Raw genomic sequence first — 115343 nt, forward strand, 5'->3', positions numbered from 1 at the left:
GAGATAGGCCGGACGGATGTTGGCAAAGAGTCCCAGTCCCTTGCGGATGGCTAACAGCCCTGCCTCAGGACGCTTATCCGGTGCCACATCATACCAGCGGGAATTTCCCACATCTCCTCCCACTGCTCCTAAAAGGACTGCGTCACTCTCTCTGGCAGTCTCCATCGCCTCATCTGTAAGGGGCACTCCATATGCGTCAATGGAACAGCCGCCCATCAGGATCTCTTTATATTGAAAGCAATGACCATATACTTCTCCCACACGATCCATCACCTTTTTGGCTTCTCTTACAATCTCAGGACCAATCCCATCTCCGGGAATCAGAGTTACATTATAATCCATTCCAGCATTCCCCCTTTATTACTATTCGCTCAGGTTATATCTTTCCTATCGCTGACAATTTCTTTTTATCATATCTCATAAAGGGGTGTATTTCAACCGTTCTGTCTGAATTTTTGTACTTGCAAATATACAATTTTGGAATTGCCTGTATAATCAAAAGTTATACCGCATTTATCTTCTACCTGAATTCCCGGATCATGCAGTACTGCTTAAGGTCAAAGTTTTTCTGTACAATTCCAAAGATCTTAAAGCCGAAATGCTCGTACATGGGAACATTGGCCGGATTATGTGTTTCAAGAGACACCATCAGGTGATGAGACTGAGCGTATGCGATCACCTCTTCCATGAGAACAGCCGCCAGCCCGTGGTGCTGCATAGTGGGGCGTACTGCCAGATAGATCACATGAAGGCGTTCCTCCTGATGAAGCTGATCGGTCCAGCGGGAATTTAAATAATCCCGCCCTTTTACAAAATTCCACAGTGTCTTTAAACTGGGATCTTCTTTTATCAGATACTCGTCCGTTCTCAGGCCGGCCCAGGCCTCTGCCAGATAAAAGGTCAGAGGATTATAGGGTTCCGATTCATCTGATACGACCAACAGAGCATTCATATCAGGACTTTCCGCAAAAATTTCACAGGTTTCAAAAAATTCCGTGAGATCGCATTCAAACAGCTCCGGAAGCAGCCTGTTTCTTGTTTCCTGATCCGGGATCAGCTGGCAGTACAGAGGATCTCCGGAAAAACATTCCACCAAAAGCTCCTGAAGCCTGGGCAGATCCTCTTTTTTTACCCTGTATAATTTATCACTTTCCATATTACGAAAACTGCACCTCCCTGTCAAAAACCTTCAGGCACTCTTCCATCTGTCCGATCAGCTTTTCCACAGAAGCTTCCATATACCGGATATCATCCCGGTAGCACTGTTCCTGGTTTCCTGCTACCTTAAGAAGTCTCTCATATTCATTCTTCAGATCTGCCCCATGGCCTCCAACTGTTTCCTGAGCGTTCTTCAGATCAGTCACAAGTTCAAACAGATTTTCATGGCGTATGATACGTCCTGCTCCCCATTTCAGCCGGTCTGCCGGCTGATTAAGCACATATTCCGTAAAATACCTGAACACCTCACGGTCAAATTGGAAGGCATAACGATTATTGTCAATCCCATATACGGCATCCAGACTGCCCTGAGCATCTCCCTGGCGCAGACAATCCAGTGCCTTGTAAATAGCTTCCAGATTGCTTCCTGCTGCTTCCTGAGGAAACAGCACTTCGTCATGCCAGTTCAAACGCACAAAATAATCCTGTTCCTTTCTGAATATATAAAGCAGGCGGCGGTTAAACTCCCGGCAGCAGCGCTCTAATTTCCGCAGATCGTTCTCTGTTCCTTCCCCCTGTCCATTCTCCCTATCAGCTTCCAAAAGCTCACCATATCTGTGGTTCACAGCCTTTACTCTGTCGTACAAATCTTCTGCCAGTTTCCCTGCCCGGTTCAGCTTTTTTAAAAGTTCTTCCTCACCGGCTCCGGTTCTGCCGCACATATCCGGGTCTACACTGGCTTTTACTGCCTGAAACAATCGTCCAAAGTCCAGCGGAACCACTGCCGCCCGGTCAATGGCAAGTACCAGTCTGCCATAGAGCTCATGGTGGAAACGGAATACGTCCTCCTGATAATACTGTTCATTGTCAAACTGGGAATGGTAATGGGTCTCCATAAACTCTCCCGCACTAAATTCATTTACCATAGACGGGATTCCCGCAATAGCCATGGAAAAATCATCTGACCAGGTCTGGATGGGATATACCACTTCCAGCCCTTCCGGATAAGCAGTCGGTATGTTGTCAATGCGTTTTACAAATTCTTCCATAAACGAAGCATATTCATATGTACACCTCACTCCGTCTTTCGGGCCGTGAGCATGAGCCGGAAGTTCGAAATTTAAGTCTGCAAACACCTTTCCCTGCCATTCCGGCCGGGCTGTGAAGACCTGCTCATAGGCTCCGGCAGACCAGTCATATTTGGAATTCACTACGCCCCACTCCTCCGCAGCCAGCGCGCAGAACACCAGCGTCTTATTCGGCTTATAGCCTGTCTTTAAAATAGCCCTTGCAATGCCAAACATCATGGCAACTGCCGCATTATCATCCTGAAAGCCCGTAAAATAGGAATCGTAATGGGCCGATAGCAGGATCATGGAATCCGTCTCACGCCCTGGGATGCTTCCTACAATATTAAAGGTTTCCTGATCTCTGATGACCGAAGAACAGGCGTCAAACAGCACCGTTGTCTCCCCATATGCCCGGTGTCCTTCCGCTGCCGCCAACGCCAGATCTGCTTTGAGCACAGCTGCGTCCGCCTGAGAAATAGAAAAAGCAGCAGCCTCCTTCGGTCCTGCGATATCCTGCGCATTTAAGGCCGTATTATGTATTTCCCCATATCCGTTATCCTGAACTGCGATCAGAGCCGCCGCTCCCTTTAAATGAGCCTGATAGACCGGAAAATTGATCCACCACTCTTCTCTCTGATTGATATCAATGAGGACCAGTTTGCCTGTGACATCTATATTTTCATACTGTTCTGCCGTTCCCCGGCCCAGATATACCATGGAAAACTTCTGAAAGCCTTCTGTATGAAACTCTGTCTGGTATGCTCCCAGCTGAAATTCATGCTCCTTTCCTTCACGGTCTTTATAGCGCAGCACTGCATGGTGGAAATCCCAGCTGTCCACGCAGATCTTATCCTTATGCACATCCGAAAGCCCCAGACGCTTCATTTCCTCAAACAGAATATCCCCGGTCTCAAGCTCTGCTTTGGATCCGGCAGTCCGGTATCCCAGTACAGGATTGGTTTTTGGTTCCTCCATCCTCTTTTCCAGACGGTAGGAATATTCTGTATCGACTGCTTCGATCAACTTCTGTTCCCAATTCTTCCATTTATCCATTTTCTGTTACCTCACTTGCTTCTTGCCTGTTTTGTAAACGCTTTAAGGAAAAAAGGCGCGGCCGGAGTTTCCTCCTGCTGCACCTGATGTTCCATTTTTGTTGACAGCCACCTCTCTTCTACTGAGCAATTTTGGCTCCGTCCTCTCCTACCAGATAATGATCCGGAGTAATGCAGTTTGTGAGCATATCTCCATTTTCAGAGCAATAATACTCCTTTTCATTCCAGGGAATCCATCCTGTCTGCATATAGCCCTCTGCGTCAAAGAAATACCACTTATGTCCAATTTCCAGCCAGCCTCCGGCAGGATACGTTCCGTCTCCCTGATCATACCACCATCTTCCGTCTTCTGTCTGTTTCCACTCACCGGCTGCTCCTGATCCTCCCTCTACTCCTGCGCCATCCGGATTCTCCCGGAAGGCAGCGGCCTGCCCACCATTTACATAGATGGTGTTGGAGGAAACCCACTCGCCCTTAATGGTCGGATCAAACTTATTCACAGCACGGACCTTTACCATGTAAGATTCATTTGGCTTTAACATGCGCTCCCGGCAGTTGATGCTGTTTGTCTCCGTTGTCAGGGAAGCTCCTACAATTTTATCTCCCCTGTATACTCTCACTTCATAACTTCCCGCTGTGCCGATGACAGGCCATGACGCAATCCCTTCCTGAGAAAGCGTTACACCTTCCATATCCTTTAAGGAATTCTGCATGGAAGGAAGGGTAACATCCAAAAGCAGTGTTTCACTGGAGTCCTGTCTGGTAGCCTTTTTAAACTCAGCTCCACCCTTCAGGGTAATCTTATCCGTTCCAAGAGATGTAAAATAATAATCGTCATTGGCAGTAAGCATAATCCGGATTTCCGGAACCGTATCCTCCGTCCATCCAAACCCTTCGTTCATTACCTCATAACCGTCTACATTGTAACGGCTGCTGCTGCTTTCAATTTCAATCGTCTCATCGCCATAATCTGTATCTGCCTCAATATCCGCCTTGATTGTCAGTGAAATAGATGTGATCTTTTTACGGCTTGCTCCATAAACAGGAACTGTTATACAGGCTGCCAAAAGTCCTGCAGCCAGTCCAAAGGCCAGCCTCTTTTTTAAATGTATCATATGCAAACCTCCCTGTTCTTGTATATATTAGATGCGATCCTATCACTAGAATATAAATTTTCACATGGAGTGTCAATGAATTTTTCCTTACAATTCCATTTGCCTGTCATTCCTTTTTATCGCGTTCCCACACAAAAAAAGCTCCGCCAGCTGTTCTCCTGACGAAGCTTTCTTCCTATTTCGCGTAATCGGTTACCCTGGATTCACGGATCACATTTACCTTGATCTGTCCCGGATATTCCAGTTCGCTTTCAATGCGCTTGGATACTTCCCTTGCCAGCAATACCATATCGTCATCGCTGATCTGCTCAGGAACAACCATAATACGAACCTCACGGCCTGCCTGAATAGCAAAAGATTTGTCTACTCCCTTAAAGGAGTTTGTGATATCTTCTAACTGTTTCAATCTGTTTGTATATGTCTCCAGCGTCTCACGTCTTGCACCGGGTCTTGCAGCAGAAATCGTATCTGCCGCCTGAACGATACAGGAGATAAGGCTGGTAGGTTCAACATCGCCATGATGGGATTCTACCGCATTCAATACAACTGCAGACTCCTTGTACTTTCTGCACAGGTCTGCTCCCAGCTGTACATGGGTGCCTTCCATATCATGGTCAACGGATTTACCAATGTCATGTAACAATCCAGCACGTTTTGCCAAACGCACATCCACCCCAAGTTCTGATGCTAAAAGCCCCGATAACTGCGCTACTTCGATGGAATGCTTTAAGGCATTCTGTCCATAGCTTGTCCTGAATTTCATCCTTCCAAGCAGCTTTACCAGTTCCGGATGAATTCCGTGGATACCAACTTCGAGACAGGCAGCTTCGCCCTCTTCCCGCATATTGTTTTCCACTTCTCTCCGTGCTTTTTCTACCATTTCCTCGATTCTGGCCGGATGGATCCGTCCGTCCACAATCAAACGCTCCAATGCGATTCTTGCTACTTCCCTGCGGATGGGGTCAAACCCGGATAAAACAACCGCTTCGGGAGTATCGTCGATGATCAATTCCACACCTGTCAGTGTTTCCAGAGTACGGATATTCCGTCCCTCACGGCCGATAATGCGGCCCTTCATCTCATCATTGGGAAGCTGTACCACAGATACTGTAGTTTCAGCCACATGGTCTGCCGCACAGCGCTGGATGGCTGTGACAACCAGATTCCTGGCTTTCTTATCAGCTTCTTCTTTTGCCTTGTTTTCAAGTTCCTTGATCAGTTTAGCTGTGTCATGTTTTACGTCTTCTTCAACAGATTTTAAAAGATAATCTTTTGCCTGTTCGGAGGTCAGACCGGATATCCGTTCCAATTCCTGTATTCCCTGCTCATACTGGGCTTCTACCTCAGCCGTTCTTTTGCCGAGTATATTCTCCCTTCTGATCAGATCTGCCTCCTTCTTTTCCATGGCATCTGCCTTCTTTTCAACGTTTTCTTCCTTGCTCAGCACACGCTTTTCATAACGCTGAAGTTCCGCTCTTCTTTCCTTGGTTTCCTTTTCCAGTTCATTCTTTGTCTTTAAAGATTCTTCCTTGGCTTCCAGGAGAGCTTCTCGCTTCTTTGTCTCTGCGGTCTTTAAGGCTTCGTCAATGATCTCTCTGGACTTTTCTTCCGCGCTTCCTACCTTTAATTCATACTGCTTGCGCTCATAGGAACGACCGGCGGAATGGGCAATAAACCAGGTGATCACAGCCGCGATTGCCGCACCGATCATCAAAGTGACCACTATCTGTAACACAGGAGCACCTCCTTATTTAGTTTTCATTGTACAAAATACAACATATTAATTTTATACTTTTTTGTAAAGAGTGTCAAGTCTTGATTTCCCCGGCTTTTGTGCATCCTGTAAAACATTTTTCCTGAAATTACGGCTTCTTCTACTCCTCTTGCCCACTTTGAACCTCTTGCATCACCCTGCGGATCACGTCATAGGAAAAGCCCCGTCTTCCCAAATACGCCCCCAAGCGATTTTTCTCTTTGAGATCAGAAAGATCTGCAGTTCGAAGGCGTTTTTTCAAAAGATTTCTGGCAGCCGCAAGGTCATCCTGAGCGCTTCCTTCCAGAATCCTGGAAATATCCTGGCGGTCCACTCCCTTTTGCTGCAGCTCAAACGCTATCTGGCGGCGGCTTTTTTTCTCCTGATTCATACGGATAAAATTCTCTGTATAGACTCTGTCATCAATCAGACGGTATTCCTTCAGAAATTCCATCACTCTGTTTATAACCTCTTTCGGATATCCGTCACCTGAAAGCTTCGTTTCCATCTGTGCTCCAGTCCTTCCCTGAGCCTGCAGAAGGTAAAGAGCCCGCTCTTTTGCCCTGGGAACCAAAATCTCTTCTAGGATCCGGAGATATACAGTTTCCGGCAGTTCAGAGCCTTCCTGAATATGAAACCGCTCTGCCTCCCCTCTGTATAAAGGAAAAGCAAAGTCCTCCTCTTCCAGGAAGACTTTGCACTTTCTCTTATTCACAGGGGTCACCGCTGTGACCCTCATGCTTCTTCATCCGCTGCCGGTTCTGCCGCAGGATCTTCTTTTGCTTCACTTTGAGAGGATGCAGGCCGGACATTCTCTGCCTGCGCTGCCTTTCTGGCCTCTGCCTCAGCCTCCTCTGCTCCCGGAAGCTGATAGCGCACTCTCACCTGTGCCTCGATCTCTGCACAGATCGCAGGATGCTCTGCCAGATACTGCTTGGCATTTTCACGTCCCTGACCGATTTTGGAACCGCCATATGCAAACCATGCACCGCTCTTTTCCACGATATTTTCCTTTACGGCCAAATCCAGGATATCGCCTGTTTTGGAAATCCCCTTTCCAAACATGATATCAAACTCTGCCTCTTTAAAAGGAGGAGCAATCTTATTCTTCACAACCTTTACGCGGACCCGGTTTCCTACAACCTCCCCTCCCTGCTTTAAGGTCTCTATCCTGCGGACGTCCATACGGACAGACGCATAAAACTTCAGAGCGCGTCCACCAGTAGTAACCTCAGGATTTCCAAACATAACGCCGACCTTTTCACGAAGCTGATTGATAAAGATAACCACACAGTTAGACTTGCTGATAATGGCAGTAAGTTTTCGAAGGGCCTGAGACATCAGACGGGCCTGAAGTCCCACATGGGAATCCCCCATCTCTCCGTCAATCTCTGCCTTTGGAACGAGAGCTGCAACAGAGTCCACGATCACGATATCCACAGCACCGGAACGAACCATGGTCTCTGTGATCTCCAGAGCCTGCTCGCCGTTATCCGGCTGAGAAATATAAAGATTATCAATATCTACGCCAATATTCCGGGCATAAACCGGATCCAATGCATGCTCCGCGTCAATAAAGCCCGCAATACCGCCCCGTTTCTGTACTTCTGCCACCATATGGAGCGCAACCGTGGTCTTACCGGAAGACTCCGGACCGTATACCTCGATAATCCTTCCCTTGGGGACACCGCCCAATCCCAGTGCAATATCCAGACTGATCGAACCTGTGGGAACCGTTTCTATATTCATATTCACACCGGATTCCCCCAGCTTCATCACAGAACCCTTGCCATAGGCTTTTTCAATCTGTGTGAGGGCCGCATCCAGGGCCTTTAACTTTTCTTCCTGATTCATATCTCTGTTTACGCTCATCTTTTCTTCCTTGCCCATATTTTCCTCCTAATGAAATCTCTCTTTCCGTCTGAAACCGGAGACGGCGCTTCGTTCCGAACAAATGTTCTTTTAATATAATCATAGTATAGAACCATCCAAATGTCAACGGATTTTTAGGGTGTATTATTACGTTCTGGTGCAGAATACCGGGGAGAGTGATCTGATTCTGCACGACAGAATGTACGGCTGCGTGCTGTATGGTAAATCCGGGCGAAGAACCCTGACACGGATGGTTTCTCCATCCAAAGACTGGAAAAGCTGTGAAATGACGCTGCAGCACAGGACAGATGGCCTGTGCTGCAGGTTCAGAATAGCATAGATTTCCTGTTTTTGCAAGGGTCTTCCTGACCGGAAGTTTTCCTTTCATCTCCCTTTCATCTTCCTCTGCCTCCAGAAAGGACAAAATAGGTTCCCGGAAAATTTTTTTTCATTGAGCTGCTTATGATACAGGTGATGATAATGATAAAAACAGGCATCAGGATGAACATAAAAAGAGCGCTGGCAGGTGTGGAGGGCAGAATGAGGGCCGCCGTTTTATTGAGCAGGCGGACCCAGGGAAAATGAACCGCATAAAGAAAGAAGCTGTTTTTTATGAGGTCTGCGGCAGGCGGAAGGGGAATGATGCGGATCAGGCATACCGCCGTGCATACCCCCCACAGGCGTGTAAGAACCGTGTGAAGAGGATGGCCATGGAGAGGAGCAGCCGGAAGGCCTGTAATCTGAAGCAGCCAAAAGAAAAACGACAGAATTGTGATCTGGATGAATAAGTGCTTCCACCGTTCCTTAAGAGACTCCGCAGGACGGCGCTCCAGATAATTTCCCAGCTGTTCCCTTCTCAAAGCAAAAAAAGCTGCCGCAGAATAATAAAAAAGAGCATCCAGATTAAGCCAGGGAAACGACACTCCCTTCCATAGACACAGGATCAAAAAGAGCAGAAAAAGGAGACCTCTTACGTTTTTTTTCAAAAGAACATACAAAACCGGAGCCAGGAGAATAAGCAGGATCAGCTGAAACAGATACCAGAACACAGGATTATAACCATAGTGCAGCAGAGCTTTAAGAAACTCCCCGGCAGTAAGCGGAACCGGCGGCTTTCCAATGATCTGACAGATGGCGGGAATCCTGGTTGCCGCAGCATAAGCCCCATAGTACAAACTATTCCAGAGAAGATAGGGAAGCAGGATTGTTCTTGACCGGGATCTCCATTTGGAAAACAGGCTGTTTAGCTGGAAATTTCTGTAAAATAAATACGCAGATATCATAAAAAAACCCGGCACTGCAATCTGAGCCAGCTGACTGGCTGCCAGATGTTCCAGCTGCTGTACCGTTTCCAGTTCCTGTTCCCCCGTTACAAAAAGTTCTCCATTTAAAGAGTGGGCCCATACGACCAGAAGACTGAACAGAAAACTGAGCCAATACACCTTATTTCTGAACCAGTCTTCTTCTGAAATTGTGTTTTGAACCCGTTCCTCCATTTTCCCACCATCCATTTTCCCGCAGCCTCCTAAAGGTGTGTACAAAAGTCGATCAAAGTCAGCTCCTGTATCTGCTTCAAATAGATGAAATTCAGATACAGAACCAAAAAGGGCCGCTTCCCGCAGGAAACAGCCCCTAAACATTGCCGCCTTAGAAATCAGCTTCTATACTGCTCCAGCAGACGGTTAATACGGCTGGTAGGTGTGAGAAGCTCGCTTAAGGAAGCATCATGGTTCAGATTGTCAATGATAAGGGCAATATACTTGCTCATATCTACATTGATATAGTAAGGACGCTGTAAAAGATCCGGCGTCTGATATACCAGATTGGTTGTCAGGATCCGGTCAATAAAGCCCTTTTCATAATATTCGTCAAATCTGGCAAGTCCGTTTGTAAACAGGCCAAAGGTAGAGCAGATAAATACCTTTCTGGCTTTTCTGCGTTTTAATTCCTTGGCTACATCCTGCATGCTCTCGCCGGAGGAGATCATATCGTCAATGATCAGAACATCCTTTCCCTCTACGCTGGAGCCTAAAAACTCATGAGCCACGATGGGATTTCTTCCGTTTACGATCTTCGTGTAGTCGCGGCGCTTGTAGAACATACCCATATCCAGTCCCAGCATATTTGCGAAATAAATAGCGCGGCCAGTACCGCCCTCATCTGGGCTGATTACCATCATATGATCGCTGTCGATCTTTAAATCAGGCTCATTTTTAAGCAGATGCTTTAAGAACTGGTAGATCGGCTGTACCGTCTCAAAGCCCTTTAAATGGATTGCATTCTGAACTCTGGGATCGTGGGCGTCAAAGGTAATAATATTTTCCACGCCCATATTTACAAGCTCCTTCAGTCCCAGAGCACAGTCTAAGGACTCACGGCCGGAACGCTTGTGCTGGCGGCTCTCATAGAGGAATGGCATGATCACATTGATCCTGCGTGCCTTTCCTGCTGCAGCTGCGATGATACGCTTTAAATCCTGAAAATGATCATCCGGAGACATATGGTTTGTCATTCCGAAAAGGGAATAGGTCAGACTGTAATTACATACATCCACCATGATATAAAGGTCATCGCCTCTTACGGATTCCTCAATAATTCCCTTTCCTTCGCCGGAACCAAAGCGGGGGGTAGATGCATTGATAATATAAGAATCTCTCTGATAACCGGTGAAAGCGATGGTAGATTTATGCTCGCTCTCCCGCTCTCTTCTCCAGTCTACCAGATACCTGTCCACCTTATTTCCCAGCTCCGTACAGCTCTTTAAGGGAATCAACCCAAGAGGGCCCACCGGAATGGTCTCAATGACTTTCTCTTCATATAACATGATTTCTTTATCCTCCTGTTTGTACTGCGCGCCAAAAACGCACCTGCCGTTCATTATTATCTTTATACCATCTTTGCATGCATTTCGTCAAGCTATCCCCTCTTTAAAACACGGATATCCCTGCCGTAAAGGGGAATGATCCGATAGCGCATGATCCGGGAGGTCACACGATCCGTGTAGGAATCCCGAAGCTGCTTTAAAGACAGATTGGTGGAAATAATGGTGGAACGGCTCATATTCATACGCTCATTGATGCAGTAAAAAAGCTGCGAAGAGGTAAAGCTGTTATTGAGCTCCGTTCCCAGATCGTCAATGATCAGCAGGTCGCAGTCCAGAATATAGCGATATGTGTCTCTCATATCCTCCGGGGTATCATAGTCGAATTTATTTCTGGAAAACACCTCAAACAGATCGCCTGCCGACAGATAGATCACCGAATGGCCTGAATCGATCAGCTCCTTTGCAATACAGTTTGTAAGAAAGGTTTTCCCCACTCCTGTACTGCCTGTAAAGAGTAGATTCTCCTTTTTTCGGTCAAAATCTGCAGCAAATTCCCGACAGCCTGCCACCACCCTGCGCATATAATCTGCATTGGTCAGCCCAAGCTCCAGAATGATTTCACTGCTGTCATAATAGTCATACGATAATCTGGAAAAATTTTCCTGATCCAGCACATGATCCAGATTGGACTGGGCATAGAGCAGCTTCATCTGAGCCCTGAGAAAGCAGTGACATTTGCGGCCCTGGCGCCAGCCTGTATCCTCACAGTCCGGGCACCTGTAATGAAGCGTAAGATAGTCCTCCGGATATCCTTTGGCGCGAATTAAAATAGCCTTCTGCTCCCTTAAATCTGCCAGTTCTTCTCTAAGCTCCGCTAACGCTCCCGTATCCCCGGCCAAAAGCCGCTTTGCCCCGGCCACAGAACGACTGGCAATCTCCGCTTCCAGTTCCCGGACTGCCGGAATCACCCGGTAAATTTCATTTCTTCGTGCTTCCAGCTGATGCTGGTTTTCAAGCTGCTGCCTGCCATATTCCCGCATGATTGCGTCGTACTGGGAATTACTCAGTGCCATCTCCTGTTCTCCTTCCAGTCTGTAACGCCCTTCCGGGGCGGTTCCTTATGTACGGGGTCTTCCTCCGCCCACCCATTCCTTTACCTGTTTCAACATCAGGGCATCGTAATCTGTATCCCTCTGTTTAAAATTATGGAACTGGTTTTGAGAGTTCTTTTTCCCTCCCCCATCCTTTGATGCGCTGTTATAGCGCTGAAGCCGCTTTTCCTTATCTCCGCCATTTTCCTGTACCAGAGCCTGACGTCTGGCATCCAAAGCACGGACATCCTCCATTTTCTTTACGCCGGCTTTCTTCCAGTCTCTTAAAATACGGTCTGCATACTGAAAGCTGGGGCTGTGGATGGCGGTAATGGTCCGGCTGCAGGCCTCTAAAACGATTTCTCTGGCAAACCCGTACTCCTTAAACCATTTGTCGATCATGGCCTGCTCAGGAGGCGCTGCCTTGCGGTTGTTAATTCCAAAGGCCCGCATGACCGCAAAGGAATCTTTCGAATAAGCTGCTCCCAGCTCCCGTGCCTCCTGAGATGTTTTAATCCCTTTTTCATGCCAGCTCACTGCTACCGTCTCCAGATATCGAACCGAACTGTGGCCGTTCTGGGCACAGTATTCCACAAGATATTCCAGGAGCTCACTGCTCATTCCAAGGCCCTCATAGAGCCATGCAAATACCTGACAGTCTCTTGGTGTAAAAACTTTATTTAAATATTTCTGCGCAATATAAAGAAGCTGGGAAAACTCCTCATCTCCGCAAAGCCGGTTTACCTGAGCCGCAGAATACACTGGAGCACGGTCTGCGCTGGCAGCCGTTTCCTCCTTAGCCTCTGCGCAGGAAGCAGCCGGATCCGCAGCCCAAGGAAGCTCCCCTTCCTGCTTTTTCTCATTTTCTGCCCCGGAAAGAATCCCCAGTTTTTCCCAATAACTTACAGCACGCCGCACATCGGATTCCGTATGATCGAGAGCATCCGCTATAGACTCCACGGTAAGCTCTTCGCCCTGATGACGCAGAATATAAAGATATACTTTTACATATTCCCCATTGGCACCGGCCATATATTCATCTATAAACGCATCTGCCACCATGGTAGCCCCTATGCTCCAGCGGTCCTTCCAGTTCATACTCATTTTCACCACTCCTTGCTGCATTTTCCCTTTTTCTGTCCGGGAAATGTTTGCAGACAGTATATCATATCCACTACTAAAAGAAAATAGGGCCTTCTTTCCACTGCTCATTCTGTGGATAATGTGGATATTGTGGAAAAACCATCCCCCATCTGGTCTCATTCCCCCATAAGCTGTCAATTTTCCGCATAAAACCGTGGTTTTCCAAATCTCCTATCATCCTTTCATATCAGATGATTCATCCACAGTTTTTAGCTCTGTTTCGTGTTGAAAACTATGTGGATATTGTGGATAACTACAGCCCAAGGAGCTTTTCTCCCACTTTTACAATATCTCCGGCGCCCATAGTTATCAACAGATCCCCGTGTATACAATGTTCCAGAATAAATGTTTCAATCTCATCAAAGGACGGAATATAATGGACGCTTGTACCCAGCTTTTCCAGCCGTTCTGCAATATCCCTTGAACTGACTCCCAGTGTATCCGTCTCTCTGGCTGCAAAGATATCTGCCAGTATCACCTCATCAGCACCTGACAGAGCCTGAGCAAATTCATCCAGAAATGCCTTTGTACGGGTATAGGTATGGGGCTGAAATACTACCCAGAGGCGCTTATGGGGATAATTCTCTGCCGCCTTCAGAGTAGCACTGATCTCCTGTGGATGATGGGCATAATCATCAATCACCGTTACTCCGCCGATCTCTCCCTTTTTCTCAAACCGCCGGTCTGTTCCCGTAAATTTTCTGAGGCCTGCAATTACGCCGTCAAAGCCTACACCTAATTCCAGAGCGACAGCAATGGCTGACAGAGAGTTGTATACGTTATGCTCCCCTGTTACTCCCAGAGAAATCCGGTTTACTACCTCTCCCTGCACAATCAGGTCATAGGACGGTCTGCCAAGTTCGTCATATGTAATGTTTCCGGCTGTATAATCACTGGACGGATCCTTTCCGAAGGTGATTACGCGGCAGTTCAGTCCCCGGGTAATTTCCTCCACCCGGTCAATATCTTTGTTGATCACCAGAAGGCCTCCTGCCGGAAGCTTCTCTGCAAACAGACGGAAGGAATGACGGATATCCGCGATATCCTTAAAGAAATCCAGATGATCCTCTTCAATATTTAAAATCACCTCAATGGTGGGATAAAAGGATAAAAAGCTGTTTGTATATTCACAGGCCTCTGTGACAAAGAATTCAGGCCCGCCTACCCGTATATTTCCGCCGATATCCTTCAGGATACCGCCTACAGAAATCGTAGGGTCTGTGCCGCCGGCTAACAGAATATCTGTCAGCATAGAGGTAGTGGTCGTTTTTCCGTGCGTACCGGCTATGGCTATGGACTGCTTATAATTACGCATCAGTTCCCCTAAAAGCTCCGCTCTGGTAAGCTCCGGAAGCCCCTTTGCCCGCACTGCCATAAGCTCCGGGTTGTCGCCATGGATCGCCGCTGTGTAAACCACGGCCTGAATCCCCGGCTCCTGTTCAATATTGGCGGCCCGCTGGCCGTAATAAATCCGCGCCCCCTTCTCTGTCAGATGTCTGGTAAGCTCCGTTTCATGGGCGTCAGAGCCGGATACGGTAAATCCGGCGTCCAGCAGGATCTCTGCCAGCCCGCTCATACTGATGCCTCCGATCCCAATAAAGTGAATGTGTTCCGGTTTGTCAAAATCTATCTGATACATATATTATTCCCTTTCCCTGTGATACGGTATGTATTTGTCTGCTTTCCTTATAATTATATCAAAGTCCGCCGGAAATGTCATATGAAATTATAAAAGCATTCCATATACCCGATAGCCTTTTTACTGCCGCGTTTTATTTCATACAGCATCTGATCCGCCTTATCGGCCAGATCTTTAAATGTCATGCTCCGGCACAGCAGCAATCCCAAAGGATGAAGATACTGCTGCCTTTGTTCATCTTATTTTATCATAAACATATTAAAAAACATAGTTTGCTGTGAGAATACCATAAAACATGTAATGCTGAACTGTTACTAAAACATTCCTCTTGACCTGCTCTGCAACTCATGCTAAACTAGGAGACGCTGTAAAGCCCAAAAATAAGGTCTAAAGGGGCTTTCCGCCGATTTCCGGCGTAAAATGAATCGAGTGTTCGAGACCTTCCACTCGTAAAACAAAACTAAAGGAGACAACTAAATATGAACAGGAAAAAAACAGATTTTCTGGTACACGGTGCATTGATCGCAGCCGTGTATGTGGCGCTGACTATGATGTTCGCTCCCATCAGCTTCGGACCGGTGCAGTTTCGCATCTCTGAAGCGCTGTGCATCCTTCCCTTCTTTACACCGGCAGCCGTTCCGGGACTCTTTTTAGGATGCCTGATCTCTAACCTCTTAGGTACAGCCGTGCTCATGGATGTGATCTGTGGCAGTATTGCCACACTGATCGGTGCAGCAGGCTCCTATGCCCTTCGGCATCACAAGAGGCTGGTATGCCTCCCCCCTATCCTGGCAAATACCCTGATCATCCCCTGGGTGCTGCGGTATGCCTACGGTTCCCCAGATCTGATCCCTTTTATGATGCTCACCGTAGGGATTGGCGAGATTTTGGCCGTTGGGGTTCTGGGAAATGGCCTCTTAGCTATACTGGAGCGTTATAAATATACGATTTTCCGCCAGAGCAGAGCATAAAAGAATGCCGACGCCTTAGCTTGTAATTTTACAGGTTAAGGTGCCGGCATTTTTATTATTTATAATGCATCTACAGCCGCTTTTTCAATCATCAGCCCTTTTTTATAATTTTCCATAAACTGATTAAAGCCCTCTATATCTTCTGGTTCCGGAGCTGCTGTTACGCTCTCTGCCTTTTGAAAAATCCGTTTTTCCAGATAATCCTCTAAAGCTTCCCCTTCTTTTTTATTTATCATATACAGTGCCAGAACTGCAATCCCCCAAGCGCCCCCTTCTCCGGCTGATTTCATAACAGATACGGGAGTGTTCAAAGCGGCCGCAAGGATTTTCTGAGCCGTTCCCTCCGTTTTAAAGATGCCTCCGTGGCCCCATATCACGTCTACCTTCACGCCCTCTTTGTCAAACAGCAGGTCATTTCCGATCTTAAGAGTACCAAAGGCTGCATATAAATGGGTCCTTATAAAATTTGCCAGATTAAACCGGCCGTCCTGCCGGCGCACAAACAACGGACGGCCTTCTGCAAAGCCGGCAACCGGTTCTCCTGAAACATAATTGCAGGCCACCAGTCCTCCGCAGTCCTTATCGCCCTCCAGAGCCTTTCGGAAAAGCCCTCCATACAGCTCATCCCCGCTTATATGAAAGCCAAAGGTATCGCTGAATTCCTTCAGAATATTCACCCAGGCGTTCAGGTCTGAGGTGCAATTGTTGCAGTGTACCATAGCCGCCGGAGCCCCCTGAGGCGTTGCCACAAGGTCAATTTCAGAATATACATTTGAGAGCTCTTTTTCCAGTACAATCATGGAAAATATGGAGGTTCCTGCGGATACATTGCCTGTGCGCGCCTTTACGCTGTTTGTTGCAACCATCCCTGTTCCCGCATCTCCTTCCGGGGGGCACAGGGGGATTCCGGCCTTCAATGTTCCTTCCGGATCTAAAAGCCCTGCACCCTCCTCTGTAAGAACGCCTGCCTGCTCCCCTGCCAGAAGAGGCCGGGGCAGGATTTCCCTGATTTTCCATGGAAACGACCGGTCTGAAATCTTTTGGTCAAAACAGTCCAGCATATCCGTATAATAGGTTCCTGTTTTTGCGTCAACAGGAAACATTCCCGACGCATCATCCACACCCAGTACCCGTTCTCCGGTAAGCATCCAGTGCACATAGCCTGCCAGCGTGGTGATGTATTTAATATCTTTTACATGAGCTTCCCTGTTCAGGATCGCCTGATACAGATGAGCGATACTCCAGCGCTGGGGAATAGGATAATGGAAGTCTTCCGTCAATTCCCGCGAAGCCTGCTCCGTTATGGTATTTCTCCATGTGCGGAATGGCACCAGAAGTTCATCATTTCCATCAAATGCCAGATAACCGTGCATCATGGCGCTGATTCCAATTCCGCCAATGGTTTCTATCTCTGCCCCATATGCTTCTCTTACCTTTGTTTTAAGATCGCCATAGCACTCCTGCATTCCCTTCCAGACTGCTTCCATCGAATAGGTCCATATCCCGTTTTCCAGCCTGTTTTCCCACTGGTGGCTGCCATCCGCTATCAATTCTCCCTCTTCTGTCAGAAGAACGCCCTTGATTCTGGTGGAACCAAGTTCAATTCCCAAAACCGTTTTTCCTGACTGAATCCTTTTTTTTATGTCCTCTATCCTGATTTCTTCCAATTTTCTGCTCTCCTTTAACGGTTATCTGTAAAATAATTCTCCAAGCATAAGATCCCGTTTGAAATTCCTGATTGTAGTATCCTTATCAATATATACTGCCTCTATTCCCATTGCAGCGGCCCAGTCTCCCATCTGCTCTGCTGTGAGGTCATAGGAAAACGCAGTATGATGGGCGCCTCCCGCCAAAATCCATGCTTCCGCACCTGTGCAGAGATCCGGCTCCGGCCTCCAGAAATTTGCTGCCACCGGAAGCATGGGCATGGGTTTTTCCGTCCTCCGGCAGTTAACGTCATTTATGATCAGCCGGAATCTGTTTCCAAGATCTATCAGGGAAACCGCAATTCCGGGCCCCTCCTTACAGGTAAATACCAGTCTTGCCGGATCTTCCCTGTCTCCCATAGATAGGGGCTGGCAGCGGATGCTGACCGTCCCCTCTGCCATGGTGGGGCAAACCTCCAGCATATGAGCCTGCAGAATTCCTTCCTTTCCTTTTACGAAATTGTAGGTGTAATCCTCCAGCATGGACGTGCCCTTTGCGTCCTTCATATCCTCTGTCATAAGCTTCATCAGACGAACCATTCCGGCCACCTTCCAGTCGCCCTCCGCTCCAAAGCCATAGCCCTTCTGCATCAGTCTCTGAATCGCCAGTCCCGGCAGCTGCTTTAATGAACCCAGATCTCCAAAATGGGTTACAATGGCCTGATAGCCCTTTTCCTCCAGAAAACGCTCAAATCCCAGCTCAATCTGTGCCTGAACGGCTGCATGACGCCTGAATCCCTCCGGATCTCTTCCATCCAGTAAAATATCATAGGTTTCATAATATTCATCCACCAGCATTCTGGTATCTGCCTCAGACACGCTGTCTACACACTCTGCGATTTCATTTACCGGATATGTATCAATCTCCCAGCCGAATTTCAGCTGCGCCTCTACCTTATCGCCTTCCGTAACCGCTACATTTCTCATATTGTCAGCTACACGCATAATACGGATACGGCTGCTTTCAACAATTCCTACCGCTGTTCTCATCCAGGATGCAATCCGTTTCTGAACTTCTTCATCCTGCCAGTAGCCTGCAATCACTTTCCGTTCTATTCCCATCCTTGTTACAATATGGCCATATTCTCTGCCACCGTGGGCAGACTGGTTTTCATTCATAAAATCCATATCAATGGTATCATAGGGAATTTCTTCATTAAATTGCGTATGTAAATGCAGCAGCGGCTTTCTGTATTCCCGAAGCCCTAAAATCCATGATTTCGCAGGTGAAAACGTATGCATCCACGTAATTACTCCTGCACATTCCTCATCCAGATTGGCCTCGTTCAGCGTTCGCCTGATCTGCTCATTTGTAAGCAGCGTAGGCTTCCAGATCACTTTATACGGAAGGACTCCCGATTCATTTAAGCCCTCAACCATACGCTTTGAATGTGCAGCCACATGCTCCAGGCATTCATCCCCGTACAAATCCTGAGAGCCCGCGCAAAACCAGAAACTATAATTTTTTCTCTTCAGCATACTGTCACCTCATCTGTTTTTTATTATAAAACTCTGATTCTATTTTACAAAACAGGGCAGAAGGGCACAATTCCATAATCTTGCCACTCTTATTTTAAAGTTACCTGCTGCGACTGCTTACTATTGTCATTTTCCAGAAATACGCTATAATTTTATCAGAACCGCAGCATAAAACCTTCAAATTGCGAGGTGAAAATTTTGAATCTGGACGAAATATGCAGACAGCTTATATCCTCTGCCCCAAGGCAGTTAGAGCCCGGTCATCCTCTGGGAACCAGACTGCTTTCTGTCGAATATTCCAAATCTGCAAAGGAAATCAAGACATATCCCCTGCTTTCTTCCCAGCGGATCTTCTTTCTGTGCTGGGATTTCTGCGGCAGAAATCAGCTTCGCGCTGCCATGTATCCTGCGCCTGACCGCTTCTGCTGCCGCTTTGCCTTCGAAAGCGGAGCTAAAACACAGCGCCATACCCATGACTATATTGAGCTTGGATATGTTGTAAAAGGTAACTTCCGGCAGAATATTTCCGGAAAGGATATCGTATTTCATGAGGGCGATGTCTGCCTCATCGACAAAAACTGTATCCATCAGGATTATCTCTCCTGTCAGGATTCCCTTGTGCTCTTTTTCGGAATTGAAAACAGCATGTTTGAGGAAGTGATAAATGAGCATATTACCACGGAAAAAATCATCACCTTTCTTCAAACTGCGCTGATGAAGCAAAATGACCTGCAGCAGTATATTCATTTTCACCCCGCTGCGAATGCCCGTAAGGAGATTGAGCCCTGCCTTTCCCTTCTTCTGACAGAGCTGTATGAAAATAAAACCGGAGCCTCCTACATCTGCCGCGGTCTTCTTCTGCGTATTTTTAAAATTTTAAGTACAGACTATGATTTTTCCCTTACCAGAGAACAGCAAAAAAACATCAGCTGGTCCGTCTTTGAAGAAGTATGCAGTTATATCCAGACCCACTATCAATCCGTCACAACCCGCGAGCTGATGGAACGGTTCCATTTTCAGAGAGATTACTTCAACCGGCTGATCCGCAGCAAAACAGGGATGACCTATTCGGAGTACCTTCAGAGTATCCGTCTGGAACAGGCAAAACGGATGCTGATTGAAACAGACTTAACCATATCCGAAATTGCCGAACAGACAGGATACCATAATAAAGGATACTTCTACCGGATTTTTACGAAAAAATATAATATGACGCCTGGCGAATACAGAAAATTCATCTGAAATTACTGCCAAACTTTTCATCCTATACTTTCATAGTAATCGTAAGAAGGATAAATATAGCAATCGTAAATACTGAATACAAAGAAATGGTAGTAGATAGGTAAATACCATCCTCTTCCGTTTTTGCATAAGCTGGAATCACAAAGGTCGGCGGAAGGAACAGATACAATATAAGAGCCGTTTTCATTTCAGCCGTGGCAAACATATCCTTTAACAGAATCATAATCACCGCAAGTATAGCACCCTGAATTACCATACGGCCCGCCACGGCCTTTCCGCATTTTTTAAGCACTGCCCGGTCAAAGCTGAGCCCGTATCCCACTACAACCAATATAACGGCTGAAAGGGCTGACGTAATCATATCCTTAGCCGACGTATACAGCGCTCCTGCCATGGTATTTAAAAATGAACCGGCCACCCCCGTCACTCCCACTGCAATTCCCAGAAAAACGCCCCAGAAAACCGGTGAATGAAGTACATTGGAAATCATTTCTGACGGCTGTACCTTCCCGTTTACAGAGGCGGTAAGAAATGCCAGAAATACTGTAAATACAAATATGGTATTGGCAATATCCAGAGTGGCAATATTAGACAGCCGGGCTTCTCCGCATAAAACAGCATACAGGGGATAACCCAACATTCCTCCCTCAAAGCTGGTGACTAAAAAGGGGAAAAATATTCCTGCCGACGGGACAGCTCTTTTTATGAGCATTCCTATGATAAAAGCAGCGGAAAGCGCCAGAAGCATTATTCCTATGACGGCAATAGTAGCTGATGTGTATTCGGTGGTTGCAAGCGTATGAAACAGCAAAACCGGCAGCATCAGGCTGGTTGCCAGTGTCTTTAATCCCTCCATCCCCTCTGTGGTAATCATCTCTGTTTTTCTGCAGAAAAATCCAATTAAAACCATTAAAATAACCGGGGAAATTTTTATTAAAACCATAATGCTTCTCCTTTGATTCTTGATAGATAATAGGCGTTTGCGAAACACCATAAGCTGCATAAATACGGCATTTTTTGTTTCTAAAATAAAATATCTCCTCAAGATTTATGGTAAAATAGAGCTGCGAGAAACTATCAACCAATCCACCTAAAGGAAATATACCTATATGATAGCATATAAACAACTCACTTGGACATAAATTTTTGATTTTTGATAATTGTCAGAATAAATTCGACAAGGACAACTATCAGTTTCTTTCACTTTTCGATGAAGCTATTGACGGGAAACAAGATTTCTCCTGTATACATAAATCCAGTAAAACAGGTTAAATTATGTTTTCAGGACAACTTTCATATGTGGCAGATCTTTAGGGAGTAGTTTTCAAAATTATCTCCCACTCTTCATCTGTTAGTTGCTTTTTTCCACAGTTGTATTGTCCCATAATTTCTTTCATCCTCGATTCATTGCTTCCTCCCATGATAAACATTGCGGGAAAAGAAGAACGGAGAACATATTCTGCCATAATCCACGAAAGAGAATACTGCTTTTTTTTCATCAGCTGTTTAAGACGATCTGCACGAATTCTGTTTACAGGCGTATCATATTTTTTTCTTGTATCAGAGCCTAGCGCGCCTGAACCGCCTCTTATATATAAAGGAAAATATCCCTCTGCCTGGGCAGAATAACCGTAAACTGGTATTTGCAGCTTTTCGTAGGCCATGTATTCGCTATTATCCATACAGACAATCGTGGAATCTCCCCAATCAGAGGGAGTGCAGATACCTAGACCATACTGGATCTGGGATGCCACAGCTCCTGACAAACCATGGGATGCCGCATATTCATTCGCTTCCATGATACGTTTCGCCGTCCAGTTGGAAACACCAAAATAGCGAATGTATCCCTGACGAATCCACTGGTTCATCCTCTCTACGATTTCTCCCGGAGAAAAGCGAAGATCATCGCGGTGAAGCCAGTAAAGATCAATGTAATCGGTCTGAAGAGCCGTCAAACTGGCTTTCAGATCCTTCTCCAGATTCTCCTGACTCAGATCTCCTCTTGTTGCATTATATCCTCTGGGCTTGATACCTCCCTTGGTTCCCAGAAAAACAGACTCACGTTTCTTGCCGGAAAGCCATTTTCCAATTGCCTTTTCGCTGGCACCGGCACCGCCTGGAATCCAGTCGGCGTAACATCTGGCAGTATCAATCTGATTTCCTCCCATGGATACAAATGTATCGAGCAGACGTTCGCTTTGCGTCTGAGAAATCCTGCTTCCAAAGTACATGGTTCCTAAAACAATGTTTGATACCGGGACACTGCCCGGAAGTGAAAGTTCATTCGTATCAGCCATAGTCTGTTCCTCGTTTAAATTTTTGTTTCAGGTATTTTTGTGAATTTCCTGAATTGGAATTTCTATCAGAGTTCTCCCTGTTTTGCGGACATGTATCTCAACCTCACGATTATGGTCCTTTGTTTCATATCCTTCAGGAAGAAGCACATGATATATACTTTCCGTTTCAAAAAGGTGTTGCATCTCAAAGATCAACGTTTCCTTTTCGATCTTTAGAACCTCTGTTTCCCCGCCTATAGAGTAATGTGCCGTACTTTTGACGATAAAAGGCATTGCAGGATCATATTCCTGAATTTTAAATACAGCACTGCCGTGAGGCAGTATTACGCCCATGGATACAGTATCCCCGTATTTTATATCTGTCTGATAACATCCAGAATAGAATTCTGCCACAAGATAAACGCGATCCTTTTTTAAACCGGATATCGTTTTTTCTGTCAGCTGAAATGCGGCAGGTATTTCTGTTTCATCATTCCAGTTTATGAGTACGAAGCTATGCCACTTTTTTTCCGGCAAATAGATATCAGCCATATTCGGAAAACGGCATTCGCCAAAAAGATTTCTCACCTCTACCTTCCGTTCCATAACAGGGAGTATATGCTCCAGCTGATAAAGCCGGTCATTATCAATGGATGCCAAAGGCTCTGTGGAACATATGAGACCACCTCCCAGGTACTGGTTAACTACAGTTGTCTTTACTTCTTCCTCATTCAGCAGTCCCAGAGTCAGTCTCAGCCCCCGCGTCATTTGCTTTTGTCTGCGTACCATCAGGGCGTCAGGATCATTATTCCACCAGCTGTTCATATAATAACGGAGCATATTTTGTTTCACGGTAAAGGGTTGGGCCTTACCATCCCGGTTGATGTTCGATTGCCACATAGACAGAACATCGGCGCTCATTCTCTGTCCATCAACCAGTCCAATAATAGGATCGTAAAGACCTCCGCACATCAGAAAATAAGAATCATTGCCCATCCCTTTGCGTACAGCCTCTGTCGCCCGGAAATATGCCTGTACCAGTGTAACTGTTTTATCAAAGAAATCTGCATCTTCATATAAAACGGCAGCTCTGGTAAAATCCAGTTTATGATAGGTATAACCCCAGTCAAAGGTTAGTTTTTTGTAAAGTTCTGTAAAATACGGATAAACCTCAGGGTTGGTAATATCAAAGACCTGATATACGGTATCATTCATATGGAACAGGCAGGGAACTCCTGTTTTGTCACGTAAAATCCACTTTGGATGTTTCTTCCATACAGATGCCGTTTCATGTGCAATAAAAGGACTGGTCCAGATACCCGCCGTCAAGCCTGCATTACGGATTTCCTGTGCCACTTCTTTCATGGAACGGGGAAATTTTTCATTTGGTTCCCATTCTCCCAAAGTAATTTCCCAGCCTTCATCTACCTGAAACACATCAAAGGGCAGCTGCTTTTTCTTTATTTCTGAAAGAGAAAGAGCCACATCTTCATAGGTCACTGTCAGTCCATAGTAATACCAGGTGCAAAATACAGAAGGTGCTTTTGAATGATATCTGGCATTGTATCGTTCTGCTTTTTCCATAGAAAAATCCCGGATGAGCCGGTTTTCATCTTTTCCGGAAGCGATAAGAAGCTCCTCTCCCTCAAAATTCTTTCCTGGTTCCAGCACAATATTGATAGAAGAACATCCGCAGACTATAAGACCTTCGTCAGCCTGCTGTTTATATTCTGCTGCAATACAACAATCTACAAAACAGTTTCTTCCTGTCATAAACCCCCAGAGCATTGTTGTATCCTGATAATGAAATAAAGTCAGAGAATCGCTATGAATGATCTGCGATGCATTATTTTTCTGGTCTCCCGTTTCTGTCATACCGCCTGTTCCGTCTGCCAGCCGTCCATCCCGTATTCCAGGACAAAATACAGTGGGAACATCATTTTTGTGACGTCCCTGACGGTATACAAGAAAATTCTCAAGGTTCTGTTCGAAGAGTGTAAAATCCTTTTGATCCTGCACCCGAATGTAATTCATCTCTCTGAGAATAACAGGATGTGTTCCTGTGTTTTTCACTTTCATGCGCAGCCGCATATTTCCGTTCTTCTCACGTTCTGTCATACAAACTGCAAGAAGATCTTCATTCTGTCCGATCCCTTTCTCCAATGAAAGCTGTCTTTTCAATCCATCTTTTTCATACACTATATCCTGAGAAAAAATAAGCTTTATATTTTCGCTTTTATACTCCATATTAAATTTCTCCAGTTAAAGGGATGCTGTCAGCACACCCTGAAATTCGTTAAATTGGGTTTCCTCTGTTTTTTTCATCATAAGGGTAAGAGTCCCATTTTCAGAGAATACAAGTTTAAAATGAATGGCCGCCACTAATTCATCAGTTAGTTGGGAGCAGATGTAAAGGGTATCCCTGTCACACCAGGTGGCTGATGATACGCACAGCTGTCTGTATTCAGGAAACAGGCAATTCCTGTGTTTTCCTATGCCAAAAAAAATCTGATGAGTTCCACGCTCATTTTCATATTCCAGAATTCCCTGTTGCTTATTTTCAAAAATGACCCGCAGTCGCTTAAATCCGTTTTTGTTAGGATAAAAAAAGTAATTTTTTCTATCTATAGTTTCCTGAAGATTTTCTTTGTTTTGTACGTTCAATACCGGCAGTGTCAGATTTGCCAGCCTGTTTTTCATCATTTTCTGCAATCCGTCATCTTCAGGAAGCATATCATCTGATAATGTTTCAAAGATCTCTGTGCGGATACTATGAATAATCATATCATCACCGTTTGGAATTCCCTGGGTGTCAGAGGTCATTACAATAACCATATCCTGCTTGGGGAAACACAAGGTGTTCTGGCTTCCCATTCCCAACATGGCGAAACCATTATCCGGCATCTTCCAGAACTGATATCCGTATCCCCAATCTCTGGTGGAACTCATAATGGTAGGTGTCTGAAAAGCCAGAGCCTGATCCAGATATTCCTTCGGATACACCTGTTTTCCTTTTGACTGTCCATAATCATCCGGGTGTTTTCCTCCATTCAGGATCATCAGTCCCACCCGCATCATATCTATTGGTTTTGCCATCAGTCCTGTGCCACCCATAGAAACGCCAAATGGATCTGGCATAATATAGCTTTCTTCGGAAAAGCCGATCTGACGCAATAGCCTGTCCTTCAGAAAATCCAGCAGTTTCTGACCGGTTAATTTTTCTACCAGCGCGCAAAGCGTATGGGAAGAAGATGTATCGTACATAAAAACAGTTCCTGGGCGATGAGTTGGAACGGTCTGGAAAAAACTTCTGACCCAGTTTTCCGTAGAGCTGGTTTTATTATAGGTTGTCATGTTATGGCAGGTTTCCATTTTCAGCATATCTTCTATCGTCATTTCAGTCATCCAGGGATGTACCTTTCCCGGAAGATATTCCGGGAAATAATTGCAAATTTTATCCTGAAGGCAAATTCGTCCCTCAGATACCAAAAGGCCAATAGCCAGAGAGGTATAGCTTTTGGTCTGTGAAAACATACGATGCAGCGTATGTCTTTCATAGGGCTTATAGTAGGCTTCCAATACTAAATATCCGTGTCTTGCAATGAGGATACTGTGAACGGGTATTTTCTGTTCTTCTAATCGGTCAATAAAACGGAGCAGGGAACGGGAAGAGATTCCCTGCTTTTCTGGTGTACTAATTTTCATGATACGTTCACTCTCCTTTTTGACGCTCTTTTTTACTGAAATCCAGATAGAAGTTATCTGGATAAGCATATTCGCCTCGATAATTAGACGCATTGTAAATCGGGAATTTTACAGGGTGGTAACTTTGGGGCCTGGGGCTGTCTTCCTGTGTATAGATATACATACTGTGGTAATCCCATACTACCAGTTCATCCCGTTCGTCACCGGTCAGATTGATTGCTTCACAGCACAAAGTCGGATGTCCATCATCAGGGAAGGAGACAGATCGAATACCCTTCCCATTCATCAATCCGCCATTGAAGGGATCTGCATTGATCAGGATTAGTTCCTGTCCGCTGCCGTCCCAATTTACAGGACACAGAATATTGCCGTTCATTTTATTTTCTATCTCCCATAATTCTTTCCCATCTGAATCATAAAGGTAAATTACACCCTGATGTCCCCAGAAATTTACCACCGCAAGCTCAAATCCAGGTCTTTCCGGACAATAATTGGCTACGCTGACTCTTTGGGCGTGGCCAATCAGATCTCTGGTTACTATATTTCCATAAAAATCACCAATAAAAAAACCCTGGGTTCCGGATACACAGGCAAAATATCCCGTTCCATCTCCGCGAAATTTTCCGGCTACTATTTCATCGGTATGATCTTCTGTGATGGGATAGGTCCAAAGCTCACATCCGTCTGCATCCAACATGGTATAACCCACCAGCACTTCATCCCGTCCGTCTCCGTTAATATCCACTGGCAGCGGACAATGCCCCGTGTTTTTATGACTTCGGTATTTCCATAGAAGATTTAAATTTTCATCGAGAGCGTAGACACGGCAGTATCGATCCTTGATCAGAATATCTGCCGGTCGGTCTTTTCCTCTGAAATTGCAGATACGAATGCCATCCGGGTTGATTCTGTCAAAGGCGTAGATTTGATAGGGCACTCCGATTAGTTCACTGTCATTGTCATCAGAACAGGGGGTTTTTACTGATTTTTTTATTTTTCCGGTGGTTCCTTCCAGAATCTGAATTTCAAAATTTCTCCCTACAATTACCTCATCTTTTCCATCTCCGTCGATATCATATATCTGAAATGGCATATCAGCAGAAACCTTTCCCAAGATATTCGCATTAATCGAAGGCTCTCCCAGCTGCCACAGAACACGGCCTTCCAAGTCAATAGCTGTCAGACAGCTTATAAAACCGTAGGCATCCCGGCTGATACGCTTCTGCATCTGTGCCAATACCACAAACCATTCGTCTGTTCCTGTCAGATGGCCGAAACGAACCTGTCGGCTGGTGCCGAAATCCTGAAGGTCAATGGTTTTCCACAGTTTCATGGCCGGATGAGAAGACATCTCGTTTTCTTCCAATTCCTTTGCCTGTCTTGTACGTTCTTGGATTGCCTGAAATTCTTCCGTTGATACCAAAGTTTCAAAATCAGTAAATTGAGAAGGACAATCTGCGGTAATTCCTACCCTTCCGCCTCTTAAAGCCTGTTGTACAGAAACAGAAAACAGCAGATGTCCATTGATACGGCAATCCACATATCCTTCATGACAGATTGCCTCCAAAAGGTAAAATTCATCGCAGCCATGAGGAAATTCTGCTTCTGCCAAAGTCATTATATCTTCTTTGTGACGATAAGAAAGAACAGCCCTGTCTCTGTTTTCCAGACAGAACGCCAGTGTATCGATACTGTCTCTCATACAGAAAACGATTCCTGCTGTACCTTTCGTAGAAAGACGTCTCAATTTTACGGATACCGTATATTCCCCCCACTCTTTTTCTCCTGTTTCCAGAGTTGGAAATATTCTGTGAGGCCTGTTTTTTTCGATCCTCATAGATTCCATATAATGAACCCCCTGATATTCGGTAATAATCCAGGTGGGGCCCGTACCATTATAGGTATAATTGCAGACCGGATCATACCAGACTCCTCGGTACCCCTCTTCTACAATATAATGATATTCACCGGCAGCAGTATGATCTCTGTCATACGGAAATTCACCAATAGGAAAATCGTGAAAGTCTTCCTTTCTCAGTATTATATCTCGTTTCATTGTATTTCTCCGTCAGTTAAATGGATTCCGGTACATCTACCAGAAACAGGTTGTCATGCCATTCATCTGTATCTGCTGCATACAAAAGCTTCTTTCCATCCCAACTGAACGTAGGGTGACAGTGTGAACGCTGATAATGCCAAGTAGTATTATGATGTGCCAATATCTTCATTTTTGCCGTCCCATCTTCTGCTGGCTGGATCAGAAGAATGTCATCCACTGCATCCCCTGCAAACATGGACAAATCTCCATTGGCAAAATAATGGTTGCAGTAGAAGGGCATATTGATTTTCCGGTATACCTTACCGTCCTTATGGGCAAAACCAAAATAAGGTATCTCTGCGCTTACATGTTCCGACGCATAAACCTGGCTTTTTGAGTTTGAGATAGTTCCATCATGGCCGCCCCGCCGATTGTCAAAGATCACATCTCCGTTTTGCGCCCAGAATTCATGTCCCACACAGTCATCCTCTGTCTGTCGGAAACAAGGCCAGATATCACCTGTATTCATATTGATCATCCAGATTCTCTGCTGTACATAATTCCATGGGCCTTCGTGACAGAACATGGCAATATCTGGATTATCTGGAGAAAACTGAAAATGGCTTAACCAGTGCGTATCCCGGAATACATCATGAAATTCACTTCCATCCAAACGGATAACAGAAACACGTCCATCCTTTGTAGCAAACATTTTCTCTTTAAAACCGGCATAATTAGGACCACCGTCCGGCAGTGCATCCACATCTTCATTTCTGTTGAAGCCGATCCATTGCTTGTCACAGCTGAAGGAAAGATTCTGCAGCAGCATATGATTTTTTTCTTCGTACAGAAGTTTATTTTCTCCGGTCTTTGTATTGTAAAGACGCAGTTGGGAGCCGGTAACATAAGCCACATATTCTCCGTCAGGCGTCTTGGTGATTCTTCCTACCTCTACCCCCAGTGGGTCATCTGTCAGTTGTACCATTTCCCCGCTGTCCAGATCCATTTTAAACAGATTGCATATTTCTGTACCCTCGTGTTCTCTGTTGGACAGAAAATATATGGTTTTTCCATCTAGGTCAAAAGAATTTTCCGTAAAATAAAAATGATAATTTATCCCCTGATTTGTAAGCTGTGTAATCTGTGCACCGCTTTTTTCATCTGTATAAGTCCTCTTTTCGGATGGGTATACTGTTCCGATCATAGCTGTTCCTCCTACTTTTTCCTTTTGCCTTTTTATTTTTTGCGTAAAAGCGGGCGTGCCGGTATAACCGCCGGCGCGCCCGCTTTTTATATTTTGGGTAAAAATTTAAATCTGCTGCAATTTTTTAGTTTGCCATATAATTTGCATAAGCCTCATTTAAGTGCTCTGCCCACAAATCAAGCAGTTCCTTTGCTGTCATATCGCCGGACATTACAGACTGGATACCTGGCTCAATATAGGTAGAATTGATGTTGCCCCATTCAGGCAGATATGCCGGAGAGGTATATGTCAGGCAATTATCCTGACTGGTAGTTTCGATGGCGCACTGGATGTGCTGCATTTCGCTCATCCATTCATCTTCATAGCAGGCAGTATTGGTTGGAAGCTGTCCGATGGACTGATTCCAGAAGCTGTTTGCATAATGATCACACATAAATGTAATCCATTTCCATGCCGCTTCCTGATTCTCGCAGGTATCAAACATACAAAGACCAGTTAAAGCACCGCCGTAATTGATGTATTTGCCGTTGTCTGCTGTAGGAAGCGGATTGGCGGTAAAGCCTTCGGTTCCGCCGAATGCTGTTACATGGCTGCCATAAGATCCAAGGTTGTGTGTAAACATTGCACATACGCCAGAGTCAAAATTTGCAGAAATTTCCTTGTAACCTGCGGTAATATCACTTTCAGGCGTATATTTCCCATACAGTCCAAGATATTTTTCAAGGAAAGCAACTGCCTCATCGCAATTAATAGTTGTCTTTCCATTCGCGTCAAATACTTCATTTGTTCCCAGATAAGAATAAATAAAGTCAATTAATACCGCAGGTGAAGCCGCACCGCCGCGGATAGTATAGCCATACTGGTCATTATCCTTATCGGTTAGCTTCTCGGCTGCCTCAAAGAAATCATCCCAGGTCTTAGGGGCTTCTACTCCAGCTTCTGCAAGCATCTTATCATTTGTCCATAAAGTAATAAAATTGGCAGATGTAGGCATCATGTACAGCTTACCGTCCTTGTTATAGGTGCGGCAGGTTTCCATATACCCCTCTTCCATATCCTTGGAGCCTTCCCAGGAAGTGAACATATCATCCAGAGCTACGCAGTGGCCCTGTCCGATTACTGTCGATGCCCAGGAGTTATTTAAACCGCCTACGTCAGGTGTTTCACCGGCTGCGATTGCTGTCTGGTATTTGGAAAGAGCATCGCTGGAGGAAAGTCCCAGATATTCGATATGGATATCCGGATTTTCTTCTTCAAATTTTTCAATAATTTCCATATAAAACTCGGTACGCTGATCACCTGCATTTTCGTCCCAGAAGGTAACAGTTACCTTATCACCGGAAGCTTCTGATTTTGCCTCTTCTGTCTTTGCTTCAGCAGCCTCTGATTTTGATTCGGATGATGCTGCCGCAGGCGTCTCACTGTCTCCGGAACCACCGCAGGCTGTCAGCGCTGCTGCCATAGCTGCTGCCATTGTGCATGCCAATACTTTTTTCATTTTTTTCATAGTCATCTACACTCCTTTTTATAAATCTGGGATGTCATTATCCCTTAACTGCTCCTGAACTGAGTCCGCCCACCAGATTTTTCTGAACATAGCTGAAAAGGATCAGAGTAGGCACAACAGCGATTACAGCACCAGCCGCCAGCTGTCCATAATTAATACTGAACTCGCCTACCAGATTTTTTAAACCTACAGGAAGGGTCAGCTTATTTTGCTTGCTGATAAACATAAATGAGAAGAGAAATTCATTCCAACAGGAAATAAATCCGTATGCAGCAATGGTAGCGATACCAGGTTTTAATACCGGAAGCAGTACATGCCAGATTGCCCCCAAACGGCTGCATCCATCAATCTGTGCGGCCTCCTCAATGGTATAATCAATTCCTCCTACAAATCCCCGCATCAGTATGGAATTAAATGGGAAATGGAAGGTAGTATTTACAAGCACCAGTGCAAACAGGCTGTTTAACATACCCAGATTCTTAAAAATAATGAAAATCGGTGTAATCAGCATGGCCCCAGGAATGAACTGCGTACAAAGAAGGATCAGCATAAATATATTTTTTCCTTTGAATTTAAAACGGGACAGTGCGTATCCCGTCAGTACGGAGATCACAACAATAAACATTACACCAAATGCTGAAATGAACAAACTGTTTTTAAAATATGTACTGAATCCGCTTTTCGTCCATGCTTCCGAATAATTTTTCAGGGTAAATGCTGCCGGCCAGTATGTAACGGTCTTGGAGGTAATCTCTGCAGAAGGTTTAAACGACGTGGCCAGACACCAGTAAATTGGAAACAGGATAAAAAGCAGTATAACAATAAGAGCTGCGGAAAATGCAAGTTTGAACCATATTTTTTTTGCTTTATGAGTTCCCATTTTATGCATCCTCCTTTCCGTAACCGGACATTTTCAGATAAACTCCAGCAAAGATCAGCAAAATGAAGAAAGCAATCACTGCTAAAGTAGAACCATATCCGTAATTTCCATTTTTTACAGACATATTAGTCATATACATTGTCAATGTGGTCGTTCGGTAAGAAGGACCGCCGCCTGTCAAAGTAAAGATCAGGTCTACATTGTTGAATTCCCACACTGCCCGAAGCAGGGTAGTCAAAATGATAGTATCCTTTAAAATTGGCAGCTTAACCAGAAAAATCTCCTGAAGGGTAGTTGCTCCATCTACAACGCAGGCCTCATGAAGATCGGATGGAATATTCTGCAGTGCTGCGAGAATGGTGATTGCAAAGAAAGGAATACCCCTCCAGATCTCAGCAACTGCTGTTGCCTTAAATACGGTTTTCATATTTCCCAGCCAGGCCATATTTTTAGAGATCAACCCCAGATCCCGGCAGATAGAATTTAAAAGTCCGATATTTTCATTATAGATCAGTGACCAAAGCATAGAAGTTAAAACACCGGATACTGCCCACGGAAAGAATACGATACAACGATAGATGCCTCTTCCTTTAAATTTCTTATCGAGGAGCAGAGCAAGCAATATTCCAAAAACAAGCTGGGAACAAACCTCTACCAGAACCCATTTGACAGATACGCCCAGAGAACGATAAAAAATCTTGTCTCCAAATAAGTTTTCGAAGTTTTCAAGTCCCACAAATCCTTTATCAGCAATTTTGGTTACATCATAGCTCTGCAGGCTGTAGAAAAACACAGTTACCAGCGGATATGCAAGAAATGCCAAGATAAAAAACATTGCCGGCATCAGAAATAAATAAGGCATCATGTCCTTTTTGGCAATGCCGGTCTTTACTTTTAGTCTCATGATTGTTCCTCCCTTCTGATGATTTTATTATATAAAACAGGACATCCTGTTTACAGATTCTTTTCTATATAAAATGTTTAATTTTTTATACTGTATGAGTGTTTTTTGTATTGTTTTTTATATTGTATAAAGTTGATTTGCACAAAATAGAGGCAATAAAAAGGGATGTATTTGGCAAAAAAAGAAGAGCCTTCCTGATCGGAAGGCAAGGTTGCCGAATATTTTTATATCTGATCCCGGTAGACTCCGGGAGAAATGCCCGTATATTTTTTAAAACATACAGCAAAATACTGAGAACTGTTATAGCCCACCTGCTCTGCGATTTCATTAACTGTGTATCCGGTTGTACGCAGAAGCTCCTTCGCCTTTTCCATTCGAACCTCCAACAAATGAGCGCTGAAATTCTGTTTCGTTTCCTGTTTAAACAGAACAGCCAAATACGGAACACTGATATTCAAAAAGGCTGCAATATCATTCAGGCTCAGATCCTCCTTATTATAATTGCGTTTTAAATATTCCAGAGCCTGTTCTGCAATTTTCTTTTTGTGATTCCCTCCTTTTTTGCGCTTTTCTGCGATGCTGACTGCAAAACGCAGGATATCATCCTCCATTTCATCCAGGGTATTCAGCTGTTGAATATGGTTTAAATAATATAGATAACTGACAGATTCATCTCCAGAAGAAGCTTCTCCCTTAAAGGCCGTGATTGCCAGTTCTGTTGTTACCATTTTAGCTGATTCCAGAGATATGTATTTTTTGTGGCGGAAGGGTTCATAAATATTTTTAATATCTGCCTCCACCTCTTCTGTCATTCCCATGCGGATGTGATGCAGAAAAGTATCTGTTGGAAGAACGATTTGTATTTCTTCTTTTCTTTCCTGAACGGAATCAGAGGCATAAATCACCTTCCAGCCTTTTCCTTTTAACATATGGCGATTATCTACAGCATGGCGAACTCTTTTGAAGGATTCGGGTAATTCTTCTATATATCTGCGGCTTCTTCCCACTGCCAAAGTAATGCGGCACCACAGTTCTTCTTTTTCCAGCTCCAAAATTCTGTCTATAAACATACGTATAAAAGCAGGATTAAACACATCTTTTTTCTGAGCTGCCAGTACCATCTGAATGTGTGTGCTTACATTTCTGGCAAAATATAATTCAAAATGCTCCCCTGTTTCTTCCGTTAACATATCTTTTTTCTGTAAAATTTTCATCTGAAGCTGTCGTTTTGACTCTCCTATCTCGCCCTCCAAAACCTTTTGGCTCTTCAATACATCTACAGCCGCCATCATTACCAGATAACATCCTACTTCTGTTGGAATTCCCACCCCCATAGCCTCTTTATTTATATCTTCCTTTTTTATTTTTCCATACAGCATCCGATTAATAAAATTGCTGCGGGAAAGCTCCTGGCTTTTTCCCACAGCTTCCGCTGCTGCCTCCTCCTTTTCAATATCGAAGGCTGCACGTTCTACTGCACTTAAAAGCTTTTCTGTTGTTATCGGTTTTAAAAGAAAATCAAAGGCCTGAAGCTGTACTGCCTTATGGGCATATTCAAAATATTCATATCCAGTAAGAAACAGTACTCTGGTTTTTAATTTTTCCATTCGAATATGTTCCAACAGATTGATTCCATTCATAAAAGGCATATTGATATCCGTAATAATAATATCTACCGGATGGGACTTTAGATATTCCCAGGCTGTTTCTCCATTTTTAAACGTTCCTGCAACATCAAATTGATGAGCCTCCCAGTCAACCAGCTGTAAAAAACTTTCTCTTATAAGCTCCTCATCATCAATAAACAGGATGCTATATCTTCTCATTATTTTTCTTCTCCTTTAGACTTGGACAGATTCCTTTTTCATGTTCTTCATGGCAAAACAGATTCTTACACAGGTATTCTGAGGCAGGGATTCGATTTCAAGACCATATTGTGTGCCAAATTCAAATTTGATTCGGGAATCTACATTTTTCAGTCCGAAGCTTACCGTATCCTCCCCGGAAATTCCATCGCGAAGGCAGGATTGGATCTTTTTCAGATGCGCCTCATCCATACCTGGGCCATCATCATGCACCTCCAAATAAGCGTTTTCTCCGTCGTAGGTTCCGCCTAAAATACATATATTTCCGAAGTCATGCTTTTGTTTGATCCCGTGGTAGATGGCATTCTCTACCAGAGGCTGCAGGGACATTTTCGGAATACGGCATTTTAAAATTTCCGTGTCACAGTCAATGGTATAATCAAAGAGATCCGAATACCTGAAATGCTGGATAAAGAGATAATTTTTCACATGCCTCAGTTCTTCTTCTACCGTAATAATATTTTCTCCTCTGTTCAGACCAATGCGATAAAAGGTAGCCAGAGCCGTAAGCATCTCACTGGCTTTCTCTGTTTTTTTCAATTCGCACAGTTGGATAATAGAATACAGTGTATTATACAGAAAATGTGGATGGATCTGTTCCTGCAGCAAAGCAACCTCAATCTGCCGTTTAGCCTCCTGTTCCAGTTCCACCTGTTTTAACAGATGGTTAATACGCTGGCGCATTTTCTCCAGACTGTTGCTCAGAGTAGTAATCTCTGCATAAGAATGAAGAGATATCTCATGATCCAGAATATCTGTATCCTCTACTTTTTTTGTCAATGCCCGAAGCGAATAACTGACTGCATTAGACAGAAGCCCCAAAAGTCCTGCCATGACTGCAATCATGGTTATCGTAATAATCATTACATCGCGCATAATATAATGGGCGTTGGAAATACTGCTTTCTTTGACATTATAAACAAGCTTCCATCCGGTCAGATCAATATTCTCATACATAAAATAATAATTATCCAAAAGCTCTGTTTGAATACCGCCGTTTCGCTCTGCATTTTCAATCAGATAATCCCTGTTGTCCTGCACCACATTCCATGCAGCCTGTTGTCCGAAATGCATACTTCCGTAATCAGTCAGTATGCTCAGGCTGGCCTCCTGATCCAGTGCAGTTACATCCAGTATATTTTCAAAAAAATCCTGTTTCAGTGCAATGAGGATGATTCCATTCTGCTTTCCTTCATATAGATGAAACAGTACAGCGCCAACCTCTTCATCTGGTATCAGATCTCTGCAGGAATCCGCATCTACCCAGTAATACTTATTTTCAGGAAATCGTTCTTTCCACGTCTGGTATGTATAATGAATTTTCAACAAATTTTTGTTATATGCCTGAGTCAATACCTTTCCATCCCCGAAATTCAGATATACATTATGGACGCAGGCAGAATTGACATTTAGAAACTGATTTAGGAGCTTATTCAGATAAATATAGCTGGCTGCCGCATGGGACAGCCGATATCTGTCAGATTTCATACTGCGCAGCCAAAGCAGGTTTTGATCGGATTCCAAGGCCAGAAAGCCCTTATATACGTTAGATATATAATTATCCAGATATACATCAAACTGTTTTACTACAATTGACATATTATCCTTTACATTCTGTCTTATTTTCGCTTCCGACAGATTTGTCACTATCATACTGAAACTTATAAATACGATACTGACAAGAGACACCATGGATAATGTCAGAAGCCGGTGGAAGGTGATTTTTTCATACCACTTTCGTAATCCTTCGTATTTTTTCATTTCTTCTCTCCCAAATGTTTTATTATTTTGCTTTTGCCACAGTATTTTTGATTCAAATAAAATGACAGATATTTTTGACTATAGTTTAGATGATGGAAATCGAAAATGCAATCTGTATTTATTAATTTCTAACTATTCAGAACAACCCTTATTCAAAGGTGAACTCCGGATAACCCGATATTGCATGTTTGATTGCTATGAATGCATTGTATCCCTGCTTATGTGCTGTACTAATGTAGGACATGATTTTCAGAACAGGAAAAACAATCAAATTCAGTTCAAAAAGCAGCTTGCAGAACTCCGGAAGGAAAGTGATTTTCTAAAAAAGCAGCGGCATTCTTTGCGAAGGAAATCTATCAGAGGATCATCAATTTCCTTCAGAAATACAACAATTATTGGGGGCTCAGATGATTTCAACACATTGAAAAATGATCTTATTTACCAACATTATTATCGCACAGAGAAAGAACTCTACACAGCAATCAAAGAATTTGCATATGTACAATATAATCATGTACATCCGCATTCTTATAATGACTACAAAACGCCTTATGAGACTCGCTACGGAGTCGTATAAACCCTGTGATAGAAATTAAGAGTGTTACAAACAAGCTTGACCATAACACCGATAACTGATTGATATAAGTTGTAACATAATATAAAAAATTGCCGCAAAAGCAATTCCTCTTTAAAAACAGGATTCCATTGCTTTTGCGGCAATCTTATTTTATGCTGTTTTATCTTCCTTCCATCTTCCCGTCCAACGTCTGACGTACAATGCTGTCCATCATATCCGCTGACAGCATACCGCTCACATATCCAAATACGTTTCCATCCCGGTCAATCATAAAGGTGGTTGGGAAGGACATGATACCATAGGAATTAAACAGCTCTCCCTCTGTGTCCATCAGTACCGGGTAAGTATACCCTTTTTCTTCCATAAATGCGGCAATTTCTTCCTCAGAGCCTTCCTGTCCCATATTGGGCGCAGCAACGCCCAGAACAATTACCGCATCCTCTCCCTCTGTGGCAGACTTTTCATACAGCTTCTGAATATCCGGCATCTCAGCCTTACAGGGCGGACACCAGGTTGCCCAAAAGTTCAGAAAAATCGTCTTTCCTCTGTAATCCTCCAGTCTGTGAATATTTCCGTACTGATCCTCCAGTTCAAAATCAACTGCCGGAATCACGGGACGCGCATCGGCTGCCGTTTCTGCAGGCGCTGTTTCACCGGAAGCCTCCTCTGAAGCAGCTGTGCTTTCAGGCCCGCCTGTCCCGGACTCTGTACTTTCTCCTTCGTTATCTGCTTCTGCTTTCTCCGCCACAGTGCCTTCTTCCATACGCTCCGTCCGGGGAACCTGTGTGCCGGAAATGCGTGATAAATATCCGGTCACATCATTCATTTTCCCGGTAAACATCAGAATACCCATAAGCACCATAAGGATACCGCCGATCTTTACCGTATACCGTACCACTCCCCTGTATTTCCTAAACAGTTCCAGAAGCCGGGTGGTAAAAAGCCCCACAAACAGAAACGGCAGCACAAAGCCCAGCGTATAAACGCCAATCAGGCCAAAGCCCTGTGATCTGGTCGCCGCGGAAGCGGCCATCAGAAGGACGCTTGTAAGAGCCGGTCCCACACAGGGCGTCCAGGCAAAGCTGAAGGTAAAGCCCATGAGCAGGGCAGTAACCGGAGACATGGCAAGGCGGTCCAGCTGAAACGGAAGACGGTGCTCCCTTCCCAGAACCGAGGATGTTCCAAATATCCCCAGCTGATACAGGCCAAACAGCATCACGAGAATACCGCCCACCCGTGCAAACATAGCCTGGTGGCTGTGAAAAAATCCTCCTACAGCCGATACGCCAAGCCCCAGAAGAAAAAAGGCAAAGCTGACTCCTGCCACAAAGAAAAGGGTATGAACCAACACTTTGCTTTGTTTATAATGAATCTTTCCGTCTTCGCCCTTTACGGCTGTTCCGCCGGAAAGATAGCCGATATAAAGGGGCAGCAAAGGCAGCACACAAGGGGAGAAGAAGCTTAGAAGACCCTGTAAAAATACGGTTACTGCAGATATACTTACATCCAATGTAAATCCCATAAATAACCTCCAATTCTAAAATGTACTCTTTTTATACCCTGATATCTGCCCTTTTGTCAAGTGAGCTTGTCACAGACAAATATTATTTCAAAAGTTCATAAAAAGTTCATCTGCGCCAATATTGGCATATATTTTAAAAATATGATATAATACAGCCTCAGGAAAGGAGTTTTCAGATATGAACCATTTTATGGCAGCAGCCCTTTCAGCGGCGCTTTCCATTTCTATGACAGCATCATCTTCCCCGCTTACGGCTTTAGGCGCAAAGAACGGCAGCCGGGATTTTTCACTTTTTTTCAGCGGACCCGGAGTAGAAGCTGTTTCTTCCGGCGACGAATATTCCGAATATCAATGGGCCCTGCGCAATATGGGTAACCTGCAGAGAACGGAACGAAAGCTGAATATCCGCACATTAGACAGTATCTATGTTCACTATGGAGAAAGCGGCATTGACGGCATTTCCCTGCCGCCTCTCGGTCCCAGCAATTACGACGCCATTCAGACGGACGCCGTATTGGGTATTGATATCAATATTAAGGAAGCCTGGCAGCTCTATGGGCAGCAGCCCGATAAACGCCCTGTCACTGTGGCTGTGATCGACACAGGAATCGACACCTCCCATAAGGATTTAAAGGACGCCATCTGGATCAATGAGGATGAAATCCCCGGAGATTCCATTGACAATGACGGAAACGGCTATGTTGATGATGTAAACGGCTGGAATTTCATTTCAAATACCAATCAGCTCTTTGCAGGCGATGAAGATACCCACGGCACCCACGGAGCAGGAACCATCGCAGCTGTAAAGGGAAACGGCGGCATAGCCGGCATCGGAGACAGCCATTATATAAAAATCATGGTATTAAAAGCCCTGGGAGGAGAAGAAGGAAAGGGATCTCCTGAAAGCGTAATCGAGGCAATCCGCTACGCAGAAGCCAATGGAGCGCAAATCTGCAATTTAAGCTTTGGCTCCGGACAAACCTCCCCTGAATTTGAGGCCGCCATCCGGGATTCCCATATGCTCTTTGTGGCTGCTGCCGGAAACGGCAACCAGTATGAAATCGGCTATGACATTGACAGACATCCGGTTTATCCTGCCAGCTTCCCCTATGATAATATTATTACCACGGGAAATCTTCTGTTTAACGGTCATCTGGATGAAAGCTCCAACTACGGACAGATAAACGTAGATCTGGCTGCTCCCGGAACCTATATCCTGAGCACCGTACCAGCCGATACCTACGCCTATATGACCGGTACCTCCATGGCTGCTCCCATGGTCACAGGCGCAGCGGCTCTTCTCTACTCCGGTCGTCCGGATCTCAGCCTTTCAGATGTAAAAACTGCCCTTCTTTCCACAGTTCATAAGCTGGCCCCCTTAAAGGGAAAAACCGCTTCCAGCGGTATGCTGGATGTGGCGGCGGCTATGAAGTGGGAAAAATAATCATTTATTTCCAAAAAAACAGCCTGCCGGCTGCCGGGACTCATCAAAAGCACCGTCAGCCAGAAGGCTGTTTTATTTTACATATGCAGTTTTATCCCGTCATTTACACAGGGTAAGCCTTATTTTCCTTATCAGCTACAGTCACATCTACCTTTTTCTGCTGTGCTTCTCTGTACTGGAAGAACTCCTTGGCTACAGCCGGGAACAGAGCGTAGCTTAATACGTCCTCATCCTGCTGCTTCCACTGAGCGCATTCCTTCTCAAACTGAGAAAGCTGAGGCTGGATCAGATCTGCCGGACGGCAGGTGATCGGCGTCTCGTCACCGATGATCTTCTTCTGTACTTCCGGATTAAATGGCTTTACAGTCTGTCCGAACTCACCAAGCATGATCTTCTTGGACTCCTTCGGAACCATCTTATAGCGCTCACCCATAAGCACGTTGAGAACTGCCTGTGTACCAACGATCTGAGAAGAAGGAGTTACCAGAGGTGGCTCTCCGAAGTCTTTTCTTACTCTTGGAATCTCCTCTAATACCTGCTGATACTTGTCTTCCTGTCCTGCTTCCTTTAACTGGCTTACAAGGTTGGAAAGCATACCGCCAGGTACCTGATACTGCAAGGTCTTGATATTTACACCCAGAACCTTCGGATTTAAGAGGCCGCTCTTTAAAGCTTCCTCACGAATCGGCTGGAAGTATGCCGCAATTTCCGCCAGAAGATTCTGATCATAGCCTGTATCATATGGAGTGCCTCTGAAGGTCTCAACCATAACCTCAGTTGCCGGCTGACTGGTTCCCAGAGCCAGTGGTGACATGGCGCAGTCGATAATCTCACAGCCTGCCTCTACGGCCTTCATATAGGTCATGGAAGCAACGCCGGATGTATAATGGGTATGAAGGTCGATCGGAAGCTTTGTACCTTCCTTTAATGCCTGTACCAGCTCTGCCGCCTGATATGGAGTCAGAAGACCTGCCATATCCTTGATACACAGAGAGTCTGCACCCATATCCTCGATCTTTCTTGCAATGTCTCTCCAGTAATCCAGAGTATAAGCATCACCCAGGGTATAGCACAGAGCAATCTGAGCATGTCCCTTTTCCTTCTTGGTAGCCTTTACGGCTGTCTCCAGATTGCGGATATCATTTAAACAGTCAAAAATACGGATAATATCAATACCATTTGCAATGGACTTCTGTACGAAATACTCTACTACATCATCTGCATAATGGTTGTAGCCCAGGATATTCTGTCCGCGGAACAGCATCTGCAGCTTTGTATTCTTAAAGCCGTCTCTTAATTTTCTTAAACGCTCCCATGGATCTTCCTTTAAGAAACGCAGGCAGGCATCAAAGGTAGCGCCTCCCCAGCACTCTACTGCATGGTAGCCTACTTTGTCCATCTTATCGATGATGGGAAGCATCTGCTCTGTTGACATTCTGGTCGCAAGCAAAGACTGATGGGCGTCACGCAGGACGGTTTCCACGATCTTTACCGGCTTCTTCTCTATCTCTGCCATAGTTAAAAATCCTCCTTAAATACTGTGATAAAATTCCCTTTTATACGCCAAAGATTGCCATAAAAGTACCGGCTGCTACAGCCGTGCCGATCACGCCTGCAACGTTTGGTCCCATTGCGTGCATCAGCAGGAAGTTGGTAGGATCATACTCGGAACCAACCTTCTGGGATACGCGGGCTGCCATAGGTACGGCAGACACGCCTGCGGAACCGATAAGAGGATTGATCTTTCCTCCGGTCAGCTTGCACAGAAGCTTTCCTAACAGGATACCGCCTACGGTACCGAAAATAAATGCAACCAGACCTAAAAGAACGATCTTGATGGTAGTTACATTTAAGAATGCCTCTGCACTGGTAGTAGCACCTACGGATGTACCCAGCAGGATAACGACAATGTACATCAGGGCATTGGATGCTGTCTCTGCCAGCTGTTTTACAACACCGCTCTCACGGAACAGGTTTCCTAACATCAGCATACCTACTAATGGAGCAGTAGACGGCAGAATCAGGCAGACTACAATTGTTACAATGATCGGGAATAAAATCTTTTCCAGCTTGGATACGGAACGGAGCTGTTCCATCTTGATCTTGCGCTCCTTATCCGTAGTGAGCAGCTTCATAAACGGCGGCTGGATAATAGGAACCAGAGCCATATAGGAATAAGCTGCAACTGCGATTGGACCCATGATCTGGGTCTGTCCCAGCTTACTGCAAAGGAACAGAGAGGTAGGGCCGTCAGCACCGCCGATGATGGAAATAGCAGCCGCTTCCTTTCCTGAGAATCCCAGGAAAATTGCCAGGAAATATGCGGCATAGATACCCAACTGAGCAGCAGCACCCATAAGGAAGCTGATGGGGTTTGCGATCAGCGGACCGAAGTCTGTCATGGCTCCTACGCCAAGGAAGATCAGGGACGGAAGGATACTCCACTCATCCAGAGTAAAGAAATACCACAAAAGACCGCCGATGCCGTTGGACGTTTCTTCCGGAGAATACATGATTTCCGGATAGATATTTACAAGCAGCATGCCAAATGCGATGGGGATCAGCAGCAGAGGCTCAAATCCCCGGCGGATTGCCAGGTATAAGAAGACCAGCGCCACACCGATCATCACATAGTTCCCAATGGTCAGATGGAAAAACGCCATCTGTCCCAAAAGGTTTGTTACTAAATTGCCAAAATCCATAATGTTACCTCCATAATGGAATCCAACTTACTGCGGATCCGTGTTTCTGCTTAGTTCAGAGTGGCTAAAACTGCGCCGGACTCAACGGAATCGCCTGTGGATACATTTATGCTGGCAACGGTACCGTCCTGAGGAGCAACGATGTCATTTTCCATCTTCATAGCCTCAAGAACAAGAACAGTTTCGCCTTTCTTTACTGCCTGGCCTGCTGCAGCCTTTACAGCTACGATTTTTCCAGGCATAGGAGCCGTTACCTTAACGGAGCCTGCTGCGCCTGCAGGTGCAGCAGGAGCTGGTGCCGGTGCGGCAGCGGGAGCTGGTGCCGGTGCAGGTACGGGGGCTGCGGGAGCCGGTGCGGCTGCAAAAGCGGCTGGTGCGGCTGCGCCTTCTTCAACGGTTACTGCATATGCTTTTCCATTTACTGTAATGGTATATGTCTTCATGATCTGTTTCCTCCTTGATTTGAAATGAGTCTTTATCTTCTTCTGGAACTGCTTACGCGGCGGATGGAGCGTACCACCAGACCGTTGGGTGAAGTTCCCTCATAGGCCGCAATCGCTGCTGCCATCACTGCTACAAGCTCTGCATCATCTGCCAGCTCCGGTCCTGTTGTCTGTAAAGCAGAAACTGCCGGTGCAGCAGAAACAGCCGGTACAGGAGCTTTCGCAGGTTCTGCCTTCTTATCAGCCGCTTTATTCTTCTGTCCTTCTTCCCATGCATGGATGAACTTAAAGCAGGAAATCAGAAGGCTGATAAATACCAGTACACAGAATACGGTTCCAAGACCGATGAGCGTATATACGCTGGCCGTCCTTAACAGGCCTCCGATGGAGCTGTCCTCCTCAACGCCTGCAGACATATCGGTAAACTGAGCCTGGATCTGCTGTGTTGCCATATTCAAGTTCATAACATACTTTTTGGTTCCCTCTGCAAACTCTACAGGAAGGATCACCGTATAGCTTCCGTCCTCCAGAAGCACCACAGAGCCATCCTCAATATCAACACTGCGGAGAGCGCCCATCTCTTCCCGCACATCAAGCTGGGCCTGATAAAGCTCTGCAGAAACGGTATCTCCCTGAGACTGGGCCAGCTTGCCCTGGACTACCAGCTGTTCATCGGAAGCGCCCAGAGTCTGAGCTGCGGATAAAAGAAGGGACTGTCCCATGGCGTCTTCCACAGGCGTACCGTCCATGCTGATGGATAAGCTTTCTGTTTCCTCCTCTGTTTTAGAGCAGGCAGACAGACTTACCAGGCAGGCAGATACTAAAACTGCTGCTGCCATCCTTTTAAATAATCGTCTCATATACATGTCACCCCTCTTTAAACCGTGCCATGCTTCTTTGAAGGACGGTCCTCACTTTTTGTATAAAGCATATCAAATGCAGCTGCCAGCCTCTGGCGGGTTTCCTCTGCCTTGATGATATCGTCTGCATAGCCTCTTCTTGCGGCAGCCACTGCTCCGGACTGAGTCTTTGTATACTCGGCAGTCTTTTCGCTGATCAGAGCCACTGCATCATCAGAAGCCTCGATTTCCTTTGCATACATGATCTTAACCGCAGCCTCAGGCTCCATAGTGCCGATCACTGCATTTGGCCATGCATATACCAGGTCGGTTCCCAGGCTCTTGCTTCCCATGGTAAGGCCTGCGCTTCCCAGTGCCTTTCCGGTTACTACAGTCACCTTTGGAACAGTAGCGTCTGCATAAGCGTAGGTTAAGCGGGCTGCTGCTCTGGCGATCCGTCTTTCGCTGCACATCTTTGCCTTATAGCCGTTTACATTTGTGAGGGTCAGCAGAGGAATACTGAATGCGTCGCAGAAGCTGATCAGCTCCACTGCCTTGTCACAGCCCTTGCCGGATAAAGCAGCCTCAAACTCATCTGCCTTCTTTCCATCCTCATAACGCTCTGTGCGGTTTGCCACACAGCCCACAGTCACGCCATTTAAACGGATGAATGCAGTTACCATAGAAGGTTCATAATCCTTCTTTACTTCCATTACAAAATGATTATCAGAAATCATGGATAATACCTGGATAGGATCTCCCGCCAGACCTTCAATGCCGCTGCACATACGGTTTAAATCATCCTGGCAGTCCTCCTCGGAAAGATCCTCTTCGTTATTAGCAGGAAGAATGGATACCAGAGTACGGATCTGAGACAGAATGGATGCTTCATCACCGGTAAAATCAACAACGCCGGACTCCTTGCTCTGGAATGCAGCTGCCGCTGTATCACATTTTGCCTTATAATTGCCCTCTAATGCATTGGGAGCATTTACAAAGAGCTGCGCGGACTTCTCTTCCATAAAGGTAAAATCTGCCATTCCGGCTGCCACAGCCATTCCGCCGCCGCAGGTACCGAATACTGCCATGATCTGAGGGATCACACCAGATGCCATTGCCTGGCTTAAATACAGCTTTCCAAAGCCATCCAGCGCATCTGTTGCCTCCTGCAGACGCAGTCCGGCACAGTCTACCAGACCGATCACAGGTGCTCCCATCTTCATAGCCATGGAATAAATGCTGCAGATCTTCTTTGCATGCATCTCACCCATGGAGCCTCCCAGTACGGATGCATCCTGGCTGTATACATAAACCAGGCATCCTCCGATGGTGCCGTAGCCTGTAATCACACCGTCAGCCGGTGTTTCCTGCTCAGCCATGTTAAAGTCCGTGTTTCTAGCGGTGATATACGCGCCGACTTCAACAAAACTGTTCTCATCAAGCAGGGATGCAATACGGCTGCTTGCTGAAGTTTGTGCTGAATTACTCATTTTCCAGTCCTCCATCATTCTAAAGTTTACAATACTGGCTGGAACTGCAAAAAATCCCCTTACAGTTCCGCATAAAAACAAAAATACTGCCATATATGATTATAATAAGATTTTTGTCAAATGACAAGACCCCAGAACCATGAAATTGCCTGTTTTCGATAAATTATTAACAAATTTTTTCAAAAAAACGGGCGCAGTCCCCATGCCTGCATCCAGAGAGTTCCTCTCGCTTTATGCAGGTACATGAAACAGCGCCCATTTTTTATCTTTCATACTGTATATTTTGACATTTTTCAGCAAAACACATCTGCATTTTCCATAAAAATACAATTACACCGTGAAAAACCGGTCATGAATGGCCTGTACCGCCTGATCTGCATCCCTACGGTCTACCAGCACAGAAATTTTGATCTCGCTGGTGGAAATCATATTGATATTGATCCCCGCATCATACAGCGCCTCAAAGAGCTTTGCAGCTACTCCCGGATTATTGATCATGCCTGCTCCTACAACAGAAACCTTAGCCACATCGCAGTTCGTCTCCATACGGCTGTAGCGCAGCTCCTCTTTATGCTCCGTCAAAAGCTCTGCCGTTTTATTCAGATCCTTTTCTGCCACTGTAAAGCAGATATCCTTCCCTTCCTCATGGCCAATGCCCTGGAGAATAATATCCACATTTACATGATTTCTTGCCAACAGAGAGAACACCTTAAATGAGGTTCCGATCTCATTTGGCACGCCAATAAGGGCAATCCTCGCAATATCCTTATCCTTTGCCACGCTGCTGATATATGAACGCTCCATACGCTTTGCAACTCCCTTCACTTTTGTTCCCGGATGGCCTGTAAAGCTTGACAGAACCTCCATTTTTACATTGTACTTTCTTGCCAGCTCCACCGAACGGTTATGGAGCACCTGCGCTCCCAGCGTCGCCAGCTCCAGCATCTCATTATACGTCACCTCATCCAGCTTTCTGGCTCCTGCAACCTTTCTGGGATCTGCCGTGTAAACACCGTCCACATCCGTATAAATCTGGCACAGGTCGGCCCCCAGAACCGCAGCCAGAGCTACCGCAGAGGTATCCGAACCGCCCCGTCCCAAAGTGGTAATATTCTGGTTCCGGTCGATTCCCTGAAATCCTGTAACAATCACTATTTTCTTCTGATTCAGCTCCGCCTCAATGCGCTCCGTATCCACCTTTCGGATACGCGCATCTCCCGAAACCGTATTCGTGCTGATGCCGGACTGCCAGCCGGTAAGAGAAATCACCGGATATCCCAAAGCCTCAATCGCCATCGCACAGAGCGATACCGAAATCTGCTCTCCTGTAGACAAAAGCATATCCATCTCTCTGGCCGAAGCCTTTGGGTTAATCTCCTCTGCCTTCTGAATCAGATCATCTGTCGTATCCCCCTGGGCAGACAATACTGCCACCACCTGATTTCCCGCCTTATATGTCTCTGTAATGATCCTTGCAACATTGCGCAGCCGCTCCGTGTCAGCCACAGAGGTCCCGCCGAATTTCTGTACGATCAAACTCATATCTGTTTTCCTTCCTTAACCCCAAACCAGGGTAAATATAAAGAGCCATGGCCAAACGGCCACCGCCCTAACCTATACCATATTTTACTCATATGAACCCTTTTGTCAACTTGTTTCCTCTTTGAGTTTCCGCACTTTACACTGTGTTCTGGTGTCTGCAAAATACAGAAACTCAAGTTTTCCTCCCCGGAACACCTCCGCCGGAGATTGCGCCCCCTGTGCCAGCCTTCCCATGCCGGTCTGCCAGGGCGACTTTGGAGGCCATTTAGAAAGACATAGAGGCTGGAATTTTTCGTTAAGCTCCATATCAAACCTGTCTGAGCACGGCGAGTTTTTGATATGGAGCTTGCTTTTAGAAAAATTTCAGCCTCTTAGACTTTCTTATGACCGGAAACCGGAGCCATGGAAGACCGGCATGGGAAGGATGGTGTAGGGGGTGCAATTCCCTCTCCCATCACCCCTTGACCGCTCCCATGGTAATACCCTGAGTAAAGTAATTCTGGAACATCAGGAACACCGCAACAATGGGAACCGCCGCCAGAGCCGCACCCGCCATGATGACTCCGTAGTTGGTGGAGAACTCCTGCTGGAGTGTCGCCACGCCCAGAGAAATCGTCAGGTTCGTTCTGGAATTTAACATTACTAACTGCATGAAATAGTCATTCCATGTATTAATAAAGGTAAAGATCGCAAGCGCTCCCAGACCCGGCTTTACGATCGGCATAACAATGCTTGTAAAGGTACGGATTTCACCGCTTCCGTCGATCTTTGCAGCCTCCAAAAGCTCTGTAGGAACATTTTCACTGAACTGCTTCATGAGGAAGATACCAAAGGGCCAGCCGCACAAAGGAAGGATAACGGCCCATGGAGTATCATGGATCCCCATAAAGGAAACCAGCTTCATCAGCGGCACCAGGATTACCTGCTTTGGAAGGGCCATTGCGAATACAAAAATACTGAACAGCAGCTTATCGCCGTAAAAGCGCTTCTTTGCCAGCACATAACCGGCCATAGAGGCTGCCACACAGACGATGATCAGCGTTACACCGGCGATAAAGATACTGTTGATCAGCCACTGGAGCGCCGGGTTCTGAAACAGCTTCTCAAAGTTTTCCAAGGTCGGGTGAAGAGGGAACCATTCCGGAGGCAGCTTGATCGTAACCTTCTGGGATTTAAAGGCTCCCGTCAAAATCCAGTAGAAGGGGAAAATAAATACCACACTGAGAAGGAGCAGAAGCACCATAGAGGCGGCATCCAGAATTTTCACTTTATTTTTCATCTTCTCATCCCCCTTTAATATTCAACGTCGCTGCCCAATGCCTTAAACTGGACAAAGCTGATAAAACCAATGATCAATGCAAGTATTACGCCCATGGCATTGGCGTAGCCATATTCGAACTTCTTAAATGCTGTCTCATACAGATAGTACATGATAGTAGTCGTTCTGTAATTGGGTCCGCCGGAAGTAAGCAGCTGGATCAAAGAGAAGCACTGGAAGGAGTTGATGGTAGTGATCACCACGATATACAGTGTGGTGGGCAGAAGGCTGGGCCATTTGATCTTCCAGAATACCTGAAAATCATTGGCGCCGTCTACCTGAGCTGCTTCTACATAATCCTTGGGAACATTTCCCAGAGAAGCGATATAGAGAATAATGGGCTGTCCTACGCTGGTAGTGATCAGTATAATCAGAATGGCCCAGAGAGCATATCTTTTATCTCCCGTCCACATAATGTTCTTTTCAATCAGATCCAGTGATTTTAAGATCCAGTTTAAAATACCGTTTAAAGGGTCGTAGATCCATTTCCAGACAACTGTTACCGCTACAGTACCCGTAACCACAGGCAGGAAGAACACACATCGGAAGAAGGATCTTGTAAATGGATTCTTCTCGTAAGTCATGGCTGCTACAAAAAGCGCAAACAGTACAGTAATGGGAACGGAGCCTACTACCAGAAGCAGGGTGTTCACCAGGGATTTCTGCCATACAGGATCTGCAAACATAGTCATGTAATTAGACAGTCCTGTAAAGGTCATTCCCTTCATATTATAACGGAAAAAACTGGTAACTACGCCCATTCCCATGGGAACCAGCACAAACAGCACAAAAAACAGCATGGCCGGCAGCAGGAATGCATAGGAAACCAGCGTTTCCCTCATTCTGATCTTATTGATTTTCCTTGACTTCATGGCAGTTCTCTCCTTCTAAAAATGACTCCCCATACTACAGGCTGTAATATGGGGAGAATACCTGTCTTATTGTGCGTTTACGATAGACTGGTTTGCCTTTGCTACAAAGTCGTCCAGAGCAGCCTTTGGCTCGGAATCGCCGTTGATCACTGCCTGGAGCATCGGGAACCAGTAGGTTCTCATCTCTGCAAAGCCCGGAATTGTGTTGTAGTATGGAGAATAGTATTTTGTAAGAGAAGCGTAGAAGGACATATCCTCATTTCCTTCATACAGATCGCCCATGGACTGGCGAACCGGGAATACGCTGGTCTTTACTACGTTCTTTGGTCCCCACTCTTCATCATTGCAGATGAAATCAATAAACTTCTTGGATGCCTCTGCTCTTGCCTCGTCTCCGTTGTCAAATACGCAGAAGCCGTTTACAAGATACTCTAATGCAGGTGTTCCGTCCTCAGATGGGAATGGAAGTGCGATTGCCTCAATTCCGTTCTCCTTTAATGTCTCTGCTCTCTGGCTTGCAAGTCCTGGAGACCAGAGGGTTGTAAATGCGGTATTTCCTGCTACAAACTGATCTACGTCCTCACCGCCGTTATATGCGGAGCCGTTTAACATATATCCGTTGTCTACCCACTCTTTGATCTTTGTCATGGCCTTTACGCCGCCTTCGTCATTGAGGGTGTATGTAGTAATCTCAGGATCTGTTACAGAACTGTCATACAGGTTTGTAACGAATGCGCGGATACCCTGGTCGCCTCCCTGTCCGGAGCAGTATACGGTGCCGCCCATAAAGCCTGCTTCAGAAAGCTTTTTCATCATTTCCTCAAACTGCTCTGTGGTCCAGGTGCGGTCGCCTTCCAGGTTGATGCAGTCCATAGCGCCTGCTTCCTCTAATGCATTCTTGCTCACTGCCATACAGAATGCTGCGCTGCTGATGGGATACATATAATAGCTGTCGCCGGACTTGCAGGAGTTGATCAGAGCCTCATTGTCTACGTCCTTTACAAATTCCTCTGTGAACATATCGTCCAAAGCTACCAGCTTGCCGTTCTGTGCGTAGGAAATGATACGTCCGGGAGCATCAAAGAGCACATCGCATACAGTGCCTGCCTCGATGGCTGCCGTGATCTTCTCCGGTCCTGATGTAAAATCGATGGTCTCCAGCTTCACCTTGATATCCGGGTTCTTTGCCTCAAATGCATCGATGATCTCCTGCTCATAGGTTCCTGCCGGATTGTCACCGTCCTGTGTAAAGGTCGGGAATGCCCACCATGTGATCTCTGTCATGCCTTCTGCCGTGGCAGTTCCCTCTGCCTTATCAGAAGCAGCTTCGCTTCCCTTTGCTTCCTCGGTCTTAGCATCTGCCTTTGTATCTGCTGTCTGCGCACTTCCCCCGCCGCAGCCTGTAAGTACGGATGCCGCCATAGCTGCCGCAAGTCCCAAAGATACTATTTTCTTCATACGAAAGTTCCTCCTTCTTGTTTCTCCCCGTTCCGTCTCTTACCCCCGGCGGAAACATTTTTTATTGTTAAACACATCATAGCATAGTATTTTCTTTTTGTCAATTTGCCCGAAAAAAATTTCTTTTCTTTTTTTATTCCGTTTTTTTTCAGCAAAATAAATAAATTAAGGAGCTTCGTTTTTGCATTTTTATGCATCTAACGAAGCTCCTGTCTGATGTACTGTTCTATTTTATACAAATACTGATGCCGCCATCCTTTGGAAACGTCATTTTAAATCTCCTGCAGCGCGGCTATGGCAGCATCGATCATGGTAGCGCACTTCTTTACCTGCTCCATATCCTCAGGGATCAAACCGGGCATGGGTTTTCTCACGCTTCCCAGATCAAGTCCCTCACGAAGCTTTAAAATCTCCTTCATCACTGCATAAAGATTTCCATGGCAGGCGCACATGGCATAAATAATGGCATCCGCATCATACTGGATCTTTCTCGCCGCCTCATACTTTCCTTTCCTGCACAGCTCAAATATTTTTAAATACAGCTCAGGCATTACCCCATAAGTACCGCCAATGCCTCCGTCGGCTCCCATGGCCAGGCCGGATACCAGCTGCTCATCCGGTCCGTTAAATACAACGAAATCCTTTCCGCCCTCCATCTTAAACATCTGGATATCCTGTACGGGCATGGAACTGTTTTTCACAGCAGCCACTCTTGGATTTTTGCACATTTCTCTGAACAGAGGCATGGTAAGAGCTACGCCTGCCAGCTGCGGAATGTTGTAAATCACAAAATCCGTATTGGGAGCTGCGGCAGAAATGTCATTCCAATACTGAGCAATGGCATGCTCCGGTAAATGGAAATAAATGGGCGGAATAGACGCTACCGCATCCACGCCCAGGCTCTCTGCATGAGCTGCCAGCTCACAGCTGTCCTCCGTATTGTTGCAGGCCACATGGGCGATAACGGTCATCTTTCCCTTTACGGTTTCCATCACAGCTTCCAGAACTGCCTTGCGTTCCTCCTTGCTCTGGTAAATACATTCGCCGGAGGAACCGCCCACATAGACGCCCTTTACTCCTTTTTTCAACAGATGCTCTGCCAGGGCTTTGGTCCGCTCTGTGCTGATGCTTCCATCCTCCTCGTAGCAGGCATAAAATGCCGGAATAATCCCCTGATACTTTGTAATATCTCTCATAATGCTCCACCTTTCTTTCCTACCGGATATCTCCAGTATAACACTTTAATTATTTTTTTCAACAAAAATATAATGGTAAAAATTTTTTCTTTGGTCATTGTGTTTAAACCGTTCCAATGGTATGATAGGCGTAAGAAAAGGAGGAAATGCTTTATGAAAAAACATATTGTGTGCTTTGGAGACTCCAATACCCACGGATACTGCGCAGAAACCGGCGGACGCTTCTCTGAAAAGGAACGGTGGACTTGTCTTTTGCAGGAGCTTTTAGGAACGGAATATCTGGTTCTGGAGGAAGGCCTGTCCGGAAGAACCTGCTGTTTTCCCGATCCTCTCTATGAAGGGCTTAACGGCCTTGATTCCATCTATTCCTGCCTGATGAGCCACGAGCCTGTAGATCTGTTGGTCATCATGCTTGGCACCAATGATACCAAGGAACGCTTTGGCGCATCCTCTGCATGTATCGCACTTGGATTAAAACGTCTGATCGAAAAGGCCCGGTCCATTTCTGACTGTTGGAGAAACGGCCCCAATATTCTGATCGTAACACCCAAAAATATCGATCCTGAATACGCCGGTTCCAGTGTAGGAAATACAATGGGGCGGGGCTGTGCAGAAAAATCTGCCGGACTGGGTTCAGAATATGAAAAAATTGCCCTTCTTACAGGGTGCCGCTATTTTGATGCCAACACGGTTGTGACGGAAAACAATCACATCGATTTCATGCATCTCACTGCTCAGGGGCATCGGGAACTGGCAGAAGCTTTGGCAAAACAGATTCCCTGTCTGATTCCATAAACATTAAAACGCAGTAACGTACCTGTCTCCACAAATATTGTGCGAAAGGCAGATAGGTTGCTGCGTTTTTGTTCATTTACTAGCAGAGCTTTTCCAATACCGACCCTGATGTCTTTTCATTGTTCACACTGCACTGTTCAAAGTAACGGCGGTAATATTCCGTATAGATCAGGTCCACCAGAAACAGCTGGCTGATCTCTGCCGAGGTAGACCCGCCCTGAAGAGGCCCCTCATTGGCTCCGGATAAAAGGGTGACATCCGAATAGGCGCTCAGAGGTGATTTCACAAAACGGGTAATACAAATAATCTTGGCGCCGGACCGCTTCGCTACCTCTGCCACATGGATGGTATCCTTGGTTGCTCCGGAATAGGAAAAAATAACCGCTGTATCCCGCTCATCCATAGTAGCCGCAGCCATGGCCTGCATATGGCTGTCCTGTATACAAAATACCTTGTTTTCAATACGCATAAACTTATTCATTGCCTTCATGGCGGTAAGCATACTGGCTCCTACGCCAAAGAAAAACACTCTTCTGGCCCGGTGGATCAGTGTGATGGCCCGGTCAATATCCTCCTCCTTTATCATGGAAAAAGTTTCATTCAGGGCATTGATATTGGTATTTAATACCTTTCTGGCCAGTTCCCCAAAGGAATCCTCCATAGAAATATTGTTCCCTGTAAACTGGTCTACCTGCTCCTGTCCCTTACTGATGCTTAAGGACAGCATCATCTTAAATTCCTGGTATCCCTTTAAATCCATAGTCTTGCAGAATCGGAACACACTGGTGTCTCCCACCTCACAGGCCTCCGCCAGATCTGTAATGGACATAAACAGAACGTCCCTTGGATTTGCCAGAATATAATCTGCCACTTTCTTTTCTGCCTTGGTAAACTGATTATATGCGGATTTGATACTCGTTATAAAATCTCCCTGCATACGATCCATTCCTCTCAATCTGTATAATTTCTTCCATTTTATCCAGTTTCTTTTGCCTTGTCCATACTTTTTCAGGCTTTTATCTGATTTTTCATTTATTGTAACTTTCCGTTTTCTTTTCTTTTTTCCTCTCTCCCCAGCCAGGCAGCTCCCAAAAGACCGGCTCTGTTTCCCAACTCGGCAGGAAGAATATTCACATCCCTGAAGCTTGGCATAATGCGCTCCATAGTACGCACTCTTACCTGCTCTGTTACATAAGGCTGGGCCATGACGCCGCCGCCTAAGATCACACAGGACGGATTAAAAATATGGATCAGCGTCTGCAGTCCGTTTACAATCTCATCGATCCACTCATCCACAGCCGCCTGCACCCCCGGCTGGTCGATAGCCGCAAATATCTTCCTCCCGTCTGTAAGCGCTGGATCAATGACCATGGCTCTGGCTGCAAGTGCTGTGGCTGAAGCGTATTTCTCATAGCAGCCGCTGAAAAACTCTCCCTCTTTCCGATCCTCAGGATGAATCAGAAGACCGCCAAATTCTCCTGCGGAAAAGGCGCAGCCATGGTACACCTTCTGATCCATCACAATCGCTCCGCCCACACCGGTGCCGTAGGTCAGACAGAGAAAATCCCTCTCTCCCCTTCCTGCGCCGAAGATTCCTTCACCCAGTGCGGCTGCATTTACATCATTTTCTACGGCTACAGGCACATGAAAACGCTCTCTCAACATGCGGCCGATCTCCATTCCCGTATAACCGGGAATGTTTTCATTGGCATAGCGTATCATTCCTCTTTGGGAATCTACCTGTCCGGCGGTGCTGATCCCAATGGCATCAAAACCATGATAGCTTTCCAGAATCTTTACAGCCTGTTCCACTACATGGGCACCTCCAAGCCGGGCATTGGTCGGAGTCTCCCTTACTTCTTTTATTTCGTCCTTTATTCCCGTCCATATCCCTGACTTAATGGCGGTTCCTCCGATATCCAGTGCTGCTGTCCCCATCGTGCTCCTCCTATCGGTTCTTCACTGCATCCATAAAACGGTTTGCAATCTCTAACGGTCTTGTGATCGCTCCGCCTACCACAATGGCAAACGCTCCCGCATCCAGCATTTTTACCGCCTGATCTGGGTAATGGATTTTCCCCTCTCCGATAACCGGAACGTCCACAGTCTTTGATAAACGGCTTACCAGCTCATAATCCGGGCCGTCCATATGAGGAGAATCTGCCGTATAGCCGCTCATGGTAGTTCCCACAATATCCATTCCCAGCTTCCAGGCATTGACTCCCTCCTCATAGTTTGATATATCTGCCATAAGAATGGCATCCGGATATTTCTGGCGCACCTCTTTTATAAACTCATTTACGGTCTTTCCGTCTCCCCGTGCGCGCAGCGTACAGTCTAACGCGATCACATCGCTTCCAACAACGACAAGCTCATCGACCTCCTTCATGGTAGGAGTAATGTAGCTTTCAAAGCCGGGATACTGGATCTTTACCAGTCCGATAACCGGAAGTCCTGTCTCCTCCTTGATCGCAGCTACGTCCCGGATGCTGCTGGTGCGGATCGCCGGAGTCCCCGCCATCTTTGCCGCTCTCGCCATCAGGTACATCACAGATTTTTCCTCCACATACAGAGGTTCTCCCGGAATAGCCTGGCATGAGATGATCATCTGCCCCTTGATCTGCTCAAATAGTTCCTGCTTGTTCATGTATCTCCTCCTGTTCTGCAACCACCCTTACAGACATTCCCCATTTTGCCCAAAAGGTCGATGCCATGAAATATTTCTTTTATAACTATATCATAAAGAAATATTTTTTTCAATTATAAATGTGTTGAAATATTTTTTTATTACTCATTTTAAAAACAGGACTGCCCTGAGAATGGCATCTCACAGACAATCCTGTTTCCATTTCAAACGTGTTCCATCAGATATTCGGCATCTTTGCCGTTGGCATCATCAGCACCTTTCCTGTGCCGCGGTATACATTTACCAGGCCTTCGCCCGAAGCTGCGGAGCCGATCAGGCTCTTTCCGGAGCGCTCTACCGTAAAGTCCAGGCTCTTGCTCCAGGCAATAGCATAATTGCCGTCCACCTTGAGCACATCGTTCTGAAGCTCAATCTCGATCAACTCCTCTTTCGGGCATTCAGATTCGATACAGAACACTCCGTTCCCATTCAGGCTCAGGTTAAACAGTCCCTCTCCTCCGGCCACTGCAGAAGAGAAATTGGAACGCATCACCGCTTTGTGCTGCAGGGTAGATTCACAGGCTAAAAACAGACCGTCATCCAGCACCACTCCGCCGCCCCACTGGGCTGCATCCATCAGGATCAGATACTTATAGGTAGGTTCCAGCACCAGAACGCCGCTTCCCGTATACTCCGGCTTTATGGCGGATTCTCCGGTTGCCTTGCCCCGGACCGCTTTGCCGAGGAAATCTCCCACGCCCTTAATGCCGGTGGTTGCCTTTACATCTCCTAACATCCACTGCATGGCGCCTGCCTGAATGGTCACATTAGACTGATCCAGACTGCATACCAGCTGGCGCTTTCTCACATTCATCTGCGCGCAGTAATAAGCGGTTACTGCCGATCCGGGAGTCACGCTTAAGTCGCGCTGATATTCGATTACCTCAAAGGCTCCCAGCTTTGCAAGGACTTTTACGTCATCATTGTCGGTGAAATTAGAAATACGGTACATAGATTCCCTCCTGTTCTCTCTTATATCGCAGCCTGCGGCAGATATCGTTTGATTTTATTTTTCCAGATTCTTCCACTTGAAGTTTGGAATCACATCAGACCACTTTTCAATTCCGATAATAGACTTGGCAAACTCTGAGGTTTCCAGAGTCGAATTTTTCTTGTCAATATCCCGGAATACCTGCCAGATCTTCTTGCGTTTCGTTGCTACGATCTTATCCGGCTGATTCATATCGCACTCCCACAGGCCGAACTTCAGTCCCTGCTTTGCCTCGCTGGGAGCATCCACCTGGCGGCTTACCGTATATGCGTCAATATATGGATTACTGTCTACAAGGTAGTAGGAGTACGCATAGGCAGCTGCCTGGATCTCAGGAATATCGCCTCTGGTGGGACTATAGGAGGTAAAGCCCTGCTCGGTCAGAATAATATGACGCACATTTCCCGAAGGAGCCTTCAGTGCCTCCTGGTTAAAGTAATTGGTAAGTACGTTCAGATTGGCAAAATTTATAACTGGTGAGTTAAAATCATTTGTAAAGAGCCCGGTAGCTTTGGGATCATCCCAGAATTCCGGCTCAATCATGGGACAGGGATACGGATGATAGGCCAGTCCCCAGTCCATCTGCCCCTGAACATTAGCAATGGAATTGAAGCTGTCTACGATCTCCTTGCCGCCGTATTTCAGCTTTCCGTCAATCTCATTCATCCAGTTGTAATCCAGTGAGAAATACACCCGGTCATTGGCATTGGTACTCTTGATGGCCGTGTAGAAAATACGGAACGCCTGCTGGTATACTTTTACATAATTTGTAAGATCCATAGAGCCCATATAGTTCCACTGCTGATTATTGATCTCATTTCCAATGATCCAGTTGGAAACCTTTCCATGGTTGGAATCTTTTCCGCTGTAGTGGTCAGCCAAAAAGGCCGCAATGGCTCTGGTCTGCTCAAAACCGGCTTCGTTTGCCCCGTTGAACATATAATAAAAGGCATTGGAAGACTTCTTCGTACCCGGATAGATCAGATCCGGACGGTTGGGGTTCCAGTCATTTAAAATGATCACCGTGACGGTCATTCCCTTATTGGAAAGAGCGCTGATGGTCCTGTCATAATCATCCATGATGGCCTTGTTAAAATGATAGATCTTGCCGTCATATTCATATTCAATGCCTGTACCCATGATCTGTGAAAACGCAATATTGGTGGTTACATGCTTTACGCCCAGGTCAAAGGCATCCTCCAGCATATCAATTTCGATGTTCAGTCCCTTTTTAGTCAGAGGATCCTTGAATGCTTCCGTATTTTTGGCCACTGCCTCAGGATTGGTAATGTAATGAGGCTCGCTGATGGCTTTATACTCTGTGCCGTCATAAGCAGCTAGTACAAATTTGCTGTACAGGCGGTCTGCTGTGCTTCCGAAATTTAACGGCACCTGAGCAGAGGATGATATAAGGGCGTCTGCCGAAGCAATATAATCGGTTCTTCCATCCAGACTGTTCTCATAGGTCTGCTGTTCAAATATATAGACCTTTCCATCGGTGCCGGCTGTATCGCCGCTGGTGGAAAAGGCGATTTCCACATTCTGCTTGTCTGCCGTCACCTTACAGGAACGGATCTGGCCTGTGAGCGCAATATCCTCTTTTGCTGCCTCCTGTGCAGCTTCACCTGAAGCCTGTGTTTCCTCCGCGGATACAGACCTGGAAAAAGCACCCAGGCTTACTGCTGTCACTCCAAAAAACAGCGCGGCTGCCAGAGCCATGCCTCTGCTTCTTTTAAACAGTTTATGCTTCATTTTGAGATTACCTCCAGAATTGATGTGTGTACTTACGGATGACCCGTTTTGATGTCAACCTCTATGATACATAATCTATCTTACAAATTCAATTACGATTTTATTACATTATCTTAAGTCTTACTTGTATACCTTCTTTAAAGTAAATCCCCGCCCCTGAACCTCATTGATCTGATTGATGATCATAAACGCTTCCGGATCCTCATCCAGCACCAGCTGGTTCAGCCTTGGCAGATCCCGCTTGGAAATCACAGCCAGCACCATATCCTGTTCCCGGTGAAGGTAACCGGTTTCCATGTGGAGAAGGCTGGTTCCGCAGTCCAGCCGCTGGCTGATCAGGGCATTAATCTGTTCATGGCGTCGGCTTACTATCTTCACCTGCATCTTTGTCATGCCGGCCATGAGAACCTTATCCAGCACCAGGGTATAAGTCACGATCAGAAGAATGCCGTAAAGCACTGCCTCTGCGGATGAAGTAATGAGCTGCATTGCCAGGATCACGCAGTCCAGTACATAAAGAGACAGGGATACATTGATGCCGCACTTCTTGCGCAGGATCAGACAGGGGATGTCCACACCTCCGGTAGAAGCGCCTGCCTTTATGACGATCCCGATTCCCGCTCCAATGAGAATACCGGCATAAATTACGGCTACCAGCCGTTCTTCCATGTAAAAGCCATGTATTCCCGTGCGCTCCATTACTGCCAGGGCAGCGGGATAAAACACGGTGCTTAAGGCCGTGGTAAGGGCAAATTCCTTTCCTAACTGCCACAGCCCCAGACCAAAGACCGCAATATTAAAAATACTTACAAAAAGGCTCACAGGGATTCCCCAGAGCCGGTTAAAAAACAGGCCCATGCCCGTAGTACCTCCGGTTACAAGCCCATTCGGCATGATAAACAACACTACGGCCATGGCATAAATCGCATTTCCAAATAAAATGGCTCCCACCCGTGCGGTCATACGAAGCCATTTTTGTCTGTCATTCTTCTGTTCCATTACAAGATTCTCCCTTATTTTATTTCCTATCACCGAGGGTATCATTTTTCATGGGAGCTGTCAAGAAACTTGCACTTGACAATCTCCTTCCTGCGTTTATAATACATTTAGAACTTTTGTATCTGTTTCCTTTTTCGGATGCTGAGCCGGTGTGAGGGGGAGCGCCCTGATGCTGCGTACAAAAGGATAGCGATGGGAGTCCGTGTTTCGGATTGAGAGGATGCAATCGAGCATCGACCGCAGAGCGCATATTCTGCGCCCTATTACAGCTGTCTGGAAGTTGCCGTCGCTATGCCTGTATTCCGGGAACATAGACTTGACGCACGCAGGTGCGTTTTTTTGTACCCTGAAATGCTCCCTGCCGGCATTTCCCGCAGCAGAAAAGAGGAAGGAATCTATGAACAAAAACAAACACGCTGCAAAACTGGTCTTTCTTGCCATGATGACAGCCCTGGGAGTGGTCATTTCCCCCATTCTCCGGGTAGAGGGAATGTGTCCCATGGCACATTTTATCAATGTCACCTGTGCGGTCATGCTTGGCCCCTGGTATGCCTTTGTGTGCGCCCTTGCCATTGGCATCATCCGCATGACCTGTATGGGGATCCCGCCTTTAGCACTCACAGGAGCTATATTCGGAGCCTTTTTATCCGGTATGCTCTACCGAATGTCCCGTGGCAGGCTGGTATGGGCCTTTGCAGGGGAGGTCATCGGCACAGGCATCATCGGAGCCATACTCTCCTATCCTGTCATGACCTTTGTCTGGGGAAAAACCGGCCTTACCTGGTTCTTTTATGTGCCTTCCTTCATTGCAGGCACGCTCATTGGAGGAACCATTGCATTTCTGTTTTTAAAGCATCTGCAGAAAGCCAGACTCTTATCCATGTTCCAGGAAACTCTGGGTTCCCGGACGTATGATTCCGGAGAGGACGTGGTAAATGATGCGCTGGGAATCGCATTTTCAGGCTTTATCGGCTATCTGGCTGTGACGGTAGCTGTCCATCAGCTTGTACCTCAGGGCGGTTCTGTGATAAACAGTCTCCGCTATATAGTTCTGGTCGGCTTTCTGGCAGCCGCCCTGATATACTGGAGCATCAAACGGCCCAAAGCAGCCTGAAACGCGCATTTTCCCATTTCCATACTTACATCAAAGGAGGATCTCATCATGAATCCTATCTCCCTCTTGCATAAAGAAGCACCTTTAATCCACTGCATCACCCACCCCATTGTAGTCAATGACTGTGCAAATGCAGTTCTGGCTCTGGGCGCACGTCCTATCATGGCGGAGCATCCCAAAGAAGCAGCCTCGATTGCCCAAATAGCCCGTTCCCTTACTGTCAGCCTGGGAAATATCACCGATGCCAGGGCCGAATCCATTTTTCTGGCAGGAAATGTGCGTCCGGCTGTCATAGATCTGGTAGGCATCACCTGCAGTGATTTCCGTATGAAGCTTGCCAGACGGTTTCTGGAAGAATGCCGTCCCGCTGTGATCAAGGGAAATGTTTCCGAGATACGCGCCATTGCCGGCGCAGGCTTCCACAACCAGGGGATCGACGTAAGCCGGGAAGACGCTGTCACTAAGGATGACCCAATGGCACAGTTTCGTCTGGCCAGGCTGATGAAAGAGATTTCAGACCGCACACAGGCCGTCGTAGCTGCCAGCGGTGAGGTGGATATTATTGTATCTCCTCAGGATGATAAAGCCTATTTTCTTGAAAACGGTTCTCCATCCATGGCCCGCATCACGGGAACCGGCTGTATGCTTACCTGCATTATGGGAACCTTTATGGCAGTAGTATCCCCCCTTGAGGCAGCGGTCTGCGGAGCTGCTGTCCTGGGAATTGCCGGAGAACGGGCCGATGCTTCAAAGGGACTTGGAACATATCACATAAGCCTGTTGGATCAGCTTTCCCTGATGACAGATGAAACGCTGAAATCCGAAATCCGTCTGCATTCTGTTGATCTTTCTTCTACAGCTTCATAAAACCGGACATCATACATCCGCCTGCCGCTCCTGTACTCAGGATCTCCGGCAGGCGTTCTTCATTTACTCCGCCAATGGCATAAACAGGAACACTGCTTTCCATACAAACCTGGCTTAAGAAATCCAGTCCTCTCCCCGGAAGCCCTTTCTTACAATCTGTCTCATAGATATTGCCTGCAAACAGATAATCTGCGCCCAGCCGGACAGCCTCTTTTACCTCTTCCAACGAGTGAATGGATGTTCCCACACACTCTGCATCCAGCGGTCTCCCTTCCCTTCTCAATATACTCATCGGAAGATGAAGCTTCCTCATGCCCAGCTGTGCGGCTGCTGCAGGAGCTGTGTTCAAAATCAGCATCCGATCCTGTTCCCGGCAGATCTGATCCACTTCCTCTGCCAGCTTCCTGTAAATCTCAGGGCTTAAGTCCTTTTCCCTGAGCACTACTGCTCTGGGTTTGACACTTACAATCTTCCGAATCTGATCCAGATAGCTCTCCCAGAGTCCCGTTCCCGGTTCAAAACAGCCATCTTCTGTCTGATCCGCCCCCTCCGGCACTCTGCAGAGCCTGTGATTGGTTACTGCTACCATACGTTCATACATAAGCTGCATTTCCCTTTCTGTATTATAAAAAGCCCCCGGAAACTCCGGGGGCCAACTCGTTTGGGCACAATATCCATTCAGATATATCATTTATCACGTTCGTACGGCCTGATGGCCTGTAACGATTTAATTACTCTACGATAGATACAACTCTACCGGAACCTACTGTACGTCCACCCTCACGGATAGCGAAACGCAGACCCTGCTCCATAGCTACTGGATGAATCAGCTCTACGGACATCTCTACGTTATCACCAGGCATACACATCTCTGTACCTGCTGGCAGCTCGCAAACGCCGGTAACGTCAGTTGTTCTGAAGTAGAACTGTGGACGGTAGTTGTTGAAGAAAGGTGTATGACGGCCACCCTCGTCCTTGGTCAGAACGTAAACCTGAGCGGTAAACTTGTTGTGGCACTTTACAGAACCTGGCTTGCACAGACACTGTCCACGCTCGATCTCTGTTCTCTGAACACCACGCAGCAGAGCACCGATGTTATCACCAGCCTCAGCGCTGTCAAGAAGCTTACGGAACATCTCGATACCAGTTACAACGGTCTTACGAACGTCCTCATGGATACCGATGATCTCAACTTCGTCGTTCAGGTTCAGAGTACCACGCTCTACTCTACCAGTAGCAACAGTACCACGGCCAGTAATGGTGAATACGTCCTCTACAGGCATAAGGAATGGCTTCTCTGTCTCACGTACAGGATCTGGAATGTAGCTGTCAACAGCGTCCATCAGCTCCATAACCTTGTCGCCCCATGGGCCCATTGGATCCTCAAGAGCCTTCAGAGCAGAACCCTGGATGATAGGTGTATCATCACCTGGGAACTCGTACTCATTTAACAGCTCACGGATCTCCATGTCAACCAGCTCAAGCAGCTCAGCGTCGTCTACCATATCGCACTTGTTCATGAATACTACGATATAAGGAACGCCTACCTGACGGGACAGAAGGATGTGCTCTCTTGTCTGAGCCATAACACCATCAGTTGCAGCTACAACCAGGATAGCGCCGTCCATCTGAGCAGCACCAGTGATCATGTTCTTAACGTAGTCAGCATGTCCTGGGCAGTCAACGTGTGCATAGTGTCTCTTCTCTGTCTGATACTCAACGTGAGAAGTAGAGATGGTGATACCACGCTCTCTCTCCTCTGGAGCCTTATCGATGTTCTCGAAATCTACCTTTGCGTTGCCTGCAACTCTCTCTGAAAGAACCTTTGTGATAGCTGCGGTCAGAGTAGTTTTGCCGTGGTCAACGTGTCCAATGGTACCGATGTTACAATGTGGTTTAGTTCTGTCAAACTTAGCTTTAGCCATTTTATAACGTCCTCCTTAATTTGCGCCCCTTTTAGGGCTGATATAGTTAGTCAGGCTATCAATCATTATATTCTATTTTACTTTGATTTACAAGCCTTTTTTACTTTTTGTGGTCAGCAAGAACCTTCTCCTGAACGTTCTTTGGAACTGGCTCATACTTCTCGAAGAACATGGAGTAGTTGCCGCGTCCCTGTGTTCTGGAACGAAGGTCTGTAGAGTAGCCGAACATCTCAGACAGCGGAACGTAAGCCTTAACCATCTTACCGCCGCCAATGTCCTCCATACCCTCGATACGTCCACGGCGTGAATTGATATCACCGATAACATCACCCATGTACTCCTCAGGCATGGTAACCTCTACCTTCATGATCGGCTCAAGCAGGATTGGATTACCCTTCTGCATAGCATCCTTGAATGCCATGGAACCTGCGATGTGGAATGCCATTTCAGAAGAGTCAACCTCATGGTAAGAACCGTCGTATACATCTGCCCAAACGCCCAGTACAGGGAATCCGCCCAGAACACCAGTCTTAGCTGCTTCCTCAATACCTGCGCCGACTGCCGGGATGTACTCCTTAGGAATAGCACCGCCAACAACGGATGAAGTAAACTTGAAGGTCTCTTCTGCGTTTGCTTCCATTGGTGTGAAGTGAACCTTACAGTGACCGTACTGTCCACGACCACCAGACTGCTTTGCATACTTGCTGTCAACGTCAACGGCCTTGGTAAAGGTCTCCTTGTAAGCAACCTGAGGAGCGCCTACGTTAGCCTCTACATTGAACTCACGCAGCAGACGGTCTACAATAATATCCAGATGAAGCTCGCCCATACCGGAGATAATGGTCTGGCCGGTCTCTTCGTCTGTACGAACCTTGAAAGTAGGATCTTCTTCTGCCAGCTTGACTAAAGCGTCGCCCATCTTGTCCTGGCTTGCCTTTGTCTTTGGCTCGATCGCGATATCGATAACCGGCTCCGGGAACTCCATAGACTCCAGGATAACAGGGTTCTTCTCATCACAGATGGTATCGCCTGTACCGGTTGTCTTAAAGCCTACTGCTGCAGCGATATCGCCGGAGTAAACCTTATCAAGTTCATTTCTCTTATTAGCATGCATCTGAAGGATACGTCCTACACGCTCCTTCTTGCCCTTTGTAGCATTCAGTACGTAAGAACCGGAGTTCAGAGTACCGGAATATACACGGAAGAATGCAAGCTTGCCCACGAATGGGTCAGTCATAATCTTGAATGCAAGCGCTGCGAACGGCTCTTCATCAGAAGAATGACGAACAATCTCATTTCCGTCCAGGTCAACACCCTTGATCGCAGGGATGTCTAATGGAGATGGCATGAATTCGATAATAGCATCCAGAAGCTTCTGAACGCCCTTGTTTCTGTAAGCGGTACCGCAGCATACAGGAACTGCTGTACACTCGCAGGTAGCCTTTCTTAATACCTTCTTCAGCTCATCATTGGAAGGCTCCTCGCCCTCAAGATACATCATCATCAGGTCATCGTCCAGCTCGCAGATTTTCTCTACCAGCTCGGTACGGTATAACTCTGCATCGTCCTGCATATCTTCAGGAATGTCAACGATAGAAATGTCATCGCCCTTATCATCATTATAGATGTAGGCCTTCATCTCAAACAGATCGACGATTCCCTTGAAATCCTCTTCCTTGCCGATTGGCAGCTGAATGCAGATAGCGTTCTTGCCCAGACGGGTCTTGATCTGCTCTACAGCGCCGTAGAAGTTTGCACCCAGGATATCCATCTTGTTGATGAATGCCATACGGGGTACATTGTAAGTGTCAGCCTGACGCCATACGTTCTCAGACTGTGGCTCAACGCCGCCCTTTGCACAGAACACACCTACAGCGCCATCCAATACACGCAGGGAACGCTCAACCTCAACAGTGAAGTCTACGTGTCCAGGTGTATCGATGATGTTGATACGGTGCTCTAATGCGCCTGGCTTCGGCTTGCAGTTTTCCTGCAGAGTCCAGTGGCAGGTTGTAGCAGCGGAAGTAATGGTAATACCTCTTTCCTGCTCCTGAGCCATCCAGTCCATGGTAGCAGTACCTTCGTGAGTATCACCGATCTTATAATTTACACCAGTGTAATACAGAATACGCTCGGTTGTGGTAGTCTTACCAGCATCGATATGAGCCATGATTCCGATATTTCTGGTTCTTTCCAACGGATATTCTCTTCCAGCCAAGGGATTTTCCTCCTTAATTTAACGAAAAAAAGCCGGTCTGCAATTAGAAACGGTAGTGAGCAAACGCCTTGTTTGCCTCTGCCATCTTGTGCATATCCTCTTTCTTCTTTACAGATGCGCCGGTGTTGTTGGCTGCGTCCATAATCTCATTTGCCAGTCTCTCTTCCTGAGTCTTCTCGCCTCTCTTACGGGAGTACAGAGTGATCCAGCGCAGAGCCAGAGCCTGTCTTCTCTCAGGCTTAACCTCGATGGGCACCTGATAGGTAGCGCCGCCGATACGCTTTGCCTTAACCTCAAGTACAGGCATAATGTTGTTCATTGCTTCTTCAAATACTTCGATTGCATCCTTACCGGTGCTTTCAGCTACACGATTGAATGCGCCGTATACGATTTTCTGTGCAACACCCTTCTTGCCGTCTAACATGATATTGTTGATCAGCTTTGTCACAACCTTATTGTTGTAGATCGGGTCTGCCAGAACGTCTCTTTTCTGAGTATGTCCTTTACGTGGCACGTTACTTCCCTCCTTAATATGCTGCCTTTTATCTGAAATGATACAGGCAGTTTCCATTAACTCAACGGTACTCACATGTTTCCATAAAATGTGTTCGTGCTCGGTCTATATATTTCCTGCAACCACAGGTACAATATCACGGATCCGGCACTAACAAATGCGGAAATATCTTCCGCCGTCACTTTACTGCTGTTAGTGGTACTAATCTGGTTTGTTCCAAACTGCTTTGAAATTACTTCTTGTCTTTCGGTCTCTTAGCGCCGTACTTGGAACGAGCCTGCTTTCTGTTTGCTACGCCTGCTGTATCCAGTGTACCTCTAACGATGTGGTATCTGGTACCTGGCAGGTCCTTAACTCTTCCTCCACGGATCAGAACAACGCTGTGCTCCTGAAGGTTGTGTCCCTCTCCTGGGATGTAGCTTGTTACTTCGATACCATTGGAAAGACGTACTCTGGCGATCTTTCTAAGTGCAGAGTTAGGCTTCTTAGGGGTAGCAGTCTTAACAGCGGTACATACGCCGCGCTTCTGTGGTGCAGATACGTCTGTTGCCTTCTTCTGTAAAGAGTTGTAACCCTTCTGCAGAGCTGGTGCAGTAGACTTCTTTGCGCTGCTCTGTCTTCCCTTTCTAACTAACTGGTTAAATGTTGGCATCCTTTTCACCTCCTGTGATATTGACTGTTGGTTGCTGTGTCTTTCAGCTTTTGTGCACCAAAACATAAGTGTTTTGAACACACTTTTTCATTATAGCATAAGGCGTAAATCTGTCAAGTATTTTTTGAGGGTGCTCTTTTACATTTTTCTATAAAACATTTACGCAATTTTTATTGCATCATCTGGTATTTTCATGGATAATCAAATATACGCAGCCCCTGCCCCGTTTTTCATTTCTTTGTCTGCGTATTCTATCTTTGGGAGGATTACTATGAAATTCGAGGAACATAAAATCGTTCAGCAGGTCATGCGCTCCAGGCAGGATCCTGAGGCAGCGGATCAGCTGATCCGATCCTATATGCCATTTATCAAAGCAGAAACCGCACGCTTTATCCACCGTCCTCCGGTTGAGGGACGGGATGATGAGCTGTCTGTGGCCATGTTTGCTTTTTATGAAACAATGACGGTTTATAATCCGGACAGAGGTCCTTTTCTGCCTCTTGCAGCAGCCGGAATCCGAAACCGCCTGATCGACTATTTCCGGAAGGAGCAAAAGCACAGTGGGCAGCTCTCCTTAGACCAGCCTGCGGAGGAGGACGGCTGCACTCTTTTGGAAAAGACCGATCCGGGAGTTGATGATATTTCCGATTATCAGGATCTGGCTGCCGCTCAGTCGGAAATCGAAACATTTTCCGCAGAGCTTGCAGGTTTTGGACTTTCGCTCACTGATGTGGCAGACAGCTGCCCCCGCCAGGAGCGCACCCTGGACGCCTGCATGAAGGTTCTGGATTACGCCAAAAAGCATCCGGAGCTTCTGGAACAGATGATCCGCAGCCGTAAACTCCCCTTAAGCCAGCTGGCTCTGGGCTCAGGGGCAGAAAAAAAGACGCTGGAACGTCACCGGAAATATCTCATTGCCATTCTTCTTGCTTTTACAAACGGATTTGAAATCATACGCGGTCATCTCTCACAGATGAAAAAAGGAGGCGCAGCAGAATGAAATATCTGATCATGGAATGTCATATGGCTTATGCAGTGGTGCTGGATGAGGACGGGCGTTTCCTGAAGGCCGCCAATATGGATTATGAGGTAGGACAGACGGTAGATACCATTATGGAAATCGTAGAACCCGGAGCCGCCTTTTCGGAAGCGGACTGCCAGTCTGATTCTTTTTACGATACAGTATTTGAGGAAGCGGTGGAAGTACAGCCTGCCGTCCGAAGGACCAGCCGCCTTTCCCGCTGGTTAAAGTCTGCTCTTCCCGCAGCCGCAGCCCTTTGCCTTCTGCTGTCTGGAGGCCACTATTTTATTATGAGCCCTTACGGAACAGTACGGCTGTCCATCAACCCGGAAGTAGAGCTGTCTGTAAACCGGCTGGATTATGTGCTTTCATTATCCGGCATCAACCGGGATGGAGAGGACTTGATCCGGGGATATGACTATAAAAGGAAGAAAGTCGAAGAAGCTGCGGCAGATCTGGCCGAGCGGGCCATAGATATGGACTATCTGGCTCCAGGCGGGACGATCTATGTAGGCGTTTCCTCTGCTCATGAGGACTGGGCGGATGAGATGAAAAGGGATCTCACCTGGGAGCTTGACGGTCGCCTTGGATCGGATATCCATATAAGTGCTGATCCCAAACCTGATGAGAGTCCGGAATCTGGTACGGCGCGTGAAGCCGAAACCGCATTTCCTGCTGCTCCCCCCGTTTCCGAAACAGTGCCTGCCGCTGTGCAGACTGCCCCGGCGGCACATCAAACTGTCCCGACAGCCCACCCGAATGATAATTGGAATGAGGATTCAGATGAACAGCGGGATGAGGATTGGGATGATACCACCAATCATGGCTCAGACGATAATCAGGAGGACGACTGGGATGACGCAGCAGATGATGACAGCAATGATTAAAATCGACCTGATATCAGGGACATATTAAACTTTTAAAAAAATTATATTTTTTTCATTTCGACCCCGTTTTTTTCAAATGCACTCCGTATTCTGTCTATGTAAAGAAAAAACAATCCAAGCACAGGTGATAGATCAAGGAGGAAACTATAATGAGAAAGATGAACCTAAAAAAATCTATGATGGCAGCAGTTGTTGCAGCAATGGCACTTGTAACTGTAATCGGCAGCACGATTACCGCATCAGCATCCCCCAGAACTGCCAAAAAGATAATCGGCATTGAGCAGGCAAAGGAAGCCTCTTTAAAGGCTATGAAAATTAAAGAAGCGGATGCTGTGTTCACAGAACAGGAATGCGAACTGGACGATGGCGTATATGAGCTGGAATTCACTGCCGGAAAGTTTGAGTATGATGTGGAAGTAAACGCTTATACCGGTAAAGTGATCAAGGCTGATTACGAAAACAACCGTGACTGGGATGATCTGCGGGATGACCGTTGGGATGACGACCGCGATAACAGCTGGGATGATGACGACCGCTGGGATGACGACAGATTCGACGATGATGATGACCACTGGGACGACTAATCCGTTCTCTGTAAGACAGTGACCATCCCCGGCTCAAAGCCGCATGGCAAATGCTGACGCAGAAGCCTGCGGCTTTTTTCATGTGTTCCCACTTTCTTAAATTTTTTCTGTTTCTATGAAACTTTTATATGCTTCCGTTCGTCTAATTTATATTATATGAGGTGCAGAAGCCATTTGCATCCTAAACTTAAATATGATTTAGACAGGATGGACTACTAATGATATTTTCCAGCTTTGACTTTTTATTTCGTTTTCTTCCTTTATTTCTGATTCTTTATTTCATATGTCCGGAGAAATGGCGGAATCAGTGCCTTTTTGCCGGAAGCCTGATCTTCTATTTTTATGGAGCCAGACACTCCCCTCTTTATTTTGTCCTGTTTCTCCTTTCAATACCTGTAAACTTTTTCATCGGACAGCTTATTGGAAGAAAACGGGATGCAAAAGAACGCAGCTTCTGGCTGAATGCCGGGATCTTCTATAACCTATTCTGGCTGATCCTTTTTAAATACAGCACATTTATAACGGAAAACTTAAACCTGCTCCTGTCATATACAAAAACAGGTCTGCAGTTTCCCGTCGTCCGCCTGTCCCTCCCCCTTGGAATCAGCTTTTACACCTTTCAGGCCATCGCCTATCTGGCCGATGTATATAGGAAGGAAATCCGCAGTGAACATTCCCTCCTTCGCTTCTGTACCTGGTTTTCCATGTTTACCCAGGTAACCTCCGGCCCCATTACCCGTTATCAGGAAATCCGCTCTCAGCTGATCCGGCGCCGTTTTTCCATGAACCGTCTGGAAACCGGTCTTAGAGAGTTTACTATTGGCTTAAGCCTTAAGGTGCTGCTTGCCAATCAGCTCGGCAGGCTGTGGAGCCAGGTCGGAGCCATTGGATACGAAAGCATCTCCACGCCGCTTGCCTGGATGGGAATCATTGCATTCAGCCTTCAGCTTTACTTTGACTTTTACGGCTACTCCCTCATGGCCCAGGGAATCGGCTGGATCCTGGGATTTCAGATTCCCAGAAACTTTGCCTATCCCTACCAGTCTCTGACAATGGCGGAGTTCTGGCGTCGGTGGCATATAACCCTTGGAAAATGGTTCCGCGACTATGTATATATTCCTCTTGGTGGCAATCGAAAAGGCTTTGTCATTATGGTGCGCAATCTACTCACCGTGTGGCTTCTGACTGGTTTCTGGCATGGCGCTGACTGGAATTTTCTTCTCTGGGGTCTTCTGCTTTTTGCTCTGATCTCTGTTGAAAAAATGGGACTGGGACGTATCTTAAACCGTTTTCCAACCGCGGGGCACCTGTATATGGCTCTTGTGATTCCTTTAAACTGGCTGGTCTTTGCCATTTCACAGCCGCCACAGATCCTTATTTATTTACAGAGGCTCTTTCCGTTTTTCACAGCCCCCGGAACCTACACCTGGTTTGAGGGAGACTATCTGAAATACGGCCGCATCTATGGGTTGTCTCTTCTTGCAGGCCTGGTTTTTATGACCGATCTGCCAAGGCGGATCTACAGCCAGCACCGCCGCAGTTTTCTGACTGCCGTTATACTTATAGTTCTGTTCTGGCTCTGTGTTTACTGTATTAAAATGGGAATGGATGACCCGTTTTTATACTTCCGGTTCTAAGGAAAGTTCTAAGAAACAGATAGAAAGAGAAATTGTGTGAATAAAATGAAAAAATACTGGTATACTATGATGCTTATTGGAAGTTTGATTGCCGTAAAAGGAAGTTCCCTTATTCCCCGGATATGGGAACTAGAAACGTTTTCAGGTGAACATAAAATCGAGCGGCTGGCAGAAACTGAGGATAAACAGCCATCTAACATCCCCCTATCCTCTGATTCCATTTCCGAAAGTGCTGCCTCCAAAGGCAGCACCGAAACTCCTACAGCAAAGTTCCCCTCTCCAGAGTCCTCCCCTGCGGAGCCGCCCACTGACGGGTCTGCCCCTGAAGCTCCCCCTGTCACAGAGTCCTCCACAGAAGCGCCTCCGGCGGAGACTTTGCCGCCTGCTGACACCTCTGTTCCCGTTGACCTAAGCACCTCCCTTTTTATCGGAGACTCACGAACAGAAGGCTTAAAGGAATACGGAGGTCTGGAAGAAGCAGAGTTTTTTGCCAATTCCGGCATGAGCAGCTTTAACCTTCTCTCAACCAATCTTACCGTAAAGGATGGAAGCAAAAAAACACTGGAAGAACTTCTCTCCCAACACAGCTATGAGCGGATTTACCTCATGCTGGGCATCAATGAACTGGGATACCCTCCTTCCTCCGTAACAAAGAAGTACGCCTCTATCGTAGACTGGATCCACCAGCTTCAGCCCCAGGCCAGAATCATTCTGGAGGCTAATCTCCATGTAACAAAAAAGAAGTCCGATTCCGACCCGGTCTATGGAAACGGAAAAATTGATTCTTTAAATCAAGCTATTTACCAGATGGCTGTAGAAAAAGGCTGCGGCTATATAGATGTAAACAGTCTTTTTGACGACGGCCAGGGAAACCTTGATTCCAAATATTCTGTAGACAATGCCCACATTATGGGAAAGTATTATACGGTCTGGGCCGAATGGCTCAGAACACAAAATGCATAAAAAACACCGGATGGCCAGTTTTCCCTGTCCGTCCGGTGTTTTTATGATTCAATCTGTCATTCAGACCTGTATTTTATTCTTCTGCATCCTCAGAGCTTTCTTCTTCCTCTGCATCCTCGTCCTCGATTACAGTATCGTCCAGATCCAGAACCTCTTCTGCTACATTATCTTCTGTAAGCTCGCTGCTTTCCTCAGATGTCAGCTCTTCCTCTTCAGAAAGAAGGATCTCTTCCTCAGCTGCCGCTGCGATCTTATCATCCGTATCCAACTTTACAGTTCTGTAGCGCTTCATACCGGTACCTGCCGGGATTGGCTTACCGATAATAACATTCTCCTTCAGACCAATCAGGTGATCTACCTTACCGTTGATAGCGGCCTCGGTCAGAACCTTGGTGGTCTCCTGGAAGGATGCGGCTGACAGGAAGGAATCTGTAGCAAGAGATGCCTTTGTAATACCCAGCATAACCTGCTTGCCCTCTGCGGGACGCTTGCCCTCTGCGATCAGAGCCTCATTCATCTCATTGAAATCCAGAACATCCATGGATACGCCCGGCAGTACATCACTGTCGCCGCTTTCCTCGATGCGGATCTTCTTTAACATCTGATGAACGATCATTTCAACGTGTTTATCGTTGATTTCTACACCCTGGAGACGGTATACACGCTGTACTTCCTGGATCATGTAATCCTGTACGGCACGAACGCCCTTGATCTTTAAGATATCGTGAGGATTTACGCTACCTTCGGTCAGCTCATCACCGGCCTCAAGCACCTGGCCGTCCATAACCTTGATTCTGGAACCGTATGGGATCAGATAGGTTTTGGAATTTCCTGTCTCGTTATCAGTAACTGTAATCTCACGCTTCTTCTTTGTATCCTTGATAGTTACAACGCCGCCAAACTCAGTGATAATGGCAAGACCCTTTGGCTTACGGGCCTCAAAAAGCTCCTCAACTCGAGGAAGACCCTGTGTGATATCGCCGCCGGCAACGCCGCCCGTATGGAAAGTACGCATGGTAAGCTGTGTACCGGGCTCACCGATGGACTGTGCCGCGATGATTCCGACTGCCTCACCAACCTGTACCGGCTGGCCGGTTGCCATGTTGGCTCCGTAGCACTTGGCGCACACACCGATATGGGACTTACAGCTTAATACGGTACGGATCTTCACAGACTTGCGTCCCTGCTTATCCAATACCTTCATAACAGCTGCAGCACGCTTAGGCGTACACATATGGTTTGCCTTCATTACCAGCTCTCCCGTATCGGGATCAACGATATCTTCGGCAATATAACGGCCTGTAATTCTCTCCTGCAGATCCTCGATTACTTCATTTCCGTCTGTGAATGCCTTAATCTCCATAAATGGAATATCCTTGCCCTCACAGCAGTCTACCTCACGGATGATCAGATCCTGAGATACATCTACCAGACGTCTGGTCAGGTAACCGGAGTCAGCCGTACGAAGAGCCGTATCAGACAGACCCTTACGTGCACCATGAGCGGAAATGAAGTACTCCAGTACGTCAAGACCTTCACGGAAGTTAGACTTGATAGGAAGTTCGATGGTGTGACCGGTTGTATCGGCCATCAGTCCTCGCATACCTGCCAGCTGCTTGATCTGCTTATCAGATCCTCGCGCACCGGAGTCAGCCATCATGAAAATGTTGTTGTACTTATCCAGTCCGGTCAGCAGATCGTGGGTCAGCTGATCATCGGTGGTCTTCCAGGTTTCGATTACTTCTTTATAGCGCTCCTCCTCGGTGATCAGACCGCGGCGGTAGTTCTTTGCAATGTGGTCTACGGTAGCCTGTGCATTTGCGATCAGTTCCGGTTTGCTTGCAGGCACGGTCATATCGGAAACGGATACGGTCATGGCTGCTCTGGTAGAGAACTTGTAGCCGATTGCCTTGATGTCATCCAGAGTAACGGCCGTCTGGGTAGCGCCGTGTACGTTGATAACCTTCTCAAGGATCTGCTTTAACTGCTTTTTAGCTACCAGGAAGTCAACCTCCAGCTTTAACTCATTTTCAGGAATGGAACGGTCTACAAAGCCAAGATCCTGAGGAATGATCTCGTTGAAGATCAGACGGCCGATGGTAGACTCGATAATACCGGTTTTTACCGTGCCGTCAGGCAGAGTCTTTGATACTCTTACCTTTACCCTGGAGTGCAGAGTAGCTTCATGGTTTTCATAAGCCAGAATTGCCTCATTTACACTCTTGAAAATCATTCCCTCGCCCTTTGCACCGGGACGCTCCTGGGTCAGGTAGTAAATACCGAGAACCATATCCTGAGACGGAACAGCCACAGGACCGCCGTCAGAAGGCTTTAACAGGTTGTTCGGGCTTAAAAGCAGGAAGCGGCACTCAGCCTGTGCTTCCACAGACAGAGGAAGATGAACTGCCATCTGGTCGCCGTCGAAGTCAGCGTTGAACGCGGTACAAACAAGAGGATGAAGCTTAATGGCCTTACCTTCTACCAGGATCGGTTCAAAAGCCTGGATACCCAGCCTGTGCAGCGTAGGAGCACGGTTCAGCATAACAGGATGCTCTTTAATTACATCCTCCAGTACATCCCAAACCTCAGTCTGGAGCTTCTCCACCATCTTCTTTGCGTTCTTGATATTGTGAGCGGTGCCATTGGATACAAGCTCCTTCATAACGAAAGGCTTAAACAGCTCAATAGCCATTTCCTTTGGCAGACCGCACTGATAAATCTTTAATTCAGGTCCTACTACGATAACGGAACGTCCGGAGTAGTCAACTCGCTTGCCTAACAGGTTCTGACGGAAGCGTCCCTGCTTACCCTTTAACATATCAGAAAGGGACTTAAGCGCACGATTTCCAGGTCCTGTTACAGGGCGGCCCCGGCGGCCATTGTCGATCAAGGCGTCTACTGCCTCCTGGAGCATACGCTTCTCATTGCGGACGATGATGTCCGGAGCGCCCAGTTCCAGAAGTCTGGCAAGACGGTTGTTACGGTTGATGATCCTTCTGTACAGGTCATTTAAGTCAGAGGTAGCAAAACGTCCGCCGTCCAGCTGTACCATAGGACGTATATCCGGCGGGATCACGGGGATTACGTCCATGATCATCCACTCTGGACGGTTTCCAGAGTTTAAAAATGCCTCTACCACTTCCAGGCGCTTAATGATTCTTGCGCGCTTCTGTCCGGTAGCGTCTACCAGCTGCTTTCTTAAATCAGCTGAATCCTTCTCCAGATCAATGGACATCAGAAGCTCCTGAATCGCCTCAGCACCCATTCCCACACGGAAGGCAGTTGAGCCGCCGTACTTCTCTACTTCCTCACGGTACTCCTTCTCAGACAAAACCTGCTTATACTGAAGGCTGGTAACACCTGGATCCAGTACAACATAGGAAGCAAAGTAGAGCACCTTCTCCAGGGTTCTGGGGGAAATATCCAGAATTAGTCCCATACGGCTGGGAATTCCCTTAAAGTACCAGATATGGGAAACAGGAGCTGCAAGCTCGATACGTCCCATACGCTCTCTTCTTACACTGGCCTTTGTCACCTCAACGCCGCAGCGGTCGCAGATCACGCCCTTATAGCGGATCTTCTTGTACTTGCCGCAGTGGCACTCCCAGTCCTTGCTTGGACCAAAAATCCTCTCGCAGAACAGACCGTCCTTCTCCGGCTTTAAAGTTCTATAGTTGATGGTCTCTGGCTTCTTTACAACGCCGTGCTCCCACCACTCTCTCCACTCTCTGGAGGGAGCCCCTGAAGGCTCAGGCATACGGTTGCGCATGGCACCCTGCTCCCACCATTCTCTCCACTGCTTGCTGGGCTTGTCAGCAGGTTCAGGTGTCCTGTGGGTCCAGGATCTAATCTTTTCAGGGGAAGCCAGACCAATCTTAATGGCATCAAATGTCATTGGATGATAAGTTTCATTTGTTTCCGGCATGAGCTCTTACTCCCTTCTATTATTCGTCTTCACCATCATCTGTATAAGCGTCATACAGATCATCTGTGTCATTTCCAGCAGACTCGGAAGCCGATTCTACGCTTACAAATTCATTATCCTTGATCTCCTGCTCCTGATAACCGTAGGAAGCAAGGGATTCCTGATCGTTAAAGCGGCGGTCGCCCTCTAACATGGCGCGCAGCTCGGTATCACCGTAGTCGATATTTTCGGTCATCTCAACTTCGGTTCCATCCTCTCTCTGTACCTGTACATCCAGGCCCAGAGACTGCATTTCCTTAAGAAGTACCTTAAAGGATTCGGGGATACCCGGCTCAGGAATATTCTCGCCCTTGATGATAGCTTCGTAGGTCTTCACACGGCCTACTACATCATCGGACTTTACAGTCATGATTTCCTGCAGGGTGTAGGATGCACCATATGCCTCCAGAGCCCAAACCTCCATCTCTCCGAAACGCTGTCCGCCGAACTGAGCTTTACCGCCCAGAGGCTGCTGTGTAACCAGGGAGTATGGGCCAGTAGAACGTGCATGGATCTTATCGTCTACCAGGTGATGCAGCTTCAGGTAATGCATGTGTCCAATGGTAACGGCTCCATCAAAATACTCTCCGGTACGTCCATCTCTTAAGCGGACCTTTCCGTCTCTGCCAATGGGTACGCCCTTCCACAGCTCTCTGTGCGCTCTGTTCTCAGACAGATACCCGATTGCCTCCGGAACAAGCTGTTCTTTATAAAGCTGCTCAAAGGTTTCTCCATTCCATGGCTGTCCGGAAGGCGTCTCTGTGACACCGTCCTTTTCCCATTCTGCTTTCTCTGCCTCGTCAAAGGGCAGGTTTACATAGTGGTTTGCCAGCTCCAGGGTATCCTGTATATCATTCTCGTTTGCGCCGTCGAAGATCGGTGTGGAAACGTTAAAGCCAAGTGCTCTTGCAGCAAGGCTTAAGTGGATCTCAAGCACCTGTCCGATGTTCATACGGGAAGGCACGCCCAGAGGATTCAGTACAATATCAAGAGGACGGCCATTTGGCAGGAAAGGCATATCCTCTACAGGAAGCACGCGGGAAACAACACCCTTATTACCATGACGTCCAGCCATCTTATCACCTACAGAAATCTTACGTTTCTGAGCGATATAGATACGTACCGTCTGATTTACTCCCGGTGAAAGCTCATCGCCGTTTTCTCTTGTAAATACCTTTGCATCTACAATAATTCCATATGCTCCGTGAGGTACCTTTAAGGAGGTATCACGGACTTCTCTTGCCTTCTCACCGAAGATCGCACGCAGGAGACGTTCTTCTGCTGTCAGTTCAGTTTCTCCCTTTGGAGTAACCTTTCCTACCAGAATATCTCCGGCACGGACCTCAGCACCGATACGGATAATACCACGTTCATCCAGATCCTTTAATGCATCCTCGCCTACACCGGGAACATCTCTGGTGATTTCTTCCGGTCCCAGCTTGGTGTCACGGGCCTCCGCCTCATACTCTTCGATATGAATAGAGGTATATACGTCATCCTGAACCAGACGCTCGGAAAGCAGAACCGCATCCTCGTAGTTGTAGCCTTCCCAGGTCATAAAACCGATCAGCGGGTTCTTTCCAAGGGCAATCTCGCCGTTGGAGGTAGAAGGACCATCTGCGATCACCTCGCCGGCCTCTACATGATCATTCTTATATACGATCGGCTTCTGGTTGTAGCAGTTGCTCTGGTTACTTCTCTTGAACTTTGTCAAATGGTATACATCTCTGTTTCCATCGGAATCTCTCTTGATAATGATCTCGTTGGAAGCGGAGCGTTCTACCACACCGGCATTCTTTGCCACTACGCAGACACCGGAGTCAACGGCAGCCTTTGCCTCAATACCGGTACCTACTACAGGAGCCTCTGTACTCAACAGCGGCACGGCCTGACGCTGCATGTTGGATCCCATCAGAGCACGGTTTGCGTCATCGTTCTGAAGGAATGGGATCATAGCAGTAGCCACGGAGAATACCATCTTCGGGGATACGTCCATCAGGTCAATGGTTCGCTTCTGGAACTCGGAGGTTTCTGTCTGGAAACGTCCGGATACGTTATTGTGAACGAAATGTCCCTCTTCATCCAGAGCCTCGTTCGCCTGTGCCACGATAAAGTTGTCCTCTTCATCTGCAGTCAGGTATACTACATCATCGGTGACTCTTGGATTGGCAGGATCAGCGGTCTTATCTACTACGCGGTAAGGCGCTTCGATAAAGCCGTACTGGTTTACTCTCGCATAGCTTGCCAGAGAGTTGATCAGACCGATGTTGGGGCCCTCAGGAGTCTCGATGGGGCACATACGGCCATAGTGTGTATAGTGAACATCTCGCACCTCGAATCCGGCACGGTCTCTTGACAGACCGCCAGGACCCAGGGCGGAAAGACGTCTCTTATGGGTCAGTTCAGCCAGAGGGTTGTTCTGATCCATAAACTGTGACAGCTGGGAGCTTCCAAAGAACTCCTTTACAGCAGCCGTTACAGGCTTGATATTGATCAGGGACTGCGGTGTGATGCCGTCTACGTCCTGAGTAGTCATACGCTCTCTTACCACACGCTCCATACGTGACAGACCAATGCGGTACTGGTTCTGGAGCAGCTCGCCTACGGCACGGATACGGCGGTTGCCAAGATGGTCGATATCATCAGCCGTTCCCACTTCCTCTTCCAGATGCATATTGTAGTTGATGGAAGCAATGATATCTTCCTTTGTGATATGCTTTGGAATCAGATCGTGGATATTCTTTCGAATTTCTTCCTTTAAAAGCTCCTCATCCGAACCTGCTTTTTCCAGAATAGCAGACAGCACAGGGTAGTATACTAATTCTGTAACGCCAACCTCCTCCGGATCGAAGGAAACATGAGCGTCAAGCTCAACCATCATATTGGAAAGAACCTTCTGCTTTCTGTTTGATCCTTCTACCCATACGAAGGGAACGCCGGAGTTCTGCAGACGCATCGCAGACTCCTTATCAAGCTTTGTGCCTGCCTCGGCTAAAATCTCACCTGTCTCCTCATTCACCACATCCTCAGCCAGAACCTGGCCATTGAGGCGGAACTTAAAGGACAGCTTCTTATTAAATTTATAACGTCCCACCTTTGCCAGATCATATCTTCTGGGATCAAAGAACATACTGTTGAGCAGGCTCTCCGCGCTGTCAACGGATAACGGCTCACCGGGACGGATCTTCTTGTACAGCTCTAACAGACCGTCCTGATAGTTATCGGAGGTATCCTTTCCGAAGCTGGCAAGAAGCTTTGGCTCTTCGCCGAACAGTTCTAAAATCTCTGCATTAGTGCCGAAGCCCAGAGCACGGATCAGCACGGTAACAGGAACCTTACGGGTTCTGTCCACGCGGACATAAAATACATCGTTGGAGTCTGTCTCGTACTCCAGCCATGCGCCGCGGTTGGGGATCACAGTACATGTATATAACTCCTTACCCACCTTATCGTGACCAATGCCATAGTAGATACCAGGGGAACGCACAAGCTGGCTGACAATAACACGTTCTGCACCGTTGATAACGAAGGAGCCCGTGTCTGTCATCAGAGGCAGATCTCCCATGAATATCTCATGTTCGTTCATCTCATCTTTATCTTTATTGTACAGTCTAACCTTTACCTTAAGTGGTGCCGCGTAAGTGGCATCGCGTTCCTTACACTCTTCGATGGTGTACTTGACATCATCCTTACATAATGTAAAGTCAACGAATTCCAGGCTCAGATGTCCTGCGAAGTCAGTGATCGGAGAGATGTCATCAAATGCTTCCTTCAGTCCTTCGTCTAAGAACCACTGATAGGAGTCTTTCTGAATCTCGATCAGGTTTGGCATCTGAAGGACTTCCTTCTGCCTTGAATAGCTCATTCTTACGCTTTTCCCGGCCGGTACCGGACGTATTCTGCTTTTCTCCATTGACGTTTCACCCCTGTTTTCTAATTTGGTTGCAATATCCCGTCCGGCTGGAGAATGCGCATCTCTTCCAGCACTCCGGGCCATTACTGTCGTTCTCGGTAATCGGGCGCCGCATAATGGGCGCAAAAAGCCCACGTCGCCACAATAGTGCACACTCCATAATAACATAGGGACGTCAAGGTGTCAAGAATTTTTTCTTGCTTTTTTCTTACAAAAATGATATACTGTTATAGAATGTCTTCTGGCAGGTATGACAGGTTTTTACTGCAAAGGAGAAGGAAATTATTTACAGTCTGGAGGTATACCGATATGGTACAAACCATTCTAAATGTATTGCTGATACTTCTGGCGATCGCTGCAATCGTACTTGTGATCCTCTATTTTCTGGGAAGCAAGCTGCAGAAGCGTCAGGCAGAGCAGCAGCAGATGCTGGATGCTGCTGCACAGACCGTATCCATCCTGGTCATTGATAAAAAGAAGCTCAAGCTCACACAGTCCGGGCTTCCCAAGATGGTAGTGGACCAGACGCCCAAGTATATGCGCTGGGCCAAAGTTCCCGTTGTAAAAGCAAAGATCGGTCCCAAGGTGATGACTCTGATCGCCGACGCAGGAGTATTTGAGTCTCTTCCTGTAAAGACAGAGGCAAAAGTAGTCTTAAGCGGTATCTACATTACACAGATCAAAAGCGTTCGGGGAGGTGCCATCCCTGCTCCTCCAAAGAAAAAGGGATTTTTTGCAAGATTTAAAAAGGACAAGCAGTAATTCAAAAGCAGCCGGTATCTGAAGGTTTCAGACGCCGGCTGCTTTTATATTTCTTTTTTATGTTTCTGTTTTATCCAGACAGAACTATGCTGTACATGACTGCACATCCACGCAGATACGGCAGTCCGACATATGCTCATAGTTAATGTCCAGGGAATAATCTACATTGACCTTTATGCTGTTCTCCTGCTCTTCCACATAAAAGTGATTGGCCTGAATGCCGATCACCAGATTGCCCACAGGAGTGCTGTAGCAGGAAAGGTTCTTTTTATTCTTTTCAAACAGCATACGGCTGTTCGTAACACCCTTTTTTATAATATCCATGGAAGAAGGGGAAATTTTAATGACATTTTTCACCCGCTCCTCCGCTCCTTCCAGTATCTCTTCATAAAGGATATAATGCTTTCCGTTTTTCTGATAATAATCCCCGCGGACGATCATTTCCACATCGTTATCCTCATGATCCAGAGTATGAACACCACGGATGGTAATCAGTACATCTTTTGTCATGCCGTTCTCCTCCTTCTTTTATACCGGCTGTATCGTTTAAGCAAACCGTTTCAGGCCGTGCTCCAGAAGCATGTCTACCAGCTGCTCCTTGCCGATTCCTCTGGCCTCCCACAGCATGGGGTACATACTGATAGCAGTGAATCCGGGCATGGTGTTGATTTCATTAAATACCACTTCTCCATCTTCTTTTACGAAAAAGTCCACTCTGGACAAGCCGTAGCCGTCTACCGCCTTAAAAATGGCCGCCGCCGCCCTGCGGATCTTCTCCGCAGCGTCTCCCGGAAGCTCAGGGTCTGTCACTGTCTTTGATTCTGCGTTGTAATACTTTGCGTCAAAATCATAAAAATCTGCCGCAGCCAGGATTTCACCCACGCCGGAAGCCTTCACTTCCTCGCTTCCTCCTCCGAATACAGCACACTCCACTTCACGGCCCACGATCATCTCTTCTACCAGGATCTTGCGGTCATGGCAGGCTGCCTCTGTAAGTCCGGCCTCCAGCTCCTCCCGGTTATCCGCCTTGCTCACTCCCTTGGAAGAGCCTGCGTTGGAGGGTTTGATAAATACAGGATAGGCGAAGCGGCCTTCAATGCGGTTTACCACCTTGTTCATATCCTCAAGCTGCTCCTTCATCACCGGCACATAGGCCGCCTGCCTTATCCCCAGCTCATCTACAATGATCTTTGTATAAAGCTTATCCATGGAAACAGCGGATGCCAGTACTCCGCAGCCCACATACGGTATCTTTGCCAGCTCCAAAAGTCCCTGGATCGTGCCGTCCTCTCCGCAAAGGCCATGAAGAACCGGGAATACCACATCCAGCTTCACCTCTGTCATTGTCCCATTCTCCATAAACAGGGCGCACTTCTTCTCTGCATCCGGAAGGATTGCAGCAGAAACCGTTCCCTTTCTCCAGGACTCATCCCTGATTGCCTGGACAGAGTCCACCTTCAACCACTTTCCCTCCTGTGTAATTCCGATCAGAATCAGGTTATATTTATCTGTATTGATACGGTCAATCACATTGGCAGCCGACATACAGGACACAACGTGCTCCGAAGACTGCCCGCCGAAAATAACCGCTGCTGTTTTCTTTTCCATCGTCATTTTCACTCCTATTCCATCTTTCTGCCCCACAGGGCGTATACAGTATAGCATATGTGGAGATAAATAGAAATACCCCAAAACAATCAGGACGGAGGGATCTCCGATGCTTCTTGTCCGGCCCAGCCGGACAAGAAGACCCCGCCGTCCGCAGCTTTCGCGGCCCAAATCAGCTTTCGCGACCCAAATCAGCGATCGCGACCCAAAAATCCAAGAAAGGAGCCCCCAACGCCCTATGAAAAAACACCCTTCCTATTTTTTCCCATTCCCAATCTTCCACATCCTCCCCATCCTCCTTCTAACCCCCTTCCTGCTCCTGGCCTCCGCCCGCACCATCTCCCAGGAAACCATGGCCGCCAGAATCGCCCCGGACATCCTCCGTTTCCATGTTCTGGCCGAAAGCAACTCTCCAAAAGACCAATCCCTTAAGCTTGGCGTCCGCGATATCCTTTTAAGCCACATCCAGACACACGCCCCCAAAAACGCCACCAAGCCCCAACTGGCCCACTGGATCCTCCAGCAAAAAAACACCCTCACCCAGACCGCCGAAAGCTGGCTTACATCCCAGGGCTCCCCAGCCCCTGTATCCCTTACTCTGACCAAAGACTATTTCCCCACAAAAACCTACGGCGAAGCCTCCTTCCCCTGCGGCGTCTATGATGCCGTCCGGATTACCATAGGAAATGGAAAAGGACGCAACTGGTGGTGCGTCCTCTATCCCAGTCTCTGCCTTACCGATTCTTCCGCAAAAACTGTTCCCGAATCCTCGAAAAAAGAACTGGCAGAACATATGGCCCCTGATGATTACGAAACCATTTTCAATGAGCCTCCCAAAGTAGAGATCCGTTTCCGTCTCCTGGAACTTCTCACCCCAAAAAAGGACTGACCATCTCCCGGTCAGTCCCTCCCTGCATACAAAATCCTACTTTTTCTGACGATCCAGCATCTCCCTGAGCGCCTCGTCGCTCTCATCGATCCAGACGTCCTCTTCCTCTTCATTCAGGCCCAGATACTTTGCCAGCGTCCGCTCGTCATCACTGTTGTTCCAGCGGCTGATGTACCGGTCGATTTCTTCAAACTCGATTTCCCCTGCCAGATAACGCTCCTTAAAATTCTTCTCTTCCATATTTTACCTTCTCCCGCGGACAGGAAGAACATTTTCCTCCTGCTCCTTAATATTTTTCGAAACAGTAATCTCCTGATTATCAATATGCTCTCTGGCAGCCATCCTGGCCTCAGCCAGATTTCTCACCTTTAAGGCGCTTAAAATATGCTCATGCTCCACCATCAGCACCTGGCGCTTATCTGCATCCTTTATATATTCCAGACGGTAGCGGTACATCTGCTCTCTCAGGTTATTTAACATCTGCACCAGCTTTTCATTTCCCGTACTCTGGTAGATCACATCATGAAATGCTTCATCACTCTCTGCCATCTCCATAGGACTTCCGCTGCGGATCGCCCTGCAGAAATTCTCCTGGCACTGCTCCAGCCTGCGCAGATCCTCCGCTTCCATACGCTCGCAGGCCAGTTCAATCGCCAGCTCCTCCAGAGAACGGCGCACCTCCAGTACATCCCTCAGACTTTTTTCCGAGATTTTAGCCACTTCCGCTCCCTTTCGCGGGATCATAAGCACTAGTCCCTCAAGCTCCAGCTTCCGGATGGCTTCACGGATCGGAGTACGGCTCACCCCCAGCTTCTCAGCCAGCTGGATCTCCATAAGCCTCTCTCCCGGAGCCAGTTCCCCCTTTAAGATCGCCTGGCGCAGCGTATTAAACACCACGTCCCGAAGCGGAAGATACTCGTTCATATTTACCTTAAAATTATTGTCCATCATAATACTCTCCCCTGTGTTTTACCGCAGTCTGCCGGCTGCGCCTTGATTCATGTTATAAAAATTGGTAAGGTAAACCTGCTTTGCCAGATCTATCCCTTCCCCATACCGAAGCGCCTCGTATGCCTTTCTGGCTGAAGACGGATTGGAAAACAGACCGAATACAGTAGGCCCGCTTCCGCTCATCATAGCATTGATGGCCCCATATTCCTTCATCAGTTCCTCAATCTGTCCGATCACCGGATAGCGGCCCGCCGTTACCAGTTCAAGAACATTTCCAAACCTTCCTGCCACCTCATAGAGATCCCTTTTTCGGATTGCCTCCACCATTCCGTCAATATCAGGATGATCCTCAGGCCTCAGCGTCCTGGCATCCAGCATTTCATATACGGTTTTTGTGGAAACGCTGATCCCCGGCTTTGCGATCAGCACCTGGCACTGAGGCATGGATGGCAGACGGGTAAGTTTTTCACCGATTCCTTCCGAAAGGGCCGTTCCCCTCATGATGCAGTAAGGTATATCTGCTCCCAGCTTCACCCCCCGCTCCATCAGCTGTGAGGTTGTAAGCCCCAGTCCAAACATCCGGTTTACGCCGTAAAGCACGGATGCAGCATCAGTACTTCCTCCTGCCATCCCCGCTGATACAGGGATAAACTTTCTTAAGCGGATCGAAAGTCCTTCCTCAATACCAAATTCATCAAACAGCAGAGCCGCGGCCCGGTAAGCCAGATTCTGCTCATTGGACGGCAGATAAAAAAGATTAGTTTCCAAACGGATTCCCGGCTCCGCTGTCCGGTACAGGTCAATCCTGTCATGGAGGCCCACTGTCTGCATGATCATGCGCACCTCATGGTATCCGTCCGGCTTTCTGCCCAGCACATCCAGAGCCAGATTGATCTTTCCGAATGCTTTTAAGCGTAAATGCGAAATCATTCTCCCCGCTCCCCTTTTTCTCTTTCTCGTTTATATGTCTGTTTTTATAATACATAACATTGTATACATGAAAATGCAAGGATTTTCAATATAAAAAATAAACAAAAAGTAATACTTACGAAAAAAGAGACGCCCATTTTCCAGACGTCTCCCATTTTTAATACTGTATATTCTTCTGCCGTATCAGATTAAACTGTATAATCCCTGTATTAAAATACTCATTTGCATATACAAGCGGCCTGTCCCGATCACTGTAATTTAATGTTTTAAGATACAGATAAGGTCTGGAACCCAGCTCCTTGACGGAAACGTATCCTTTCAGGCCCGGAATATCCGCCGGGTCTGCCGTATCGATCTCCACCTTGTCCCACTGGGCCTTTTCCCCGGAAAGGTCATAAATGTATCTGTAAATGGAATCCTCATAATGTGAAAACATCTCAAAGGATTCCTCTCCCCCGATCAGATCCATGCTAAAATAATCACGGCAGTAGGCGCAGATCTGATCATCTGCCAGAAACAGCTTTTCAGCAACAACGAGCTGTTCATCTGGCTGCATCTGTAAAAGAGAGCAGATTTCTTCCTCTCTTTTTATTTTCCGGATCTTCAAAAGACGGACTGAAGGCGTATATCCGCTTTTTTGGATCATCTGCGTAAGCTCCATACAGGGGCTGAAGGTAACCTTGATATCCAGAGAATCCACATTTACAAAGGTTCCCCGCCCCTGACGCCTGAAAATGATTCCCTCTGAGGCCAGGTCATTTAAGGCCTGGCGGATGGTGATCCGGCTTACGCCCAGCATTTCTGCCAAAGCCTCCTCTCTTGGAAGCTTATTGTCCCTTTTCAGATCCATTTCTTCTATATATTGAAGGATTGCCTCCTTCGCCTGCCCTGACAATGGTTTTATGCGTAATTTCTGAGTCGCCAAGGTGATTCCTCTCTTTCCTGTTTCCGATGTGCTTAAACATACATTCTAACTAAGATGATAGAAGAATCACTTTTTTTTGTCAAGAAATACAGTATATCATTTACGAAAGGCTTTTTTTCCATTGAGAAGCAGATTTAAAAGAATCGCACTGATGCTTACCATAAATAAGCCGTTGCTGAGGATCATCTGAAGTGTTCCGGGAATATTTACAAACGCATCGGATGCGAATGCTGCACCTACGCCGATGGCAATACTGGTTCCCACGATTTTAAAATTATTATCCTTTGAGAAATCCAGTCTGGAAAGCATGGAAATTCCCGATGAAGTGATCACTCCGAACAAGGCCAGGGTAGCTCCTCCCAGCACACACTTGGGAACCGCTGTAAATACCGCAGAAATCTTTGGGAAAATTCCTGCCAGTATGATCATGATCCCTGCGGTCGTTATGACCGAACGGCTCTTTATCTTTGTTAAACCGATCAAACTCACATTTTCATTAAACATGGTAGATGGGACGGAATTAAATGCTCCTGTGATCATCTGAGCTACTGCCTGCCCGCGGATCCCCCGCTCCTTAATCTCATTTTCTGTTTCCACATCTGCAATTTCATCCATCACGGAAAATACGCCGATGCACTGGATCATATTGATAATGCAGAAAATCGTCATAAGGAAAATAGGCCACAGCTTAAATTCCGGCACTCCGTAAGCAAAAGGCTGAACCGGCTGGAATATCTCTGCCTGCGCAATGGAAGCAATATCCACCATATGTAAAAAACATCCTGCAGCCGTTCCTGCGGTAATACCAAGAAGCAATGACATACTTTTCCAGATGCCTTTTCCATACTTTTCCACCATCAGTATAAATATAAGCACTGCCAGACCCAGGATGAGATTTTCGACGGAGCCAAAGCCTGCGTTTCCCTCTCCCCCCGCCAGATCCCTCAGCGCGGTAGGCGCCAAAGTAATTCCAATCAGTGTTACAAAGGTTCCCACAACTACCTGCGGGAAAAGCTTTAAAATCTTATCCATGAAAAAGGATAAAAGAAAAATCACCGCACCGGAGGCAATTACTGAACCAAACAAAGCCGCCATCCCATATTCCTTACCGATCAGGATCATGGGACTTAAGGGTGCAAAGGACGACCCCAGAACAATCGGGTATCTGGATCCTGCCAGCTTTCCGATCCCCAGCACCTGGATCAGGATTGCAATGCCGCTTGTAAAGAAATTGGCTGAGACAAGAAAGGCTGTTTCCTTTTCATCCAATCCCAAAGCTCCTGCCAGTATCAGCGGAACTGCAATGGTTCCAGGGCACATGGTAAGCACATGCTGAAACCCCACTAACAGCATCCTGCCCCATCCCACTTTTTCGTCAAAACTCTCCTTTTTCATACCCACTCCTTACTGAATACTAATTCCAGTATCCCTCATGTACCTTTGCCGCTTCTACCTCTACTGCCTCTACCGGTCCGATGACCTTTATATCCTTCTGTCCTCTGGCGAACACCTCGCGGCACGGAAGATCAAAGGTGGGATTCTGTTCATTGCTTCCCGTAAGCTCCAACAGCCTTCTTTCTGTCATGCCGTAAACAACCCTTCCGATATTAGCCCAGTAAATCGCTCCCGCACACATCGCACAGGGCTCCGCAGTGGTATATAAGGTACAGTCCCATAAAAACTCTCTGGAATACTCATGGGAAGCCCTGGCTGCAAGGGTTGCCTCTGCATGGCCGGTGCAGATTTTTTCTGTAATCTCAATATTCCCCTGCTCCATGATGATTTCCCCATCCTTGTTTACCAGCAGCGCTCCAAAGGGAGTATTACCGGCCGCTCTTGCCTCCTTTGAAATCTCGATCGCTCTCCTTAAATAAAATTCATGGCTCTGATACATCGTTCCCTCTCCTTTTCAAAGTATTAAGTAATAGGTATTACCTTTTGTGTTTTTACTATAGCACACAATCATTTTTTTGTAAAGAGTTCACAGCAAAAAAAAGCTGTCGGATCATTTTCCGACAGCTTTCACAACATGTGAATCAATTTCCTTTTAAATTGTTAATGGCTTCTTCTACTTCTTTATTATCGTCATCCATAAGAGGAACCATGTCTGTTTCCTTATGCTCCTCTTTCTTTGGCATATATTTCTGGAAGATTGCCGTAAAGAAATAGGAATTGATAAAGGCAATCAGGGGAAATCCAAACAGAATTAACAGCATGGCTACCTGAGGCAGGAAAAACACACCGAAATAAGCAGCCGCAGCTGTAAGCACATCCAAAGCAATGATACCAATGGTCTGAAGCAGATGGCGCACGGACATGAAGAAGGCATTAAACAGCGTCCGCTTCACCGGATTATAAAACCGGGACTGAAGGGCAAACACATAGGTGCTGATAAAGATATACAGCATCAGAAAGCCTCCGAATACAGCCGTCATCAAAAGCTTGGGAACACCTGTAAGACTGTTCATCTGGCCTGTAAGAAAGAACCAGAAGTCAAATGCCAAAAGCGCGCCTGCAGCCAGCAGGATCACCCATATAATCGTGGACTGCACAAAATTCTCCTTAAAGGAATGGAAAAAGTTTTTGATCGTACCGTCATTTTCATCCCGGACCAGTTTCAAAGTCACATAGTACACAGCCGTTGTAGCAGCTCCCGCAGTGACAATTGGAATGGAACACACAATCCACAGAATGTTCAAAAGAATCAAATCTCCCAGCTTTCCGATAAAGCGCCAGACGGGATTGTCATAATTAAACAGGCCTTGAAGCATAATATACCCTCTTCTTTCTTAAAATAAAAATATCACAGAATATTGTACCATATCAGCCCCAAATGCGCAAACTCAAAATAGTTGCAGGAGGATGTGAAATAGCCTATAATAAATGGTATCATCAGCAACAGCCTGCTGACAGTAAAAATCTGCAAACGGAGGAAGCGACACGAATGACTTTACGGCAAGAAGCTCAGGAAGAAAAAGAAAAACTCAAACATATGTCCTGGAAGGACAGGATCTGGTATATCTGGGAATACTACAAATTCCATATGCTGTTAGCATTCATTGCTATGGTAATCCTCTGGGTGATCGGCACCTCTTTGTACCGGCAGTCATTTACCACCCGGCTTTCCATGGCGGTTATCAATGACCGTTCCGGCGGAAATTCCAGTACCGAGCCTTTGATGGCAGGACTGAGGGAAGCCCTGGACTGTGGGAAAAAGGATATTATCGAGATCAATGAAGGCCTGTTTCTGGATACAAATGAGGAAACCATGTCCCAGTATTCATATGCCAGCATGGCAAAAATCGCCGCTCTTGTATCCGGAGGAATGCTGGATATTATGATCGCTGATGAGGCTACCATCCGCCATTACGAAACTCTGGATGCTTACCTGGATCTTAGTGAGCTTTTGCCGAAGGAGCTTTGCAGCCAGCTGGAGGATCAGTTTCTCTATACGACAACCACAGACGGTGAAAAAATCCCCGCTGCCGTTTCTCTGGAAAAATCCTCTTTAAAGGATGATACGGGTATTATCATGGAGCCGCCCTATCTGGCTGTGATCTCTAACACTCAGCATAAAGAAGATATCCTTGGGGCCATTTCCTATCTGTTCCGTTCCCTTGAGCCGTAACATCCCTATGGCTTAATTTTCTTTCTTCAACCACTCTCATACCCAGGCATTCCGCCACTGCGCGGGAGGCCTGGTTTTTTTCATGGATCACCGCCAGAAGTTCTGCTGACAGTACCTCATGGGCGTACTCTGCAATGGCTGTCACTGCCTCCCTTGCATATCCCAATTTCCGGTAAGGCTCAAAAATATGATATCCCAGCTCCAGCCACTGGCTTTTTTCGGGAAGTTTCCTCAAAGCATACTGCTCAAATATTTCCGCCCCCGGCGATGATACTCCTGCCATCCCCACAAGCTCATTTGTTTCCCTGCGCACAAGCGCCCAGGTACCGTATTCATAAAAAGCATACTGACTGCGGATATACTGCTCCATAGTCTCTTCCGACCGGAAAACCGCCTCTTCCCCGGCGTATTCCTCCTCAGGGATCTGCTTAACATCCCCTTTTACAAACTCCCGTATCATCAGCCGTTCAGTGAGATCGATCATCCAGGGAAGACCCAGATGACGCCGAAGGATCAGCTCCTCCAACTCTTCTGTATCATACTCCCAGCCAGGAACCACATAGGGGATCCCTCTCAGACTCCAATCGCCCTGCACAGCATTCTCTACACCCAAAACAGCCCTTCCGGCAGCTTTCGCCGCCAGAAGGGCCTGTGGTTCATCTGATATCAGAAGCCTGTGATCCGTTCCATCAATACGGATCCTGCGCTCCTTTGTCATCTCAGCACTTCTCCGGTTCCGGATATGTCTCTCCAAATGTATCAACTGTCATGGACTTGATCTTCTGCTCGCTTAACGGGCGGTCGCTGTAATCGGTGCGCTCATCTGCAATCCGGTTTACGACCTCCATGCCCTCTGTGATCTTTCCAAATGCCGCATATGCGCCGTCCAGATGAGGAGATGTTTTATGCATGATAAAGAACTGAGAGCCTGCAGAATCAGGATGCATTGCCCTTGCCATGGACAGAACGCCCTCTGTATGCTTTAAGTCATTTTTAAAGCCGTTCTGGGAAAACTCACCCTTAATGCAGTAGCCGGGGCCGCCCATGCCTGTTCCCTGAGGGCAGCCGCCCTGGATCATAAATCCGCTGATCACGCGGTGAAAGATCAGTCCGTCATAGTATCCTTTCGATACAAGGCTGATAAAATTATTAACTGTGTTGGGAGCAATCTCAGGATATAACTCTGCCTTCATCACATCGCCATTTTCCATGGTAATAGTAATAACTGGATTTGCCATTCTCATAATCTCCTTTTCATTTAATCTTATTCCACTATACCAAATCACAGGGAATTTGTCCAGCAAAAGGAAGGCCGCCCGGCGTCTTCTCCGGACGGCCTTCCCACTAGAAAACCATTATTCAATCATAATATATTTCTTCTGCTCTATAGCAGGCTTTTCTTCCTTTTTCGGGATAAACAGCTTTAAAATACCGTGCTTAAACTCACCCTTTATATCTTCCTCAACCATGTTCTCTCCTACATAGAAGGAACGCTCACAGGCTCCTGCATACCGCTCCCTGCGGATATAGCGTCCAGTATCCTTTTCCTGCTCATCCTGATCCAGCCCTTTGGCTGCCTGAATGGTCAAATAGCCATTTTCCAGAGAAACCTTAACCTCATCTTTTGTAAATCCGGGCAGATCCATTTCCAGCTCATACCCCTGGTCTGTCTCTTTCACATCGGTCTTCATCAGATTTTTGCCTCTGCGTCCGTACAGCTTTTTTTCAGCTCTTCTTTCATCTCTTTCATCAAAAAACGGAAAATCTCTCATAAACTCGTCAAACATATCTTCTCCAAAAATACTAGGCATCAACATAAATCATCTCTCCTTTTCGTGAAACCTTTTTGGATCTGTGATCTGCGATCTTATATCTTCCAATCCGTCTGCCGATCCACTATGGGAACCTCCGGAATCAAGTTCCTGCTTCTGAACTCTTTTCCTTTGTTCTAGCTGTAATATAACACTTATTATTAGCAATGTCAAGAGGTGAGTGCTAATTTTTTTGTGAAGAATTTGTGAAGCCTTGATTTTACGGGCTTCACATGGATTTTTCACTTACTTTCGCACTCGATTTTCTTGATTTGACCACATTTTTACCACAAATTCTTGGAAAAATATATTCATCTGATTTTCTTACCACATTTTACGACAACGACTTATGGTTTATACCACAGCAGGTACGGTTTCTGGCAGGTTCATTTTAGACATCTCGTTCTCCACATGAGACTTTTCTGCAATATGATTGTAGACATTCATTGTAATCTGTGCATCCGAATGGCCCATGACATACTGCATAACTTTAGGATTGACATTGTTCTCACCCAGTCTGGTACATCCCGTATGACGAAGGGTATGCGATGAAATAGGCGGCATCAGCTCCGGCTCTCGCTTCTCTTCTTCTGCCAGTTTGCTTTCTTTCTTATTATAGGCATTGACAATGTTTTTCAGAAAGCTGTTCACTCCCGCCGGCATGATCGGACGTCCATGCTTTGTATTGAAGATGAATCCACTGCGTCCACCAATCTCCACATTACTCTGTAAACCAAGCATTAGGTTCAGTTCTCTCTGCTTACGGAACGCATCATATACCATCTGTGTCATAGGAATATCTCTGATTCCTGCATCCGTTTTGGTTTCTGAATCATGGAAACAATATCCTTCTTCACCTTCATAATATACAAGCTGTCCACCTACATGGATCTCCCGATTCTTCATATCCACATCTGACCAGGTTAATCCAATGGTTTCACTCACTCTCAGGCAAGCCCCAAACATAACCTGCATCATTGGAAGATGAGGCTTATACACATTACTCTGTTCAACAAACTTCAGAAGTTTTTCCTGCTGTTCCAGTGTCAGTGCTTCTTTCTCCTTTGCCGGAGCCCCATAATCTCCAAGTGTTCCTGTTACCGGATTCTTGCGGATAATCCCATCTTCCACTGCCAGTTCAAAACTAGGATTCAATAAGCCATAAAGACCTTTGATCGTACTGTGTGCCAGTCCTTCATCTGACAATGCGGAAAAGAACGTCCTTACGTGAGATGTCTTAAAATCTACAACACGAATGTTTCCCAAAGTATTTCGTATCCGGTAGTCCCACATACGGATATAATTCTTTTTCGTTCTTTCCTTGATATTCTTTGTTGCCATGTATCGCTCAAACAACGTATTTACAGTCAGCTTCTTGACTGATGCGTCTGTAATAAGCAGATCATCCATATCCTTATTGATCTTCTTTTCCATTTCTCGCAGACTCGCCAGATCAGCTGCATAAATCGAATTACGCTTTCCGGTAATTTCATCCTTGTAGCGATACTCATAACGTCCATCCGGACGCTGGTATTCACCTGTTTTTAAATTTCTTCCTTTATTATCTTTTCTTGCCATATCAATCATTCCTTTCACTTCATTTTTCGTTATTCGGAATGATTTTTGTCCTGTCGGTATCAGTCATTTACTGTCTGATATCTGCTCACAGATTAACATAATATTTTATGATTTCCAAGGGTGGATTCCTGCAAAATGCTAATTTTTATTTGCCTTTTTTACAGGAATACTTTTCACTTTTCATTCCGAAGGAAAGTTGTTGTATTTTATCTTCTTATCTTTCATTACACTGCCATTGCATCAAGATATTTTTTTATCTTATCCACGTTATAGAGAACACGTCTTCCAACAATCACTCTTGCTTCTGCATAATCTGCAATTTTCTTTGCAGTTACTTCTCCGCAGGATAACATTGCCATTAATCCTTCAATATCTACCGCCAGACGATTCTCAATCTTATACTCTGTTGTTTTTCTCATGATGCACATACCTCCTTTCCTCCGTATTCTTCTGCATCACCTCCCAGACAGCGGTTATGCCCGTTGTCAGTACACTCTACTTTTTGTTTAGACTTCTTACAATGATTTTCCATTCCGTTCGGCGTGTTGGCTTCCATTTGTACACCTGCTGTCAATGTTACAATCAACCTCTATCAGAATTATTCTGAATGTCGGCAGCTTCTTTCCAAACATACCGACCGTTTCCGGAGTATCTTCAACGCTCCCCATAAAAAGCTATGGATCTTGGCATCTGTGTTAGCTACATTTTCTATAAAGGAAAATATGGTGTACAGCTCATTCAATTTTCAAGGTACAAGAAGGATTTTAAATATCCCCTCATCTATACAGCCCTGTGAGGATAAAATGTTATTCGATTTTTGGAATTTTAAAAAATCCTTTCACTAATAAAGTCCGACAGAAGCGATTTACCAACCTGCTTTTGCGATAATTCACAAAATATTTACATTTCAGCTTTCACTTTCGCTTTAATGCGAACTTTATTGTTCTGTCATTATAATTCGCTTTAATGTTAATGTCAAGTATTTCATTCGCTTAGTTGCGAATGTTTCTGTTTACATTCTGAGATTTTGATAGTAAAATGGAATTATCAAATAGAAAGCAGGAAATCTGATATGACAATTGGTGATAAAATAAAAAAAATCCGGACATTCCGGAATATGACACAGGCAGAACTCGGTGCAGCTCTTGGCTGGGGCGATAAAGGTGCAAACCGCCTTGCCCAATATGAAACTAATTACCGGGTTCCCCGTAAAGATCTGGTTACTGAAATGGCTAAGATTTTGGATGTGAATCCACTGACACTGCATGAGCCAACTACGATGAATGCTTCTGAACTGATGGAAATCCTGTTCTGGATTGACGAATTTAATCCTGGCATGATTAATCTCTTTCAATTAGAGACTTATCCAAGCGAAAAATCAAATTCCAGTGGCGATACCGCTATCCGCTACCATGATTCTGATAGTTGGCCTGCTCATCCGCCTATTGGTATGTGGTTTAATTATGGGATTCTCAATGATTTTCTAAAAGAATGGACACTTAGAAAAGAAGAACTGACATCTGGTGCGATTACCAGAGATGAATATTTTGAATGGAAAATCAACTGGCCACAGACCTGTGATGATTGTGGTAAACGGGAACCGTCGAAACAGTGGCTGAAATCAAGCGAGTAGAGCTTAGTGAAACTTAGCAAAACTTAAATTTATTATATTTTTTTCTTTTTACTCAAGGAAAAGGCACTGAAAAACCGATAATCCATTGTTTTCAGTGCCTTTTTTGCATATTTTTCTATTAAGATTCTCTCACATGCTTATATAAGTGAAACTTAGCGAAACTTAAATTATGCCCAATATGGAATGTACTTTTTATATCTTGGTGCTGTATCCGGGTCCATTACTTTAATATATCCACCTTCGACAGCACTGGTAAGAAGTCTTGATGCCTTGGCCTTCTCTTTTTCTCCCAGACCAAATATTTTTCGAATATCTGAATTAGAAATACCTTCAAAATTGACATATGCTAGACACGCCTGCATATAGCAAGTCCGCATCCGATCTTCTTTGGTAGTTAATTCAAATGGTACTTTTGCAAACAATATTGCTTTTGTGAATTGGTTATTCTGATTTTCAATTCTCGGAGCAAGCAGCTCATTTTTACCGGTTGCTTCAACAATCTTATCATAACCACTGCCACGCTCCTCACAAATACCACATTTGTGCATAAATCCGGCAATGTTTTCATTTCTGGATACTGGCACCGAATCTACAATTCTTTCGATTGCCACCAATGGTGCTCCGGCATTTGAAAACTCGATTCGATTTTTAAACACCTCCACCATTGGATTCGTTCCCCTTTGCTGAAGATCCTGATGTATCATAGCATTTGCCAGCAACTCACGGATAGCGATTTCTGGAAAACTGACAACAGATTTTCTCGTAGTTTCCACAATGACTTCTTCTTGCGGAATAATTGTCATAATATACTGCACGATTTCTTCATGTGAAAATGCATAACCTGCACAAAATTCCTTTTCTCTTATAGCATCCAATCTGGAATTTTCCTTGTACCAAATAACTCGAACCGATCTCCTATGCAAAGATTCGAATTTTTTCAAATCTTTTGCAATCATCAAAGCACCCATATTCGTGATATCCCATGTCCCGGCATCATTTTTCATAATAAATTTTTCATGTTGCAGGTCTTCTAGTACCTTATCTCGATTTCTCGGAATCGGCATTTCAAGTTTGTCATAATATTTAGAATAATCCAGTAATGACACCATTTCATCCTCATTCAGATTTCCCATCGCAATTCGCAATTCATATGGTGTGGAATCAAATGTTCTCCACAATTCTCTTTCTTTATCCGGATACTCTTTTAAGTTCTTTTTATTTGTTCCAATTCTTATATACTCCCCACCAGCGAACTGTACCGGCTGTTTTTCTGCACAAGGAATCTCCATCAGCACAACCATTCCTTCATCCATCGGAACCTCAAAAAATCGGAAATTAATTCTTGGTGAAAGCATCCTGGAAAGCCATGCTTCCAATTCTTCATTTCCCTTTTTCATTTTGCGATACTGAAATTCAGTGCCTACAATTTTGTGCGTTGCATCATCCATACCCCAAACAAGATATGCTTTTGGTCGTTCGCATAATGCTGCTGAATTGCTCAAAGCAGAAATATATTCACCAATCATCTGTGGCTGTTTATTATTACATTTAAATTCTACCCACTCAGTCTCATCCGGAAGTTTTGCAAGTTCCCGGACAAGGCTTTGCAGATATTCTATTGATCGTATTGCCATAAAATCACCCTCTAACTTTGCAATTAACACTATTTTGAAAGAATATCTCGAAAATTAGCATAAACCATCTTAATAATGTCTGGTTCATTATAATATCGTGCAACTAACTCGTATATTTTTATTAAGTTGTTAAATGTGTACTTTTTTCCATCAATTTTTGTAAACGGTCCATCACTTTCAATTAATACTCTTGTTTTTGGTATCAAATACAATTTTTCTTTATTCTTTTCATTTGTTACCATGTTAGAATTAAGTGAAAAATAACATCCTATATCCACTAATTGTTGCAATTGCTCTCCGTTTCCATTAAACCAATGAATAATGCACCTACGAGGACGATATTTTTTCAAAATAGATATTGCTTCTTCCTCCGCTCTTCTAAGATGCACAGACATTAATTTATCCTTTTCTGCACACACTCTTACAATTTGCTCAAAATACATACATTGTTTATTACGCGAAATATAACTTTGTCTTGAAAAATCAAGTCCTATTTCTCCTACATAATTAGTTGTATTTACCAATTGCATAAAATCATAAAAATCCGCATCTTTCAGTGATACATCCTGTGGATGGAATCCAAGTGCAAATTTCAAATATTTTGTTTCCGGATATATGCGTTTACAGGATATATATACTCCAGGCGAATTCGTCATGCACAATGTATATTGTTTTCTTTCATTTATTCCGTCATATATTTTCTGATGCTCTTTGTAATAATCCAGATGAAAGTGTGTATCAATAAGGTGTTGAATCATAATCCCAGATACTCCTTCATTCTCTGATCTGCGGAAAAAAGTTGTACTAAATCCTCTATACTTTTCTTGTATAATGATAAAAATTTTTCAACTTCCTCTTCTGTTAATTCTCCTACGCATCTAATATATCTTTTTAATTCTTTATCCGAAGAATGTTTACAACGATAGATACTTCCAAGCACCGCTCTTAAATCTGCACTCTTCTCACTTTCTTCATATTCTATCAAAAAATCATAAGCTTCTCCCTGATAAGAATATTTTTTTATCTCATCTATGTCCAAAAGTGAACTTTTGCGTATCAAACACGGATAACAGTATCCACAGTTTACAGGATATTCTTTAGAGCCCTTTTTATTATATCTTGCTAAACAAGGATGTGAGCATGAAATTGTATCTGCATAACAGCTTTTAAATGCATCTGTATCTTTAACTTGTCCTACAATCTCTCTCTTTGTATTGTACGCGAAAAAATTGGTAATAGTATTCTTTATTCCTACCTTTTCTAAGATATCATTAAATTGTCTTAAAAAGTACGGATGAGTAGTTCTTGTGCTGCAAGTCCCTTTTCTTCCTCCCGTTAATGGAATATTGAGTCCGATAAATCCATTTTCTGGAATATAAACCGGTACATTTTCTCCCAAAATACCAGCCACACTAAGTGCTGCACATAAAAACAGTAATGATCTGCCACGAGAGGTATTTTCACTCCCCTTTAATATTCCTTCTTTTTCACTTATAGGAGCTCTGGAATTTGCTGTAAAACTAATAAATTTAACGAATTGTTCTGGATAAAGATCCTGAAAAGTCCTGGCAAATAAATTCTGTCTTTTTGCAAGTTTAGGATATTCATTGTGTCCGATTAGACAAGGAGACTCCCCTTGTTCTAACAGTTTAATCGCACCACAAAAAGAATCCAATCCTCCAGAAAACAAGCATACACAATTACAGTTTTGAACATTCAAATGAATTCTATTTGCATGTTCCCTATAACTATATATTATCTCACTTTTTCTAAATGTAATATGCCAATGATCCCCTGTCAAAAATCCCAGTATGTTTTCCCATTGCAATTCCGTACGCTTCCATTTCTCATATTCTAATACTGGAATAGATACGCTTATCTCTCTAGTCCAACAGTCTTTAAATTTTCTTCTGGACACTCTTTTATCCAAAGCAAAAATACTCAAACCTATTATGAACAAATCTTCGTATATTGTAGAAATCTGCAGTTGATCCATTCGGTACCAGCTATCCGTTATGTTGGTAAAAATCGTACTATATTTTTTTCGGTTAATTGAAAAGACATATGCATCTTTCCATTCAGCATCTGGTTTTTTCTCTTGTTCTTTATCAATCCAAAACTGCATCCTTAATCCTCCCCATAATACTTTTCAAATACAGATAAGGCATCGCTTAATGCATCCTCCACAATTTGTGATGTTCCCATGTTAGAAAAATCAACCGATTTCAAATTATCCAAGTTCAAATCACCGTCAATACTGTTTTCTATATATTCATGCATGTCATTTAAAATTGCAGATGTTTGTGCAGGTGTTTTCCCTTTGGATATTTTTTCTTCATATCGAAAATCAAAGTTTTCTTTTATGTATTCTTTCAACATTTCCTTCAGTAATATATCAACTGAAACATTCCCTATATCCGCAATATCTTCTATTTCTAAATTCTCCATAGCCTGTGACAATGCATCCGCTGCCATATTATCTTCTACCGATGCACCATAATTTGTAAATTCATGAAGTAATTCTGTCCAAACAACTTCTGACGATTTTCCAATAAGATCTTCACGATGATACTCACGTAATGCATTATCTATGCCTCCAGAGGCAACCTTTTGTGCAAAACCTAAGACTCCTGCTGCCGCCGATTGAAAACTACCACCTGTCGACATATCTTTTTTCATTGCGGTTGCATATTTACTGGCCGCTTTTGCTTTAGAATCAAAGTCTCTATTATTTATAAAGGCCGTCACTGCTCTTTTTGCGGTTGACCAATGCGGTGTTGTTGGTGCTATATATCCTTTTGATGTACCCATATTAGCTTTCCCTCTGCTCTTTTATTTCTGTAATCTGCTCGTCTGTTAACGTTCCTCTTTTTACCATGTTTTCTAATACAGTATTCATATTTTCCATATCACTATTATACATTGTTCTTAATGCAGCCATATCACCTGCTTTAATAGGAGCTGTTGATTTCCCAATTGCATCCACTATTTTTCCTTTATATGCATCAAAATTCAAAAACAAATCTCTTACAACAAAAAATTTCATTTCACCTTTTTCGATTTTAGATGCAACAACCTTAAATGTATCCGCAATTTCTTCTGCACTCAATTTTTTCATATCTTTTATAATAGCCACCATTTGACCAGATTTAGCTCGTCCAATTCTTTCTAAAATTTCTTTCGTATTTTTACTGAATCCAGACTCGTCAATACTAAATCTTTTCAAATTTTCTCTTGTCAAATAAAAATATTTTTCCAATCGATATTTTTCTAATTCAACAGGTTTGCATTCTAGCCACTTTTTTATTTGTGCTGTGTTCCACGGATTCTGAGCATCAACCTTTCCTTCCTTCACTTTTGTTCGAATTTCCTTAAATTCTTTATTTTCAGTATCAAATTCTTTATTCCATTCATTCAATTGTATAAACAAGTCATTATCCAGCTTTTGCAGCACTAATAATTTAGCTAAAATGGAAATATCAATTTCATCACCATAATAAATTTTTGCCAACTGGCGTTTGGTAATAAATGTGTTCAAAAAACGTTTTGCCTGGCGTGGATTGCCTTTCAATGTAGAAGCAACAATTTCCCTTATTTCATCAATAATTTTCGCCGTTTCTTTAAAAGCTGTTTTTCCCCCATCCTGCCAATTCAACCCTAACTCATCAATCAACTTATTAATTTCTTCTAATGTAATTACATCCCCAGAAATTGTTCTTTTTTCTTCAAATATCTTATCTATTAGATGCTTAAAACTCTCTTGTTCCAAATAGCTTTGTGTGACCAGTAATAATAGATAATTTTGTATATCCTTTGCCGATAACTCCGGAATATATATTGGCAGTTGAATAATTTTTTCAATGTATTCTTTGTCCAGTTCTACATCAAATCCATTCATTGGTGGATACTTTTCACGGATAGAGTACTTTATAACATTTTCATCTGCAGCAATAATAAATGTTGTCCTGTCAACAGACAAGAATAGTTTAATTACTTCCAATATTTCAATTATTCGTTCTGGACGACATCTGTCTAAATCATCTATCATTACAACTACATTTTTAATATCGTCACTTTTCAATGCATCAGAAAATTCCTCTCTAAATTTTCTGATATTGTTTATCGTGCTTTCATCATTTGATACATCTTCCTCTTTCCAATATTCATCTTTTAATGATTGTATGGAATTTGCTGCATTTTTGACTGTATTTCCAATTTCTTCAGCACTTCCCGTTACATTTAACAACATAGGCAATGGATTTCCTGTGGCCACGCTTGCAACTACAGGTGCAAGCGTGGATATTGCTTTTGTTCCTAACTTAAACCAGTCAACTCTTTTTATTAATTTTCCCAATTTCTTTTTAGTTTCTTCTACAGGAACTTCTTCTTTAAGTTCCTGTAATAAAGCCTCCATAATTGCGGTTTTAGCATCGTCATATGATTCAAACATCCATGCATTAATAGTTACACAAATAATTCCGTCCTGACTCTTAAGTTTTTCACCTATTAACTTCAATAAGGTTGATTTTCCTGCTCCCCATAATCCAAACACACCGACTGTCAATGGATTATATTGTTCATTTTTTGCAATATCGGCAATTATTCTTGCATACGGCTCATAAAATAAAATATCAATATCTGACGCATTATCTAGCCACATAAAAACCCTCCCTTGCCTTTTCATACCATCATAGTTTCTTTTTTACTTTCCATATTTAGCTGGTTCTTCCGCCACCATTTGAACCTGCTCATCTCGTTCAACTTTCCGGTAGTCCACGGTCTTTTTAGAACGCATTTCCCTATAAATCACCCCTGCTAACGCACTCATTACAGCATCGTACTTGCTTTTGTCCTCAAACAGTGATCCATAACTGTCCTGGGCCTCCATATAGCTTTCCATTGCTGCATTTCCAAACGCTGATGGAAAAATACTTTCTGTAAATATTCTTGGATCAGAAGTGCGAGCCGAACTTTCCAGTTTATCATCTGCAATCAATTTATCATGCAAAGCACCCAGCATTACCCGATCACCTTCTGAAAACTGCCCTTTATACTTTTCATTAATCTTGTCCAATATTTCATCCAATGTGCTTTTCTGTCTGTTTCCCTGTACTCCCTGTTTCTTGGAAGGAACATACTGACCATCAACTTTCTCCAGTGTTATTGCACCTTCGAATGTTTTCTGCAGCTTATAATATTCCAGTTTCAATTTTCCATCCAGATCAACTGGCTCTTCTTTTTCTTCTGGAAGCAGTCCAATCAGATAACTCAGAAACAAATATTCTTTATGCATATCTTCATCAAACATGCGAACTACCTGTGTAATATAGCTGTACCATCGGATCAACTTTCTTACCAGTCTTCTGAATTGATATCGTTCTTCCGGATTCTTCAAATTGTATCTGTCTGCTATCGGTTTCAACACACTCGTCATTTTTCCCATAGCAGTTGCATCTTGTCTTCCCGGATGATTCCATACGTCTATAAAAGCATTAATATCATTCTCATTATAAATCGCATAATCCAAAAGCTCTTTTTCTGTCTGGTAAATCAAATCCACATTTACTTCCTGCTCAAGACTTGTCTCCTGATAAAATGGTTGAAATGCTTCTAGAATATCCTCTTTTTTATTTGCGAAATCCAACACAAATGTATCTACTTTTCCAGGGCAGGTACGGTTCAAACGTGATAATGTCTGCACAGCCTTTACATTTTTCAGTTTTTTGTCCACAATCATAGTATGTAACAAAGGCTCATCGAATCCCGTCTGATATTTTTCTGCAACAACCAGGACATTAAAGTTATCATGAAACTCTTCCTTGGTCTGTCCTTCTGATATATGACTTCCATCTTTTCTGACATTTAATCCAGATTCTGTATATTCTTCGTCACCATCCTGCACGCTGCCGGAAAATGCCGCTAAAATATCCATATCTGCATAATGCCGTTCTTGAATATACCGTTTAATTTCATGGAAATATCGAACTGCAGCCAGTCTGGAGTCTGTGACTAGCATCATTTTCCCTTTTCCATCAATTTTATTTTTGGTCGTTTCCCGAAAAGTTTCTACAATAATTTGCGATTTCTGGCTGATATTATATGGATGCAATTTCTCATACTTTTTAATAATCTTTGTTGCTCTGCTCTCTGGAAGCTCTGGATTTTCCGGTGTATCTTTTGCTATCTTGAAACAAGTACTGTATGTCATGTAGTTCTGCAGTACATCCAAAATAAATCCTTCTTCAATCGCCTGTCTCATACTATAAATATGAAATGGATGAAAACTTCCATCAGTCCATTGGCTACCAAACATCTCTAATGTCGCTGGTTTCGGAGTCGCTGTAAATGCAAAAAATGATAAGTTCGGATGCTTTCCATGTGTCAGCATTTCCTGAACAAGTTTATCATTTCTGTCAATTTCATCTTCTGCTTTCCCCTCTATTTCTGCATATTCCCGTAATGCTGCCTCTGTATCTGCTAATGAGGCCTTCAATTTCATTGCCGAACTTCCAGTCTGTGAAGAATGTGCTTCGTCAACAATGATCGCAAAGTTTCTTCCGGCCACCTTATCCACTTCCTGATAAATCACCGGAAATTTCTGCAAAGTAGTTACAATAATTCTTGAACCATTATTAATTGCATCTCTCAAATTTTTTGAATTCTTTTTATCATCAATCGTCTCTACTGCACCTATCGTATGGTCAAATCCTGAAATCGTTTCCTGTAGCTGAGCATCTAGCACAGTTCGATCTGTCACTACAATAACACTGCTGAAAACAGATATATCATTGGCATCATGCAAGGATGCCAGTCTATATGCTGTCCAGGCAATCGAATTTGATTTTCCAGATCCGGCACTGTGCTGGATCAGATAATTGTGCCCCGTTCCTTCTTTCCGTACATCTGCAATTAACTTACGCACCACATCCAACTGATGATATCTTGGAAATATCAGTGTTTTCTTTTTCGTAACCTGCTCTGTGCCATCCGACAAACGTTTCTTTTCTTCTTTGATTTGCAAATGGATAAACTTCTGAATGATATCCATCATACTGTCTTTCTGAAATACATACTCCCAGAAGTACGCCGTCGGATAGCCATTCGGATTTGCCGGATTTCCTTTTCCGCCATCCTTTCCTGCACCATTGGAACCTTGATTGAATGGAAGAAAATATGTATTCTTTCCTTCCAGCTTTGTTGTCATCCAGACTTCCAACTGATCAATGCAGAAATACCCTAAAATTCTTTTATTGAACTGAAAACAAATTTCTCTTGGATCACGATCATACATCCACTGCCGTTTTGCATGATCTACGTTCTGTCCGGTATACTGATTCTTTAATTCCAGTGCAAATACCGGAATTCCATTCACAGCCAGAACCATATCCACAGAATTGTGTGTATCATTGGAATAAAACCATTGTCTGTTACAGGTAATCTCATTCTTTTCGTATAAAGACATCGCCGTCTGATTCAGACCTGATTCCGGTTTAAAATAGCAGACTTTAAATGGAATTCCTCTGTGTTTAAAACCATGACGTAACACAGAAATGAGACCATCCATATCACAGGCATTATTGAACGCAAGACAAAATTTCCGTTCTGGATCTACTTTGTTTTGTAATAAAAAACGCTTCCATTCCTTCGGTTGTGTTTTCTGCACAAAACGTAGCAAAGTATCTTTATATACACCTAACTGCGGATCGTATGTATCATGGTTGTGTGTATATCCACCTGCTGGCGATAAAAAGAATTCTTCAATATCTGATTCAAAACGTTTCTCTGTAGTAACATCTATGCTCAAGATTCTGGCACCTCCTTCTTCCCGGTAACATACTCATAAATCAGGGATTTTTTGTAATTTTCCAGTTCACTTATGAACTGCTCTTTCTTAAAAATAACAGTTTCAATACAACCACATTTTTCTTTTAAATAATCTACAATTTCATTCTGCTCATCTATACTTGGCAAAGGAATTGTGAATGCTAACACCTTACTTGAACTTGTGCATGCAAGATTCGTTGTTTTTACCGCAGTAACATCAAAATAAGTACGTCCAACAGATGAAGCTGTTAAATATTCTAAATAATATGGATTTAACAGTTTCTCTTTTACTTTAACAGCAAAAATGTGATTCTGATGCAAGCATGGTGTGATTCGTCCATCCCATACACAACCGCGTCCCAGCTTATCCCTGTCCCCTCCTTCTGTCATGAGAACTTCTCCAGCTGATATGCTATATTTCTCTATTTCATCTTTACTTACTTGAAGAACAGCAATATCATTCGTATCTACATAACCATCCTGGACATTTGCTACTCTTAAATATGGCATTTCAACTAATTCAGTATATTTTGAATATGTTTTTCCCAATGTAATCCCAGATCTTATACTTGCACAATGTCGTAGTTGTGTTACTTTCCATGAAGCCGGAATTTTACCTATCCACTCAGTTCCGCTCTCCTTCATCGTATCATTTTCATTGATCCCTTTGGTTACAATTTGTGTAATAAATGACTGCTTTAAATTTCGATATTCCTCGATAGCTACTTTAGATTTTTCTATTGCTAAATTTATTTTCTCACATTGTCCATCTAAAAAATCTGCAATTTTTTTCTGCTCATATTTATTGGGCAACGGAGCAAAAAAATTATTAAAAATTCCTAACGTTACATGTTGCATAAAAATACCATGTTTATTGTCATTATTCATATTTTCCATGACAACTTTCAGTAGCCAAAAGAAATATTCTGGTGAAATACTTTCCTCATTAGGAAGTGCTTTAAATATATGCTGATTCAACCATCCATAATCTTTTTTCCAAATAAAAGCTTCTAATGTTGCCGCCCACGATACTAGAATATCACCTTTTTTGATTAGATACTTATTATCTAAATTTCCGCTATAATAATTAGGTTTATCATTAGAACCAGTCAAATCTTGAATACGGATGATTCGAATTCCTGTATTCCCCCAATCATCTGGTTTAAATGCATATCCATTAATATAAGTTCCTAAATATTTTAATTTTGTGATTTCCCAATCCTCTGGTATCTCTCCCAACCATTCAACCCCAGAATCTTTCATCTCCCTACTCATATCATTCACCCCCAAACAAAGCATCCAAACTGCTCTGAATTTCCAGTTCCAGTTCATGCAGACGCACTGCAATTTCTTCCACTGGTTCCGGTGCCTGATATTCATAGAAATATCTTGTCATTGGAATCTCATATCCTTTTTTCGTTTTCTTCTTGTCAATCCATGCTTCCGGTGCATATGGTAATACTTCTCGTTTGAAATACTCCTTGATATCTTCTGTCAAAGGTACATTTTCTGTATCACGCAGAGATGTATCTGCTACAGGCTTTCCCTTCTTTAATACAATTTCTCCATTTTCATCTCTCTGGGGTTGTTCTACGACAATCTTCTGGTATCCAAATTCCTCTGTATCGAATATTTTGCTCTGGCAATAAATACCTTCCTTATCTCCATATACAGCATCATTTTCAAATGCACCATAAGCCTTTACAATCAAATCACGACACTGATCCGTAATATCATTTCTTTTTGTTCCAATACTTTTTCTTCTTGCTTCATAACAATGTGATGCATCTATCAACTGCACTTTTCCAGTTCTATGCAACGGTTTATCTTTGGAACAAATCCAGATGTAGGTACTGATGCCTGTATTCATAAACATATCGGTTCCTAATTGCACGATTGCATCCAGCCAGTCATTTTCAAGCATATATCTTCTGATTTCTGACGGTCCACTTCCCGCATCTCCGGAAAACAATGGCGAACCGTTCTGAATAATTGCCATTTTCCCATTTGGTGCAAGCTTGGAAAGACCATTTAATACAAACAACTGCTGACCATCTGATATTTTCGGAAGTCCCGGTGCAAATCTTCCCAGATCACCTTTCTTTGCTTCTGCTTCCACTGCTGCCTTTTCTCTTTTCCAGTCGATTCCAAAAGGCGGATTGGAAATGATATACTGGAACTGATAGCCACTAAACTGATCTTCTGACAAAGTATCACCGAACCTCATATTATTCGGATCACCACCCCGAATCATCATATCTGCTTTTGCAATCGCAAAAGTGGACGGATTGAACTCCTGACCAAAACAGGTAACGCCAATCTCTGTATTTAATTCCTGAATTCTTTCTTCCATACAGCTAAGCATCTGAGAGGTTCCCATTGCCATATCATACACAGTTACATTTCCCCCCTTACTCAGATCCGCATCGGATAAAAGCAAGTCTGTCATCAAATAAATGATATCTCTACTGGTAAAATGTGCTCCTGCTTCTTCACCGAAAGACTCTGAAAATCGCTTTACCAGATCCTCAAAAATATAACCACAATCTACAGCACTGATTTTATCCGGTCCCAGGTAACCTTTCTGGGAATTGAATTCTTTGATAACCAGATATAATGTATTGCTTTCTACCATTCTGCGGATAATGTTGTCAAAATCAAACTTCGATAACACATCCTGGACATTTGCAGAAAATCCATTTAAATAATCTCTAAAATTTGCTTCGATATTTTCCGGATCAGCAAGCAATGAATCAAATGTATATTTGCTGATATTATAAAACTGATACTGAGAGGCTGTTGTCAAAAATCCATCAATAACTGCAAATTTCTTTACTTCCTCATACTTTTCAAGTACTGCTTTATGCGTCGACAATAGGCAGTCATGAAATCTTTTTACTACTGTCATTGGTAAGATTATCAAACCATATTCATGTGGTTTGAATGGTCCTCTAAGCATATCTGCTACATTCCAGATCATCGTCGCTTTTTCTGCTATATTGGTTCCAACTACATCAAATTTATTATTCTCGTTCATTTATTTTTCCTCCGTATAAATATGTTCCAGTTCTTCTGTTGCCTTTTCCAGTTTGTATTTTAATTCTTTAATCTCACTTAGCTTCGCATAATATTGATCTGCAATTTTTTTCTGACTTTCTAAATCCGGCAACGGAATTATCACCTTTTTTAATCCTTCCACCGGTAGATTTAACAAGGTAGCACCTACTGCGACTCTGGATAAAGCCGCCTTCCCATTTTCGCTTTCCAGATACGCTTTTAAGAAATAAGGATTTATCTTATCTTCATCCAGTTCAATAACATAGAGATTTCCATTTGCCAAAATCTTATTGCCTTCTTGTACAGACGCAATCGCCATTTTCACCGGCGATGCATTTTTGGAAATTACCAGACTTCCATTTTTTATACAATATTTTTCATATTTAGAGTCTATTCCCTTTAAATATGGAAGTTCGTCACTAATGATTCCATCCTGTAAATTTGCCAACATCAAGTACTGCATGTTCGTCGGTTTATCTGATACAATTTCATCTAAAACAGATGCTTTAATTTGTGCTCCTCTTGTTATATTCTTTATTACAGTTTCAAAAAGCACACCATTTTTTACAACTGTTTCTTGTTGAAGATATCTTGAAGGATTAAGAACATATTCATTTTCCGCCACCTCTTCAATAGAAACCTGTCTTGAATTTTTGTCATCGGTATTCAACAATTCAACAATCTCAGAAATATTTTCATCACTAAGAATGTTCTGTCTCCGTCCGACCGATACCATTTCTGTTGCATCTATCATTCTTATATTTTTATTATTTCTGCTTAGCACCAGTAATGAACATGCAATTCCTGTATTTAAATATAAATTTTGCGGAAGAGCAATCACTGCTTCCACAAATCCTCGTTTTATAAATTTTTCACGAATGATTGTATTATTTCCACCATTCCAAGTAACTCCATTACTTACCGAAATAACAGCCTTACCATTTTTATTAAGGTGATTCATGACATTTATAATAAATATCCAGTCTCCTGCTGCCACCTTCTGTACTTCTGGTATCTCATCATATATTGCTTGTAATGCTTCGTTACTTCCAATGCTGTCTTTTGCTTTTATTCCCCATGGATAATCACAGAATATTTTATCAAACATCAAATTATCCTTTATATTTAAAACTGATTTTTGCTCAATTTTTACCCGATCAGATATCAATTCTGTACGGATTTCTGACACTTCTTTTACATCTCGCACAATCTCTGTACCATAAAATTGTGATTCTGGACTCTTTTCTATGGCACTCACAAGAAACGAACCAATTCCGCTGCAAAAATCTGCCACCTTATCATTTGAAATCTGAAGAATCTCATTTGCCAGCTTTATGACACTCTGCGGTGTTTCACATTCTCCCATGAAACGATTCCCCTGTAATTGCCACCATAAAACAGTCGCTAAAAGTGCAGCTTCTGAATATTCTTCTGAAATTTCTATTGCAACATTCCATAAATTTCCAATATTTTCTTTTATGAAACTGACTCTTTCTGGTGAAAAAGTCAGCTCCACATATTCTTTTAACTGGTTTATATCTGTTATCTTATTTTTTAAGGATACATAGGCCACATATGCTAAACAAAACCCACCGTACATAGAAGCATTTCCAAATTCTCTTATCCTGTTTGAAATATTCCAGCTAATCTCTTCAACTTTTGAGATTTCTTTTGCTTTTAGCTCTTTAACCGAAGTCTTCAATGCCACTTCCTCCTTTGGTTATTCACAATCAATTTCCATATTTTTACTATAGCACCCACATTATTGATTGTCAATAATCAAATTTGGTTTTTGATAACCATTGTTGATTTTTAATATATTTCATTAGCTCTACGATAATAAATCCTTATTTCTATGACAGCGATATTTATTATTCCAAATAATACCACAAGATTTATTGGCATACATCTTCTCAACACATCGCCTGATACAATAATCATCTCTAAACTGACCACCATAAACCGTATGGAATATTTATCCCACACTCTTCGATACTGTTCTATTTTCTTCAGAACAAACATTTCACCGGCAATTACTGCTCCGACAATGATAATAATTGCCATAACTCGCAAACACCACGACCATTCTGTTGAAAAATATTCCTTCTCACCCCAAATATTTAATTCTGATGGACGAATTACCCATTCTACATACCTACACCAAACTCTTACCGGAACTTTTATACAAGCAATTAAATCATTCTGAACTACTGTGCTTTCTATCATCTCAAATACTAAAAAAATAATATATGCCATCTGCCAGAAACTTGTTTTTTCTTTCATTTCTTGTTTCAGACTTTTTATTTTCTGATCCGCCTTTTCTTTCATCGTTTCTGCATTCTCTTGTAATTTGTTATATTGACATTGTATTGTCCTTACCTTCTTTTCAGCTTCTTCCTGTTTCTGCTGTGCCTGTTCCACCGCTTCCACAGATGATTGGTTCACTTGTATCTGTAATTTAGAGTTCCGGTCCCGAACGTCTTTTATTTCTTCTTCGAGCCGCTCTTGCTCGCTCCTGCTCATCAATCCGTTTCTGTTCCTCAAGTCGTCGTTGCTCTGCTGAAGCGATTGATTCAGCTTCTGCGTTTCGGACAGTTCGGTTGTCAAACGCTGAATTTCTACGGTTGATTTCCGAACTTCTTCTCGCAATCTCTGCCTGTCGGATAAGATCGTCTGTTTCTCTTCTTCCAGTGTCTGTATCTGCTTTTTCTGTGTTCGCATGAACTCTTTCGCTTTCTCGAAACTCTGTACGAGAATATCCCTCTCCGCTTTGAGCTTGATTGGTGATTCCTCTGGTGTCTGCAATGGCTGCGTCAAGCTCTCTGTAATAGTTTCTGAGTTCTTCGTCTGATCTGCTGTCTCTGTCGGCTGCAACTCTGGATTTTTCCCTATTTCCATTAAATTCATTCTCTAAGCCCTCCTTACTGATGTCCAGATGGAATGTTTTTGACAGATTGCTGTCACGCACTTTCTTTCCATCCTGATTCTGAAATGTGATGTGTTTCCGCTTTTCTGTCCAGTTTACATTCCATCCAAACTGTTTCATTTTTTCTATAAACTTTTCTTTGCTGATACAATTTTCCAGTGCCTTTAATACCGCCATTGCACAGTCCGCTACAAAACTATCCTTTACCTGTTGACAGAACAGGTTATATTTATCTTTGCTCCATGCAATAACTTCCCCTTTTTCAATCTGGCTTCCATCAAAGTGCTTTCCTTTCTCGACAACTGTCAGTCCACGTTCTCGGCACATCTGATTAGTAAGCTGTTTCATACGTTCCAGATCCTTTTTGGTGTTATGCAGTTTTCTCCCATCTTCATAACTCACAGAATTTGTAACCAGATGGCAGTGGATATGGTTTTTATCCTTATGCACAGCCACTAAGGTCTGGAATCCCCGAAACCATTCTTCTGCAAACTCTTTTCCAAATTCAAATGCTTGCTCCGGTGTGATCTGCTCGTCCTTGTGCCAGGAAATAATATTGTGGGCGTACATCCTTCCAGAATCTTTATCCCACACCTTCTTTTCCTCTAAAAATGCTCTGTACACCAGATCATAATTGATCTCGTCATGGCAGTACGGGCCAGTCACATAGGTAAGCTGCTCACTGGTCTTGTCCTGACGCAATACATATTCGATGCAGTTTCTCATTGCTCCATGTGTATTTGTCCGCTTATTAATCGTCTTATTAATAGCCATATCTTTTCACTCTCCTTCCGGTACTTAAGAATACTTTTATTGAGGAAATACAGCGTACTGTCATTTGGAACTTCTCCATCTGTATACAGCTTTCTTGCAATCTGATTGATATTTGTAGTAGCTCCACGAAGCTGACTGAGAATGTCGGCAAACATCTGATTCAATCTTTTTAGTTCTTCCACTTCCTCTGTAGAAGCTATCTTCAAATCTGCGATTGCTTTTATTACTACTTCCTGCTGTGTTCTTCCGGATTCTTTTACTTTGCTTTGAAACAGATCATACTCTGCTTTATTCATTCGTATCGTTACCGTATAATTTCGTTTTCGCATAAATCTTCGTTTCCTTTCTCCACTCTATCTTTTTTATAAATCAGCCATAACCTTTCCGACTGGTAGATTAGCATCCGGCTGGTAGATTAGCAGGGGATTCCATAAGGGGAAATGCAATATTCCCCTTTGGCAGGTGCAGGACAGCGTCCTAGTCAATCAGTAAGTCATCCGAAGGAATGTCCGGTGGACATTTAGCAGGATTACTTACGTTATTGGCGTGCCGGGGTTCCAAGGGGCGGAGCCCTCTGGCAAGTTTAGGAACAGCCCAAAGGCTGGCTCCGGTGCAGAGTGGCTTGCCACTTTGCGAAACTTGCCTGTCATCTTCCCACTACTAAACCGATACTAGCCAAGCAACATTTCCACACTGCATTATCAACCCTAAATGGAGATGACAGTGGTTTTGTGGTGCAGGGACAGACTGTGGAAGAAATAGAAAAGCTCCCATTTCCATAGATTTTCTCTTTCTGAAACAGACTGTTCCTGCATCACTCCGATGCGAAGTATCGGACAATCATGTGCCGTATCCGGCACTCTATCTCTTTTCTTCGCCTTGCTTGTTCAATCACCCATCTGCCAACGCTTTTCTGTTATATTTTCCTGTTATTTCTGTCTTTCTTTTTCTGGATCTCTTTCCATTTCTGCTAAAAGACATAAAAATAGCAGTCATAAACATTTCTCCAATTCATAATATCTGAAATGTCACCACTGCCATTGTCTTTTTCTGCTATTCTATTTTTGTAAAGCTATTCCTTACTGTCAGTCTGTTTTCCTGTTACTGCTATTTCATAACTATCTAAAAACTGTCTGCAAAATCCAGTGCTGCATCCATATCAGCTTCTTTCTCCCAGTCCAGATTATCTTCTGCAATCTCTCCATCCGTTTTCTCCATTGTTAGTGTTCTGTCCAGCAGATTAATTTCTCCTACCGATTCTTTTACAAACGGTACAAGCATTTCCATCAGATTCTTCGCTATAGCCATCGGGGCAGATTCTTTCACTCCATCCCGGACTGCTGTTTCCACTCTTTCCAGAAAAGCATCTTCCTTTTCTCTGGTTTCCAGATACGGATCTGCTTCATTCCTGTACTCTCTGGAAAAATAATCGTTTAAAGCAACTACAACTGCTCTGGTGTACGATTTATATTTTTCCCTGTCCATCGTCTGCAAATATTCCCATGCCTGCCTGTCCTGTTCATCACAAAGGTTCAAACGGATATTGGTATTGATGATTTTCCGTTCTTTTCTCATACAAGCATCCCTCCGTTTCTCTGGATTTTCCTTACGGTCATTGCTTCATAGCCTTTCGCTGTGGCACAGATGTCCCGTACAATTGTCACCCGGCTCTTGTCATATTCTCCAAAATTCTGGATCATACAACCGCCACCGCCGACCACATACAGACGCATCAGTTCTGGATTATATTCCCGTTCTCTCAGCTTATGGAAGATTTCTTTCGTATAATCTCCGGCAGCTTTACGAATGACTGTCAGATATTTCTCGCCAATATCTGCTGTCCTGGTACGGATTACCTGCTCAATCACCAGATCGTCCACCACTGTTCCCAGTTCTTTCAGCAGGGATTCCCTTACAGCAAGCACACACTGATGTGTTCCATATTTCTCTGTAAAGCATTTCTTCTCTAATGGACGGGAATTGTTGATATACATGATGTTCATAGTTCCGTTTCCAATATCCACCAGCATGTTGATGCCTTTAAAATCCTGTAAGCGGTAAAAGGCTGCTGCAAATCCCTGTGGGTAAATATCAGCTCCTGCGAACTCTACATGATACTCTTTATTGCGGAATGTAAAATCTACACATTCATTCTGGAGAAGATATTTCTGAAAGTCTTCTTTCTGTGTAGCTACCCAGGTAAGGGGAAGTCCGGCTGCGATATGTACCGTTGCCCGGTTCATACCTTTCCCATCCAGTTCCCTTGCGATAGCTGCCAGTGTCAGCACATAATAGTCCTCATCCTGCGTTTTCTCTGCACAGAACTCCTTGTGTTCCTCTCCGATCTGGTAATACATGCCATTGTAAACAAGAAGATTGTTCTGAAAGATTGGCTCCTTGTCATATCTGGCTACACCAGATGGAAAGCATCTAGTGGCAGTTTTCATGTTTCCATAACCATGATCAATCCCGATCACTGTAACTATCTCATTATTGTTGTTTTTCATCATTCTCATAATCATACCTCATTCTTTCTTTTCTTATCCAATCCTATTAATACTTACGTGAATTGATAAGATGGATATTTTATTTACTGGTTTTTTAATAATTCATATTTGATAACATTGGTTATTAATAGCGACGGTTTGTCCAATATGGGATTTATCATATCTGGTTTTCCTATTTTCTGATGTCCGGAGATAGGAATTTCCTATGACCTGATTATCCAAAATTGGACTATCCACCATTAGGCATTTTCTCCTTCGCTTAATCATTTTCTTCTCCTAATGGAACTTCCCGGATAATATATTCGGTATCTCCATAAAAGCCATATTCATTACGCAATCTATGACGTTCCACATATCCATGATGCTCTAATTCCTTAATTGCAGAACGAACAGAATCAATCCCATCTCTGTTCAGTGTTGCCAGTCCCTGCATATTGTAATTCCATTCCTCTGGTAAACTTAACATCAGTGACAATAGGCCTTTCGCTTTCAATGTCAGATTCTTATTCTTGAAATGGTGATTACTCATTACCGTAAAATTCTTAGTTTTCTCTACACGAAAAATCTGTGCCATGCTCCCATCCTCCTTTCCAGTTCAAAAGAAAAAGACGCAAGCCATATCTTATGACTCACGTCTTACTTCGCTCACAATATTCTATTTTTATCAGTTACCTGCCAGATTAGTTACTGGCAATCCTTATACATAAATCAATTCTTTCAGGATAATCTCTTCTGCAATCGCTCTGTGCTGATTGGCAGCTCTTACCCATGCCATCTGATCTTTCTCCTTATCCGGCAGTGGTTCTTTTTCTTCCAACTGTTTCAGAATCACTTCTTCCCGTTCCCTGGCTGCCTTGTCCACTTCCAGAAGATGCTCTCCAATCGTATCCTGCAGAAGCATCACCTGATAGGTTGAATTTCGATGGTTTTTCAGATAATCTCTACGAAGAAAACCATACTTTCCAAGTTGCTCCATCTGCTCACCGGATTTATAGGTGAGATTCGGAATCAGATATCCATTTACATTCGTATACGTTAATTTCATTTTATTAGCACTCTCCATTTCTCATCATTTTTTGACCACAAATTTACGACATTTACGACAAATCTGACACTGCTTTACAATACCAGACAAAATGACTGATGCCCCGGAAAGCCTGTAAAACAGGCGCTTCTAGGATACACAAGACAGGACAAAAATCGACTTCCATTATCAAGAGTTGAGTGCTAATTTATTTAAATTTTTTTCCACGATCCCTTTCTGCCCCTCATCCGGCTCCCATGGGAAATGGATTTCCGCAAGAACATTTTCCCAGCATATCAGATACTGATTTCGGAAACCATATCTGGAATCATAGATACGGTATGCTTCTATGGCTCCCCAGGGCCTCGCATCCTCTTCCTGATAAATCCTGTCTCCCTCCGGATAATGGCGCTCTCCTTCCCGGATCAGAGCCTGCCTGCACCGGTCATAAAGCACCGGCAGCTTCACAGTTATCAGGCTATACTCCAGTTCCGGCAGTTCCCTGAAATTTTCCGCATCCAGGCGAGGCCTCTGGGAAATGCTCTCCTGCCTGAGAAGCAGGGATTCCTTTTTATCATTTTCTCTGGTATATTCCTCATAGCTCTCCCCCGTCAGATCCTCCAGCTTAAGGGGAAGCTCATCCTGAGACACCTCCCAGATTCTTCCCCCATACTCATAGGTTTCCTTTTCATCTGAAATAAACATGCCTCTGTCAGACGCCTTCAAAATTCCCAGGGTAAGAAATCCCAGCATAAAACACGAAATAAAATATGCGGCGATCATTCCTGCGATCTGATGTCCTCTCCCTGACAGGCCCCTTTTTTTCATCCATCCCATTCCCGCATACACTACGCCAAATAAAAGGCTGAAACAGGCAACTCCAAGAACCACCAGCCAGCGCTCCATCAAACCTCCGCCAAACAGCGTTCTCAGCGTCCAGAGTATCATCATAAACGACAGCATTCCAAACAGAATCCTCCGAACTATCCCCATTCCCCGCGCAGAAGGGAGCCTGCCCTTTAGAACCTCCTTCTTTGCCCGTAAATACCATAAAATATAACCGATTTTCTCGCCCAGGCAAATAAAAACCACCATCAGAAAACAAATGCCTCCCAAGAGGCGGCCCCCGTCAAACAGCACTCCTGTAAAATCCCGGCCCAGAGATGAAAAAAAGTCCACTCCTGCAGCAGGGCTGCTGCAAAAACAAGGAGCCCTGAAAAAAGATATCTTTTTATCCCAATCCCACGAACCGCTTCCAGCTCCTCCTTTGCCGTACTACCAAAAGGAGGCGCCTCCTCCCGGCTGCAGCAGTAGATTCCCATACGGTCCGACTGGCAGACCTGCTTCCAGCCATCCTGTGGCAGCCGGCCCCCGTCCTTTTCCTCAATCTCCTCTTTTATCCCCCTGCAATGAGACACTGCAAAATGCAGTCTTGCCGGTTCGATCCGTTCATACTCCCAGAACAGCCCGATCCTTTTGAGCATCCACCCCTTTTGAACCATCTGCTCCAGATGGGTGCAGATTTCTCTGTAATCGTAAAATGTAAAGTTCTCCATTCGGCGTTTTCGGTTTCTCACAGGCACACCCCCTTAATTTTTGCCACATTCTTCTCCATTTAACTGAAAAATGCCGCAGAAGCCCATTTCAGGCTTTCTGCGGCACTGCTTTCAGCGGTTTTAACACATTTTCCGGCGATTACAGGCAGCTTGCGTATGCAGCCTTTGCGCCTTCTGTATGAATCT

General features: G+C 44.8%; 98 protein-coding genes and 2 pseudogenes (2 of these 100 running past the window's edge). 16 read left to right on the forward strand and 84 right to left on the reverse strand.

The features are described 5' to 3' along the window. The 13 genes from leuB to murC all read right to left on the reverse strand — a co-directional run. Positions 1-342: the start of a 3-isopropylmalate dehydrogenase gene (leuB, locus tag BN3656_RS04280; protein WP_066544574.1), read on the reverse strand. It extends 756 nt beyond the left edge of the window; only the first 342 of its 1098 coding nucleotides appear in the window; its start codon is at positions 340-342; the stop codon falls past the left edge of the window. Between the two features lie 178 nt (positions 343-520). Next, on the reverse strand, positions 521-1156 hold the full coding sequence (locus tag BN3656_RS04285) for a GNAT family N-acetyltransferase (RefSeq protein WP_066544577.1): 636 nt from the start codon (positions 1154-1156) through the stop codon (positions 521-523). 1 nt (position 1157) lies between these two features. Beyond that, positions 1158-3281, reverse strand: coding sequence for a M28 family peptidase (locus tag BN3656_RS04290; protein ID WP_066544579.1), 2124 nt, complete (start codon positions 3279-3281; stop codon positions 1158-1160). Between the two features lie 118 nt (positions 3282-3399). After that, entirely contained in the window at positions 3400-4395 is a 996-nt protein-coding gene (locus BN3656_RS04295; protein WP_066544581.1) for a hypothetical protein, read from the reverse strand. Between the two features lie 175 nt (positions 4396-4570). After that, positions 4571-6106, reverse strand: coding sequence for a ribonuclease Y (rny, locus tag BN3656_RS04300; protein ID WP_347460705.1), 1536 nt, complete (start codon positions 6104-6106; stop codon positions 4571-4573). Between the two features lie 163 nt (positions 6107-6269). Next, a complete protein-coding gene (locus tag BN3656_RS04305; RefSeq protein ID WP_242962934.1) occupies positions 6270-6863 on the reverse strand; it encodes a regulatory protein RecX in 594 nt (197 codons plus the stop codon). Between the two features lie 20 nt (positions 6864-6883). Continuing rightward, complete coding sequence (recA, locus tag BN3656_RS04310; RefSeq protein ID WP_242962949.1) at positions 6884-8002, reverse strand: recombinase RecA; 1119 nt, start codon at positions 8000-8002, stop codon at positions 6884-6886. Next, positions 7950-8408 carry a hypothetical protein gene (locus BN3656_RS16605; protein WP_167544858.1) on the reverse strand — a complete coding sequence of 153 codons (459 nt, stop codon included), beginning with the start codon at positions 8406-8408 and terminating at the stop codon, positions 7950-7952. The genes recA and BN3656_RS16605 overlap by 53 nt, the downstream gene beginning before the upstream one ends. Before the next feature lie 7 nt (positions 8409-8415). Continuing rightward, on the reverse strand, positions 8416-9531 hold the full coding sequence (locus BN3656_RS04320) for an acyltransferase (RefSeq protein ID WP_242962935.1): 1116 nt from the start codon (positions 9529-9531) through the stop codon (positions 8416-8418). A gap of 143 nt (positions 9532-9674) precedes the next feature. After that, positions 9675-10844, reverse strand: coding sequence for a ribose-phosphate pyrophosphokinase (locus BN3656_RS04325; RefSeq protein ID WP_066544590.1), 1170 nt, complete (start codon positions 10842-10844; stop codon positions 9675-9677). A gap of 92 nt (positions 10845-10936) precedes the next feature. Next, the gene (locus BN3656_RS04330; RefSeq protein ID WP_066544592.1) at positions 10937-11917 is read right to left on the reverse strand and encodes an ATP-binding protein; all 981 of its coding nucleotides are present in this window, start codon (positions 11915-11917) and stop codon (positions 10937-10939) included. Positions 11918-11962: 45 nt separating this feature from the next. Continuing rightward, complete coding sequence (locus tag BN3656_RS04335; protein ID WP_066544593.1) at positions 11963-13039, reverse strand: DnaD domain protein; 1077 nt, start codon at positions 13037-13039, stop codon at positions 11963-11965. Positions 13040-13331: 292 nt separating this feature from the next. Further along, positions 13332-14717: a UDP-N-acetylmuramate--L-alanine ligase gene (murC, locus tag BN3656_RS04340; protein ID WP_066544595.1), complete on the reverse strand. Its 1386-nt coding sequence runs from the start codon at positions 14715-14717 to the stop codon at positions 13332-13334. A gap of 479 nt (positions 14718-15196) precedes the next feature. On the opposite strand from murC, the gene BN3656_RS04345 reads away from it, so the two are divergent. Next, positions 15197-15688 (forward strand): QueT transporter family protein, encoded by a 492-nt coding sequence (locus tag BN3656_RS04345; protein ID WP_066544597.1) that lies wholly within the window; start codon positions 15197-15199, stop codon positions 15686-15688. Positions 15689-15747: 59 nt separating this feature from the next. Here the strand turns inward: BN3656_RS04345 and BN3656_RS04350 are convergent, their stop codons facing one another. Both BN3656_RS04350 and araA read right to left on the reverse strand, forming a co-directional pair. Continuing rightward, on the reverse strand, positions 15748-17355 hold the full coding sequence (locus BN3656_RS04350; protein ID WP_242962936.1) for an FGGY-family carbohydrate kinase: 1608 nt from the start codon (positions 17353-17355) through the stop codon (positions 15748-15750). 21 nt (positions 17356-17376) lie between these two features. Continuing rightward, positions 17377-18873, reverse strand: coding sequence for an L-arabinose isomerase (gene araA / locus BN3656_RS04355; protein ID WP_066544599.1), 1497 nt, complete (start codon positions 18871-18873; stop codon positions 17377-17379). Positions 18874-19071: 198 nt separating this feature from the next. Here araA and BN3656_RS04360 point away from each other — a divergent pair, with 198 nt between their 5' ends. Then, on the forward strand, positions 19072-20115 hold the full coding sequence (locus tag BN3656_RS04360; protein WP_066544601.1) for an AraC family transcriptional regulator: 1044 nt from the start codon (positions 19072-19074) through the stop codon (positions 20113-20115). 22 nt (positions 20116-20137) lie between these two features. Here the strand turns inward: BN3656_RS04360 and BN3656_RS04365 are convergent, their stop codons facing one another. From BN3656_RS04365 to BN3656_RS04415, 11 genes are all read right to left on the reverse strand, one after another. Then, a complete protein-coding gene (locus tag BN3656_RS04365) occupies positions 20138-21058 on the reverse strand; it encodes an AEC family transporter (RefSeq protein ID WP_066544603.1) in 921 nt (306 codons plus the stop codon). Positions 21059-21425: 367 nt separating this feature from the next. Then, entirely contained in the window at positions 21426-22412 is a 987-nt protein-coding gene (locus BN3656_RS04370) for an aldo/keto reductase (RefSeq protein ID WP_066544605.1), read from the reverse strand. 27 nt (positions 22413-22439) lie between these two features. Next, a complete protein-coding gene (locus BN3656_RS04375; RefSeq protein WP_066544607.1) occupies positions 22440-24638 on the reverse strand; it encodes a glycoside hydrolase family 36 protein in 2199 nt (732 codons plus the stop codon). 15 nt (positions 24639-24653) lie between these two features. Continuing rightward, on the reverse strand, positions 24654-26096 hold the full coding sequence (locus BN3656_RS04380) for a serine hydrolase (protein ID WP_066544609.1): 1443 nt from the start codon (positions 26094-26096) through the stop codon (positions 24654-24656). Positions 26097-26103: 7 nt separating this feature from the next. Continuing rightward, positions 26104-28152 (reverse strand): hypothetical protein, encoded by a 2049-nt coding sequence (locus BN3656_RS04385; RefSeq protein WP_066544611.1) that lies wholly within the window; start codon positions 28150-28152, stop codon positions 26104-26106. Between the two features lie 16 nt (positions 28153-28168). Further along, positions 28169-29338 (reverse strand): oligogalacturonate lyase family protein, encoded by a 1170-nt coding sequence (locus BN3656_RS04390; protein WP_066544612.1) that lies wholly within the window; start codon positions 29336-29338, stop codon positions 28169-28171. 124 nt (positions 29339-29462) lie between these two features. Further along, positions 29463-30845, reverse strand: a complete 1383-nt coding sequence (locus BN3656_RS04395) for a sugar ABC transporter substrate-binding protein (protein ID WP_066544613.1) — start codon at positions 30843-30845, stop codon at positions 29463-29465. Between the two features lie 37 nt (positions 30846-30882). Further along, positions 30883-31725 carry a carbohydrate ABC transporter permease gene (locus BN3656_RS04400; RefSeq protein WP_066544615.1) on the reverse strand — a complete coding sequence of 281 codons (843 nt, stop codon included), beginning with the start codon at positions 31723-31725 and terminating at the stop codon, positions 30883-30885. A 1-nt stretch (position 31726) separates the two neighbouring features. After that, a complete protein-coding gene (locus BN3656_RS04405) occupies positions 31727-32629 on the reverse strand; it encodes a sugar ABC transporter permease (RefSeq protein WP_066544617.1) in 903 nt (300 codons plus the stop codon). A gap of 224 nt (positions 32630-32853) precedes the next feature. Then, on the reverse strand, positions 32854-34455 hold the full coding sequence (locus BN3656_RS04410) for a response regulator (protein ID WP_066544619.1): 1602 nt from the start codon (positions 34453-34455) through the stop codon (positions 32854-32856). Positions 34456-34470: 15 nt separating this feature from the next. Then, positions 34471-36255, reverse strand: a complete 1785-nt coding sequence (locus tag BN3656_RS04415) for a histidine kinase (RefSeq protein ID WP_066544621.1) — start codon at positions 36253-36255, stop codon at positions 34471-34473. A gap of 412 nt (positions 36256-36667) precedes the next feature. Between BN3656_RS04415 and BN3656_RS04420 the strand changes: the two are divergent. Then, positions 36668-36832, forward strand: a pseudogene (locus BN3656_RS04420) (IS3 family transposase); the annotation flags it as partial. Positions 36833-36992: 160 nt separating this feature from the next. Here the strand turns inward: BN3656_RS04420 and BN3656_RS04425 are convergent. Beyond that, positions 36993-38354: a cytochrome c biogenesis protein CcdA gene (locus BN3656_RS04425; protein WP_066544623.1), complete on the reverse strand. Its 1362-nt coding sequence runs from the start codon at positions 38352-38354 to the stop codon at positions 36993-36995. 178 nt (positions 38355-38532) lie between these two features. Here BN3656_RS04425 and BN3656_RS04430 point away from each other — a divergent pair, with 178 nt between their 5' ends. Continuing rightward, positions 38533-39798: a S8 family peptidase gene (locus tag BN3656_RS04430; RefSeq protein WP_096807392.1), complete on the forward strand. Its 1266-nt coding sequence runs from the start codon at positions 38533-38535 to the stop codon at positions 39796-39798. A 103-nt stretch (positions 39799-39901) separates the two neighbouring features. Here BN3656_RS04430 and BN3656_RS04435 read toward each other — a convergent pair whose 3' ends face one another. From BN3656_RS04435 to BN3656_RS04490, 11 genes are all read right to left on the reverse strand, one after another. Then, positions 39902-41314, reverse strand: a complete 1413-nt coding sequence (locus tag BN3656_RS04435; protein ID WP_066544625.1) for an oxaloacetate decarboxylase subunit alpha — start codon at positions 41312-41314, stop codon at positions 39902-39904. Between the two features lie 40 nt (positions 41315-41354). Further along, positions 41355-42500, reverse strand: coding sequence for a sodium ion-translocating decarboxylase subunit beta (locus BN3656_RS04440; RefSeq protein ID WP_066544627.1), 1146 nt, complete (start codon positions 42498-42500; stop codon positions 41355-41357). A gap of 50 nt (positions 42501-42550) precedes the next feature. Further along, complete coding sequence (locus tag BN3656_RS04445; protein WP_066544629.1) at positions 42551-42943, reverse strand: biotin/lipoyl-containing protein; 393 nt, start codon at positions 42941-42943, stop codon at positions 42551-42553. 32 nt (positions 42944-42975) lie between these two features. Further along, positions 42976-43803 (reverse strand): OadG family protein, encoded by an 828-nt coding sequence (locus tag BN3656_RS04450; protein WP_066545266.1) that lies wholly within the window; start codon positions 43801-43803, stop codon positions 42976-42978. A 17-nt stretch (positions 43804-43820) separates the two neighbouring features. Then, complete coding sequence (locus BN3656_RS04455) at positions 43821-45272, reverse strand: carboxyl transferase domain-containing protein (protein WP_066544631.1); 1452 nt, start codon at positions 45270-45272, stop codon at positions 43821-43823. Between the two features lie 330 nt (positions 45273-45602). Next, entirely contained in the window at positions 45603-46814 is a 1212-nt protein-coding gene (locus BN3656_RS04460) for an aspartate kinase (protein ID WP_066544632.1), read from the reverse strand. 454 nt (positions 46815-47268) lie between these two features. Continuing rightward, complete coding sequence (locus BN3656_RS04470; protein WP_066544635.1) at positions 47269-48093, reverse strand: carbohydrate ABC transporter permease; 825 nt, start codon at positions 48091-48093, stop codon at positions 47269-47271. 14 nt (positions 48094-48107) lie between these two features. Further along, positions 48108-49004 (reverse strand): sugar ABC transporter permease, encoded by an 897-nt coding sequence (locus tag BN3656_RS04475; RefSeq protein WP_066544637.1) that lies wholly within the window; start codon positions 49002-49004, stop codon positions 48108-48110. Positions 49005-49070: 66 nt separating this feature from the next. Beyond that, entirely contained in the window at positions 49071-50462 is a 1392-nt protein-coding gene (locus tag BN3656_RS04480) for an ABC transporter substrate-binding protein (protein WP_066544639.1), read from the reverse strand. Then, entirely contained in the window at positions 50459-50659 is a 201-nt protein-coding gene (locus BN3656_RS04485) for a hypothetical protein (RefSeq protein ID WP_066544641.1), read from the reverse strand. The genes BN3656_RS04480 and BN3656_RS04485 overlap by 4 nt, the downstream gene beginning before the upstream one ends. Before the next feature lie 75 nt (positions 50660-50734). Beyond that, positions 50735-51658, reverse strand: coding sequence for a dihydrodipicolinate synthase family protein (locus BN3656_RS04490; protein WP_066544643.1), 924 nt, complete (start codon positions 51656-51658; stop codon positions 50735-50737). A 153-nt stretch (positions 51659-51811) separates the two neighbouring features. Between BN3656_RS04490 and BN3656_RS04495 the strand changes: the two genes are divergently transcribed. Next, positions 51812-52453: a GDSL-type esterase/lipase family protein gene (locus BN3656_RS04495; RefSeq protein WP_066544645.1), complete on the forward strand. Its 642-nt coding sequence runs from the start codon at positions 51812-51814 to the stop codon at positions 52451-52453. Positions 52454-52532: 79 nt separating this feature from the next. Here BN3656_RS04495 and BN3656_RS04500 read toward each other — a convergent pair whose 3' ends face one another. From BN3656_RS04500 to BN3656_RS04525, 6 genes are all read right to left on the reverse strand, one after another. Further along, positions 52533-53390: a MurR/RpiR family transcriptional regulator gene (locus BN3656_RS04500; protein WP_066544647.1), complete on the reverse strand. Its 858-nt coding sequence runs from the start codon at positions 53388-53390 to the stop codon at positions 52533-52535. A 95-nt stretch (positions 53391-53485) separates the two neighbouring features. Then, positions 53486-54391 (reverse strand): ROK family protein, encoded by a 906-nt coding sequence (locus BN3656_RS04505; protein WP_066544650.1) that lies wholly within the window; start codon positions 54389-54391, stop codon positions 53486-53488. A 10-nt stretch (positions 54392-54401) separates the two neighbouring features. Further along, positions 54402-55100 carry an N-acetylmannosamine-6-phosphate 2-epimerase gene (locus BN3656_RS04510; RefSeq protein WP_066544653.1) on the reverse strand — a complete coding sequence of 233 codons (699 nt, stop codon included), beginning with the start codon at positions 55098-55100 and terminating at the stop codon, positions 54402-54404. 217 nt (positions 55101-55317) lie between these two features. After that, on the reverse strand, positions 55318-56091 hold the full coding sequence (locus tag BN3656_RS04515) for an AIM24 family protein (RefSeq protein ID WP_066544655.1): 774 nt from the start codon (positions 56089-56091) through the stop codon (positions 55318-55320). A 54-nt stretch (positions 56092-56145) separates the two neighbouring features. After that, positions 56146-57882 carry a DUF5722 domain-containing protein gene (locus tag BN3656_RS04520; RefSeq protein ID WP_066544657.1) on the reverse strand — a complete coding sequence of 579 codons (1737 nt, stop codon included), beginning with the start codon at positions 57880-57882 and terminating at the stop codon, positions 56146-56148. Positions 57883-58002: 120 nt separating this feature from the next. After that, on the reverse strand, positions 58003-58881 hold the full coding sequence (locus tag BN3656_RS04525) for a YitT family protein (RefSeq protein ID WP_066544659.1): 879 nt from the start codon (positions 58879-58881) through the stop codon (positions 58003-58005). A gap of 397 nt (positions 58882-59278) precedes the next feature. Here BN3656_RS04525 and thiW point away from each other — a divergent pair. After that, a pseudogene (gene thiW / locus BN3656_RS04530) lies at positions 59279-59797 on the forward strand (energy coupling factor transporter S component ThiW); the annotation flags it as partial. 246 nt (positions 59798-60043) lie between these two features. Continuing rightward, positions 60044-60862, forward strand: coding sequence for a hydroxyethylthiazole kinase (locus tag BN3656_RS04535; protein ID WP_066544662.1), 819 nt, complete (start codon positions 60044-60046; stop codon positions 60860-60862). Here the strand turns inward: BN3656_RS04535 and BN3656_RS04540 are convergent. The 5 genes from BN3656_RS04540 to rpsL all read right to left on the reverse strand — a co-directional run bounded on the left by BN3656_RS04540 (position 60849) and on the right by rpsL (position 66171). Beyond that, on the reverse strand, positions 60849-61463 hold the full coding sequence (locus BN3656_RS04540; protein WP_066544664.1) for a thiamine phosphate synthase: 615 nt from the start codon (positions 61461-61463) through the stop codon (positions 60849-60851). The two genes, BN3656_RS04535 and BN3656_RS04540, sit on opposite strands and share 14 nt — an antisense overlap. Positions 61464-61593: 130 nt before the next feature. After that, a complete protein-coding gene (gene tuf, locus BN3656_RS04545) occupies positions 61594-62787 on the reverse strand; it encodes an elongation factor Tu (RefSeq protein WP_066544665.1) in 1194 nt (397 codons plus the stop codon). A 100-nt stretch (positions 62788-62887) separates the two neighbouring features. Continuing rightward, positions 62888-65005 carry an elongation factor G gene (fusA, locus tag BN3656_RS04550; protein ID WP_066544667.1) on the reverse strand — a complete coding sequence of 706 codons (2118 nt, stop codon included), beginning with the start codon at positions 65003-65005 and terminating at the stop codon, positions 62888-62890. Between the two features lie 43 nt (positions 65006-65048). Continuing rightward, on the reverse strand, positions 65049-65519 hold the full coding sequence (gene rpsG / locus BN3656_RS04555; protein ID WP_176255006.1) for a 30S ribosomal protein S7: 471 nt from the start codon (positions 65517-65519) through the stop codon (positions 65049-65051). 232 nt (positions 65520-65751) lie between these two features. Further along, positions 65752-66171: a 30S ribosomal protein S12 gene (gene rpsL, locus BN3656_RS04560; protein ID WP_066544671.1), complete on the reverse strand. Its 420-nt coding sequence runs from the start codon at positions 66169-66171 to the stop codon at positions 65752-65754. 271 nt (positions 66172-66442) lie between these two features. Here rpsL and BN3656_RS04565 point away from each other — a divergent pair, with 271 nt between their 5' ends. The 5 genes from BN3656_RS04565 (at position 66443) to BN3656_RS04585 (ending at position 71263) form a co-directional block, all read left to right on the forward strand. Continuing rightward, a complete protein-coding gene (locus BN3656_RS04565; protein ID WP_066544673.1) occupies positions 66443-67171 on the forward strand; it encodes a sigma factor in 729 nt (242 codons plus the stop codon). Beyond that, positions 67168-68079 (forward strand): hypothetical protein, encoded by a 912-nt coding sequence (locus BN3656_RS04570; protein ID WP_066544675.1) that lies wholly within the window; start codon positions 67168-67170, stop codon positions 68077-68079. Before BN3656_RS04565 ends, BN3656_RS04570 begins: the two co-directional genes overlap by 4 nt. A 149-nt stretch (positions 68080-68228) precedes the next feature. Then, on the forward strand, positions 68229-68663 hold the full coding sequence (locus BN3656_RS04575) for a PepSY domain-containing protein (RefSeq protein WP_066544677.1): 435 nt from the start codon (positions 68229-68231) through the stop codon (positions 68661-68663). Between the two features lie 218 nt (positions 68664-68881). Then, the gene (locus BN3656_RS04580) at positions 68882-70300 is read left to right on the forward strand and encodes an MBOAT family O-acyltransferase (protein WP_066544678.1); all 1419 of its coding nucleotides are present in this window, start codon (positions 68882-68884) and stop codon (positions 70298-70300) included. A gap of 45 nt (positions 70301-70345) precedes the next feature. Continuing rightward, positions 70346-71263: a GDSL-type esterase/lipase family protein gene (locus tag BN3656_RS04585; protein WP_066545268.1), complete on the forward strand. Its 918-nt coding sequence runs from the start codon at positions 70346-70348 to the stop codon at positions 71261-71263. 73 nt (positions 71264-71336) lie between these two features. Here BN3656_RS04585 and rpoC read toward each other — a convergent pair whose 3' ends face one another. Continuing rightward, positions 71337-75020 carry a DNA-directed RNA polymerase subunit beta' gene (gene rpoC / locus BN3656_RS04590; RefSeq protein ID WP_096807400.1) on the reverse strand — a complete coding sequence of 1228 codons (3684 nt, stop codon included), beginning with the start codon at positions 75018-75020 and terminating at the stop codon, positions 71337-71339. Between the two features lie 187 nt (positions 75021-75207). Further along, entirely contained in the window at positions 75208-79140 is a 3933-nt protein-coding gene (locus BN3656_RS04595; RefSeq protein WP_066545270.1) for a DNA-directed RNA polymerase subunit beta, read from the reverse strand. A gap of 309 nt (positions 79141-79449) precedes the next feature. Here BN3656_RS04595 and BN3656_RS04600 point away from each other — a divergent pair, with 309 nt between their 5' ends. Beyond that, positions 79450-79902: a hypothetical protein gene (locus BN3656_RS04600; RefSeq protein ID WP_066544684.1), complete on the forward strand. Its 453-nt coding sequence runs from the start codon at positions 79450-79452 to the stop codon at positions 79900-79902. Positions 79903-79986: 84 nt separating this feature from the next. On the opposite strand, the gene BN3656_RS04605 is transcribed toward BN3656_RS04600, so the two are convergent. Together BN3656_RS04605 and BN3656_RS04610 are read right to left on the reverse strand one after the other, a co-directional pair. After that, a complete protein-coding gene (locus tag BN3656_RS04605) occupies positions 79987-80412 on the reverse strand; it encodes a DUF1934 domain-containing protein (protein WP_066544689.1) in 426 nt (141 codons plus the stop codon). A 36-nt stretch (positions 80413-80448) separates the two neighbouring features. Continuing rightward, positions 80449-81510 (reverse strand): D-alanine--D-alanine ligase family protein, encoded by a 1062-nt coding sequence (locus tag BN3656_RS04610; protein ID WP_066544691.1) that lies wholly within the window; start codon positions 81508-81510, stop codon positions 80449-80451. Between the two features lie 238 nt (positions 81511-81748). On the opposite strand from BN3656_RS04610, the gene BN3656_RS04615 reads away from it, so the two are divergent. Further along, a complete protein-coding gene (locus BN3656_RS04615) occupies positions 81749-82399 on the forward strand; it encodes a stage II sporulation protein R (RefSeq protein ID WP_081422846.1) in 651 nt (216 codons plus the stop codon). Between the two features lie 36 nt (positions 82400-82435). On the opposite strand, the gene BN3656_RS04620 is transcribed toward BN3656_RS04615, so the two are convergent. From BN3656_RS04620 to BN3656_RS04650, 7 genes are all read right to left on the reverse strand, one after another. Next, positions 82436-82639 carry a hypothetical protein gene (locus BN3656_RS04620; protein ID WP_066544692.1) on the reverse strand — a complete coding sequence of 68 codons (204 nt, stop codon included), beginning with the start codon at positions 82637-82639 and terminating at the stop codon, positions 82436-82438. A 3-nt stretch (positions 82640-82642) separates the two neighbouring features. After that, positions 82643-83347, reverse strand: coding sequence for a GntR family transcriptional regulator (locus BN3656_RS04625; protein WP_066545276.1), 705 nt, complete (start codon positions 83345-83347; stop codon positions 82643-82645). A gap of 21 nt (positions 83348-83368) precedes the next feature. Continuing rightward, on the reverse strand, positions 83369-84280 hold the full coding sequence (gene ispE, locus BN3656_RS04630) for a 4-(cytidine 5'-diphospho)-2-C-methyl-D-erythritol kinase (RefSeq protein WP_066544694.1): 912 nt from the start codon (positions 84278-84280) through the stop codon (positions 83369-83371). A gap of 157 nt (positions 84281-84437) precedes the next feature. Next, on the reverse strand, positions 84438-85205 hold the full coding sequence (locus BN3656_RS04635; RefSeq protein WP_066544697.1) for a GntR family transcriptional regulator: 768 nt from the start codon (positions 85203-85205) through the stop codon (positions 84438-84440). A 96-nt stretch (positions 85206-85301) separates the two neighbouring features. Next, positions 85302-86600, reverse strand: a complete 1299-nt coding sequence (locus BN3656_RS04640; protein WP_066544699.1) for a nucleobase:cation symporter-2 family protein — start codon at positions 86598-86600, stop codon at positions 85302-85304. Between the two features lie 19 nt (positions 86601-86619). After that, positions 86620-87099 (reverse strand): nucleoside deaminase, encoded by a 480-nt coding sequence (locus BN3656_RS04645; protein WP_066544700.1) that lies wholly within the window; start codon positions 87097-87099, stop codon positions 86620-86622. A gap of 142 nt (positions 87100-87241) precedes the next feature. Continuing rightward, a complete protein-coding gene (locus tag BN3656_RS04650; RefSeq protein ID WP_066544701.1) occupies positions 87242-87976 on the reverse strand; it encodes a YesL family protein in 735 nt (244 codons plus the stop codon). 173 nt (positions 87977-88149) lie between these two features. Between BN3656_RS04650 and BN3656_RS04655 the strand changes: the two genes are divergently transcribed. Beyond that, positions 88150-88833, forward strand: a complete 684-nt coding sequence (locus tag BN3656_RS04655) for a hypothetical protein (RefSeq protein WP_066544703.1) — start codon at positions 88150-88152, stop codon at positions 88831-88833. Here the strand turns inward: BN3656_RS04655 and BN3656_RS04660 are convergent. From BN3656_RS04660 to BN3656_RS04680, 5 genes are all read right to left on the reverse strand, one after another. Then, positions 88766-89551, reverse strand: coding sequence for a GNAT family N-acetyltransferase (locus BN3656_RS04660; protein WP_066544705.1), 786 nt, complete (start codon positions 89549-89551; stop codon positions 88766-88768). The genes BN3656_RS04655 and BN3656_RS04660 overlap by 68 nt on opposite strands. Before the next feature lies 1 nt (position 89552). Continuing rightward, positions 89553-90071, reverse strand: coding sequence for a peptidylprolyl isomerase (locus tag BN3656_RS04665; RefSeq protein WP_066544706.1), 519 nt, complete (start codon positions 90069-90071; stop codon positions 89553-89555). A 117-nt stretch (positions 90072-90188) separates the two neighbouring features. Further along, positions 90189-90650: an Hsp20/alpha crystallin family protein gene (locus BN3656_RS04670; protein WP_066544708.1), complete on the reverse strand. Its 462-nt coding sequence runs from the start codon at positions 90648-90650 to the stop codon at positions 90189-90191. Positions 90651-90998: 348 nt separating this feature from the next. Beyond that, positions 90999-92222 carry a tyrosine-type recombinase/integrase gene (locus BN3656_RS04675; protein WP_066545279.1) on the reverse strand — a complete coding sequence of 408 codons (1224 nt, stop codon included), beginning with the start codon at positions 92220-92222 and terminating at the stop codon, positions 90999-91001. A gap of 224 nt (positions 92223-92446) precedes the next feature. Next, a complete protein-coding gene (locus BN3656_RS04680; RefSeq protein ID WP_066544710.1) occupies positions 92447-92641 on the reverse strand; it encodes a hypothetical protein in 195 nt (64 codons plus the stop codon). A gap of 653 nt (positions 92642-93294) precedes the next feature. Here BN3656_RS04680 and BN3656_RS04685 point away from each other — a divergent pair. After that, positions 93295-93855: a helix-turn-helix transcriptional regulator gene (locus tag BN3656_RS04685; protein WP_066544712.1), complete on the forward strand. Its 561-nt coding sequence runs from the start codon at positions 93295-93297 to the stop codon at positions 93853-93855. A 167-nt stretch (positions 93856-94022) separates the two neighbouring features. Here the strand turns inward: BN3656_RS04685 and BN3656_RS04690 are convergent, their stop codons facing one another. The 19 genes from BN3656_RS04690 to BN3656_RS04785 form a co-directional block, all read right to left on the reverse strand. Next, complete coding sequence (locus BN3656_RS04690) at positions 94023-95489, reverse strand: RNA-binding domain-containing protein (RefSeq protein WP_066544714.1); 1467 nt, start codon at positions 95487-95489, stop codon at positions 94023-94025. Between the two features lie 29 nt (positions 95490-95518). Beyond that, positions 95519-96247, reverse strand: a complete 729-nt coding sequence (locus tag BN3656_RS04695; RefSeq protein ID WP_055220281.1) for a TatD family hydrolase — start codon at positions 96245-96247, stop codon at positions 95519-95521. Next, complete coding sequence (qatC, locus tag BN3656_RS04700; protein WP_066544715.1) at positions 96244-97614, reverse strand: Qat anti-phage system QueC-like protein QatC; 1371 nt, start codon at positions 97612-97614, stop codon at positions 96244-96246. The genes BN3656_RS04695 and qatC overlap by 4 nt, the downstream gene beginning before the upstream one ends. Before the next feature lie 2 nt (positions 97615-97616). Continuing rightward, a complete protein-coding gene (locus BN3656_RS04705) occupies positions 97617-98300 on the reverse strand; it encodes a hypothetical protein (RefSeq protein WP_066544717.1) in 684 nt (227 codons plus the stop codon). A gap of 1 nt (position 98301) precedes the next feature. Beyond that, entirely contained in the window at positions 98302-100149 is a 1848-nt protein-coding gene (locus BN3656_RS04710) for a P-loop NTPase fold protein (protein ID WP_066544719.1), read from the reverse strand. Between the two features lie 42 nt (positions 100150-100191). After that, a complete protein-coding gene (locus BN3656_RS04715; RefSeq protein WP_081422848.1) occupies positions 100192-103293 on the reverse strand; it encodes a DEAD/DEAH box helicase family protein in 3102 nt (1033 codons plus the stop codon). Next, positions 103290-104588, reverse strand: a complete 1299-nt coding sequence (locus BN3656_RS04720; RefSeq protein ID WP_066544723.1) for a restriction endonuclease subunit S — start codon at positions 104586-104588, stop codon at positions 103290-103292. The genes BN3656_RS04715 and BN3656_RS04720 overlap by 4 nt, the downstream gene beginning before the upstream one ends. 1 nt (position 104589) lies before the next feature. Next, the gene (locus BN3656_RS04725; RefSeq protein ID WP_066544725.1) at positions 104590-106350 is read right to left on the reverse strand and encodes a class I SAM-dependent DNA methyltransferase; all 1761 of its coding nucleotides are present in this window, start codon (positions 106348-106350) and stop codon (positions 104590-104592) included. Further along, positions 106351-108072 (reverse strand): N-6 DNA methylase, encoded by a 1722-nt coding sequence (locus BN3656_RS04730; protein ID WP_066544727.1) that lies wholly within the window; start codon positions 108070-108072, stop codon positions 106351-106353. 110 nt (positions 108073-108182) lie between these two features. Further along, a complete protein-coding gene (locus BN3656_RS04735; protein WP_143331325.1) occupies positions 108183-108800 on the reverse strand; it encodes a DUF6040 family protein in 618 nt (205 codons plus the stop codon). 28 nt (positions 108801-108828) lie between these two features. Next, positions 108829-110070 carry a relaxase/mobilization nuclease domain-containing protein gene (locus BN3656_RS04740; protein ID WP_179297074.1) on the reverse strand — a complete coding sequence of 414 codons (1242 nt, stop codon included), beginning with the start codon at positions 110068-110070 and terminating at the stop codon, positions 108829-108831. Further along, entirely contained in the window at positions 110019-110399 is a 381-nt protein-coding gene (locus BN3656_RS04745; protein WP_066544730.1) for a hypothetical protein, read from the reverse strand. The genes BN3656_RS04740 and BN3656_RS04745 overlap by 52 nt, the downstream gene beginning before the upstream one ends. 793 nt (positions 110400-111192) lie before the next feature. After that, on the reverse strand, positions 111193-111645 hold the full coding sequence (locus tag BN3656_RS04755; RefSeq protein ID WP_066544731.1) for a hypothetical protein: 453 nt from the start codon (positions 111643-111645) through the stop codon (positions 111193-111195). Further along, positions 111642-112586, reverse strand: coding sequence for a ParM/StbA family protein (locus BN3656_RS04760; RefSeq protein ID WP_066544733.1), 945 nt, complete (start codon positions 112584-112586; stop codon positions 111642-111644). Before BN3656_RS04760 ends, BN3656_RS04755 begins: the two co-directional genes overlap by 4 nt. Positions 112587-112836: 250 nt before the next feature. Next, on the reverse strand, positions 112837-113151 hold the full coding sequence (locus BN3656_RS04765) for a helix-turn-helix domain-containing protein (RefSeq protein ID WP_055220256.1): 315 nt from the start codon (positions 113149-113151) through the stop codon (positions 112837-112839). Positions 113152-113274: 123 nt separating this feature from the next. Further along, positions 113275-113622 (reverse strand): TnpV protein, encoded by a 348-nt coding sequence (locus BN3656_RS04770; protein WP_055220253.1) that lies wholly within the window; start codon positions 113620-113622, stop codon positions 113275-113277. 168 nt (positions 113623-113790) lie between these two features. Then, positions 113791-114696: a hypothetical protein gene (locus BN3656_RS04775; RefSeq protein WP_066544735.1), complete on the reverse strand. Its 906-nt coding sequence runs from the start codon at positions 114694-114696 to the stop codon at positions 113791-113793. Then, entirely contained in the window at positions 114696-115178 is a 483-nt protein-coding gene (locus BN3656_RS04780; protein ID WP_066544736.1) for a DUF2812 domain-containing protein, read from the reverse strand. Before BN3656_RS04780 ends, BN3656_RS04775 begins: the two co-directional genes overlap by 1 nt. 118 nt (positions 115179-115296) lie before the next feature. Next, a protein-coding gene (locus BN3656_RS04785) for a tagaturonate reductase (protein WP_066544737.1) crosses the window boundary here: on the reverse strand, positions 115297-115343 show its 3' end. 1453 nt of this gene lie beyond the right edge of the window; the window shows 47 of its 1500 coding nt (coding positions 1454-1500); the start codon falls outside the window, past its right edge; its stop codon occupies positions 115297-115299.

Origin of the sequence: Clostridium sp. AT4 (genome assembly GCF_001517625.2) — a bacterium.
Classification (GTDB): domain Bacteria; phylum Bacillota; class Clostridia; order Lachnospirales; family Lachnospiraceae; genus Enterocloster.

Excerpts from the sequence above, each read along its gene's own strand:
- BN3656_RS04285 (WP_066544577.1), bottom strand. The coding sequence starts at position 1,156 with ATGGAAAGTGATAAATTATACAGGGTAAAAAAAGAGGATCTGCCCAGG.
- BN3656_RS04290 (WP_066544579.1), bottom strand. The coding sequence starts at position 3,281 with ATGGATAAATGGAAGAATTGGGAACAGAAGTTGATCGAAGCAGTCGAT.
- BN3656_RS04295 (WP_066544581.1), bottom strand. The coding sequence starts at position 4,395 with ATGATACATTTAAAAAAGAGGCTGGCCTTTGGACTGGCTGCAGGACTT.
- rny (WP_347460705.1), bottom strand. The coding sequence starts at position 6,106 with ATGATCGGTGCGGCAATCGCGGCTGTGATCACCTGGTTTATTGCCCAT.
- recA (WP_242962949.1), bottom strand. The coding sequence starts at position 8,002 with ATGAATCAGGAAGAAAAGTTAAAGGCCCTGGATGCGGCCCTCACACAG.
- BN3656_RS16605 (WP_167544858.1), bottom strand. The coding sequence starts at position 8,408 with ATGAAAGGAAAACTTCCGGTCAGGAAGACCCTTGCAAAAACAGGAAAT.
- BN3656_RS04320 (WP_242962935.1), bottom strand. The coding sequence starts at position 9,531 with ATGGATGGTGGGAAAATGGAGGAACGGGTTCAAAACACAATTTCAGAA.
- BN3656_RS04325 (WP_066544590.1), bottom strand. The coding sequence starts at position 10,844 with ATGTTATATGAAGAGAAAGTCATTGAGACCATTCCGGTGGGCCCTCTT.
- BN3656_RS04330 (WP_066544592.1), bottom strand. The coding sequence starts at position 11,917 with ATGGCACTGAGTAATTCCCAGTACGACGCAATCATGCGGGAATATGGC.
- BN3656_RS04335 (WP_066544593.1), bottom strand. The coding sequence starts at position 13,039 with ATGAGTATGAACTGGAAGGACCGCTGGAGCATAGGGGCTACCATGGTG.
- murC (WP_066544595.1), bottom strand. The coding sequence starts at position 14,717 with ATGTATCAGATAGATTTTGACAAACCGGAACACATTCACTTTATTGGG.
- BN3656_RS04345 (WP_066544597.1), top strand. The coding sequence starts at position 15,197 with ATGAACAGGAAAAAAACAGATTTTCTGGTACACGGTGCATTGATCGCA.
- araA (WP_066544599.1), bottom strand. The coding sequence starts at position 18,873 with ATGCTGAAGAGAAAAAATTATAGTTTCTGGTTTTGCGCGGGCTCTCAG.
- BN3656_RS04365 (WP_066544603.1), bottom strand. The coding sequence starts at position 21,058 with ATGGTTTTAATAAAAATTTCCCCGGTTATTTTAATGGTTTTAATTGGA.
- BN3656_RS04370 (WP_066544605.1), bottom strand. The coding sequence starts at position 22,412 with ATGGCTGATACGAATGAACTTTCACTTCCGGGCAGTGTCCCGGTATCA.
- BN3656_RS04375 (WP_066544607.1), bottom strand. The coding sequence starts at position 24,638 with ATGGAGTATAAAAGCGAAAATATAAAGCTTATTTTTTCTCAGGATATA.
- BN3656_RS04380 (WP_066544609.1), bottom strand. The coding sequence starts at position 26,096 with ATGAAAATTAGTACACCAGAAAAGCAGGGAATCTCTTCCCGTTCCCTG.
- BN3656_RS04385 (WP_066544611.1), bottom strand. The coding sequence starts at position 28,152 with ATGAAACGAGATATAATACTGAGAAAGGAAGACTTTCACGATTTTCCT.
- BN3656_RS04390 (WP_066544612.1), bottom strand. The coding sequence starts at position 29,338 with ATGATCGGAACAGTATACCCATCCGAAAAGAGGACTTATACAGATGAA.
- BN3656_RS04395 (WP_066544613.1), bottom strand. The coding sequence starts at position 30,845 with ATGAAAAAAATGAAAAAAGTATTGGCATGCACAATGGCAGCAGCTATG.
- BN3656_RS04400 (WP_066544615.1), bottom strand. The coding sequence starts at position 31,725 with ATGGGAACTCATAAAGCAAAAAAAATATGGTTCAAACTTGCATTTTCC.
- BN3656_RS04405 (WP_066544617.1), bottom strand. The coding sequence starts at position 32,629 with ATGAGACTAAAAGTAAAGACCGGCATTGCCAAAAAGGACATGATGCCT.
- BN3656_RS04410 (WP_066544619.1), bottom strand. The coding sequence starts at position 34,455 with ATGAGAAGATATAGCATCCTGTTTATTGATGATGAGGAGCTTATAAGA.
- BN3656_RS04415 (WP_066544621.1), bottom strand. The coding sequence starts at position 36,255 with ATGAAAAAATACGAAGGATTACGAAAGTGGTATGAAAAAATCACCTTC.
- BN3656_RS04425 (WP_066544623.1), bottom strand. The coding sequence starts at position 38,354 with ATGGGATTTACATTGGATGTAAGTATATCTGCAGTAACCGTATTTTTA.
- BN3656_RS04430 (WP_096807392.1), top strand. The coding sequence starts at position 38,533 with ATGAACCATTTTATGGCAGCAGCCCTTTCAGCGGCGCTTTCCATTTCT.
- BN3656_RS04435 (WP_066544625.1), bottom strand. The coding sequence starts at position 41,314 with ATGGCAGAGATAGAGAAGAAGCCGGTAAAGATCGTGGAAACCGTCCTG.
- BN3656_RS04440 (WP_066544627.1), bottom strand. The coding sequence starts at position 42,500 with ATGGATTTTGGCAATTTAGTAACAAACCTTTTGGGACAGATGGCGTTT.
- BN3656_RS04445 (WP_066544629.1), bottom strand. The coding sequence starts at position 42,943 with ATGAAGACATATACCATTACAGTAAATGGAAAAGCATATGCAGTAACC.
- BN3656_RS04450 (WP_066545266.1), bottom strand. The coding sequence starts at position 43,803 with ATGAGACGATTATTTAAAAGGATGGCAGCAGCAGTTTTAGTATCTGCC.
- BN3656_RS04455 (WP_066544631.1), bottom strand. The coding sequence starts at position 45,272 with ATGAGTAATTCAGCACAAACTTCAGCAAGCAGCCGTATTGCATCCCTG.
- BN3656_RS04460 (WP_066544632.1), bottom strand. The coding sequence starts at position 46,814 with ATGAGTTTGATCGTACAGAAATTCGGCGGGACCTCTGTGGCTGACACG.
- BN3656_RS04470 (WP_066544635.1), bottom strand. The coding sequence starts at position 48,093 with ATGAAAAATAAAGTGAAAATTCTGGATGCCGCCTCTATGGTGCTTCTG.
- BN3656_RS04475 (WP_066544637.1), bottom strand. The coding sequence starts at position 49,004 with ATGAAGTCAAGGAAAATCAATAAGATCAGAATGAGGGAAACGCTGGTT.
- BN3656_RS04480 (WP_066544639.1), bottom strand. The coding sequence starts at position 50,462 with ATGAAGAAAATAGTATCTTTGGGACTTGCGGCAGCTATGGCGGCATCC.
- BN3656_RS04485 (WP_066544641.1), bottom strand. The coding sequence starts at position 50,659 with ATGCATAAAAATGCAAAAACGAAGCTCCTTAATTTATTTATTTTGCTG.
- BN3656_RS04490 (WP_066544643.1), bottom strand. The coding sequence starts at position 51,658 with ATGAGAGATATTACAAAGTATCAGGGGATTATTCCGGCATTTTATGCC.
- BN3656_RS04495 (WP_066544645.1), top strand. The coding sequence starts at position 51,812 with ATGAAAAAACATATTGTGTGCTTTGGAGACTCCAATACCCACGGATAC.
- BN3656_RS04500 (WP_066544647.1), bottom strand. The coding sequence starts at position 53,390 with ATGCAGGGAGATTTTATAACGAGTATCAAATCCGCATATAATCAGTTT.
- BN3656_RS04505 (WP_066544650.1), bottom strand. The coding sequence starts at position 54,391 with ATGGGGACAGCAGCACTGGATATCGGAGGAACCGCCATTAAGTCAGGG.
- BN3656_RS04510 (WP_066544653.1), bottom strand. The coding sequence starts at position 55,100 with ATGAACAAGCAGGAACTATTTGAGCAGATCAAGGGGCAGATGATCATC.
- BN3656_RS04515 (WP_066544655.1), bottom strand. The coding sequence starts at position 56,091 with ATGTACCGTATTTCTAATTTCACCGACAATGATGACGTAAAAGTCCTT.
- BN3656_RS04520 (WP_066544657.1), bottom strand. The coding sequence starts at position 57,882 with ATGAAGCATAAACTGTTTAAAAGAAGCAGAGGCATGGCTCTGGCAGCC.
- BN3656_RS04525 (WP_066544659.1), bottom strand. The coding sequence starts at position 58,881 with ATGGAACAGAAGAATGACAGACAAAAATGGCTTCGTATGACCGCACGG.
- BN3656_RS04535 (WP_066544662.1), top strand. The coding sequence starts at position 60,044 with ATGAATCCTATCTCCCTCTTGCATAAAGAAGCACCTTTAATCCACTGC.
- BN3656_RS04540 (WP_066544664.1), bottom strand. The coding sequence starts at position 61,463 with ATGTATGAACGTATGGTAGCAGTAACCAATCACAGGCTCTGCAGAGTG.
- tuf (WP_066544665.1), bottom strand. The coding sequence starts at position 62,787 with ATGGCTAAAGCTAAGTTTGACAGAACTAAACCACATTGTAACATCGGT.
- rpsL (WP_066544671.1), bottom strand. The coding sequence starts at position 66,171 with ATGCCAACATTTAACCAGTTAGTTAGAAAGGGAAGACAGAGCAGCGCA.
- BN3656_RS04565 (WP_066544673.1), top strand. The coding sequence starts at position 66,443 with ATGAAATTCGAGGAACATAAAATCGTTCAGCAGGTCATGCGCTCCAGG.
- BN3656_RS04570 (WP_066544675.1), top strand. The coding sequence starts at position 67,168 with ATGAAATATCTGATCATGGAATGTCATATGGCTTATGCAGTGGTGCTG.
- BN3656_RS04575 (WP_066544677.1), top strand. The coding sequence starts at position 68,229 with ATGAGAAAGATGAACCTAAAAAAATCTATGATGGCAGCAGTTGTTGCA.
- BN3656_RS04580 (WP_066544678.1), top strand. The coding sequence starts at position 68,882 with ATGATATTTTCCAGCTTTGACTTTTTATTTCGTTTTCTTCCTTTATTT.
- BN3656_RS04585 (WP_066545268.1), top strand. The coding sequence starts at position 70,346 with ATGAAAAAATACTGGTATACTATGATGCTTATTGGAAGTTTGATTGCC.
- rpoC (WP_096807400.1), bottom strand. The coding sequence starts at position 75,020 with ATGCCTGAGCCTTCAGGGGCTCCCTCCAGAGAGTGGAGAGAGTGGTGG.
- BN3656_RS04595 (WP_066545270.1), bottom strand. The coding sequence starts at position 79,140 with ATGGAGAAAAGCAGAATACGTCCGGTACCGGCCGGGAAAAGCGTAAGA.
- BN3656_RS04600 (WP_066544684.1), top strand. The coding sequence starts at position 79,450 with ATGGTACAAACCATTCTAAATGTATTGCTGATACTTCTGGCGATCGCT.
- BN3656_RS04605 (WP_066544689.1), bottom strand. The coding sequence starts at position 80,412 with ATGACAAAAGATGTACTGATTACCATCCGTGGTGTTCATACTCTGGAT.
- BN3656_RS04610 (WP_066544691.1), bottom strand. The coding sequence starts at position 81,510 with ATGGAAAAGAAAACAGCAGCGGTTATTTTCGGCGGGCAGTCTTCGGAG.
- BN3656_RS04615 (WP_081422846.1), top strand. The coding sequence starts at position 81,749 with ATGAAAAAACACCCTTCCTATTTTTTCCCATTCCCAATCTTCCACATC.
- BN3656_RS04620 (WP_066544692.1), bottom strand. The coding sequence starts at position 82,639 with ATGGAAGAGAAGAATTTTAAGGAGCGTTATCTGGCAGGGGAAATCGAG.
- BN3656_RS04625 (WP_066545276.1), bottom strand. The coding sequence starts at position 83,347 with ATGGACAATAATTTTAAGGTAAATATGAACGAGTATCTTCCGCTTCGG.
- ispE (WP_066544694.1), bottom strand. The coding sequence starts at position 84,280 with ATGATTTCGCATTTACGCTTAAAAGCATTCGGAAAGATCAATCTGGCT.
- BN3656_RS04640 (WP_066544699.1), bottom strand. The coding sequence starts at position 86,600 with ATGAAAAAGGAGAGTTTTGACGAAAAAGTGGGATGGGGCAGGATGCTG.
- BN3656_RS04645 (WP_066544700.1), bottom strand. The coding sequence starts at position 87,099 with ATGTATCAGAGCCATGAATTTTATTTAAGGAGAGCGATCGAGATTTCA.
- BN3656_RS04650 (WP_066544701.1), bottom strand. The coding sequence starts at position 87,976 with ATGCTTCAAGGCCTGTTTAATTATGACAATCCCGTCTGGCGCTTTATC.
- BN3656_RS04655 (WP_066544703.1), top strand. The coding sequence starts at position 88,150 with ATGACTTTACGGCAAGAAGCTCAGGAAGAAAAAGAAAAACTCAAACAT.
- BN3656_RS04660 (WP_066544705.1), bottom strand. The coding sequence starts at position 89,551 with ATGACAAAGGAGCGCAGGATCCGTATTGATGGAACGGATCACAGGCTT.
- BN3656_RS04665 (WP_066544706.1), bottom strand. The coding sequence starts at position 90,071 with ATGGCAAATCCAGTTATTACTATTACCATGGAAAATGGCGATGTGATG.
- BN3656_RS04670 (WP_066544708.1), bottom strand. The coding sequence starts at position 90,650 with ATGTTGATGCCTAGTATTTTTGGAGAAGATATGTTTGACGAGTTTATG.
- BN3656_RS04675 (WP_066545279.1), bottom strand. The coding sequence starts at position 92,222 with ATGGCAAGAAAAGATAATAAAGGAAGAAATTTAAAAACAGGTGAATAC.
- BN3656_RS04680 (WP_066544710.1), bottom strand. The coding sequence starts at position 92,641 with ATGAGAAAAACAACAGAGTATAAGATTGAGAATCGTCTGGCGGTAGAT.
- BN3656_RS04685 (WP_066544712.1), top strand. The coding sequence starts at position 93,295 with ATGACAATTGGTGATAAAATAAAAAAAATCCGGACATTCCGGAATATG.
- BN3656_RS04690 (WP_066544714.1), bottom strand. The coding sequence starts at position 95,489 with ATGGCAATACGATCAATAGAATATCTGCAAAGCCTTGTCCGGGAACTT.
- BN3656_RS04695 (WP_055220281.1), bottom strand. The coding sequence starts at position 96,247 with ATGATTCAACACCTTATTGATACACACTTTCATCTGGATTATTACAAA.
- qatC (WP_066544715.1), bottom strand. The coding sequence starts at position 97,614 with ATGCAGTTTTGGATTGATAAAGAACAAGAGAAAAAACCAGATGCTGAA.
- BN3656_RS04705 (WP_066544717.1), bottom strand. The coding sequence starts at position 98,300 with ATGGGTACATCAAAAGGATATATAGCACCAACAACACCGCATTGGTCA.
- BN3656_RS04710 (WP_066544719.1), bottom strand. The coding sequence starts at position 100,149 with ATGTGGCTAGATAATGCGTCAGATATTGATATTTTATTTTATGAGCCG.
- BN3656_RS04720 (WP_066544723.1), bottom strand. The coding sequence starts at position 104,588 with ATGAGTAGGGAGATGAAAGATTCTGGGGTTGAATGGTTGGGAGAGATA.
- BN3656_RS04725 (WP_066544725.1), bottom strand. The coding sequence starts at position 106,350 with ATGAACGAGAATAATAAATTTGATGTAGTTGGAACCAATATAGCAGAA.
- BN3656_RS04740 (WP_179297074.1), bottom strand. The coding sequence starts at position 110,070 with ATGGCTATTAATAAGACGATTAATAAGCGGACAAATACACATGGAGCA.
- BN3656_RS04745 (WP_066544730.1), bottom strand. The coding sequence starts at position 110,399 with ATGCGAAAACGAAATTATACGGTAACGATACGAATGAATAAAGCAGAG.
- BN3656_RS04755 (WP_066544731.1), bottom strand. The coding sequence starts at position 111,645 with ATGAGAAAAGAACGGAAAATCATCAATACCAATATCCGTTTGAACCTT.
- BN3656_RS04760 (WP_066544733.1), bottom strand. The coding sequence starts at position 112,586 with ATGAGAATGATGAAAAACAACAATAATGAGATAGTTACAGTGATCGGG.
- BN3656_RS04765 (WP_055220256.1), bottom strand. The coding sequence starts at position 113,151 with ATGGCACAGATTTTTCGTGTAGAGAAAACTAAGAATTTTACGGTAATG.
- BN3656_RS04770 (WP_055220253.1), bottom strand. The coding sequence starts at position 113,622 with ATGAAATTAACGTATACGAATGTAAATGGATATCTGATTCCGAATCTC.
- BN3656_RS04775 (WP_066544735.1), bottom strand. The coding sequence starts at position 114,696 with ATGGTGGTTTTTATTTGCCTGGGCGAGAAAATCGGTTATATTTTATGG.